The sequence below is a fragment of the Streptomyces sp. NPDC051822 genome, from assembly GCF_044452745.1.
Taxonomy (GTDB): Bacteria; Actinomycetota; Actinomycetes; order Streptomycetales; family Streptomycetaceae; genus Streptomyces.
On sequence record NZ_JBITBZ010000006.1, the window covers coordinates 1 to 113525 of the forward strand.

Sequence of the window (113525 nt, forward strand, 5' to 3'; positions counted from 1 at the left end):
TCAACTAATCTGGCGTTGATTTTTGGCACGCTGTTGAGTTCTCAAGGAACGGACGCTTCCTTCGTACTCACCCTCTCGGGCTTTCCTCCGGGCTTTCCTCCGGGCTTCCCTTCGGTCTTTCGTGTTTCCAGCTTAGCAGACCCGATTTCTCGTTTTTGCCACCCGCTGGAGCGGGCTGCTGGGGCTGGAATTCGCTTTCGCGTTTTCCGTTCCCGGCGGGGTTGAACATTACCAGGCTTTCTCGGTCCCCCCGACCACATCCACTGCGAGCACGCAGAGGTGTAGACCACTGGGGTTAGGATCTGGCTTGATGGTTGCTGCCGACCCACGACTCAAAGTCGCGTTGGGGTCAGGCAGGAGTACGACAGTACATCCCACCGTCAGTAGAGGCAAATCGTTTCCGGTAGTCCCTAGCTCCGCCCAACTGGTACGTCTCGTGCGGAACCGGGACTTCTTATGACTTACGCTTCAGAACAGTACGCCGTCCAGGACAGGTAGTGACGGCGCCACACAATCTCCGCCCCTGGGAGGCTTCCCATGACAACCGTGACGTCGCCGCTTGCTGGACGCGCCATCGGTCTCGCCGCAGTTCCCGATCCGGTCTTCTCCGGTGCGATGGTCGGTCCCGGTACCGCCATCGATCCCGCACGTGAGCCTTCGGAGGTCGTCGCCCCCATCGACGGGGTCGTCGTCTCCATGCACCCGCACGCCTTCGTCGTCGTCGACGGTGAGGGGCACGGCGTCCTGACCCACCTCGGCATCGACACCGTCCAGCTCAACGGTGAGGGCTTCGAGCTGCTCGTCAACAAGGGCGACACCGTGACGCGCGGACAGGCCGTCGTGCGCTGGAACCCCGCCGCCGTCGAGGCCGCGGGCAAGTCCCCCATCTGTCCCATCGTGGCCCTGGAGGCCACCGCGGACTCGCTCTCCGACGTCGTCGACGACGGTGACGTGAAGGCCGGCGACGAGCTCTTCGGCTGGCGCTGAGCCGGATCGTCCTCGTGACGACCGCGAGTTCGACATTCAACGCGGCGGCGGATGCCGTCGCTCTATCGGAGACGGGTGAGATGGAGACAACGCTGCGAGGCGTCGGTGTCAGCCACGGTGTGGCGATCGGCGAGGTCCGGCACATGGGCACGGCGGTTCTCGAGCCGCCGGCCAAGCAGATTCCGGCGGACGAGGCGGAGCGCGAACAGGGGCGCGCCCGGCAGGCCGTCGAAGCTGTCGCTGCCGACCTGATTGCGCGCGGCAATCTGGCCGGCGGGGAGGCGCAGCACGTGCTGGAGGCCCAGGCGATGATCGCCCAGGACCCCGAGCTCATCGCCGATGTCGACCGCCGAATCGCCGTGGGCAGCACGGCCGAGCGCGGTATCTACGACGCCTTCTCGCACTACCGCGAGCTGCTCGCCGGTGCCGGTGAGTACATGGCCGGGCGCGTCGCCGACCTCGACGACGTGCGGAACCGGATCGTCGCGCGGCTGCTCGGTGTGCCGATGCCCGGCGTGCCGGACAGCGACGAGCCGTACGTGCTGATCGCTCGGGACCTCGCGCCCGCCGACACTGCGCTGCTCGACCCGACGCTGGTGCTCGGCTTCGTGACGGAGGAGGGCGGGCCGACCAGCCACAGCGCGATCCTGGCGCGGGCGCTGGGTGTGCCGGCGATCGTGGCGCTGCCGGGCGCGGGTGAGATCGCCGAGGGCACGCTCATCGCCGTCGACGGTTCGACCGGTGAGCTCTTCGTGGATCCGAGCGAGGAGAAGAAGGCGGAGCTGACGAAGGCCGCCGCCGCGCGCAAGGCCGCGCTGGCCACGTCCAGGGGTCCTGGTGCGACCTCGGACGGGCACAAGGTGCCGCTGCTCGCGAACGTCGGCGGTCCGGCGGACGTGCCGGCCGCGGTGGAGGCCGGTGCGGAAGGTGTCGGTCTCTTCCGTACGGAGTTCCTCTTCCTGGACGACAGCGAGAAGGCTCCGTCCGAGGAGAAGCAGATCGAGGCCTACCGCAAGGTGCTCGAGGCCTTCCCCGAGGGTCGGGTGGTCGTGCGGGTCCTCGACGCGGGCGCCGACAAGCCGCTGGACTTCCTGACGCCGGTGGACGAGCCGAACCCGGCGCTGGGTGTACGGGGTCTGCGGTCGCTGCTCGAGCACCCGGAGGTGCTGCGGACGCAGCTGACCGCGCTGGCGAAGGCGGCCGAGGGGCTGCCGGTGTACCTCGAGGTCATGGCTCCGATGGTGGCCGACCGTACGGACGCCAAGGCGTTCGCCGACGCGTGCCGTGAGGCCGGGCTGCGGGCGAAGTTCGGTGCGATGGTCGAGATCCCGTCGGCCGCGCTGCGGGCGCGCTCGATCCTCCAGGAGGTCGAGTTCCTGTCGCTGGGCACCAACGACCTGGCGCAGTACACCTTCGCGGCCGACCGGCAGGTCGGTGCGGTGTCGCGGCTCCAGGACCCGTGGCAGCCGGCGCTGCTCGACCTGGTGGCGATGTCCGCCGAGGCGGCCAAGGCCGAGGGCAAGAGCTGTGGCGTGTGCGGCGAGGCCGCTGCGGATCCGCTGCTCGCGTGTGTGCTGACGGGTCTGGGGGTCACCTCCCTGTCCATGGGTGCCGCGTCGATTCCGTACGTGCGGGCGACGCTGGCCAAGTACACGCTGGCGCAGTGCGAGCGGGCCGCGGCCGCGGCCCGTGCGGCGGACTCCGCGCACGAGGCGCGGGTGGCCGCTCAGGCGGTGCTGTCCGGGGAGTGATTTCCCGGGTGTGCTCGACGAAGGGGCTTTCCGTCACCGAGGTGACGGGGAGCCCCTTCGTCGTGGGCGGGGTCAGTGGTGGCTGGTCCAGTCGTCGTCGGGGGTAAGGGGGAATCCGGCGAGGTGGTCGACGCCCGGTTCCGGGGAGAGCGGCTCTCCGGTGCGGGCGTCGGTGCAGTAGGCGGCGAAGACCTCCGCCTCGGTGAGGGGGGTGAGGTCCCCGCCGGTGAGGCGCCAGCCGTGGAGTCGGTCGCGTTTGCCCGGGTCGCTGGTGCGCAGGACGACTCCGCCGGGTGCCCCGAGGGCGATGCCGGCGGCGAGTACGGCGGTGAACTCCGCGGCGGCGCCGTCGTCGACGGCCGGCGGGTGTGGCGTGCCGTGGGCGAGGAGGACCGCGACGAGCTGGTCGTCGGCGGCCTGGACGCTGCAGACGAGGTGGTGGGTGCCGGGGCCGGCGGCGTCGAGGAGACGCGCGAGGAGTCGGGCGGCCCGCTCGAAGGCGGCCTTGCCGGTGTCCTTGCCGCAGGTGGCGCAGTCGCCCGCGGTGGCGAGGACGGTGGTGGCGTACTCCCAGGTGGCGTGGCGGACGGCGGTGTCGACCAGCTCGGGCAGGAGGGTGCTGAGGGGTTGGCCGGTGTAGGTGACGTGGGCGCCGGTCGCGGCGAGGTGGGCGGTGAAGCGGCTGCGGCTGGTGGGGTGGTCGGGGTCGAGGGCGGTCTCGGCGCACCAGGCCGCGTACTCCTCGGGGTCGAAGAGGGTGACGGTGGTGTGGCCGCCCTGGGTGGCGAGGGTCCTGAGGAGGGCCTCGACCTGTCGGAGGTAGGTGGTGTGGTCGTCGAAGGCGAAGGTCCGGTACCGGCGCATGGCCGCGAAGTCGTGCTCGTCGGCGAGGAGGCCGACGGTGCTGGGGACTTCGCGGCGCAGGGCGCGCCGGAGGTGTGCCTGGGTGGTGCCGGTCCGTGTCATGTCTCCCCCTGGTGACGGTCCGATCAGTGCTCACTCACCGTAACCGTCGGCACTGACAGTGACGGATCGGGGAGGCGTCGGCGGACGAGGCGGCTCTGTGCGCCGCAGGTGGCGACGAGTGCGGCGCCGAGGAAGGGCCAGCCGAGGGGGCCCGCGGAGACGAGGCCGGTCATGAGGAGGGGGCCGACGAAGCGCTGGGTGGACTGGGCGAGTCCGTGGGCTCCGAGGTAGGCGCCCTGGGCGTCGTCGGGGGCCAGGGCGACGGAGATCTCCCAGGACGCGAGGGTGTGGATCATCTCGGCGAAGGTGAGGGCGACGGCGGCGGTGATCAGGGCGGCGATGGCGAGGGTGCGGCCGCCGAGGGCGGAGACGGTGAGGGCGAGCGTGCCGACGGCGAAGAGGCCCGCGAGGGGGGCGAGGAGGCGCCGGGCGGCTTCGGTGGAGGAGCCGAAGCGGGCGAGGGGGACCTGGAAGAGCACGACGAGGACGCTGTTGGCGACCATCAGGAGCGGGGCGAGGCCGACGGGGGCGTCGGTGGCGTGGACGATCCAGAGGGGCATGGCGACCTGGAGGATCGAGTCGTGGAGGAAGAAGACGGCGTCGCCCGTGGTGAAGGCGAGGAAGCCGCGGTCGCGCCAGGGGCTGGAGGGCTTGGTGGCGGGGACCCGGTCGGTGGAGGTGGCGGCGATCCGGGAGGTGGTGGGGGCGGGCGGTTCGGCACAGCGGAGGGTGAGGGCCGCCATCACGAGGTAGGAGAGGGCGTCTCCTATGAGGAGGAGGTGGAAGGCGGTGGTGGTGCCGACGGCGAGTGCGGCGGCGGCGCCGAGTCCGCCGAGGGTCCAGCCGAGGTTGGAGGTGGTGCGGTTGATGGCCTGGTAGCGGATGCGGTCGGGGCCGGCGATCCGTGCGGCGTAGAGCTTGGTGAGGACGTTGGTGGCGCGGTCGGGGAGGGCGCCTGCCGCCGAGAAGAGGACGAGCAGCAGGTAGTCGTCGGTGGTGAGGAGGGCCAGGAGGGCCGCTGCGCGCAGCAGTTGGGTGCAGATGATGACGCGGACGAGGGGGAAGCGGTCGGCGAGGCGTCCGCCGAGGGGGGCGCCGGCGATGCCGACGGCACCCGAGACGGCGATCAGAAGGCCGACCTGGCCGAGGCCGAGGCCGGTGACGTAGGTGAAGTAGAGGGCCATGGCCGTGGACCAGAGTCCGGTGCCGCACTTGTCGATGAAGCCGATGACGAGCATGCGGCGGCCGTCGGGGCCTCCGGGGATGCGGGTCTTGAAGGGTGTTCGGGCGGATCGGGTGGAGCGGCTCATGGGTCCCCCTTGCCAACTACTTTGTATTGATACATAATTGATTACGTGGCAGCACAATATGCGATCGAGGGCATGACGGCCAAGGCGATTGCCGCGTCCGTGGAGCGGGGCGTGACCGAGGGCGGGCTCTCCCCCGGCGACGCCCTGCCTCCCGTGCGGCGGCTCGCCGACGCGCTGGGGGTGAGTCCCGGAACGGTGGCGACGGCGTACAAGGAACTGCGGCAGCGGGGGCTGATCGTCACGATGGGCCGGGGCGGAACCGTGGTGGCGGAGGTTCCGTCGGTGGCCTCGCGGCGCCCGCCGCGCGTGCCCGAAGGCCTGGTGGATCTGGCCGGCGGCCATCCGGACCCGGCCTTCCTTCCCGTACTGCGGCCGCCGTCGGCGCTCGCCCCGGTGTACGGGTCCCACCGGGCCGCGCCTCGCCTCGCCGCGCTCGAAGCGCTCACGCGCGCGTGGTTCGAGCGGGACGGCGTGCCCGCGCGGCACGTGACGTTCGCGCACGGGGCCTTGGACTGCATCGCACGGCTCCTGTCGACGGAGCTGCGGCCCGGCGACGCGGTGGCCGTGGAGGACCCCGGGTTCCACCATCTGCTGGATCTCGTACCGGCGTTGGGTCTGCGGATCGTTCCCGTGGCCGTGGACGGCGAGGGGCTCGTACCGGAGGCGCTGCGGACGGCGCTGCGGGGCGGGGTGCGCGCGGTGGTGTGCAGCCCGCGGGGGCAGTGTCCGACCGGGGCGTTCTTCACGCGGTCGCGGCGGGACGACCTCGTGGCGGTGCTCAGGGAGTTCCCTGAGGTGCTGGTCGTCGAGGACGACCACAACGCCGAGGTCGGCGGGGCCGCGGCGCACACGCTCGCGGCGGCGGGGCTCGACCGGTGGGCGCAGGTGCGGACCGCGTCGAAGCATCTCGGGATCGACCTGCGGTGGGCCGGGGTCGCGTGCGACGCGGTGACGCTGGCGCGGCATGACAGGCGGATGCTGATGACATCCGGCTGGGTCAGCCACGTCCTCCAGGAGACGGTGGCGGACCTGTTCGCCGACAGGTCGGTGAGCGGGCTCGTGGCCGCGGGCGAGGCGGCGTACGCGGAGCGGCGCGCTGCTCTGGTCGGCGCGCTCGGGGCGTACGGGATCCGGGCGGTCGGTGCGAGCGGGCTGAACGTGTGGGTGCCGGTGCGGGACGAGTCGGCGGTGGTCAACGGCCTGCGGACGCAGGGCTGGTGGGTCGCCGCGGGTGCGCGGTTCCGGATCGCGGCCCCGCCCGCGGTGCGGATCACGACGGCGACGCTCGCGCCCGGTGACGCGGTGCGTCTCGCGGCGGACTTCGCGGCGGTGCTCGGGGACGGGCAGGCGACGTACGGGGGGTGAGACCGGGACGCTCGGGGGGGGGGGGGCGGGGGGGGGGGGGGGGGGGGGGGCGGGGGGGGGGGGGGCCCCGGCCCCCCCCCCCCCGGGGGGCCCCCCCCCCCCGGGGGGGGGGGGGGGGGCGTCACGTCCTGGGGCCCCGATCCTGTCGGATCGGGGCCCCAGGACGTGACCGTGTCTCAGCCGCGGCGGTTGGCGGCCAGGGTCTCGTAGAAGTGGAGGAGACCGAGGTCGTCGACCGAGCCGGCGTTGACCGCCTTGGCCAGGGGGGTTCCCTGGAGGAGGCGCTTGACCGGGACCTCGATGCGCTTTCCGGTGAGGGTGTGGGGGACGCCGGGGACCTCGATGATCTCGTCGGGGACGTGGCGCGGGGACAGTTCGCTGCGGATCGTCCGCTTGATGCGGGCGATCAGCTCGTCGTCGAGGGCGGCGCCTTCCACGAGGTGGACGAAGAGCGGCATCCAGTAGCCGCCGTCCGGCTCTTCCAGACCGATCACGAGGGATTCACGGATCTCGGGGAGGCGCTCCACGGCCTCATAGATATCGGCGCTTCCCATGCGCACGCCCTGGCGGTTCAGGGTGGAGTCGGAACGGCCGTGGATGACGACCGAGCCGTGGTCGGTGATCGTGATCCAGTCGCCGTGGCGCCAGACACCCGGGAACATCTCGAAGTAGCTGTCGCGGTAGCGGCTGCCGTCGGGGTCGTTCCAGAAGTGGATCGGCATGGACGGCATGGGGTTGGTGACGACGAGTTCGCCGACCTCGCCGACGACGGGCTTGCCCGAGGGGTCCCAGGCCTGGAGGTCGGTGCCGAGGCCCGCCGCCTGGAGCTCGCCGATGTGGACAGGGAGGGTGGGGACGGCTCCCGCGAAGCAGGAGCAGACGTCGGTCCCGCCGCTGACGGAGGCGATCCAGAGGTTCTCGCGGACCTCGTCGTGGAGCCAGCGGAAGCCGTCGGGAGGCAGCGGCGAGCCGGTGGTGGCGACGCACTTCACTGCCGAGAGGTCGAAGTCGCGGCCGGGGTGCACGTCCGCCTTGGCGCAGGCCATGACGTACGCGGCGGAGGTGCCGTACAGGGTGGCGCGGGTGCGTTCGGCGACGCGCCACTGGGCCGCGGTGTCCGGGTAGCCGGGGCTGCCGTCGTACAGGACGACGGTCGTGCCGGTGAGCAGGCCGGAGACGAGGAAGTTCCACATCATCCAGCCGGTGGACGTGTACCAGAAGAACACGTCCTCGGGCCCGAGGTCGCAGTGCAGGCCCAGCTGCTTGACGTGCTCGACGAGGATGCCGCCCTGGGACTGGACGATCGCCTTCGGGAGGCCGGTCGTGCCGGAGGAGTACAGGACCCACAGCGGGTGCGAGAACGGGACCTGCTCGTAGACCGGCTCCACGTCCGCGGCCACCAGGTCGTCCCAGGCGAGGGTCCCCTCGGGGGCCGGGGTGCCGAGCAGCGGGATGTGGACGACCGCGCGGAGGGTGGGCAGCTCGGCGCGGAGTTCGGCGACGGTGTCGCGGCGGTCGTGCTCCTTGCCTCCGTAGCGGTAGCCGTCGACGGTGAAGAGGACGACCGGCTCGACCTGCTGGAAGCGGTCGAGGACGCTGCGGGCGCCGAAGTCCGGGGCGCACGAGGTCCACACGCCGCCGACGGCCGCGGTGGCGAGAAGGGCCACGACGGACTGCGGGACGTTGGGCAGGTAGCCGCTGACCCGGTCGCCGGGGCGCACGCCGAGGGCTCGGAGTTCGGCGGCGAGGGAGCCGACCTGCCGGCGGAGCTCGGCCCAGGTGGTGGGCGCGGGCTCATGTGTCTCGTCCACATGGAGCAGGGCCGTGTCATGGGGGCGCTCGGCCGCGGCGCGCAGGGCGTGCTCGGCGTAGTTGAGGGTGGCCCCGGGGAACCAGTCGGCGCCCGGCATCGACCGGTCGCCGAGGACCCGCTCGGGCGGGGTGGAGAAGCGGATGTCGAACCACTCGACGACCGCCTGCCAGAAGGCTTCGAGCTCGTCGACCGACCAGCGGTGGAGCGCCGGGTATCCGCCCGCGGCCGGGGCGCCGTGGTGTTCGGCCGCCCAGCTCTGGAAGCGGGTGACGGCGGCCGTGGCGATGCGTTCCTCGTCCGGCTGCCAGAGCGGATCGGTCTGCGCTGATGTCATTGGGGCGGCTCCCTGGCTGTACGCGGGGTCGGCGTGTGTCCCGCGCACGTGCTGGGGTGTGCGCGTGACGCGGCTGACAGGACGATGCCATGTGATCGCCGTTCGCACCAGGTCTGCCCACCCATGGTCGGGGAGTTGAATATGTGCTCCCACCACGGGTGAACGGAAGTTGAACGCAGCTCGTATCGCCCCAGGTGGGTGGCAGGGTGAGCCGTATGGACGGTCGTGAACTACTGCGTTCGGTGAAGGTCTTCGGTTCGGTGCGGGGATGGCGGACAGTGCGGGCGGCGTGGCGGCAGCGCCGTACGGACTCGTGGGGGCTGCCGCCGAGGGGGCCGGAGCGGGCCCGCGTGCCGGGGCTCGCGACGGGGGCCGAGGCCGCACCGGGTGGGGGGACCATCCGGTTCGCGCGGTCCTCGCTGAGGATCTGTGTGTCCTCGGGGGGCACCGTGTTCTGGGGGTGGGACGGGGCCGGGCCGCTTCCCTCGTACGCGTTGACCGGCGAGGCACCCGACCCGGACCCTCGGGCCTCCCTCGAACCGGACACCGACGGCGGCTGGCGGATCGTGTCCGAGCGGGTGACCGTGGCGGTCTCCCGGCACGGGGCGGTGGAGGTCAGGACACCGGGCGGCGTGATGCTGCGCCGTGACCTGCCGCCGCGCTGGTGGGAGCCGGTGGCGGGCGGGGCGCCGGCCGGAGGTCCCGGCGCCATGGCGGTCACGGCCGAGCCCGGCGTGCGGGCGGCGGGGAGGGGTGCCGGAGAGCAGGTGGCGGGAACGGGTGCGAGCGAGCACGTGGTGGGAACGGGTGCCGGTGGGGCGCGCTGGGTGCAGCGCAGCGAGGTGCCGGCGGACGCGCGGTTCTTCGGCCTCGGCGGGCGGTCGGCGGGCCCGCGGCTGCGGGGCGGTTCGTACCGGCTGTGGAACACCGACCCGAAGGGGAGATTCGGTCCGGGGGACGATCCCCTGTACCTGACGATGCCCGTCCAGTTCGTCGTGTCCGACGCGGGGACCCACCTGGCGTTCCACGACAACTCCTGGGACGGCCGGGTCACCCTGGCGGAGGGCGAGGAAGGGGCGGGATCGGGGCACGACCGGCCGGGCACCAGCGAGGTCCGCATGGAGGGCGGGCCGCTGCGCTGCTGGGTGGTGGTCGGCACCCCCGCGCGCGTGCTGCACGGCTGGGCGGCCCTGACGGGCGCTCCGGCGCTGCCGCCGGACTGGGCGCTCGGGCCGCAGCACGCGCGCTGGGGGTTCGGCAGCGCGCGGGAGGTGCGCCGCGTGGTGGCCGGGTACCGGGAGCGGGGTCTCCCGCTGTCCGCCGTGCATCTGGACATCGACCACTACGACGCGCACCGGGTGTTCACGGTCGACCGTGAGCGGTTCCCCGATCTGCCGGGCCTCGCGGCGGAACTGCGGGAGCAGGGCGTACGGCTCGTGTCGATCGTGGACCCGGCCGTGCACGCCGAACCGGGGAACGCCGTGTACGACGCCGGTCGGGCCGCGGACGTCTTCGTCAGGGACCCGCGCGGCGGGGAGGTTCGCGGGGTGGTGTGGCCGGGCGAGTGCGCCTACCCGGACTTCACCGATCCGGCGGTACGGGAGTGGTGGGGCGGCCTGTACGAGGAGCGGCTCCGGCAGGGCTTCGCCGGCGTGTGGCACGACATGAACGAGCCGGTCTCCTTCACCCCGTTCGGGGACATGACGCTGCCCCGGTCGGCACGGCACTCCCTGGAGGGCCGGGGAGGCGATCACCGGGAGGCGCACAACGTGTACGGGCTCGCGATGGCGCGCGCCGGGTACGAGGGGCTGCTCCGGCTGCGGCCCGACGAGCGGCCGTTCCTCTTCTCGCGTTCGGGATGGGCGGGCATGCAGCGCTACGGGGGCACCTGGTCGGGCGACGTGTCGACGGGGTGGCCGGGGCTTCGGGCCTCGCTCGCCCTCGTCCTGGGGCTCGGACTGTGCGGGGTGCCGTACTCGGGGCCCGACGTGGGCGGCTTCGACGGCAGCCCGACTCCGGAGCTCTTCCTGCGCTGGTACCAGCTGGGGGCGTGGCTTCCGCTGTTCCGTACGCACGCGGCGATCGACGCGGGGCGGCGCGAACCGTGGGAGTTCGGTCCGGAGGTCCTCGAGCACGCGCGCGTGGCGCTGGCCGAGCGGGAGCGGCTTCGTCCGTACTTCACGACCCTGGCCCGGCTGGCCCGGATGACGGGCGCGCCGTACGTGCGTCCGCTGTGGTGGGGGACGCCCGAGGACCGGGTGCTGCGCGACTGCGAGGACGCGTTCCTGCTCGGGGACGCGCTCCTCGTGGCGCCGGTCCTGTCGCGGGGTGCCGACCGGCGGGCCGTGCGGCTGCCCCGGGGGCGCTGGTACGACACGGCGACCGGGCGGGCCTACGAGGGGCCGGGGCAGGTGCTGCTCGACGCGCCCCTCTCCCGGATCCCGGTCCTCGCACGGGCGGGGGCGGTGCTGCCGGTGCGGGGCGAGGACGGTGAACTCGCCCTGGAGGTCTGGGCTCCCGCCGCGGGGCGGACGGGCGGCGGGCTCGTCGTACGGGACGCGGGGGACGGCTGGGAGACGGCCGAGATCGAGCGGTACCAGTCACGGCTCACGGACGGGCGGGTGGTCGTCGAGCGGGTGACGGACGGTGGGGTGGAGGCGGTGGGGCTGCCGGTGGTGGTGCGGGGGGTGTGAGAGGGACCCCGTACCCGAACCGTCACCCGTAGGCGCCGCCGAACCACTTTCGTACCGCCTCCGTGTGGAGCGGGAAGGCCAGTTCCACCGGGGCGTGGAGAACGTGGTGGCCGCTCGTCTCGTCCGTCGGGGCCGAGGGCGGTAGCGCGGTGGCCGGGCGCGGCGGGAGGAGGCCGAAGAGGAGGAGGTGGCCGCCCGGGGAGCTCATCGCGTCGGCGAGGCGGACCTCCTCGGCGGTGGCCTGGATGCCGGTCTCCTCGCGCAGTTCGCGGGCGACGGCGGCGCGCCAGTCCTCGCCGTGGTCGATGAAGCCGCCGGGCAGGGCGACCCCGCCTCGCGCGGGTTCGATGGTGCGGGTGATGACCACGAGACCCGTACCCGCCGCTTCGTCCGTGACGGGGAGCAGGGCGACGGCGACGGGCAGGGGGTTGCGGTAGGCGGTGTGGCCGCAGGACCGGCAGGTGCGCGGCCAGCCGGCGTCGACCGGGTGGGCGGCGCCGCAGCCGGAGCAGTGCGAGTCGGGTGAGTTCGGGGAGTCCTTCACGCGCTCGACCGTATGCGATCACCCTTTCCCGGCGCTGCCGGAACTGATAGACGGGGCGCATGACAGGACTCGCTACCGCCATCCGTACCCTCGCCGTCACGGCCGCGGCCGGGCTGCTCGCCGTCACGGGCGCCGTGGCCGCCCCCGCTCCCCCGGCGTCGGCCGCGCCGGAGCCGAAGGCCCCGCCGGAGTTCGTGGCCCTCGCCTCCGTGGACCGGACGATCGTCCAGGAGATGCGCTACACGACGGCTCACAACTTCGTGGGTGAGCCGATCGACGGCTACCGGCAGCCGTTGTGCATTCTGACCCGGCAGGCCGCCGAGGCGCTGCATCGCGCTCAGGTGCGCCTGCTGGCCCGGGGCTACACGCTGAAGGTGTACGACTGCTACCGGCCGCAGCGAGCCGTGGACCACTTCGTGCGCTGGGCGAAGGACCTGGCGGACGAGCGGACGAAGGAGGAGTTCTATCCGGACGTCGACAAGTCGAGGCTGTTCGCCGACGGTTACATCGCGGAGAAGTCGGGGCACAGCCGGGGCTCGACGGTGGACCTGACGATCGTGCGGCTGCCGGCCCTCCCCACGCGCGCGTACGTGCCGGGCGAGAAGCTGGTGGAGTGCTACGCGCCGCAGGAGGAACGGTTCCCCGACAACTCCGTGGACATGGGGACCGGGTACGACTGCTTCGACACGCTCTCGCACACCGACGACCCGAGGATCCAGGGGGCGCAGCGGGCCAACCGGCAGCTGCTCAAGGGGGTGCTCGCCGAGCAGGGGTTCGTGAACCTGCCGGAGGAGTGGTGGCACTTCACCTTCAAGCCGGAGCCGTTCCCGAGCACGTTCTTCGACTTCCCGGTGGCGCGGAGGTCGGTGACCGGGCGTTGAGCCCTTCTCAGTACCGGCCTCCCGTGGCACACTTCTGACGCTTCGTCAGGTGACGGGAGGGCGGCTCGATGACACGGACCCGCAGGCCGGTGGTGGCCCGATGGTTCACCGACGACACCGGGCCGGAGGCGGAGTTCCGGCTGCTCGGGACCCGTTGCACGGCCTGCGCGTCGGTCTTCTTCCCGCGCGAGGACGACTGGTGCCGGAATCCCGGCTGCCCGGGCGGCGGCACACTCGCCGAGGTGCCGCTCTCCCCGCGCGGCCGAATCTGGTCGTACACCGACGGGCGGTACCGTCCGCCCGCCCCGTACGTCTCCGATCCGGACGTGCCCTGGGAGCCGTACACGCTCGTCGCCGTCGAGCTGGCGGCCGAGGCGATGGTGGTCCTCGGGCAGGCCGCGCCCGGCGTGACGACGGACGATCTCGCCGTCGGGGCGGAGGTCGAGGTGGTGCCCGGGGTGCTGAACGAGGACGACCGGCACACCTGGACCACCTGGCACTGGCGGCCCGTCGCGCGGGAGGAGCGGTCGTGAACGACATCGCCGTCCTCGGGGCCGGGATGCACCCCTGGGGCAAGTGGGGGCGGAGTTTCGTCTCCTACGGGACGGCCGCCGCCCGGTCCGCGCTCGCCGACGCCGGACTGGAGTGGAGCGACATCGGCTCGATCGTCGGCGCCGACACCGTGCGGTGCGGATACCCGGGGTACGTGGCGGGGGCGACGTTCGCGCAGGCCCTCGGGTGGCAGGGCGCGCGGGTCACCAGCGTCTACGCCGCCTGCGCCTCGGGCGCGCAGGCCATCGGGACCGCACGGGCCCAGATCCTGGCCGGCCTGGCGGACGTGGTCCTGGTCGTCGGCGCGGACGCGACGCCGAAGGGGTTCTTCGCGCCGGCCGGCGGCGAACGCCCCGACGACCCGGACTGGCTGCGGTTCCGGGTGCTCGGGGCGACCAATCCCGCGTACTTCGCGCTCTACGCACGCCGCCGGATGGCCCTGTACGGCGACACCGCCGAGGACTTCGCCCTGGTGAAGGTCAAGAACGCGAAGGCCGGCGCGCTCAACCCGCTGGCCCGGTACCGCAAGCCGGTGACCGCCGAGGAGGTCGCGGCCTCCGCCGTCGTCGCCGATCCGCTGCGGCTCCTCGACATCTGCGCCACCTCGGACGGGGGCGCCGCGCTCGTCCTGTCCAGCATGGAGTTCGCGCGCCGCCACGGGCACGCCGACCCGGTGCGGGTCCGGGCCGTGTCGACGGTCTCCCCCACGTACCCGAAGGCGGTCCTCGATCTCCCCGACATCGCGACGGACTCGGCGGCGGCCGTGAGCCCGGCCGGCCGTACCTTCCGCGCGTCCATCGCCCGCGCCGCCTACGAGGAGGCGGGGATCGGTCCCGACGACCTGTCGCTCGCGGAGGTGTACGACCTGTCGACCGCCCTGGAACTGGAGTGGTACGAGGACATCGGCCTGTGCGCCGCGGGCGAGGGCGCCAAGCTGTTGCGGGACGGGGCGACAGCCCTGGGAGGGCGCGTTCCGGTCAACACCAGCGGCGGCCTCGCCTCGTTCGGGGAGGCGGTGCCCGCGCAGGCGATCGCTCAGGTCTGCGAGCTGACCTGGCAGCTGCGGGGTACGGCGGGCGGGCGGCAGGTGCCTGGCGCGCGGGTAGGCATCACCGCGAACCAGGGCCTGTTCGGGCACGGGTCGGCGGTGGTGGCGGTGCGCTGAGGGCCCGCCCGGGAAGGGGCGGGCCCCAGGGCCTCTCGTCCGGACGGGGCCGGATCGAACCGGATCAGGCCGGGTCGGCCGGATCAGGCCGGGTCGGCCGGATCAGGCCGGATCAGGGGGCGGCCGTCGGGTGGCCCTGGTCGGCGAGGACGAGGGCGTGCTGGACGACGGCCACGAGGACGTTCTTCACGGACTCGCGGTCCCGGGCGTCGCACATCACGAGCTCCACCTCGGGATCCAGGTCGAGTGCCCCGCGCACGCTCTCCGCGGGGAAGCGCTGGGCGCCCTCGAAGCAGTTGACGGCCACCGTGAACGGGATGCCGCGCCGCTCGAAGTAGTCGATGGCCGCGAAGCTGTCCTCCAGGCGGCGGGTGTCGGCGAGGACGACCGCGCCGAGCGCGCCCTGTGCCAGCTCGTCCCAGAGGAACCAGAAGCGGTCCTGGCCGGGGGTGCCGAACAGGTACAGGACGAGGTCCTCGCGGAGGGTGATCCGGCCGAAGTCCATGGCGACCGTGGTGGTCGTCTTGGCCTCGACGCCGTGCAGGTCGTCGACGGGCCGCCCCGCCTCGCTGAGGATCTCCTCCGTCCGCAGGGGCCGGATCTCGCTGACCGCGCCCACAAGCGTCGTCTTGCCGACCCCGAACCCGCCCGCGACGAGGATCTTCAGGGTCACCGGCTCGACGTACTGCTTCTTGCGGCTAGAGCGCCCGAAGGCCATTGATCACCTCGCGGAGAATGCTCACGTCCGGCAGCTCGGCCGGCGGAACGGGGCGGGTCACATGGACGAGTTCGTCCTCGACGAGGTCGCCGACGAGCACCCGGACCACCCCGACGGGGAGGTCGAGTCCTGCGGCGAGCTCGGCGATCGACTGGGGCTGCTCGAAGCAGCGCTCGACGATCTCCACGTGCTCGGGGGAGAGCGTCTGGTCCCGGCCGGGGTCGTCGGCGGCGGGTTCGGGAACGACGAGCGCGATGAGGTCGAGCCGGTGGCGGGTGGCGGCGCTCGTCCGGCCGCGGGTCATCGCGTACGGACGGACCACGGGACCGGCCTCGTCGTCGAACCAGTGGGGGTGGTCCGGGGTCGTCGGACCGTCCTCCTTCGCGCCGTACGGTGCGTAGGCCGCGTACGGCTCGCTCGAACCGTACGCCGTGTACGGCTCGCTCGATCCGTACGACCCGTTCGGCCCGTACGACTCGTCCGGCCGGCCCGGCCGGTCGGGTCCGTTCAGCTGGTTCCGCTCGGCTGCGTCACTCATGCCGTCCCGCTCACCCTCCCGAGGGACCGGTCCGGGGGGCCGTCGCGAGGTGGGCCCCGACCCGCTTCACCATCAGCGTCATCTCGTAGGCGACCTGACCGACGTCGGAGTCGGCGTCCGCGAGCACCGCCAGGCAGCTGCCGTCGCCGGCGGCCGTGACGAAGAGGAAGGCGTCCTCCAGCTCGACGACCGTCTGGCGGACCTTGCCCGCCTCGAAGTGGCGGCCGACGCCCTTGGCGAGGCTGTGGAAGCCGGAGGCCACGGCGGCCAGGTGCTCGCCGTCCTCCCGGGACAGATCCTGGGAGGCACCGGTGGGGAGGCCGTCGCTGGAGAGCACCAGGGCCTTGCGGATCGACCCGACGCGCTGGACGAGTTCGTCGAGGAGCCAGTTCAGCTCGCCGTTTCCGTGGCCGTGGCCGGAGGTGGTGCTGGGTGCTGCGGCGTTCGGTGCGGTCATCGACCGTCCCCCTCGGGTGTCGTTCCTTGTGCTGTCGGGTCGTCCGGGTCGGCGTTGTGCCGTCGTCCGCGCTGCCAGCCGCGCTGCATGGCGGCCATGCGGGCGCGTACCTCCTCGGCGTCGCGCTCGAAGGAGTCGGGGTCCGCGGGCGAGGTGCCGCCGCTCGTACGGGGTTCGGCGGTCCGTCCCGTACCGCGGTCGGCGGGGCCGTCGGTCGCGCGCAACTGCGGCGCGAGGCTCGCCTGCCGGACGCGACGGGGCAGCCCGGCGAACGGCTCCGGGCCCTCCGGCGGCACGGGACCGTCCGGTGGTACGGAACCCTCCGGGGGGACGGGGAAGAGCGCCGGGCCGGGTCCACGCTGGGTTCCCGCCGGGGCGTCCCGCCCGGAGTCCTGGGCGAACCGGCCCGTGGCCCCGGGGTGCTCGGTCGTACGGCCGGGAGTCGGGTGGTCACGGCCGGCGGGCGCCGCGTCCGGGGCGGGCAACTGGTGGTCCCTGGCGTCCTGGAGCGGGTGCGGCCGGTTCGGTGCGTCGACGCGGCGGCCGTGGTCGACGACGAGCGTCGGGGTGCGGCGGCGCGGCAGCGGTACGGGGCCGCGGGCTCCCCCGTCGGCCGCCGGCTCCTGCTCGCCGTGACGGTTCGTCCGGTCATCGGCCTGCTGGTGCTGTTCACCGGCGGGGGCGAGTCCGGCGCGGCGCCTGCCACGGGGCAGGAAGAGACCGCCTCGCTCGCTCTCGGTGTCGAGCAGGTCCGCGGACCGGTCGAGGAGCGCGTCGAAGCCCTCGCCACCGATCGGTCCTTCGAGTTCCACGGGGCCGTCGAGCGGGCCGGGGACCTCGGTCACGTCCGGGACCCTGGCCAGCGCCGGGCGACGGATGGGCAGCGTGCCGGCGCCGGCCGTCCCGTCGTCGTCCGGGCCGGTGCGTTCGAGGGGCTTCTGGTCAAGGGTCTTGCGGTCCAGGCGGAAGCCGGCGCCCTGGGTCTCGGGCGCGTCGGTGAGCAGCGCGGCCGGGATGAAGACGACGGCGGTGGTGCCTCCGTACGGGGAGGTCTGGAGCGAGACGCGGACGTTCTGGCGCTGTGCGAGGCGGCTGACGACGAAGAGGCCGAGGCGGTCGGTGTCGGAGAGCTCGAACTCGGGGGTCTCGGCGAGCCGGAGGTTGGCGTCGAGCAGGGCGTCGGCGTTCATGCCGAGGCCCCGGTCGTGGATCTCCAGGGTGAAGCCGTTCGCGACCCGCTCGCCCAGCACCTGGACGGCGGTGTGCGGGGGCGAGTACACCGTGGCGTTCTCGAGGAGTTCGGCGATGAGGTGGGTGAGGTCGGCGACGGCGGGGCCGCCCACACCGAGGCGGGGCAGCCGGCGTACCTCGATCCGCTCGTAGTCCTCGACCTCGGCGACGGCGGCGCGGACGACGTCCATGAGCTGGACGGGCTTGCGCCACTGGCGGGAGGGGGCGGCGCCGGAGAGGATGACGAGGCCCTCGGCGTGGCGGCGCATACGGGTCGTGAGGTGGTCGAGCCGGAAGAGGTCGGCCAGTTCGTCGGTGTCCTCGGTGCGCCGCTCCATGGTGTCGAGGAGGGTGAGCTGGCGGTGGAGGAGGACCTGGTTGCGGCGGGCGAGGTTGACGAACACCTCGGAGACGCCGCGCCGGAGTTCCGCCTGTTTGACGGCGGCCTCGACGGCGGCGCGCTGGAGGGTGTTGAGGGCCTGGCCGACCTGACCGACCTCGTCCTCCCCGTAGGCCAGGTGGGGCACTTCGGTGCCGACGTCGACCTGCTCGCCGGCGGCGAGCCTCCGCATCACGCTGGGCAGCCGTACGCCGGAGACCTCCTGGGCCTCCTTCTGGAGGCGGCGCAGGTCGCGGACGAGTTCACGGCCGACGCGGACGGAGATGACGATCGAGGCGAGCAGGGCCAGGAAGCCGAGGACGCCGGCGACACCGGCCTTCAGCAGCACGCTGTACGCGGCGGGCTGGACCCTGTCCTGGTAGCGGTCGCCGGCGGCGGTGTTCTCGCGGGCCAGGTCGTCGAGGACGGGGCTCGCGTGGTCCTGCCAGTAGGCGGGGGTGACGGCGCGCGGGCTGTCGGTGGGGCCCGCGGCGATGATCGCGTTCTCGGCGGTGCGCAGCGGCCGGGTGTCGGGGCTGCGCCAGTACTGCTCGAAGCGCACGCGTTCGGCGGCGGGCAGGACTTCGAGGTTGACCTCGTAGAACTGCTCGCGGTTGGCGACGAGGTCGGATATCTCGCGTATCTCCTGCGCGGTGACGCGGTCGGCGACGAGCGCGGAGAGGACGAGGGCGTCCTCGCGGGAGAGCAGCTCGCGCGCGCGGGTGATGCCGACGAGGGCGCGGCCCTGCTTGTCCATCTCCACGTTCTCGAGGGCGTGGAGGGTGATGAGGAAGCTGTAGCAGGGGTCGACGAGCCGGTTGTAGAAGTCGAGGGCCTGCATCCGGCCGATGTCACGTTTCTCCACGGACCGGCGCAGGGAGGCGAGGCCGTCGAGCGCTTCGAGGAGGGAGGTGAGCCGCTGGGCGGTGACGGGCCGCATCTCCTCGCGTACACCGGGGTCTGCGGCGTTGGCCCGGATGCGGGCGATCTGCCGGTCGGTGGCGAGCCGGGTCTCGCGCAGCGAGCCGAGGGTCTCGGAGCCGCGGGGGTCGGCGAGGTAGATGAGGGACTGGCGGCGTTCGAGCTGGATGACCCGGGCCGTGTCCTCCAGGGGGTAGCCGACCTTGTCGACGATGTAGCCGACGTCGAGGAGTTGGTCGGCCTCGCGGCCGGTGAGGGCCGTGGCGAAACCCCACAGGCCGGTGAGGGAGACGAGCGGTACAAGCAGCAACGCCACGATCTTCCGGCGGATGGACTTCCCGCGAAAGCGCATGGCCTCCCCCAGCTCGGCCCCCGTGGCCACGGGGGTCCTTCACGTTCGTGACGTCCGGCGTCAACACGCGGCGTCAACTTCGAATTCCAACAAACGGCGGCGTGAGCCTACTACTGCATCACGGCCATTCCGAAGGCATGTCCGGGCTATTTTCAGCCGGTCGAGTGAGTGTTGATCATGAGATGTCCTGGTATTCGGGGAGTTGGGATCGGCCACTGTGGTGCAGGACACCTGATGGTGCGCCATTTCGCCCGCCTGCGGAGATGGCTGGAACTCTTCGTTCCGGTCCCGCCGGGCTCTGTTTCGCCCCGGGCGGGCGAAACCTTTTCCCTCTCTCGTGCGTCAATAGGTACGGGGCGGGTTCTGTCCGCGTAAAGGGGCTCAACACGGGCAGCCACTCCTGTAGTCGTTCAGTGGTGGGGAGTGACAGGACAATGGATTACGAGGCGCGGCGATCCGCGCGGCAGTTGTGGGTGGAGGACGAGCGAGGCCGGAGCCGGATGCCCGATCCGGTGCGTAACGCCGCGGTGAGAGCCGTGATGATCACATCGGTGACCCTCATCCTGGGATTGGTCGCCTTCTTCTGTTCGCTGGCGGGCTCCTGGCTGGCGTTTCCGATGACCATCAGCGCGGTGGTCTTCACCGTCGTGGCCACCTGGAGTGTCCTCGACGTCTGGATCACCCGTCAGGTCTGGCGACAGCGCAACGGCGTGGTGTCGGAGCCGAGCAGCACGGCCCGTCGGCCGCTGCGGGAGAAGCACGGGAAGAGCAGGGCGGAAGCGACGGCGTCGCTGTCCGAGGCCGCCTGAGCCGAGGACGATGCGAGAAGTGAGCGGCCCGGCCCCCGTCGAGGGGGTCGGGCCGCTCACTAGTCGTACGCGCCGGGCCGCTCTCCCGCGCCCCGGGGAGCGTTGCCCCGGGGAGCGTTACGGCGTCGGGTCGTCGCTCGGGTGGCGGCGGAACATCCGGGTCGCCGTGATCTCGCCGTGGATCGTCTCGCCCTCACCGGCGGCCGCGGCCTGCGGCAGCCCCGGACGCAGGTGCTCCTCCACGCTGATGTACTTCAGCCCGGCCCGCAGGTCGGCGTCGTTGCGCAGCCGGATCACCAGCGGGAACTCGGCCAGGGCGGTCGTGTCGAACAGGCCCGTCGTGTACAGCAGCTGGACGCCCAGCGCGTCGGACACGGCCCGCTGGAGTTCCAGGAGGTACGTGGCGTTGGCGCGGCCGATCGGGTTGTCCAGGAACAGCGTGCCCGCGTGCCGGTGCTTGTCACGGCCCCGGTCGTTGGAACGGAGCGCCGCCATCGTGCAGTACAGAGCGATGGCCGCGGTGAGCAGCTGACCGCCGGAGAAGACGTCGCCCATCTGCCCGACGGGGACCCGCTCGGCGCGCAGCACCGCGTCCGGCTTGAGGATCTCGACGGAGACGCCCTTCGGTTCGAGGGCCGCCTGCACCCCGCGCAGCAGCAGGGACATGCCGTCGCGGCGCAGGTCGGAGTTCTTCCTGACGGCGGCCTGGGTGGCCTCGTCGACGACCTCGCCGAGCCGCTCCGCGAGAGTCGCCTGGTCGGGCTCCTCGAAGCGGATCCGGAGGAACTCCTGTCCCGACCACTCCCCGAGGCCCTCGGGGAGCCGGGAGAGGCGCTGGGCGGAGCGCAGCGTCGCGAGCGAGGACTCCACGAGGCCGCGCAGCCGGTCCACGATCGAGTCGCGGTTGCGCTCCAGCTGCTCCAGTTCGTCGGTGAGGACCCGCAGCCGGGGGGCGAAGGCCTCGGCCCACTTGGCGGCGTGCTCGGGCAGCGCGGACGCAGGCAGTTCGCGGATCTGCTGGCGGGCCGGGGTGCGGACCTGCTCGTAGCGGGTGGAGTTGGCGTGCCGTACGAGGATGTCGCTCGCCTCGCGCACGGCGGCGTCCGCGGCGGACAGCTCGGCGGTGCAGCCGCGCAGCGAGCGGCGTGTCTCGGCGGCCGTCGTACGGGCCTCCTCCAGGCTGCCCGGGTACGCCTCTGCGTCGTCCTCCTCCGTGTCCGTGTGGTCGCGGAGCAGGTCCCGCAGCAGGGCCGCGGTCTCCTCGAAGCCGCCCGCCGCGTCCTCGGCGGCCCGGTGGTCGCGGAGCAGGCCGGCGTGGGCGGCGCGAGCCGCCTCAAGGGCGTCGGTGCGGGTGGCGAGTTCGGTGGTGGCGGTACGGAGCAGGGCCTGGGCCCGCTCGGCGTCGGCGGGGACGAGCTCCTCGGGCAGTTCGGTGTGCGCCTCGCCGTCCTCGGGGGCGAGCCGCTCGGCCTCGCCGCGGAGCCGGCCGAGCTTCTCGCTCGCCTCCGACGCGCGGGTCTCCAGCATCTGCACGAGGGCTTCGGCGCGGGCCGCGGCCGCCTGCCGGGACGGGCCGTCGGCGCCGTCGGTGGACTCCAGGAGCTGTTCGGCGCGGGTGCGGACCTTGTTGGTGAGACGGTCGAGCTCGGCCAGGGCGGCGGACTCGTCGCTCTCGGCGCGGGCCTGCTCGGCGCGCAGGTCGGCGCCGACGCCGACCTTCTCGTACAGCTGCGAAGCGGCCCGGTAGGCCTCGCGGAGGGTGGGGAGCGCGGCGCGGGAGGCCGGCGCGTCCCCTTCGGGGAGGGTGTCGGGGGCGCCGGCGATCTCGGCGCGCTCGGCCCGCAGGGCGCGGGCGGTGCGGTGGGCGTCGTCGGCGGAGCGCTGGGTCGCGCGGCGGTCCTCGTCGGCGGCACGGGCGCGTTCCAGACAGGTCTGGGCTCGGGCCTCCGCCTCTGCGGCGTCGTCGGCGAGTTCACGGAGCTTGGCCTGCCACGCCGACCGCTCGCGCAGCCGGAACGCCAGGCCCGCGAGGGCGTCGGCGACCCGGCGGGCCCGCTGCGCGGCCTCCTGGCGCTCGTCCCTGACCGCGGCCGCCTCGGCGGCGGTCTCGTCGGCCTCCGCGCGGGCGGCGCGGGCCTCGTCGAGGGCCGCGGCGGCGGCCTCCGCGGTCTCACGGGCGGTCGTGGCGACGGACGCGAGCTCGGCGAGCATCCCGGGCGGGCAGTCTGCGCGCCAGGCGCCGATGCGGGAGGCGAGGGAGCGGTCTCCGGCGAGGCGGGCCGCCAGGGAGCGGATCTCCTCGTCGCGGGCGGCCGCGCGGGCGCGCAGGGCGTGGCGCTCCTCGTCGGCCGCGTGCTCGTCGTGCATGGCCGGGTTCGGCGGTACGAGGAAGACGCTGAACACGCCGCTGTCGTCCGTCGGGTCCTGTGCCGGCACGGGGGCGAGCAGGGCGGCGGCGGTGCCGACGGCCACGGCGGAACGGGGCAGCAGGGCGGCGGTGCCGAGGACCTCGCGGGCGCGTCCGTACGAGACGGGGTCGGTGATCACAACACCGTCGACGAGCTCGGGGCGCGCGGCGAGGACCCGGGCGTGGTCGGCGGGGTCCACGGACTGGGCGAGGTAGCGCCAGCCGGGGAGGGCGGGGATGCCGTGCTCGCCGAGGTACTCGACGGTGGCGAGGACGTCGGGTCCCGGCGGAAGCAGGCCGCCGTCGCCGAGGGCTCCGAGGATGCGGGAGTCGTCGGCGGCGGCGGTGCGCAGTTCGAAGAGTTGGCGCTCCGCGGAGGTGACGGCCTGGTCGAGCATGCCGCGCAGGTCGTCGGCGTACCGGTCGAACTCCGTGACGGTGAGCGGCCCTTGGGGCGCGGTGCCGGTGTCCGCCCCGGGGGTCTCCTCGGTGTCGGTGCCGGCGGCCGCGGTGGCGGCCCGCTGCCCCGGGAGCGGGGAGCCGGCGGCCGGCAGGCTCAGGAGTTCGGCGAGGCGTTCCTCGCCGGCGAGGAACTCGGCGGCGCGGCGCTCCGCGTCGTAGGCGTTCCCCGCGGCCTCGGCGGCGTCCGCGGCGCGGGCGGCGGCGAGTTCGGCGCGGGACTCGGCCCCCGCGGCCTCACGCGCGCGGTCCGCGGCGGCGCGGGCGGCTTCGCGGGCCGTGTCCCAGGCGGCGACCGTCGTCTTCTCCGCGTCGCTGGCGGCCAGGGCGGCGCGGGCCGGGTCGGCGTCGGGCGCCGAGTCGTCGAGCCAGCCCGCCCGTACCGCCTCCGCGGTCTCCTGCTCGACCTCGGCGAGCCGCTGGCGCAGGTGGCCCGCCTCGCTGCGGGCGCGCTGGGCCTCGGTCGCGGCGGACGTGGCGTCGCGGTGGGCGGTCTCGCCGGCCTCCTGGAGGGCGGTGGAGCGTTCCTCCTCCTCCGCGGCGTGCCGCTCGCCCTCCTCCGCCGCGGCGGCCAGGGCGCGTACGAGGTCGGCGGCCGCCTCGGCACGGGCGGCGAGGGCCGGGGCGGCGTCCCGCTCGGCCTCGCGGATGGCGGCGGCCACGCGCGCGGAGCGGTCGCTCGCGGCGCGGTGGCGGAGCACGACCTCGGCCGCCTGCCAGGCGGAGTGCATGGTGCGGGCGTCGGTGAGCTCGCGGCGCTGGGAGGCCGCGCCCTTCTCGGCGGCGGTCAGGGCCAGGGAGGCGTGCCGGTAGGCGAGTTCGGCGGCGATGAGGGAGCTGCGCCCGCGTGCGGTCTCGGCCTCGGCGACGACGTGGGCGGCGGAGGTGACCTGCTGGGCGAGTTCGGCGCCGCGGCCGCGCTCCTCGGCGGCGCGGGCGGAGAGCCGGCGGGCCAGGGTGCGGGTGCGGCGCTCTGCCGCCGTGTGGATCTCGCGCGTGCGTGACCGGGTACCGGCGGCCTCGACGATCCTGCCGAGGAGGTCCACGGAACCGGCCGTGAACTCGCGCTCCGCGGTGAGTTCGGCGCGGCGTCCGAGCTTGTTGCCGAAGCCGCCGACGAGGTCGGCGAGGCCGTCGGTGTCCCGGGTGTCGGTGACGGCGCGCAGCAGCAGGTCGGTGAAGTCGGAGTCCTTCTTGACCGCGAAGAGGCCGGCGGCCTCGCCCTCGTCGGCGTTCATCTCGCGCTGGTAGCGGAAGAGTTCGGGGTCGAGGCCGAGTTCGCCGAGGTGCTCGTTCCAGCGGTCGTGGATCTCCTCCCAGTAGACCTCCAGGTGCGGGTACGCCTTGCCGGCCTCCGTGATCGCGTCGCGGAAGCCCTTCATGGTGCGGCGGCGGCCGGTCGCGCCCGAGGCGCCCTCGACGGGCGGCCGGACGGAGGTGGCCTCGGCGACGGGGAGGTTGTCCAGGCTGAGTCCCGGGCCGGGACGGAAGGAGTACCAGGCCTCGGCGAACTTCCGCGGATCGTGGGAGACCTGGCGGCCCCGCCACTCGCTGGCCTTGCCGACCACGACCAGTTCGCCGGTGAGGGTGTGCTGCCACTCGAGGGCCACGTGCCCGCAGTCGTCGGCGAGGAGGAACTTGCGCAGGACGCCGGAGCTGGCGCCGCCCAGGGTGTTGCGGTGACCGGGGAGCATGACCGAGAAGATCAGCTTGAGGAGGACGGACTTGCCGCCGCCGTTCTCCAGGAAGAGCACGCCCGCGGGGGCGGGGCGGCGCGGCGGTCCGACCGGTTCCTCCTCGAAGAACTCCGCCTGCGTGGGGGCGGGGTGGGGCACGGGCGCGCCGACCCCCCGCAGGTCCAGGACGGTGTCGGCGTAGCGCGCACCGGCGGGACCGATGGAGTACAGGCGGACCCGGGACAGCTCGTACATGGCGAGGGACTCTCGTGCTCTCGTGCTCTGGAAGGTCGGTGGCGCGGTGGGTCGTACGGGTTGGCTGCGCGAACCCGGTTACGGGTGGAAGGGCAGGCCTGGTTACGCGTGGAAGGGCAGGCCCGCGTCGGCCGCGAGCTCCAGGTCGTCCCCCTCGGGCGGGGGAAGGAGGGTCGCGAAGCCGTCGCTGACGGGGACGACGCCGAGTTCCAGGAGTTCGGCCATGGCGGCGGAGCCGGCCATGTCGCGGACCTGGAGCTGGTAGCGGGCCGTGGTGCGGTAGGAGCCGCCGCCCTCGTCGCCGGTGCGCTGGAGGAAGCCGGACTCGGTGAGGAAGGCGGCCGCCTTGCCGACGATGCCGGTGGTGGATCCGGCGAGCCGGCGGGCGTCCTTGGTGGCGCCGGTGGCGCTGCGGCGGGCGTAGATCCGCCAGGCGGCCTCCAGGCCGGGGGCGTCCGAGGCCGGGTCGGTGTTCTCGCCCTGCTCCTCCGCCCGCTGTTCGAGCCGCAGACACGCCTGGCGTACGAACGCGTCGACGCCGTTGACGGTGAGACGCCCGATGTACGCGTCGTCCGCGAGGTCCTCGGGCCGGGGGAAGGCCATGGCGGCGACCGCCAGATGGGCCAGGCCGTGCAGGAACCGGTCGGCGGAGTCCGTGGAGGCGCGGCGCGCGTAGTCGCCCATGCGGACGGCGAAGACCGAGTCCTCACCGGCGGTGACCGCCATCCCCGCGCGCGGGGAGACCTCCAGGACGATGAGGCCGAGACCGGTGGCCACGGCGTCGGCGAGGCGCGCGAACGCGGGGTCCTCCCGGTAGCGCCGGAGGAGTTCCCCGTACTCGGCGTCGCGTGCGGGGAGCAGCTTGGGCTGGAGCCCGAAGGAGACGAGCCGGGCCGCGTCGGAGGCGTCGGCGGGGGTGACGGCGGACGCGGCGGCGCCGGACGGTGAGGCGCCGGTCGTGGAGGCGGCCGGGGGCTGCGGGGGCTCCTGCTCGCCCCACGCGTCGGCGTACTCGGCGTGGGTTTCGCTCACGGCTGGGGCTCCTCGGTGCGGCTCTCGGTCGGTGTCGGTTCGGCGGGGGTGACGGTGCGGGGAAGGGGCAGCGGGACCGGCGTGACGGCCGCGGGGGCCGTCGTGGGGCGGTCCGGGAGGACGGGGGGTTCGTCGGTGAGCCGCACGGCGCGCACGGACGGCACTCCGCGCCGACGGGCCTGCGCGGCGCGGGACGGCGCCGGTACCGCCACGGTCCCGACGCGGGGCGGGACGCCGGACGGACGCGGGGGGCGGTCTTCGGCGTCGCCGCGTGCACCGGCGGGCGGGGCGACGGGGACGGGACGGACGCGCGGGCCGCTCTGCGGCTCAGGACCTTGGTCCGGTTCCTGTGCCGGTTCCTGGTCCGGTTCCTGTGCCGGTTCCTGGTCCGGTTCCTGGTCCGGTTCCTGTGCCGGTTCCTGATCCGGTTCGGGTCCCGGTTCCTGTGCCGGTTCCGGAACGGGGTCCAGGGTGAGGTCCGGGATGCCGACGGGATCGGGAACGGGGGCGGCGTCGGTGGTCTCGTCGGTGGGGTCGGTGAGGGGGTGGGTGAGGGGGTGGGTGACCGGAGCGGGCGGGACGAGGGTCACGACGCCTCCGACCGGTCCGCGGCCATGCCCGCCGCGTCGAGCAGGGCCGTACCGACGATGAGGTCCGCGCCCCCGAACTCGGGGTCGTCCAGCGGGGTGCCGTCGTCGACGGCGAAGAGCAGACGCTCCTCGCCCTGCCGGTAGGCCGTGCCGACCGGGGGGCTCGCCGCGTGGACGGCGAGGAGGGCGACGAGGTACGGCAGGTCGGCGTCGAGCCGGCGGGCGTCGGCGAGCAGACCGGAGAGGCGGCGCGGGGCGTCGTGCTCCAGGTCGAGCAGGCGCAGGGCGCTCGCGAGCTGCTCCTCGCTGAACCGGGAGTCGTCGGGGGTGGCGATGAGGTCGGGCTCGGGCATCTCGGCGCCGAGGTGCTCGCGCTCGACGGGCGGGGTGAGCAGCAGGTCGACGAGGTCGCCGAGGCGCACGGAGGTGGGGGTGCGCAGCCCGGTGCCGCGGGCGAAGAAGGCGTCGGTGACCCTGGCGGCCTGTTCGACGGGGAGCGGCAGGGTGGGGGCGACGAGCTGTCCGTACAGGTCGAGCCCGGTGTACGCGGTGGGGGCGGCGAAGGCCTGCCGGTCCTGCTCGGCGCGGAAGAGGGGGCCGGCGTCGAGCAGGCGGGACTGGAGCTGGGTGTGACGCCGGATGCAGTCCTTCACTATGTCGACGAGCTCGGCGGCGCGCCGCTTGTGCTCGGCCGTCTTGGCGTCGGACGCGGCCTCGGCCTCGTCGCGGGCCTTGCGGATGTTGGTGAGGATCGCGTTCTCGTGGCGATAGCGGTCGGCGACGTGGTCGAGGGCCTCGGCGATCATGTCCGGCACCGCGTTGAGCCAGTCCACCGCGCGTACGTTGCGCCGGGTGGCCTCCAGGGTCCTGCGGAGGCTCTCGGCGTACTGCACGGTCCGGTAGCGCGCCTGCTCGGCGGCGAGCTGGGCGTCGGCGAGGCGGCCCCGGTTGATGAGGACCTCCAGCTTCACCTCGGCGGCGATCTGGGCGCTGGTGACGTCGGTGTCGAGCGCTCCGACGAGGACGTTGACCGCTTCGTCGGTGGTGCGGAGGTAGACGCCGCCGCCGTATCCCGGGACCTCTTCGATGAGCTTGAAGTCGTAGTCCCTGCGGACGTAGACGCCGTCGGACCCGAAGGTGCCGTAGACGGCGCGGAAGCCGCGGTCGACGCTGCCGACGTTGATCAGGTTCTCCAGGACCCAGCGGGCCACGCGCTCGTGTTCGGCGGCGGGGCGGGTGGGTGCCTGGGCGGCGACGCGGGGCAGCAGGCGGGCGACGATCTGCTCGTGGTCGGCGCCGGTGTCGAAGTCCATGTTCAGTGTGATGAGGTCGATCGCGGCGAGGGCGACCTCGGCCATCGCGTAGACCGTGTACTCGCCCGCCAGGTTCGCCTTGCGCGCGTCGAGGTCGTGCAGTGGGGCGGTGCACGCGAGCGCGCGGAGGCGCCGCGCGAGCCCTTCGTCGGCGGCCGGACCCTGCGCGGGCCGCGGCCCCGCGCTGAGCTGGGGCGGAGCGAGGTCCGTCGAGGCAGGCGAAGTCACGGTGCACAGATTAGGTCCTCGAACTGACAACGGTCGAAACGGCGCAGATGCGACCGGGCTCCGGGAGGGCGCACGGCCGCTCCGCGGGAGGTCCGTCAGCCGCTTCCCGAGTGGGCCGTCTGTCGCTCCGCTCGTGGGCTGTCGGTCACTCCCCCCGGCGCCCTGGAGGTCAGTCCGCGGGGGTGTCCACGGCCCTCGCGTAGGCGGCGGAGAGCCGGGTGAGGGAGTCGTCGAGGTAGCGGGCGAGGAGCCTTTCGGCCATGGCCCGCTCGCCGGCCCGCAGGGCGTCGAGGATCTCCCGGTTCCGGGCCAGGTACGGCTCGTGCAGGGTGCGGGGGTCGTCGACGACGTGGAACGCGAGGCGGAGTTCGGCGAGGACGCCCCGCATCAGTTCGTCGGTGCGGGCACTGCCCGCGAGGGCGACGAGCTCCCGGTGGAAGTGGATGTTGGCCGTGGAGACGCCCTTCCAGTCGCCCGCACGCGCCGCGGTGTCGCCCTCCGCCACAGCGGCAGTGAGCTCGTCGAGGGCGTAGGGGGGCTGTCCGAGGCCGCGCACGACGGCGCACTCGACGAGGCGCCGGATGCGGTGGATGTCGGCCACGTCCTCGACGTCGAGCACGCGGACGAAGACCCCGCGGTTGAGTTCGTGCACGAGGAGCCGCTCGTGGGTGAGGAGCCGGAAGGCCTCGCGCAGCGTGTTGCGGGACACGCCGAGCGCGCCGCCGATGCCTTCCTCGGAGAGCCGGGTACCGGGCGGGAAATAGCCCTCCGCGATCCGGTCACGGAGGATGTCGGCGACGCGTTCCGCCGTGCTGGTGCGCCCGAGGAGCAGCCGGTCGGCGGTCAGGTCCCCGTTCTCGCTCGCTGCCACGACGCTCCCTCTCCCGTTCGCGCCCCCTGCGGGCTCACGATCATCTTGTCGGATCGTTCAACGATCCTCTACCTTGACGGCACCGTACGGTACCCCTCCCTCCTGCCTACGAGGTGCAGATGCGCACGTCCCCCGACCAGGTCCCGATCGACCTCAACGCCGATCTCGGCGAGGGCTTCGGCCGCTGGACGCTCACCGACGACGAACAGCTCCTGTCCGTCGTGACCAGCGCCAACGTCGCCTGCGGCTTCCACGCGGGAGACGCGGCCACCATGCGGCGGGTGTGCGAGCTCGCCGCCGAGCGCGGGGTACGGATCGGCGCCCAGGTCTCGTACCGCGACCTGGCCGGCTTCGGGCGGCGCTCGATGGACGTCCCGGCAGCGGAGCTGGCCGCCGAGGTGGCGTACCAGATCGGCGCCCTCGAGGTCTTCGCACGCGCGGCGGGCGCGCGCGTGGCGTACGTGAAGCCGCACGGGGCGCTCTACAACCGGGTGGTCCGGGACGAGGAGCAGGCGGCGGCGGTGGTCGAGGGAGTGCTGCTCGCCGACCGCACACTGCCGGTCCTCGGCCTGCCCGGTTCGCGGCTGCACGAGGCGGCGACGAAGGAGGGGCTGCCGGTGGTGCCGGAGGCCTTCGGCGACCGGGCCTACCGGGCTGACGGCTCCCTGGTGCCGCGCGGGGAGGCGGGAGCGGTCGTCAGCGACCCGGCGGCGGTGGTGGAACGTTCCGTGGCCATGGCCCGGTTCGGGGTGGTCACGGCGCACTGCGGCAGTTCCGTGGCGGTGCGGCCGCGGTCGCTCTGCCTGCACGGCGACACTCCGGGCGCGGTGGACCTCGCCCGGCGGGTCAGGGAGCGCCTCGAGGCCTCCGGGGTGAAGGTCGAGGCCTTCGCGTGAGACACGCCCGACGTACGGACGGAACCGCGGGGCCTGTCGTGAAAGCCGTCGGCACGCGCGCGATGCGGGTGGGCGAGCGGGCGGTCCTGGTGGAGCTGGCCGGGGGCGAGGAGACGGAGGCGTTCCACGCCGAACTGCTGCGGCGGCGGGCGGCAGGCACCCTCCCCGCCGTACGCGAGATCGTGCCGGCGGCACGCACGGTGCTCCTCGACGGGGTGGCGGACCCGGACCGGCTGGCGGCCGAGCTGCCCGGCTGGGAGGTGGGGCCACTTCCCGCGCGCGTGGGTGCGGCGGTCGGGATACCGGTCCGGTACGACGGGCCCGACCTCGCGGAGGTCGCCGCGCTGTGGGGGGTCTCCGTCGAGGCCGCGGTACGGATCCACACGGCCGCCGAGTTCCGGGTCGCCTTCTGCGGGTTCGCGCCCGGCTTCGGCTATCTGACGGGACTCGACGAGCGGTACGGGGTGCCGCGTCGGGCCACTCCGCGTACCGCCGTGCCGGCCGGATCGGTCGCCCTGGCGGGCCCGTACACGGGCGTGTACCCGCGCTCCTCGCCCGGTGGCTGGCAGTTGATCGGCACGACGGACACGGTGCTCTGGGACACCGGCGGGGAACCGGCCGCGCTGCTCGCTCCGGGCACCCGGGTCCGGTTCACCGAGGCGGGCGCCACGAGGGAGGGCGGGCGATGAGCGACCGGGCCGTCGCCGTGGTCAGGGCCGGGGCGCTGACCACCGTGCAGGACCTGGGACGAACCGGCCACGCGCATCTCGGGGTGCCCCGCTCGGGCGCCCTCGACCCGGCGGCCGTACGGCTCGTGAACCGGCTCGTGGGCAACCCCGGGACGGCGGCCGTCCTGGAGACCACCGTCAACGGCTGCGCCGTGCGGACCCGTTGCGCGGTGACCGTCGCCGTGGGCGGCGCGCCCTGCCCGGTCCGGGTGGACGGACGCCCGGCCGCCTGGGGAACCGCGGTCCGCGTGGCCGCCGGGTCGGTCCTGGAGATCGGCGCCGCCGTGCGCGGGGTACGCGCCTACGTGGCCTTCGGCGGCGGGATCGACGTCGATCCGGTGCTCGGCAGCCGCTCCACCGATCTGCTGTCCGGGCTTGGTCCGGCGCCGCTGGCGGACGAGATGGTCCTGCCGCTAGGACAGCCCGCGGACACGGCCGCGAAGGGATGCGTCGACGCGCCGCCTTGGCCGGGCCCGCCGGACGAACTGGTGCTGCGCCTCCGGCTCGGTCCCCGTGAGGACTGGTTCACCGCCGCGGCGCTCCGCACCCTGGCCACGCGCGCGTACCGCGTGTCCCCGGCGAGCAACCGCATCGGGCTGCGCCTCGAAGGTCCGGCCCTCGAACGGGCCCTGCCGGGCGAGCTGGCGAGCGAGGGCATGGTCCTCGGCGCGGTCCAGGTGCCGCCGGACGGACGGCCCGTGGTGTTCCTGGCGGACCACCCGACGACGGGGGGCTATCCGGTGGTCGGGGTGGTAAGGGAGGCCGATCTGGGCGCCGTGGCGCAGGTGGTGCCGGGGACGCCGGTGCGGTTCACGCCGGTGCGCTGAGGCCGTCCGCCGGCGCACCGTAGCCTCCGCCGCCGGGGGTGCGCAGAACCAGGACGTCGCCGGGTCCCACCTCAGTGGTGTCGGCGCCCGCGAGGCGCTCGACGGTGCCGTCGGCGCGTTCCACGAGGTTCTCGCCGAGGGCTCCCGGCCCGCCGCCCGCCATGCCGTACGGGGGCACGCGCCGATGACCGGTGAGGAGGGCCACCGTCATCGGCTCCAGGAAGCGGATGCGGCGCTCCACGCCCTGGCCGCCGTGCCATCGGCCGCGCCCGCCGCTGTCCTCCCGTACCGCGAAGGCGTCGATCCTGACCGGATGCCGCCACTCCAGGATCTCGGGGTCGGTGAGCCGGGAGTTGGTCATGTGGGTCTGGACGGCGTCGGCGCCATCGAAGCCGTTTCCCGCGCCCGAGCCGCTGGCGACGGTCTCGTAGTACTGCACGCGCGCGTTGCCGAAGGTGACGTTGTTCATGGTGCCGGAGCCCTCGGCCTGGACTCCCAGGGCCGCGTAGAGGGCGCCGGTGACGGCCTGTGAGGTCTCGACGTTCCCCGCGACGGTGGCGGCCGGGTGTTCGGGCGCGAGCATGGAGCCGGGCGGGACGCGGATCTCCAGGGGTTCGAGACAGCCGCTGTTGAGCGGGATGTCCTCGTCGACAAGGGTCCTGAAGACGTAGAGGACGGCGGCCATGACGACGGCCGTGGGCGCGTTCGCGTTGCCGGGCAGCTGCGGGGAGGTACCGGCGAAGTCGAGGACGGCGGAGCGCCGTTCGCGGTCGACGCGGACCGCGACCTGGATCACCGCGCCGCCGTCGGTCTCGTAGCGGTACGCGCCGTCGTGCAGCCGCGCGACGATGCGGCGCACGGACTCCTCTGCGTTGGCCCGGACGTGCCGCATGTAGGCCTGGACGACGTCGAGTCCGAACTCGTCTACGGTTCTGCGCAGTTCCTCGATGCCCTTCTCGTTGGCGGCGATCTGGGCGCGCAGGTCGGCGAGGTTGGTGTCCGGGTCGCGGGAGGGGTGACGGGCGCCGGTGAGCAGGGCCCTCGTCTCGGCCTCGCGCAGCCGCCCGTCCCGTACGAGCAGCCAGTTGTCGAAGAGGACGCCCTCCTCGTCGACGGTCCGGCTGAAGGCGGGCATGGAGCCGGGGGTGATGCCGCCGATCTCGGCGTGGTGGCCGCGCGAGGCGACGAGGAAACGGAGCTCGTCGCCCGTGTCGCTGAAAACCGGGGTCACCACCGTGACGTCGGGCAGATGGGTACCGCCGTGGTAAGGGTCGTTGATCGCGTACACGTCCCCGGGGCGCAGGTCGCGCCCGCGCCGCCGCAGGACCTCCTTGATGGACTCGCCCATGGAGCCGAGGTGGACGGGGATGTGGGGCGCGTTGGCGATGAGGTTGCCCTCGGAGTCGAAGAGCGCGCAGGAGAAGTCGAGGCGTTCCTTGATGTTGACGGACTGGGCGGTGTTCTCCAGGCGTACGCCCATCTGCTCGGCGATGGCCATGAAGAGGTTGTTGAAGACCTCCAGGAGGACGGGGTCGACGTCCGTGCCGGCGGCCACGCGCGCGGGGCGTGGCGCGACGCGGTGCAGGACAAGGTGTCCTCCCTCGGAGGCGGTGGCCCGCCAGCCGCTGTCGACGACGGTCGTGGCGTCGGCCTCCGCGAGGATCGCGGGCCCTTCGACGGTGTCTCCGGGCCGCAGGTCCTCACGCCGGTGGAGCGGGGCGTCGTGAGGTGTGCCGGCGCTGTGCAGGCGGACGGTGGCCCGGGGGGTGAGGGGTCCGGTCCGCTCCCCCGCGCCGACGAGGACGGGGCCGTGGGGTCCGGCGCGGCCGACGGCCTCCACGGACACGGCCTCGACCACGAGCGGCTTGTCCAGGGTGAAGGCGTACCGCGCCCGGTGGACGGCCGTGAACGCCGCGCGCATCGACGCGGCGGGGGCGAGATCGACCTGGAGGCTCGCGTCCGTGCCCGCATACCGCAGGAGTACGCGCGCGTACGTGGTGATCACCTCGTCCGGCAGGCCGTCCGCGCGCAGCTCCGCGCGGGTGTGCCGGGCGAGTTCGGCGCAGAGGGCCGTCACGCGCGCGTGGGTGCCGGGGGCGTCGAGCTCCGCCTCCACGGACCGCTCCCGCATGGCGGTGGCGTCGGCGAGCCCGATGCCGTAGGCGGAGAGGACCCCGGCCAGCGGGGGTACGAGCACGGTGTCGACGCCCAGGGCGTCGGCGACGGCGCAGGCGTGCTGGCCGCCCGCGCCGCCGAAGCTGGTGAGGGCGTACCGGGTGATGTCGTGGCCGCGCTGGACGGAGATCTTCTTGACGGCGTTGGCCATGTCGAGGACGGCGATCTCCAGGAAGCCCGCGGCGACCTCCTCGGGGGTGCGGCCGCCGCCGACCTCCTCGGCGAGGGCGGCGAACCGTGCCCGTACGACGTCGGCGTCCAGGGGCCGGTCGCCGGTCTCGCCGAACACGGCGGGGAAGTGGGCGGGCTGGACCCGGCCGAGCAGGACGTTGGCGTCGGTGATCGTGAGCGGTCCGCCCCTGCGGTAGCAGGCGGGTCCGGGGACGGCGCCCGCCGAGTCGGGGCCCACGCGGTAGCGGCGGCCGTCGTAGTGGAGGACGGATCCGCCGCCCGCGGCGACGGTGTGGATGCTCATCATCGGTGCCCGCATCCGTACCCCGGCGACCTGTGTACCGAGTTCACGCTCGAATGCGCCGGCGTAGTGCGACACATCGGTGGAGGTGCCGCCCATGTCGAAGCCGATGACCCGGTCGTGTCCCGCCTGCGCGGAGGTGCGCGCCATGCCGACGACGCCGCCGGCCGGACCTGAGAGGACGGCGTCCTTGCCCCGGAAGTGGGCCGCCTCGCGCAGTCCGCCGTTGGACTGCATGAACATGAGGCGGATGCCCGCGAGTTCGCTGGCGACCTCGTCGACGTACCGGCGCAGGATCGGCGAGAGATAGGCGTCGACGACGGTGGTGTCGCCGCGCGGGACGAGCTTGATGAGCGGGCTGACCTCGTGCGAGCAGCTGACCTGGGTGAAGCCGGCGTCACGGGCGAGCGCCCCGGTCCTGGCCTCGTGGGCCGGGTGACGGTAGCCGTGCATGAGGACGACGGCGGCGGAGCGGAATCCGTCGCGGTGGGCGGCGGCGAGCTCCTCGGCGACGGCGGTCTCGTCCAGGGACCGGACGATGTGACCGTGGGCGTCGACCCGCTCGGGGACCTCGATCACGCGCGCGTACACCGCTTCGGGGAGGACCACGCGGCGGTCGAAGAGCCGGGGCCGGTTCTGGTAGGCGATGCGGAGCGCGTCGCGGAACCCCTCGGTGACGAGGAGGACAGTCGGTTCGCCGCGCCGCTCCAGGAGGGCGTTGGTGGCGACGGTGGTGCCCATCTTGACGACGGCGATCCGGTCGGCGGGGACGGGCTCTCCGGGGCCGAGGCCGAGGAGGAGACGGATCCCGGCGACGGCGGCGTCCTGATTGCGCGCGGGGTCGTGGGAGAGCAGCTTGCGGGTGACGAGCCGGCCGTCGGGCCGTCTGCCGACGATGTCGGTGAAGGTGCCGCCCCGGTCGATCCAGAACTCCCAGCGCCCGTTCATCTCCCCATTGTGGCCGCGAGCGCCGCGGCGAGGGCGTCGTCCGCGCGCGCGTCGAGGGGTGCCGGGCCGCTGCCGTCGGCCCAGTGGCGCAGCTCGGCACCGGCGAGCAGGAGGAGCTGCGGGAGCAGGTCGCGGCTGCGGCGGAGGAGCCATCCGGTGCCGGCGGTGGCGAGCCGGAGCGCGGCCTCGGCGCGGCCTGGAGGCGGCTGGGCGGGTTCCCGGGCGGGCGGCGCGCCGCGGGCGAGTCCCCGCTCCGTGAGGAGGCGGTGGAAACCCTCGGCGACGGCCCGGTGGCCGCGCTCACCCGGGTGGAGCCGGTCGGCGCTCCACAGGGTGCGGTCCTCGGTCCAGGCGGCGTCCGCGAGGTGCAGATGGACGGCCCGGTACCGGGCGGAGAGGGCGTGCACGACGGCGTTGACGGACCGCTGGCGGCGGCCGAGCGGACGCGCCAGCGGCGGTGGCAGGCCGAGCATGCGGCCGGGGTCGGGCAGGCAGGCGGTGAGGAGTACGGCTCCGGCCGCGTCGAGGTCGGCGCAGACGCGGTCCAGGTGGCGGGCGAGACGGGCGATGTCGAAGGTGCGGCGCAGGGTGTCGTTGACCCCGACGACGACGGAGGCGAGGTGCGGCTCGAAGGCGAGGGCGCGGGGGGCCTGCCGCTCGGCGACGTCCCCGCTGACGGCCCCGCTGACGGCCAGGTTCAGGAACGTGGTCTCCTGACCGTCGGCCGGGAGCCCGGCGGCGAGCAGCCGGGCCCATCCCCGCCAAACGCCGTCCACCCGGTCCCCGACGCCCTCGCTGAGCGAGTCCCCGAGCACGACGAAGCGGACGGCGCCGACGGCGGCGTCCGGATTCGAGTCGGCGGCACCTGGACCCGGACGCTGGCGGGGCGCCGGGCCGGGGCGTGGCACGAAAGAAGGCGCGGGGCCGGGCCGTTGCGCGGGTACGGGCCGTTGCGCGGGTACGGGCCGTTGCGCGGGTACGGGTCTCGCCGCCGCGGCGGCGACCGTGACCGGGTCCTGTGTCACCGGCGGGCCTCCTCGCTCCGGCGCGGCTCCGGTACAGGGAGGGCGTCATGGGCGGCGAGGAAGGCGGTGACGGAACGCTCCCAGGTGAAGTGCTCCGCACGCGCGCGTGCCGCATGCCTGCGGGCGGCCTCCGGCGCCGCGAGCAGACCCCGGACGGCGGACGCGAAGGCTCCAGGGGTGTCCACGGCCGAGGCCCCTGCCGTGCCGACGACCTCGGGGAGGGCGGAGGAGGCGCTGACGACGACCGGGGTCCCGCAGGCGAGGGCCTCAAGGGCGGAGAGGCCGAACGTTTCCGCGGGCCCGGGCGCCAGGCACACGTCGGCCGCCGCCTGGAGATCGGCCAGGGCCTCCGGGTCGGCGAGGTGCCCGACGAACCGCACCGGCAGCCGCCGCTCCCGCGCCCGCCGCTCCAGGGCGCCGCGCAGCGGCCCGTCACCCGCGACCACGAGGGCGGCGGCGATCCCCGCCTCCCGCAGTTCCGCGAGGGCTTCCAGGGCCCTACCGGGCCGCTTCTCCACGGAGAGGCGCGAGCAGAGCAGGAGCAGCACCCGCTCCCCGTCGGCGTACCGGGCCCGCAGCACGGTGCTGCGGCGGCCGGGCCTGCGGTGGTCGAGGTCGACGCCGAGCGGAGCCCGTACGACGTTGCGCGCCCCGATGCGTACGAACTCCCGCTCCGCCCACTCCGTCGTGCAGACGATCCGCCCGAACGCCCACGCCGTACGGCGGTTGAGCCGGTCCGCCGCGCGGGCCGCCACGGCGGGCGGCACGCCCCAGGTGCGCAGGACGCCGTCGGCGGTCTCGTGGGAGACCATCACCGAGGGCACCCGGGCGCGGCGCGCCCACTCCCCCGTCCACCGCAGGGTCGTACGGTCCGAGACCTCGATCCGGTCGGGGGCCAGTTCGTCGAGGAGGCGGCGCACCCGGCGCCGGTCGGCGAGGACCCGGTAGCCGCCGGTGCCGGGCAGCACGGGACCGGGGAGGGTGACGACCCGGCCCTGGGCGGTGTGGTGGTCGCTCTCGACTTCACCGGGGACGACGAGGACCGGTTCGTGTCCGGTCGCGAGGTAGCCGCGGCCGAGCTGGTCGAGGGCGGTCCGCAGGCCGCCGGAGGTGGGGGTCACGAAGTTCGCGAGCCGCACGATCCGCAGCCCGCCGCCCCGCACGCGGCCGACACCGGCGCCACTGATGCCGCCGACGCCGTCGCCGCTGTTACCGACGCCACCGACGCCGACACCGACGCCGCTGATGCCGTCCCCGCTCATGACGTCCCCTCTCATGCCTTCCCCGCTCATGCCGCCACCGCCGTCCGCTCGCGAAGAACCTCCAGGTAGTGGCCGATCAGCTCGTCCCCGAGGACCTCCCAGGTACGGCCCTCGACGGCCGTCCGCCCCGCACCGCCGTACGCCGCGCGCAGCTCCGGTGCGGCGGCGAGCATGCCGACCGCCTCGCGCAGCGCCTCGGGGTCTCCCGGGGGTACGAGCAACCCGGTGCGCCCGTGATCGACGAGGTCCAGGGGTCCGCCCGCGGCCGGGGCGATCACCGGGACTCCGCTCGCCATGGCCTCCTGGACGGTCTGGCAGAAGGTCTCGAACGGGCCTGTGTGGGCGAACACGTCGAGCGAGGCGAAGACGCGGGCGAGGTCGGTGCCGGTGCGGCGGCCCAGGAAGCGGGCGCCGGGCAGCGCGGTGCGCAGCGCGGGCCCGCTCGGCCCGTCGCCGACGACCACCACCCGTACGCCCGGGAGTTCTCCCGCTCCGGAGAGCAGGTCCACGCGCTTCTCGGGGGCGAGGCGGCCCACGTAGCCGACGAGGAGTTCGCCGTCGGGGGCGAGTTCCCGGCGCAGTCCGGCGTCCCGGAGTTCCGGGCGGAAGCGGGTGGTGTCCACTCCTCGCCCCCAGAGCCGGATGCGGCCTATGCCGTGGGCCTCCAGGTCGCGGACGGCGGCGGAGGAGGGGGCGAGGGTGCGGTCGGCCGCTCCGTGGACGGCGCGCAGGCGCCGCCAGGCGGCGCCCTCGCCGGTTCCCACGTAGGTCCGGGCGTAGCCGGCGAGGTCGGTCTGATAGACGGCGACGGCGGGGATGCCGAGCCGGGCGGCGGCCGTCATGCCGCGGACCCCGAGGACGAAAGGTCCCGCGAGGTGGACGAGGTCGGCGTGGTGGGCGGCGATGGCCGCCGCGACGCGGCGGCTGGGCAGGGCCACCCGTACCTGCGGATAGCCGGGCAGGGGGAGGGAGGGCACCCGGACGACGGCGCAGGGGGCGTCGGCGTCCGCGGCCTGGTCGGCGACGGCGGGGGCGATGACGAGCGGGGTGTGCCCCCGCCGGACGAGGTGGCGCGCGGTCTGCAGGGCGCAGTGCGCCACACCGTTGACGTCGGGAGGGAAGGATTCGGTGACGATGACGACACGCATACGGGTGTTGTCGCCGCGCTCGGCGTGTCCCTGCCAACGTCGATCTGGACGGGGAGGGAACGTCCCATGAGCGTTTCGGGCGGAGTCCTCCCGGTAGCCCGGCAGCGGGGTGTACGCGGCCGCTTGGGCCGGCCCCGGTGTACGCGGGCGCGTAAGCCGAGCCGGGATCCACGCGTGCGCGTGCGTCCCGCGAGCGCCCGGTTCGCCGGCGACCGGACGCCCCGGCGCCCGACCGTGAGGCTCCGGGGCGGGGCCTCGCCCGGCGGGGTCTCCGCCGTGGGCCGCGCCGCCCCGGAGCCGGGTGACGGGGGTGACCGGTGTCGGTGACCGGCTTACCGGTGACCGGCCTACAGGTGACCGGGGTCAGACCTGGAGGTCCGGTCCTATCCGGTTGCGTACCGCGGTCTGGACCTCGACCTCCTCGGCCGGGTCGGCCGCGAGGCGGCGGAGCCGGTCGGCGACCCGTACGTCCCCGGTCTCGGCGTGCTGGGCCGCGACCTCGCGGGTGGTCTCCTCGCAGTCCCAGAGGCACTCGACGGCGAAGCCGACCGCGAAGGTGGGGTCGGTGGCGGCGAGGGCGCGGGCCACGCGCCCGCGGAGCTGGGAGGAGGCCGTCTCGCGGTAGACGTGGCGCAGCACGGGGGCCGCGCAGGCGATGCCGAGGCGTCCGGCGCCGTCGACGAGCCCGGCCAGGACGGGGGCGTCGGGGCCTTCGGAGCGGACGGTGTCACGGAGAGCGCCGAGGACGGAGGGGGAGTCCTGGGCGGTTCCGCGACAGGCGAGCACCTCGGCGGCGGCGGCGCCGAGCGCGTCGGTCCTGCGGACCCACGCACGGGCGCGTGCGACGGCGTCCTCGCCGCACATGCGCCGGTAGGCGGCGATGGCGGCTTCGGCGACCTCGCCGGAGTCGCCGTCGGCGGCGGCCTCGACGAGGTCGAGGACGGCGGGGTCCCGTGACTCGGCGAGGTGGTGCAGGGCGGCGCCCCGGGCGCCCACGGCGCCGTGCCGGGCGGCGGCGAGGAGTTCGGGCCGGTCCTCGGGTCCCGCGACGGCGGTCAGGCAGCGGGCGGCGGGCCCGTAGAGGACGGCTCCGCGCTCGTAGCCCTCCTGCGCCCAGTCGAGGACGGCCCGCACGCTCCAGCCGGGCCGGGGCCCGGCGGGGCGCATCTGGCGCTGCCAGCGGTCGAAGGAGCCCTGTTCCTGGGCGGCCCTGACCCGGGGGCCGACGGTGTCGCGCCGGTCCTCGGCCCACAGGCGCCACGGGCGGGGCTCGAAGGCGTCCCGCACGACGCGGGCGAGTTCGGCCTCGCCCTCCGCGTCGGCCGGGAAGCGGGCCAGCACGGGGACGGCGAGCGCGCGCAGGCCGGCGTCGTCGTCGCGGAGGGCCAGCTCGTCCAGGGCCCAGGCCCAGTTCGTGCCGGTCGCCGCGTAGCGGCGGAGCAGGAGCAGGGCGTCCGCGCGTCCGTAGGAGGCCAGGTGCCCGAGGACGGCGAGGGCGAGCCCGGTGCGGGACTCCTCGGTGTCGAGGTGGTCCTCGGCGCCGAACAGGTGCGCCTCGATCTCGTCGAGACCGCCGTGGAGGTCCAGGTAGAGACGGGCGTAGTAGAGGGAGCGGTTCTCGACCTGCCAGTCGTGGCGTGGGTCGTCGAGGACGCAGTGGTTGAGGGCCGCGAGGGCCTCGGCGCGTGGCGCGGCGAGCGCGTGCAGGGTGCCGTCGCCGCGGCCCCGCTGCAGCAGGCCGAGCAGGGTGCCGCTCGGCGCTATGACTGGATCGAACATGGGAAGACGCCTCACATCAAGCTGTCGACACGACCGGGGGATTCCGGGGTGACCCGGGTCAGGCTGTACATCGCTGTACGCCTAGGCCGTGCGGCAACATGTCGGGCCGCCCGTCGTCCTGCGCTTGCCAGTGACCATCTTCCTCTGCCTCTCGTCGGTGGCCCGTTTTGCCGGGCCCGACGTCATGATGACCCACCCATTTCGCCACCGCGACCACATTTACGGCGCCGCTCTCACCTGGGGTTCAGCGCCCGTTCACCGGGTTCCGAAGAGTTCGAGGAGTTCGGCCTTGCCGAACATCCGGGCGGTGTCGACAGCGGACGGAGTCCCGGCTTCCGGATTTGCCCCGCCGTCGAGGAGCGCGCGGATCACGGCGTCCTCGCCCTTGAAGACCGCCCCGGCGAGCGGGGTCTGCCCGCGGTCGTTGGCGCGGTCGGCGTCGGCACCGCGCGCGAGGAGGGCGGAAACCGCGGCGGCGTGACCGTGGTAGGCGGCGAGCATGACGAGCGAGTCGCCCTTCTCGTTGGTGAGGTTCGCCGGGACGCCCGCGTCGAGGTAGGCGGCCAGGGTGTCGGCGTCCCCGGTGCGCGCGAGGTCGAAGACCTTGGACGCCAGCTCGATGACCTCGGGGTCCGGAGTCTCGCTCATCGGGTGGGACCGCCCTTCTCCTGCGTTGTCGTCCTGTGCACGGCAAGCGGGGCCGTACGAGTGAATCGACAGGGTACTGCCCGTTCGGTGACATGACCTCGCCCGACCGAGGCAAAGATCACGGCAGCCCGCACTCGGCCGCCCCTCTAGCGCACGCCGGGCATTTCGCCACCCGACAGTCCGTTCGACGTCCGCCGGTCAAGTGAAATAGCCCGTTTTTCACTCGAATGAACCTTTAGTCACATAGATACTTGCGGTGAACTTGGAAGGACTCATGGTGACTGTCCCCTCAACCAGGAGAACACCAAATGATCCTGTCCATCTCAGGCGTGGTCCTGCTCGGCATCATCTGCTTCCTGTTCTTCAAGAAGGACGGGATGAAGGCCTCGCACGCCCTCGTCAGCGCGCTGTTCGGCTTCTACCTCGCGGGCACGGCCATCGCCCCGAGCATCACGGCGGGCGGGCAGAGCCTCGCCGGCCTCCTGGGCGGGATCAAGTTCTGACGCCCCTCCGTCCCTTCCACCACCTCAGGAGTACTTCGTGGCCCGGCGACCACTCCCCCGCATTCTGAGCAGCGGCAGCGCACAGATCGCTCGTAGTCGAGAGATCGCGCGCACGGCCGCCGACAGCGCCACCGACGTGCTCCATCCGCTGATCACGGTCTCCCGTGGTCTGCGGAAGCTGGCCGCGACCGCGCGCGCCAAGTGGGCCGCGACCCCCAAGGAGCGGCGTGGCCCCACGCTGTTCCTGGTCGCGGCCTGCGTCCTGGTCGTCGTCCTCATGCCGTACGGGCCGCTCCTCGCGCTCGTCACGCTGATGGGCGCCGCCGCGTGGAAGGGACGCGAGCGTCCGGTCGTCAGGACCGGTCCCGACGACGCGGAGATCGCCCGGCTCAAGGGGCTGTACGAGGCCCTCGTGCCGTACTTCTCCGTGCCCGACGACCCCTCTCCGCTCTTCGCCCACGGCGGCGACTGGGGCGGCGCCTTCGCGGAGTACGCCTTCGACGACGACGGGCGGCTCACCCGGCTGAAGATCGCCTATCCCCCCTACTTCACCGACGGCGAACCCGACGCACGCGCGCGTATCGAGCACCTGCTGCACGCCAAGTCGGGGCGCGGCCGCGAGTACCGCTTCGACTGGGACGAGGAGGGCAACCGGCTCGTCATGAGCGTGCTGCCCGCCCTGCCCACCACCATCGCCGCCCAGCGCTTCGTCACCGTGCCGGGCGAGACCGTGCTCGGCTTCACCGACGCGGACGCCGTGCAGCGGACCGTGCCCGTGGTCGCGGCGGACGGTACGGAGGACGCCCCTGCCGTGGTCTGGCGCACCGGCCCCCGCTCCACCGAGCCGCATCTGCTGGTCGTCGGCCAGCCGGGCAGCGGCGCCACCTCCCTGCTGCGCTCGATCGCACTCCAGGCCCTCCCCCACGGCGACGTGCTGATCGTCGAGGGCGGCGGCACCGGCGAGTACGCCTGCCTGACCGGCCGGGACGGCGTCCTGGCCGTCGAGTGCGGGCTCTCCGGCTCCCTGGCCAGCCTCGAATGGGCGGCGCACGAGACGGAGCGGCGCCTGATCGCCGCCAACCGGGCCCGGCAGGCCGGCCACCCGGCGCCCGAGGACACCCGGCGGCCGCTGTGGATCCTGGTCGACCGCCCGAGCATCCTCGGCCACCTCGCCGCCGCCGACGGCCGCGGTGACCCGCAGGAGCTGCTCCAGGTGCCGCTGCGGCACGGGCGCGCCGCCCAGGTCACGGTGGTGGTCGCCGAGCAGTTCGACAGCGCGGACACGCTGAGCGAGGCAGTACGGAGCCACACCAGGGCGCGGATCGTGCTGGGCCCGGCCACTCCGGAGCAGATCGCGGCCGTCCTCGGCACCGAGCCGCACACCACGCCGACGCCCCAGGTCCCGGCGGGCCGCGGCTACGCGCGCCTGGGGAGCGGACCGGTCCTGCGCCTGCAGGTACCGGCGACGCCCGACCCGTACGACGACGCGACGAGCGAGACGCACCGGCAGGCGGTCCTGGACCTCCTGCCGGAGCGCCGTACGGCGACGCCCGCCACAGCCGCGACGCTCACCACAGCGGCGACGCTCACGACGGCGACGGTCGCCCCCGCCGCCGCCGTCGAGAAGGCCGTCGCATCGGCCCCCGATCCGGCCCCGGCGCCACGCGCCCAGCCGGACCCGGGCCCGGCGCCCCTGCACGCCCCGGTGCCCGCCGAGGGCTGAGCGCCACGCGCGCGTGAAGAGGCCGGTACGGACCCGCGGTCCGTACCGGCCTCTTCACATGGAGCAGATGGAGCAGACGTCTACTGGAGCAGACGTCTACGCCACGAACGACCGCGGCGGCTCCGTCCCCCCGCCCGCGCCGGACTCGACGAGCCGGGCCGCGGCGGCGAGCCGGGCGGCGGCCTCGGCGGCGACCGCCCCGCCGACCGTGAAGGGCAGCCGGACGAAGCCCTCGAAGGCCCCGTCGACGCCGAACCGCGGCCCGGACGGGACACGGACGCCGACCCGCTCCCCCGCCTCGGCGAGCCGGGAGCCGGACAGGCCACCGGTACGGACCCAGAGGGTCAGGCCGCCGCGCGGGACGGAGAACTCCCACTCCGGCAGCTCCCTGCGCACCGCGGCGACGAGCGCGTCCCGGTTCTCCCGGGCCTGCTCGCGGCGCAGCGCCACGGCCTCCTCCCAGCCGCCCGTGCCCATGAGCCAGTTCACGCCGAGCTGTTCCAGGACGGGGGTGCCGAGGTCGGCGTACGCGCGCGCCGCCACCAGGGAGCGGATGACGTCGGGAGCCGCCCGGACCCAGCCGATGCGCATGCCCGCCCAGAAGGCCTTGCTGGCCGAGCCGACCGTCAGCACGGTGGATCCCGCCGGGTCGAAGGCGCAGACCGGCCTGGGCATCTCCAGGTCGTCGTCCAGGTGCAGCTCGGCCATGGTCTCGTCGACGACGAGGACGGTGCCGGCCGAGCGGGCCGCGTCCACGAGCTGCCGGCGCTGGTCCTCGTCGGCCAGCGCGCCGGTGGGGTTGTGGAAGTCGGCCACCACGTAGGCGAGGCGGGGTGCCGCGTCGCGCAGCACCTGCCGCCAGCGGCCCATGTCCCAGCTGCCGAGGCCCTCCGACATGGCGACGGGCACGAGCCGGGCCCCGGCCTCCCGCATGAGCTGGAGGATGTTGGCGTACGAGGGCGATTCGACGGCGATGCGCTCGCCGCGCCCCGCGAAGAGGTGGCAGATGGCGTCGATGGCTCCCATGGCGCCGGTCGTGACCATGATCTGCTCGGGCATCGTGGGGATCCCGCGCGCGGTGTAGCGGTCGGCGAGCGTCTGCCGCAGGGCGGGCAGTCCCGCCGGGTAGTCCCCGTGCGTGTGGGCGTACGGAGGCAGTTCCTCCAGGGCGCCCTGGATGCCCCGGGTGAGCCACGGCTCGGGCGCGGGCAGCGCCGCGCAGCCGAGGTCGATCAGCGAGCCGAGGGACTCGGGGGGCAGCGGTTCGAGGCCCCGGGCGGGCAGGGGGTTCCCCGCCGGTACGGCGGTCCAGCTGCCGGCCCCGCGACGCGATTCGAGGAAGCCCTCGGCGCGGAGCGCCTCGTAGGCCGCGGCCACCGTCGTACGGCTGACGGTGAGGGCGAGGGCGAGTTCCCGCTCGGCGGGGAGCCGGGCGGCGACCGGCACCCTTCCTTCGAGGACCAGCAGGCGGATGCCGTCGGCCAGCGCACGGTAGGCGGGCGGCTTGCGCGCGCCGGGTCCGGCCGGCCGCGGCTGCTGCGCCTGGAGCTGCCGGGCAAGCTGAGCCGGTCCTACCGCCGAAGTCCACTGGGCCATCGGAATCAGTCCACCTTCCTCGAATTGGCCATGGTTGGCACCCGTTCCCTGGCCACAGAGTGTCACGAACCAGTCCACTGACACCACCCTGGGGGAAGTCCCTTGTCCATCGCCTCCGGTCTCCACGGCCGGCACCTCACCCGTCGACTGATCCAGCTCTACGTGGGCCTGGCGCTCTACGGGGCCAGCGCGGCGCTGCTCGTGCGCAGCGGTCTCGGCCTCTCGCCCTGGAGCGTCCTCGACCAGGGCCTCTCGGAGAAGACGGGGCTGACGATCGGCGTGGTGTCGATCATCGTCGGCGCGGCGGTCCTGCTCCTGTGGATACCGATCCGGCAGCGGCCCGGTCTCGGCACCGTCTCCAACGTGTTCGTGATCGGCCTGGCCATCGACGGCACCCTGGCCCTGGTTCCGGACGTCCACGGTCTCGCCGGGCAGGTGCCGCTGCTCGTGTCCGGCGTCGTCCTCAACGGGCTCGCGACGGGCCTGTACATCGCGGCGCGCTTCGGCCCGGGTCCCCGCGACGGACTGATGACCGGTCTGCACCGGCTCACCGGCCGGTCCATCCGGCTGGTGCGGACGGCGATCGAGGTGGTGGTCGTCGCCACCGGGTTCCTCCTCGGCGGGTCCGTCGGCGTCGGCACGGTGCTCTACGCGCTGGCGATCGGGCCGCTCGCGCAGTTCTTCCTGCGCTGGTTCGCCGTTCCCGAGCCGGACTCCGGCAGCACCGCGGTCGCCCCTGCGACACCCGAACAGGCCATACTGCGGCGGTGACTCGCGTACGCCACCCTTATCTCGACCACCCGTCGCCCCTGCCGTTCGCGCACCGCGGCGGCACGGCGAACGGCCTGGAGAACACCGCGGCCGCCTTCCGCCGGGCCGCCGCCGCGGGCTACCGCTACTTCGAGACCGATGTCCACACGACGGCGGACGGGGCGCTCGTCGCCTTCCACGACGCGACCCTCGACCGGGTCACGGACGCCACGGGCCGGATCGGTGACCTGCCCTGGGAGGCCGTGCGGGAGGCCCGTGTGGCGGGGAAGGAACCTCTGCCGCTCTTCGAGGACCTCCTGGCGGAGTTCCCCGAGGTCCGCTGGAACGTGGACCTCAAGGCCGAGTCCGCCCTGGTCCCGCTGGTGGACCTGATCCGCAGGACCGACGCCTGGGACCGGGTCTGCGTGGGTTCCTTCACCGAGGCGCGGGTGGCACGGGCGCAACGCCTGGCCGGTTCCCGGCTCGCCACCTCGTACGGGGTGAGCGGGGTCCTCGGGCTGCGGCTGCGCTCGTTCGGCATCCCCGCGGCGGTACGGGCCGGCGCGGTGGCCGCGCAGGTCCCCGAGCGCCAGGGCGGCATCACGGTCGTGGACCGGCGTTTCCTGCGGGAGGCGCACGCGCGCGGGCTCCAGGTCCATGTGTGGACGGTGAACGATCCGGCCCGTATGCACTCTCTCCTGGACCTGGGGGTGGATGGCATCATGACCGATCAGCTGGAGACGCTCCGCTCGGTGCTGACCGAGCGGGGCGTGTGGGTCTGAGCGCGCGCCCCGGCGACACGGGACCGGACCACCAGCCCGGTCCGCCGGGCAGGCTCACGGGGACGAACGAGGGGGCGCGGCCATGACCACGGGTACCACGGAGCCGGAGGAGTACGCGACCGGCGGCGCCGAGCGCCGACGGGAGCAGCGGGGCTGGTACTTCTACGACTTCGCCTGCTCGGTGTACTCGACGAGCGTCCTCACCGTCTTCCTCGGCCCGTACCTGACCTCGGTTGCGCGGGCGGCGTCCGACGCCGAGGGCTTCGTCCACCCGCTCGGGATCCCGGTGCGGGCCGGCTCGCTCTTCGCGTACGCGGTGTCGGCGTCGATCGTGGTCGCCATCCTGGTGATGCCGCTCGTGGGCGCCGTGGCGGACCGGACGGGCCGGAAGAAGCCGCTCCTGGCCACCTCGGCCTATCTCGGGGCGACGGCCACGGCGGGGATGTTCTTCCTGGCGGGTGACCGGTATCTGCTGGGCGCGTTCCTGCTGATCGTGGCGAACGCCTCGCTCTCGGTCTCCATGGTGCTCTACAACGCCTATCTGCCGCAGATCGCGGAACCGCACGAGCGGGACGCGGTCTCCTCCCGCGGCTGGGCCTTCGGGTACACGTCCGGGGCGCTGGTCCTCGTCCTGAACCTGGTCCTCTTCTCGGGCCATGACTCGTTCGGCCTCACGGAGGGCGAGGCGATCCGGATCTGTCTGGCCTCGGCCGGCGTGTGGTGGGGCGCCTTCACCCTCGTGCCGCTAAGCCGGCTGCGCGACCGTCGGATCGCCCTGGACGAGCCGGACAAGGCGGGCGGGGGCCCGGTCGGCAGCGGCTGGCGCCAGCTGCGGGCGACCCTCAAGGACATGCGCGGGCACCCGCTGACGCTCTCCTTCCTCCTCGCCTACCTGGTCTACAACGACGGCGTCCAGACGGTGATCTCGCAGGCGTCCGTGTACGGCTCGGAGGAGCTGGGCCTCGACCAGACCACCCTCATCACCGCGGTCCTGCTGGTCCAGGTGCTCGCGGTGGCGGGCGCGCTCGGGATGGGGCGACTCGCCCGGTCGTACGGCGCCAAGCGGACGATTCTCGCCTCGCTCGCGGTGTGGACGCTGATCCTGGTGGCGGGCTACTTCCTGCCCGCCGACGCGCCCGTGTTCTTCTACTGTCTGGCCGCCGCGATCGGTCTGGTGCTCGGCGGGAGCCAGGCCCTGTCGCGCTCGCTGTTCTCGCATCTGATCCCGCGCGGCAAGGAGGCGGAGTACTTCTCGGCGTACGAGATGAGCGATCGCGGGCTGAGCTGGCTGGGGCCACTCGTGTTCGGTCTCGCGTATCAGCTGACCGGGAGCTACCGGGATGCCATCATCTCCCTGGTGATCTTCTTCGTGGTCGGCTTCGCGCTGCTCGCCCGGGTGCCGGTGCGGCGTGCGGTGGAGGCCGCGGGGAACCCGATACCCGACCGAATTTAGACGTGGCAGTGAAAGGGCGGTAGTGTACGCGTTTGGCCTGCCAGGCGGACCGTTACTGCGTGCTGCTTTCGCAAAGACATCGGGTCACGTCTGCCGTCAGATGTGACAAAACGGGCACTGGTGGGTACAACAAGGGGCGGCACGACGGGCGACGCATGACCCGGCACGGGAATCTTTACCGCCGACCGGACGTTGACCGGATAACGACGACAGCGACACCTGTCCTGTGGGCGACAAGCCCGGGAGGCACGATTCATGAGTGAGCGAGCTCTTCGCGGCACGCGCCTCGTGGTGACGAGCTACGAGACCGACCGCGGCATCGATCTGGCCCCGCGCCAGGCGGTGGAGTACGCATGCGAGAAGGGACATCGTTTTGAGATGCCCTTCTCGGTCGAGGCGGAGATTCCGCCGGAGTGGGAATGCAAGGTCTGCGGAATCCAGGCACTTCTGGTTGACGGGGACGGACCTGAGGAGAAGAAGGGCAAGCCTGCGCGTACGCACTGGGACATGCTCATGGAGCGACGCACCCGCGAGGAGCTGGAGGAGGTCCTCGCCGAAAGGCTGGCCGTCCTTCGTTCCGGCGCCATGAACATCGCCGTGCATCCGCGCGACAGCCGGAAGTCCGCCTAGCGGACCTCACCCGGACGAACAACGCCGCGGGGCCCGGTACACGATCTGTGTACCGGGCCCCGCGGCGTTCTCCGTAGGACGGTGCTCAGGGCGTCAGGGGCGGCCGGTCCTCGTCGGCCCCCCGCGGGCCTCTGGCGGCGTCCTCGCGGATGACCTCGCCCTGGACGACCTTGCCGTCGGGGCGGTGGATGCGCGCCTGCTGGAAGGCGTCCTGGAGGCTGCCGGGAGGTGCGGCGTTGATCCGGCGCTCGGCCGCCCTGTCCGCGTACCGGCCGAGGAAGGAGCGGACCGGAGGGATCAGCAGCAGCAGGCCGGCCGCGTCGGAGACCAGGCCGGGGATCATCAGGAGGAGCCCGCCGAGCATCAGGAAGCCGTTGCGGTCCTCCGCGCCGGTCCGCTCGGGCGCCGTGGGCATCGTGCCGCTCTGCGCGGCGGCCTGGGCCTGCTGGAAGGTGGAGGTGAGGTTGCGGAAGGCACGTCGGCCCGCCCGCTTGACGACGGCGGCGCCGAGGACGGCACCGCCGACGAGCAGGGCGAAGACGGTCAGTCCGCCCGCCGCGTCCGCCACCACCGTGAGCAGCCAGATCTCCAGGACCAGCCAGGCGGCGACGCCGAGCGGAAGGTACGTACGCGCGCGTGAGCGCTTGGGGGCGAGGGGAGGCGGTGCGCCGGTCGTCATGGTCCCCAGTGTGCCTGGGACCCCGCCGGAACGTCGTAAAGGGGGGATGAGGGCGTCCGGAAGCGCCCCGGGACCGGAAGACCGGGCCCGGGGCGGGTGTCAGGAGGGCTTGCGGCCCAGCATCTTGCCGACCTTGTCGGCCCGGGCCGAAAGACCCCAGCCGGTGACCCTCCACAGGGCCTCGACGACGATGTTCCGGCTCATCTTCGAGTCGCCGACCTCGCGCTCCACGAAGGTGATCGGCACCTCGACGACATGGAAGCCCGCGGCGACCGCGCGGCGGGCCAGGTCGACCTGGAAGCAGTAGCCGGCCGAGGCCACGTCCTCCAGGCCCAGGCCCTCCAGGGTCTCCTTGCGGAAGGCCCGGTAGCCGCCGGTGACGTCGCGGATCGGCACGTCGAGCATCACGCGCGAGTAGAGGCTGCCGCCCCGGGAGATGAACTCGCGGGACTTCGGCCAGTTCACGATGCGGCCGCCCGGCACCCAGCGGGAGCCGAGGACCAGATCCGCGCCCTTGAGGGCGGTGAGCAGCCGCGGCAGCTCCTCGGGCTGGTGGGAGCCGTCGGCGTCCATCTCGACGAGCACGCCGTAGCCGTGCTCGATGCCCCATCGGAAGCCGGCGAGGTAGGCGGCGCCGAGCCCCTCCTTGCCCTTGCGGTGCAGGACGTGCACATGGTCGTCGTCGGACGCGAGCTCGTCCGCGAACTTGCCCGTGCCGTCAGGGCTGTTGTCGTCGGCGACGAGAACGTGCGCCTCGGGTACGGCTTCCCGCACCCGCGCGACGATCGGCTTGATGTTCTCCGCCTCGTTGTAGGTCGGAATGATCACCAAGGCCTTGCCGAGCGGGCCGTAACGCCTCTGGCCACCGTCGTTCACTACTGCCCCTTCGGATACATACGCAGGCCCCCACCATAGCGAGGTCCTCGGAGTGCTCCGGCGCGGCGGTCGCCCGGGGCGGCCGAGGGTGCGGTACAGGGGGGCGTGCGGGCGGGGCGGTCGGCGCCGCTCACGTGCGGTGCGGGGCCCGACGTCCTTCGGTCCGACCTGGGATCCGCCGGCTGCGGATCGACCGAGAGCCGTTGTCTACTGAACATCCGGGCCCCACCCGGGTCGCACCTTCCGCCGGAGAAACCTTCCCTCGCGGCCGAGGCGCGGGCGGCGTTCGGCGAGTGCGGGGAGGCGCTCCGGTCGGACGTCCTGTGGTGGACGCGGAGAACCTACCCGCCCCTGCCGGTCGACTGTCAACACCTGCTTGACCTGCGATTACGCACCAAAAGGCCAGGCCGGAGGGGAAGATCCGCAGGTCGGGGACAAGGGTGCGGAACGAGGTCCCGAGGGGGACATATCCCTACATCACTCGTTCGGCCGTACGAACACCGTCTGCCCGTGCACGACCGTACGGAGGCAGACGGGGAGGTCACGGCCGGGCGACAGGTCGGGCAGACCGGGCGTCCCGGACCGCGGGTCGGTCGACCAGCGGGCCACCCTGTCGTCGGGTGCCTGGACCACGAGTTCCTCGGTGCGCCAGACCGCGTAGTCGGCGGGGGCGCCGGGAACGAGCGTCCCGGCGTCGTCCCGCCTCACGGCCCGCCAGCCGCCCCGCGTGTGGGCGGTGAAGGCGGCCCGGGCGGAGATCCGATGCTCGGGGGTGCGGTGGAAGGCGGCGGCCCGGACGGTGCCCCAGGGGTCGAGCGGGGTCACCGGGCTGTCGGAACCGAAGGCCAGCGGCACACCGGCACGGAGCAGCGCCGCGTACGGGTTGAGGGTCCTGGCCCGCTCGGCGCCGAGCCGGTCGGCGTACATCCCCTCCTCGCCGCCCCAGAGCGCGTCGAAGGCGGGCTGGACAGAGGCCGTGAGACCGAGCTCGGCGAAGGCGGCGATCGTCTCGGGGGTGAGCATCTCGACGTGCTCGACGCGGTGCCGGGCGGCCCGGATCCTGGCCAGGCCGAGCTTCTCTGCGGCGGCCCTGACGCCCTCGACGACGGCGGTGACGGCGGCGTCGCCGATGGCGTGGAAGCCGGCCTGGAGGCCCGCCTCGGTGCAGGCCACGACGTGGAGGGCGACGGTCGCCGCGTCGAGGTGGGCGGCTCCGGTGTGGGTGGCGTCGGTGTGGTCGGCGTAGGGCTCGTGGAGGCAGGCCGTGTGGGAGCCGAGGGAGCCGTCGGCGAACAGGTCACCGGCCGCGCCCAGGGCGCCGAGGGCGCGGGCCCGCTCGACGTCGAGGTCGGCCCAGTAGCCGACGACGCGGGGGCCCGGCTCGTCGCGGGCCAGGTCCAGGAGGCCGGTGAAGTCCTCCTCGGAGGAGATCTGCGGGCCGCCGCACTCGTGGACGGTGCCGATGCCGAGGGAGGCGGCACGCGCGCGTGCGGCGCGCTGGGCCTCGGTGCGCTGGCGCGCGGAGACGGCACCGAAGGCGGCGGCGCGCACGGCGTGGTGGGCGTCGCCGGTGAGCGGCCGCTGTCCGTCGTGGAAGCCGTCCAGGTCCCGGACGCCGGGGACGAGGTCCAGGAGCGCGGTGGTGACGACGGCCGAGTGGACGTCGATCCGGGTGAGGTAGAGCGGCCGGCCGCCGGTCAGCCCGTCGAGCTCGGCACGGGTGAGCGGCCGGCGCTCGGGCCAGCGGGAGGCGTCCCAGCCGTGGCCGATGAGAATGCGGTCCTCGGGGCGGGCGGCGGCGTGGGAGCGGATCAGCTCCGCCGCCTCCGCGAGCGAGGCGGCGGAGGACAGGTCGAGCCCGGTGAGGGCGAAGCCGGTGGCCGTGGTGTGCACATGGGCGTCGACGAAGGCCGGGGTGACGAGCGCGCCCTCCAGGTCGACCACCTCGTCCACACCGGAGGCGAAGGCGTCCGCCGCGCCCTCCGAGCCGACCCAGGCGACGTGCCCGCGCTCCACGACCATGGCGGTGGCGAAGGGGTCGGCGGGGCTGTGGACTTCTCCACCGCGCAGCAGCACGGTGCGGTGTTCGCCGGGAGACGCGGCAGGCGTGGACTCACTCATGCGACCAGGCTAGGACCTGGAGGGACCCGGTTTGTCCGGCAGGTCCCCCCTGGGCAGGTCAAACGCGCGGAGGCCTTGCCTCGTACGGCGTGGAGAGGACCACCGTGGTGCGGCTGGAGACTCCGGCCTGGGTGCGGATGCGGCTGAGCAGGTGCTCCAGCTCCAGCGGGGTGGCGACGCGGACCTTGAGGATGTAGTTCTCGTCGCCCGCGACGCTGTGGCAGGCCTCGATCTCCGGGATGTCGGCGAGCCGGTCGGGGGTGTCGTCGGGGGCGCTGGGGTCGAAGGGTTTGACCGAGATGAAGGCGGTCAGCGGCAGGCCGACGGCCTCCGGGTCGACGACGGCGGCATAGCCGCGGATGACTCCGCGCTGCTCCAGGCGGCGGACGCGCTGATGCACCGCCGACGTGGACAGGCCGGTGGCCTTGCCCAGGTCGGTGTAGCTCATGCGCCCGTCCTTGACGAGCAACTCCACGATCTGACGATCCAGCTCCTCCATGCGGTGACCCTATTGCTCCGGGAGGGGCGGGGCACCGCCGAGGTCGACCACTATCGGGCGGTATGGGCAGCCACGGGGCACCTGCGACAGGCATGTGACGAACGCCACAGGTTTGCGCCCGGCCCGGAAAGCCGTCACACGGTTATGCGGACGGCCGCATGGGAAGTGCTTGCTGTGGTCGGGGCCGTACAGAGTCGGCCGACCCACCCGAGGGGGAGATTCTCCATGCAGGAGCCTGTTGATTCGGTCGAGACGTCCGACGAGCTCGACGCGTACGACACCTTTGAGATGTTCCGGGTCATCTGCCCGGAGTGCGTGCAGCCCATCGCGCTGCTCGCGGACGAGGACGTGCTTCCGGACCACGCGCTCTGCCCGACGCCGTGGAACCCCTTCGTCCTGACGGTGTGCCAGGGCACGGGCCTGTCGGCGACCGAGGCCCGCGCGGCCGACGACACCCTGGAGCTCCAGGAGCAGGACACCGCGCTGCTCCTGACGCTGCCCCAGGGCCTCGACTGGCGCACGCAGCCCTTCTCGCACGTGGGCGGTCCGGGCTCGCGTCCGCTGCGGGTGCCGCAGATGCGGCGCGCGGCCTAGGGCCTCTCGAACTCCCGCCGGGCAGGCCGGGGGCGGGCTCACCAGTAGCTTCCCCGCACCATCGCCGCCAGGGTGGCGTGGTGCAGGATCAGGCCGTCGGGGTCCGCGGGCACCTCGGCCTCGCCGAAGTGGACCTGGCGGTACGCGATCCTGAGCATGACGATCGCGTGCCGCAGCGCCGCGTAGAGGGTGTGGAACTCCATGTCGCGCGGGGTGTGCCCGGTCAGTTCCGCGTACCTCCGCTCGACGGCCTCGCGGCGCAGGAGCCCGGGCAGTCCCGGCTGGCCGAAGCCCACGGTCAGGTCCTGGAAGAAGCGGTGGAGGTAGACCGTCCAGCCGAGGTCGACCTCGCGCGGGACGCAGGCCGCCATCTCCCAGTCGAGCACGGCGGCGGGGGTGAAGCCGTCGTAGACGATGTTCCCGATGCGCGCGTCGCCCCAGCCGAGCACGGCCGGCCCCTCGTCGGCCGGCCAGTGCGCCTCCAGCCAGTCGAAGGCCGACTCGATGAGCGGTGAGGGGGCGAGCCCGTCCACCACCCAGGCGTAGTAGGCGCGTTGGGCCTCGACGTGGCGGCGCAGCGGGGTTCCGGTGCCGTCCGTCAGGAGGAACTCGGCCTCCTTCGCCGGGAACTGGTCGTGCAGCCGCGCGAGCACGGAGACCGACTCCGCTTCGAGCAGGGCGCGTTCGGCGTCCGTGGCGGCGTGCAGCCAGTTCCCCTCGTACGTGTAGGGCATGACGTCCGGCGGGACGCGGCCCTCGGCGCGGGCCATCACGAAGAAGGGGGCACCGAGCGGTCCGGAGTCCTCCTCCAGCCAGAGCACGCGCGGGACGGGCACGTCGGTGTGCTCGCCGACCAGCCGCATGACCCGGTGCTGGCGCGCCATGTCGTACACGGGGAAGACGGTGTACGCGGCGGGGTCGGCGGCCAGGCGCAGGGCGCAGCCGCGGACGGGGGCGTCGGGGTGGTCGAGGTCGAAGAGCAGGGTCTCGCTGGACATGCCGTTGGAGCCGGGGACGGCCAGTCCCGTGACGCGGGCGCCGGGCAGGTGACGGTCCAGCCAGACGGTGAGCCGGCGGCCGAGCTCCTCGGGTTCCCGGGTGGTGGTGCGGGGGCGCGGCGTGGTCAAGAAGGGCTCCTCAGAGGGCCGTTGACGTGTGGTCGGCGAATCCGCTGGGGTCGTGGCGGCCGAAGGAGCCGTGCTCGAAGATGCCGTAGCCGGTGTGGCCGTCGAGGGTGAAGCGGGCGGCGTGGTCGGTGACGCCGTACGCGGCCGTGGGGTGGGCGGTGGGGTCGGAGAGGTCGTAGACCCGCCGGTCGGTCCAGCCGCGGCCCTGCCAGGTGCCGTGCTGCCAGTCGGTGGCGGGCGGATAGCCGGCGCCGACCGCGAGCGGGGAGGAGGCGAGGATCTCGACGCCGACCTCCAGGGGTTTCCCGGTCGGGTCGGTGAGGTGGACGGTGGCCCGTTCGGGGTGGCGGGTGCCGGTGCGGTACGTGATCTCGGTCCGGGGCCAGCCGAGTTGGGTGTCGCGGTGGCCGTCGCGTACGAGCAGGGCTTCGCTGAGGGTGCGGTAGCCGTCGGCGTCCTCCTGCGTGACGACCATGAGGAAGCGGTCCTCGAAGCGCACCGGGATCCAGAGCCAGTGGAAGCCCTCGGGCCGGAACTCGGCGGCCCTGCCAGGCTCTTCGCCGGGGATCGGGCGGACTCCCCAGCTGCGGTCGCGGGTGCCGGTCCACTCCCCCGGGGTGACCGTGAACTCCTCGCCGCCCGCCCTGATCGTGCCCGTGCAGTGGCCGGCCTGGACGAAGCGGCGGCCTTCGAGGGTGAGCCGGCCGCCGTGGCGCTGGGTGTGGTGGGGCTCCCAGACGGTGGGGAAGTCCCCGGTCCAGTGCAGGTCGTAGGCGAGCCCGTCGGGGTCGTCGGGGGCGGCCGCGCAGCGCAGGGAGAGACGCTTGAGGGGTTCGTCGACGGTGAGGGAGAACGGACCGACGGAGAGGTTCATCCGGTCGTCGCCGAGGGCGTCGGAGGCCCGGACGGCGTGCAGCCGGTCGCCGGTCCTGAGGGTGGCGTAGGCGTCGATGACGCCGGTGTTGGGGTAGACGCCCAGGCCGGCGATGAGGAGGGCGCGGCCCGTGTGGTCGAAGACGTGGAAGATGCACCGGTCGTAGGCGTTGCGGTCGCCGCTGATGTGGTGCCTCATCGAGAGCGGGGCCTGGTGCACGGGGTATTCGTCGAGGGGGACGGGCCGGTCGTCGACGTGCCGGTGCGCGGACATGGCTGGCCTCCTGGGGCTCGCGCGAGAGCAACTGACGGTACGTCAGCTCTGCCGGGCGCGACCAGAGTCGTGCAGCGGGTACCGGACGAACTGCCGCTCGAATCCGTCCGGGGGTGACCCCCGGCCGCCGGGGCGCGTTGGTCCGGGCATGACCACGCTGTACACGACTCCCAGCGGTTTCGGTCGGCATCGGCAGGCCGAGCCGCGCGCTGAAGAATCGGTTCATCACTCGTCGCCGACACCCGGCGCGACGACACCGACCGCGCCTGCCGCCGTACCCGTACCGGCGCAGGCATCCCCTCCGCACCCCCTCCCCGCCGACCCGCCCATCTTCAAGGCCGTGCTCTCGCTCTGGGCGAGCCAGGGCCGCACCCTCCCGGGCCATCGCGACCATGAGTGGGCCCGGCTCGCCGCCGGCCCGGTTTGGGCGGACCGCACGGTACGCGTCAGCGGGATTCTGGTCCGACCAGGTGACGGGCGATGACCATGCGCTGGATCTGATTGGTGCCCTCGACGATCTGGAGCATCTTCGCCTCCCGCAGATACCGCTCCACCGGGAAGTCCGCCGTGTAGCCGTACCCGCCCAGCACCTGCACCGCGTCCGTCGTGACCTGCATGGCGGCGTCCGTACAGAACAGCTTCGCCATGGCCGCGCACCGGCCGAAGGGCCGCCCCTCGTCCCGGAGCCGCGCCGCCTCCAGGCAGAGCGCCCTGCCCGCCTCGACCCGGGTCGCCATGTCGGCGAGAAGGAAGCGGAGCCCCTGGAAGTCGGCGATCGGCCGGCCGAACTGGCGTCGCTCCCCGGCGTACGCCACCGCCTCGTCCAGCGCCGCCTGGCCGAGCCCGACCGCGCAGGCGGCGATGCCGAGCCGCCCCGAGTCCAGCGCGTCGAGCGCGATCGTGAACCCCTGCCCCTCCGCGCCGAGGCGCCGCTCGTCGGGCACCCGTACCCCGTCGAAGTGGAGCTGCGCGGTCGGGGAGCCCTTCATGCCCATCTTCCGTTCGGGCGGGGCCGCGCTCAGCCCCGGCGCGTCACCGGGCACCAGGAACGCGGTGATGCCGCGCGCACCCGGGCCACCGGTACGGGCCATGACCGTGCAGAAGTCGGCGATCCCGCCGTGGGTGATCCACGCCTTGGTTCCGTCGATCACCCAGTCGCCGTCGCCCGCGCCCTCCCGTACGGCCCTGGTGCGCAGCGCCGCCGCGTCCGATCCCGCGGACGGCTCGGAGAGGCAGTACGCCCCGAGGAGACCGCCGCCCAGCATCGCGGGCAGGTGCGCGGCGCGCTGCTCCTCGGTGCCGTAGCGGGCGAGCGCGTGGCAGGAGAGGGTGTGGACGCTCACACCGAGACCCACGGTGAGCCGGGCCGCGGCGAGTTCTTCGAGGACCTGGAGATACACCTCGTACGGCTGGCCGCCCCCGCCGTACTCGGGGTCGTACGGCAGCCCGAGCAGTCCGGACCGGGACAGCAGTGTGAACAGCTCGCGGGGGAACCGCCCGGCGGCCTCCTCCTCCGCGGCGCCCGGCGCGATCTCCCGCCGGGCGATGTCCCGCGTCAGGGCGAGCAGCTCGCGGGCCTCGTCGGTGGGCAGCCGGCGCTCCACGCCGTCCGCGTTCCATTCGGCCATGGCCGGGCGCTCCTCCCTGCCGGGCGCGGCCGTGCCGCGCGCGGGATCGCGGGGAGTATGCCCGCCCGGGGCCCGGGGCTCACGCGTGCGACCCGCGGATCACACGGACGGAAGGCGCCCCGGGGCGCCGGCTCACATGAGGCCGGCGCGCGTGACGAGCACGGCGAGGAGGACGACCAGCGTCCAGCCGAGGACGTGTTCGAGCACCTTGGGCCCCCGGTCGTCGTCCTCGGGGCCGCCCGTCCGGGCGCGGAACAGCAGGCGGGTATGGGTGGTGGAGGTCATGGCAACCACCTTGCGATAGGGGGGCGGCCCGTGGGTAGAGACGTCGGTCACGCCCCCTGGACCCACGCCGCCGCGCCGGACGCCCCCGAGGCCCGCGGAAACCTTGCGCCGCAAGGCCGAGGAGCGTCCGGGAGGGGGCGACGGCGCCCCCCTCCTGTGCCGGAGACCACTACGCCGCTCCCCTCCACCTCACCACCGGACGCGTGAGCTCTCCGCCAGGCACCGGCGTGCCGGACCCCGCTCACACCAGACCGAGCGCCCGCAGCGCCCGGTGCTGGCCCGGGGTCGGCTCTACGGGCCAGTAGATGTAGCAGACCCCGCCCGTACCGCCTCTGACCTTGCCGTTTGCGTCGTACCTCTTCGTACGCAGCCAGATATTCTCCCACTCCCGGCGTCGGTAGATCCGGCGGACGGCCGCGTTGTCCGGTGAGGCCGGGTCGTTGGCGATGACGTCGCCGTCCGCCGTGAAGCCGATGACGGTCATCAGGTGGCCCGCCGTGCCGTACCCCGCACCCGTCAGCTCCTCCTTGCGGAAGGACTGGGACGTTATGGCCGGGATTCCGGCCTTGATCAGCGTCTCCAGTTCGGTGAGCGAGCGGAGCCGGGTGACCACCGCGTTCATGTCGGGGTACGAGGCCGCGTAGGCGGCGTTGAAAGGCCAGTTGCCGCAGCCCTCGTACTGGTGGTCGTAGGTGTGGCGGGCCGCGTGGCAGACCTGCGGGTCGGCGAAGGCCGGGTTCACCCAGGCCAGCTCCTCGGCCGAGGGCCGCCGTCCCCAGTACTCGACGATCATCTGCGAGGAGGTCGGGCTGCACCACGCCTCTCCGCCGTTGTCGTACTCGGGGTACTGCCCGACGTGGGTGTTCTGCGAGTAGCGCGGCACGGTCAGTTCGCGGGCCGCGCCGGTCGCGGAGGCCGGGACCGTGAAGCGGTCCGGGATGTCCGACGCCATCGCGCCGAGCCGCCACACCGTGGGGGTGAGGCCGCTCCCCGGGGTGCGGTACAGGGTCAGGCGCAGCCGGTACGAGGCCAGCCGCAGCCCGCTCGCCGCGTCGTCGATCGCGAGGGTGTCGGTCCAGACGGTGCTCTTGCCGTCGGTCTGGTCGTCGACCGAGGTGCGCCGGATGTCACCGTCGCCGGAGGCCCAGCGTCCCAGGACGTACCAGGGGGTGGCGGTGGCGTCCGTGTAGGTGCCGGAGAGTTCGACCTGGAGCCAGGTGCCGGCAGGGGTGTCGGCGTTCCAGGAGGCGATGACCTCGGTGGCGGGCACGGTCGGGGTGTGGACGGGCGAGGTCCAGCTCGCGTACTCCCAGGGGGAGGTCCGTCCGGTGTGCGGGTCGGTGTAGTCGGTGATCCCGGCGGGGGAGGCGAGGAGCAGGCCGGGGCGGCGGCCGGCGACGGCCCTGGTGCCGGCGGCACTGCCGCATCTCCAGTCCGTGTACGAGGACCAGAAGCGGTTGTCGACCAGGCCGGGCGCGGGGGCGCGGCCCGGCGTGGCGCCGTCGGCCCCGGCACGGTCAGGGGCGGTGGTCGGGTCGCGGTCGGAGCCGCTCTCGGCGGCGGACGCGGCGGCGACGGCAGGAGCGGCGGCGGCCGTTCCCGCTGCCGCGAGGGCGGCGGCGAGGACGGTTCTGCGCGGGGTGGAGCTGGTCATGGGCGGTGACCCCCAGTCGAGAACGGTGGGTGTACGGATCTGCTGGGCGGGCCCACTATCCCGGCTCCCGGCCTGCGCCCGCCAGCACTTCGCCACGCGTCGCCGCACCAATATTGGTCTCGACCGCTGGCGGCGGTACCGCCCTGACCTGCGGCGGTCCCCTCCCCTACGCTGGGGCGCATGAACGACCTCGACCGCGCGGCGCACGCGCTGCTGCGGCTGCCGCCCTCCTGCGGCCCGGTCCGGCTGATCGCGGTCGACGGGCACGCGGGCTCCGGCAAGTCCACGCTCGCGGCCCGCCTCTCCACCGCCCTCGGTGACGCGCCCGTCCTCCACCTCGACGACCTCGCCACGCACGAGGAGCTCTTCGCGTGGACCGACCGGCTGCGCGAGCAGGTCCTCGCACCCCTGGCGCGGGGCGAGGCCGCGTCGTACCGGCCGTACGACTGGGGGCTGCGGCGCTTCGGAGCGGCGCGGGAGCTGCCCCCGGCCCCGGTCGTGCTCGTCGAGGGCGTCGGCGCGGGCCGGCGGGCGGTGCGGCCGTTCCTGGCGTGGCTGCTGTGGATGGAGCGCGGGGCGTCGGAGTCGTGGGCGCGGGGCCGGCGCCGGGACGGTCCGGACCAGGCCGCTTTCTGGGACGGCTGGACCGTGGCGGAGACTCGCCATTTCGCCGGGGACGCCTCCCGGCCCTTCGCCGGCACCTTGGTACGTGAGTGCGCGGAGGGGTACGACTGGCTTCCGGGGCCGGGTGTGACAGCGGGCGCGGACCAGATCATCACACACCGTGACGGCTCCATGTCCGTGAACTGAGCGTCCGAAAGTCCGCTTTCGCAAGTGCCTCAACTCCGCTTGACCCAAGGGGCGTACAGGTCTTACGTTCTGAATGTGCGGCTTTTCGGAGCCGCCGCAGACACGAAGCCCCCGGTTGTTCCCCCGTGATCGGGGGCTTCGTTCTGCCCCTGTCGGCCCCTCCCGGGCCCTTCACGGCCCCTGACGCTCACCCAGGGTCACCGCTTCCGGATCATGTGCTTCTCCTTAAGCACACACCCCCTGCGCAGGTACGATGCCCCCAGGTGCGGTCAAATCCCGTCCATGCGTAGACGGTTGTGGGGGACCCGATGGACATCGGCACACAGGGCGCGCAGGCCCCCGCCGAACTCGCCTGGCTGCGCGGAGTCGACGCCTACACGATGGGCGCCTATCCGCAGGCGGAGGACGAGTTCCGCACGGCCGTACGGATCGACCCGGGGATGGCGGACGCCTGGCTCGGGCTGCACGCGCTCCGGGTCGACACCACGACCGCGCTGCTGCGCATGTACCGCAACCGCGACCGCTTCGGCGAGCAGCGGGCCCGGTACCGGCGCGCCCTGAACTCCTGGTACTGGCTTGGCTGGTGGGTGCAGCCGGTGCTCGAGACCTCGCGCGACCTGCTGCTCGCGCACGCCTCCCACTGGCTCGACGGACGGCACGTGCCGGAGCTCGACCGTGCGCTCGCGGGGCTCCCGCCGGTCGACACCGACCCCCAGGTTCGCTTCCTGCACGCCTGCCGCTCCTATCTCGTCAAGGACTGGGACCAGCTCGTACGGCACACCGAGACCCTCGTCGACGACCCGCTGCTCGGCATCGAGGCCGGGCTCTTCGGCGGCATGGCACGGGTCAGGCTCGAGATGTACGGCCAGGCCGAGCCGCTGCTCTCGGCATCACTGATGCGGTGCCGCAGCGAGCAGCCCCAGCGCAAGGAGCTGCGCTACTGGCTCGCCCGCGCCCACGAGGGCACCGGGCGCAGCGCCGCCGCCCTCCCCCTCTACCGGGCCGTGCACCGGATCGACCCGACGTTCATGGACACGGCCGCCCGCCTCGCGGCGATCGCCGAGTACGACGGCTTCGACGGGTACGACGGCGTGGAGGACCCGGCGGGGCTGGCGACGGTCGCCCTGGGCACCCTCGGCGGGGGCCTCGGCCAGGACGCCGTGGACACCGCGCCGGGCGCCGAGCCCGACACCGCGCCGCTGGGCGACGGACTGCGGCTCGCCCCCGAACCCGTACCGCCGGCGGCGCCGGTCACACCGCCGGAGACCGTACGGCAGAAGGCGCCGCTGCCCTCGCAGCCGGTGCCACCGCGCTTCCCGGCGGGCCCCACCGATCCCGTACGGCTCGCGGAGGCGCTCGCCGAGCTGGAGGGCATGGTCGGGCTGGAACCGGTGAAGCGGCAGGTCAAAGCGCTGTCCGCGCAGCTGGAGATGGCCCGGCTGCGCGCCGGTCAGGGCCTCCCGGTCCAGCCGCCGAAGCGTCACTTCGTCTTCTCCGGCCCCTCCGGCACAGGGAAGACCACGGTCGCCCGCATCCTCGGCCGGGTTTTCTACGCCCTCGGGCTGCTCGGCGGCGACCATCTCGTGGAGGCCCAGCGGGCCGATCTGGTCGGCGAGTTCCTCGGGCAGACCGCGATCAAGGCCAACGAGCTGATCGACTCGGCGGTCGGCGGGGTGCTCTTCGTGGACGAGGCGTACGCGCTCTCCAACACCGGGTACAGCAAGGGCGACGCCTACGGGGACGAGGCCCTGCAGGTCCTCCTCAAGCGGGCGGAGGACAACCGCGACCACCTCGTGGTGATCCTGGCCGGCTACCCCGAGGGCATGGACCGGCTGCTCAGCACCAACCCGGGGCTGTCCTCCCGGTTCACCACCCGCGTCGACTTCCCCTCGTACCGGCCGCTGGAACTGACCGCCATCGGCGAGGTGCTCGCGGCCGCCGACGGGGACGGCTGGGACGAGGAGGCCCTGGAGGAGCTGCGCTCGATCAGCGCGCACGTCGTCGAGCAGGGCTGGATCGACGAGCTGGGCAACGGGCGCTTCCTCCGCACCCTGTACGAGAAGTCCTGCGCCTACCGCGACCTGCGGCTCTCCGGATACCCGAACACCCCGACCCGGGAGGACCTCGCCACCCTCCGGCTCGCGGACCTCATGCAGGCGTACGGCGAGGTCCTGTCGGGCCGCGGTCCGATCGACCGCGGCCCTCGGGAGGAGCCTCCGGGGTACTAGGGGGTCGTCCTGATCCGGTGCGCGGGGTCGCGGACCTCGCCCACCAGGGTCTCCAGGACGTCCTCCAGGGCGACCAGGCCAAGGACCCGGCCCGAGCCGTCCGCGACCTGTGCCAGATGGGTGGCGGCGCGGCGCATCACGGTGAGGGCGTCGTCGAGCGGCAGTTCCGCGCGGAGCGTCGCCATCGGCCGCCACAGCCGCTGCGGCACGGCCCGCTCCCGGTCGTCCAGGTCGAGGACGTCCTTCACGTGGACGAAGCCCATCAAGGTCGTACTCCCCTCGGCGTGGACCGGGAAGCGGGAGTACCCGGTGCGTACGGTCAGCTCCTCGACCTCCCGCGGGGTGACCGTCGGCGGGACCGTGACCAGGGAGGCCCGTGCGATGAGCACGTCCGTCACCGGGCGCGTGCCCAGTTCGAGGGCGTCCTCGAGGCGCTCCTGCTCGGCCGGTTCGAGCAGCCCGGCCTGCCCCGCGTCCTCGACGAGCCGGCCAAGCTGGACCCTGGTGAAGACCGCCTCCACCTCGTCCTTCGGCTCGACCTTGAACGCCCGCAGGACGAGCCGGGCGCAGGCTCCGAGCGCTGCCGTCACCGGACGGCAGAGCCGGGCGAAGCCGACGAGGCCCGGGGCGAGCCAGAGCGCGGTCCGCTCGGGCGCGGCCATCGCCAGGTTCTTCGGGACCATCTCGCCGATGACGAGGTGGAGGAAGACCACCGCGGCGAGGGCGATGACGTAGCCGAGCGGATGGATGAGACCCTCGGGGACCCCGACCGCGTGGAAGACGGGTTCGAGGAGATGGGCGACGGTCGGCTCGGCGACGGCGCCGAGCGTCAGGGAGCAGACGGTGATGCCGAACTGGGCGGCGGCCATCATCTGCGGCAGGTTCTCCAGACCGTGCAGGACCTTCTCCGCACGGGCGCCGCCGAGCGGTTCGATCTGGCTGCGCCGGACGGAGACGAGGGCGAACTCGGCTCCGACGAAGAAGCCGTTGGCCAGGACCAGGAAGACGGCGAAGAGGAGCTGCAGGCTGCTCATCGGACGCCCTCCGCGACCAGTGAGGCGGAGGCGGGCGCCGCGACCGGGGCCGCGGCCGTGAGCGGATCCCGGTGCGCCGCCGGGCCCGTGGCCGGGTCCAGGTGCGTGGGCCGGTCCAGGCCTGTGCTCGGCTCGGTCCGTACGATCCGTACGCGCTCGGCGCGATAGCGGTCGACCTGGCGCACCGAGAGCCGCCAGCCGGGGAGTTCGGCCCGGTCGCCGGGGGCGGGGATGCGGCCGAGGAGGTCGGCGACGAGCCCGGCGACGGTCTCGTACGGCCCGTCGGGCACGTCGAGGCCTATCCGGCGCAGGGCGTGGACCCGGCAGGAGCCGTCGGCGTCCCACGCGGGCCGGCCCTCCTCCGCTGGCGCGGCGGCCAGCTCCGGCCGCCCGTCGGCCACGGTGTCGTGCTCGTCCCGGACCTCGCCGACGAGTTCCTCGACGATGTCCTCCAGGGTGACGACACCGGCGGTGCCGCCGTACTCGTCGACGACCACCGCGATCGGCTGCTCCCTGCGCAGCCGCTCCAGGAGGGTCTGGGCGGGCAGCGTCTCGGGCACGAGGAGCGGGGGGACCGCGATCCGGCCGACGGGGGTACGCAGCCGGGCGTGCGGCGCGACGGCGAGCGCGTCCTTGAGGTGGACCATGCCGACGATCTCGTCGATGCGCTCGCGGTAGACCGGGAAGCGCGAGAGGCCGGTGGCGCGGGTGAGGTTGAGGACGTCGGCCGCGGTGGCGTCCCACTGGAGGGCGCTGACCTTCACGCGCGGGGTCATGACCTGCTCGGCGGTGAGGCCGCCGAGGCTCAGGGTCCGTACGAAGAGGTCCGCGGTGTCCTGTTCGAGGGCGCCGGCCAGGGCCGAGTGGCGGGCCAGGGAGACCAGCTCGCCGGGGGTGCGGACCGAGTCGAGCTCCTCGGTGGGCTCGACGCCCAGGAGCCGCACCAGGCGGTTGGCGACCCGGTTGAGCAGGGAGATCACCGGCCGGAAGAGCCTGGAGAAGCGGCGCTGCGGGGTGGCCACGAAACGGGCCACCTGGAGCGGACGGGAGACCGCCCAGTTCTTCGGTACCAGCTCGCCGACCACCATCTGGACGGCGGAGGCGAGCAGCATCCCGATCACCACCGAGATCCCCGAGACGGCCCCTTCGGGCAGTCCGGTCGCGGTGAGCGGCCCGTGAAGCAGGCCGGCGAGCGCGGGCTCGGCGAGCATGCCGACGACGAGGGAGGTGAGCGTGATGCCGAGCTGGGTGCCGGAGAGCTGGAAGGACAGCTCGCGCAGGGCGGTGACGACGGTGCGGGCGCGCCGGTCGCCGGCGGCCGCGGCTCGCTCGGCCTCGGCGCGCTCGACGGTCACGAGACCGAACTCGGCGGCCACGAAGAAGCCGTTGGCGAGGATCAGGAGGAAGGCCGCGACGAGCAGCAGCAGGGAGACGATCATGCCGCCGCCTCCGGAGAGGGGGCGGCGCAGGTATTACCGGACGATCCGTCCATTGCTGGAGGGAGTCACTCCTCGGGTCGAAGGGTGGCCTCGCGGGCCGTGACGACGGCCCTGCACGTGCGAGGCGGTGGTGCCGCTCGGCACCACCGCCTCCAGATTAGCCATGTGCTCGCCCCGAGGGGCAGGGGGCCGGCCCCGGATGGGGGACGGACCGGGGTTCTCCCGGCGGGGTCCCGCCCGCCGGACGCCCCTTGGCCCCCGGGGGGGTCAGGCAGACCGCTCCGCGCCCGTCCCGTGGGCGTCGGCGAGGGCCCGCAGGGCGCGGGCGTCCCGGATGGCCGCCTCCTTGGCGACGCCGGGCTGGATGCCGAGCGCCGGCAGGCTGGTGCCGTCGCTCAGGTCGAGGAACACCCAGGGGTCGCCGGGGCGGAGGTTGACCTTGAGGATCTCCGCCCAGGCGAGGCGTCGGGTCCGGGTGATGTTGACGACCGTGACGCCCTCGTCGTCGGCGACGACCTTGGGACGGCTCAGCAGCACGAGGACCCCGGAGAGCAGCGCGGCGGTGAAGACGAAGCTGACGCGCTCCCCCGGTCCGAGCCGCTCCAGCATCAGCGCGACCGCGGTGATGACGACGAACATCACGCACGCCATGGTCAGCAGGATGGCCCTGGTGCGCCCGGGACGGAAGGTGACCGGCAGGGCGGGCGTCGTGGACTCGGACATCGGGGTTCCTCAGTGCCTGGTGGTACGTGCGGGCCGGGCAGCCGTCAGAGGCGGCAGGCGTGGATGGCGGTGGTGAGGATGGCGCGGGCGCCGATCTCGTACAGGTCGTCCATGATCCGCTGCGCCTCCTTGGCGGGGACCATCGCGCGGACGGCGACCCAGCCCTCGTTGTGCAGCGGGGAGACGGTCGGCGACTCCAGGCCCGGGGTGAGGGCGACGGCCTGCTCCAGGTGCTCGGCGCGGCAGTCGTAGTCCATCATCACGTACGAGCGGGCGACGAGGACGCCCTGGAGGCGGCGGAGGAACTGCTGGACCTGCGGGTGGTCGTCCGGGGCGCCGTGTCGGCGGACGACGACGGCCTCGGAGGTCAGGATCGGCTCGCCGATGACCTCCAGGCCCGCGTTGCGCAGGCTGGTGCCGGTCTCCACGACGTCCGCGATGACCTGGGCGACGCCCAGCTGGATCGCGGTCTCGACGGCGCCGTCCAGGTGCACGACGGAGGCGTCGATGCCCTGGTCGGCGAGGTGCTTGGCGACGATGCCCTCGTAGGAGGTGGCGATCGTCATGCCGCCGAAGTCCTCGGGGCCGTTCGCGGTGCCCGGGCGGGTGGCGTACCGGAAGGTGGAGCGGCCGAAGTTCAGCGCGAGGATCTCCTCGGCGCTGGCGCCGGAGTCCAGGAGCAGGTCACGGCCGGTGATGCCGATGTCCAGCTTCCCGGAGGCGACGTAGATCGCGATGTCCTTCGGGCGCAGGTAGAAGAACTCGACCTCGTTGTCGGGGTCGATGACCACCAGTTCCTTGGACTCCTTGCGCTGGCGGTAGCCGGCCTCATGGAGCATTGCCGACGCAGGTCCGGAGAGGGAACCCTTGTTGGGAACGGCGATGCGCAGCATGGGGTGAGCTTCCTTTGCCTGGGAGTGGTGGGGAGAGCGGTGGGCCGTGCTCAGAGGTGGGCGTAGACGTCGTCGAGCGAGATCCCGCGGGCGACCATCATCACCTGGACGTGGTACAGCAGCTGCGAGATCTCCTCGGCGGCGGCTTCCTTGCCCTCGTGCTCGGCGGCCATCCAGACCTCGGCGGCCTCTTCGACGACCTTCTTGCCGATGGCATGGACGCCCTTGTCCACCAGCTCCGCGGTGCGGGAGGTGGCCGGGTCGCCGGTCTCTGCCTTGAGCTTGAGCTCGGCGAAGAGCTCTTCGAAGGTTTTACGGGTTCCGTTCGCCATGATGGTCCTAAGAGTACGGGGTAAGGGTCGCGTCACTAGCGCCAGGGTTCGCTGACCGTGCGCAGCGTCGTCGCGGTCGCGACGGCGGCGGTGACGGCTTCGTGGCCCTTGTCCTCGCTGGAGCCTTCGAGGCCGGCCCGGTCGAGGGCCTGCTCCTCGTTGTCGACGGTGAGGACACCGAATCCGACGGGTACGCCGGTGTCGATCGAGACCTGGGTGAGGCCGTGGGTGACGCCCTGGCACACGTACTCGAAGTGCGGCGTTCCGCCGCGGATGACGACGCCGAGCGCCACGATGGCATCGTAGCCGCGGCCGGCGAGGACCTTCGCCACGACCGGGAGCTCGAAGCTGCCGGGAACGCGGAGCAGGGTGGGCTCGTCGATGCCGAGCTCGCTGAGGGCGCGCAGGGCGCCGTCGACGAGACCGTCCATGATCTTCTCGTGCCACTGCGCCGCGATGACCGCGACCCGCAGGTCGCCGCAGTTCTTCACGCTGAGGACGGGTGCGCCCTTGCCGCTCATGTCTCTCCTTGAACCTTGAACCGTACGAAGTGAAGGTTTTACTGGTTGCCGCAGGTGGAGGCCGGGGAGCCGTCCAGCCAGGGCAGGTCGTGGCCCATCCGGTCCCGCTTGGTGCGCAGGTAGCGGAGGTTGTGCTCGCCGGCCGTGACCGGCATGGGCTCGCGGCCCTCGACCCGCAGGCCGTACCGGGTGAGGGCGTCGATCTTGTCGGGGTTGTTGGTCATCAGGCGCAGACCGCGGACGCCGAGGTCGACGAGGATCTGCGCGCCGGCCGCGTAGTCGCGGGCGTCGGCGGGCAGTCCGAGTTCCAGGTTGGCGTCGAGGGTGTCGCGGCCCTGTTCCTGGAGCTCGTACGCGCGCAGCTTGGACAGCAGGCCGATGCCGCGGCCCTCGTGGCCCCTGAGGTAGACGACGACTCCGCGGCCTGCCTCCTGGATGCGGTCCATGGAGGCCTGGAGCTGGGGGCCGCAGTCGCAGCGCAGCGAGTGGAAGATGTCGCCGGTCAGGCACTCGGAGTGGACGCGGACGAGGACGTCCTCGCCGTCGCCGATCTCGCCGTGCACGAGGGCGACGTGCTCGACGCCGTCGACGGTGGAGCGGTAGCCGTACGCGGTGAAGTCGCCGTGGGCGGTGGGGAGCCGGACCTCGGCCTCGCGGCGCACGGTCGGTTCGGCGGAGCGCCGGTAGGCGATCAGGTCCTCGATGGAGATGATCGTCAGGCCGTGCTTGCGGGCGAAGGGGACCAGCTCGGGCAGGCGCAGCATGACGCCGTCCTCGCCGGCGATCTCGACGATCGCTCCGGCCGGGCGGAGGCCCGCGAGGCGGGCCAGGTCGACGGCGGCCTCGGTGTGGCCGTTGCGGGTGAGGACGCCGCCGGCCTTGGCCCGCAGCGGGAAGACGTGGCCGGGGCGGACGAAGTCGGAGGGCTCGTGGGAGCCGCTCGCCAGCATGCGCAGGGTGGTGGCGCGGTCGGCGGCGGAGATGCCGGTGGTGACGCCGTGGGCGGGGGACGCGTCGACGGAGACGGTGAAGGCCGTCCGCATCGACTCGGTGTTGTTCTCGACCATCTGCGGGAGCTGGAGGCGCTCCAGCTCGTCGTCCTCCATGGGCGCGCAGATCAGGCCGCGGCACTCGCTCATCATGAAGGCGACGATCTCGGGGGTGGCCTTCTCCGCGGCGATGACGAGGTCGCCCTCGTTCTCGCGGTCCTCGTCGTCGACGACGACGACGGGCCGGCCGGCGGCGATGTCACGGATGGCCTGCTCGACGGGGTCGAGGGCGAGGTCGGTGGCGTCCCAGATCGGCAGCGCGCTCATGCCGTGGCTCCTTCCAGAGCGGAGGTCGTACGCGTCCTGAGCCACCAGTCGCGCATGCCCCAGATGACGAGGGCGAAGTAGATGACGTAGACGAGGCCGGAGAAGGCGAGGCCGCTGTTGAAGGCGAGCGGGACGCCGACGAGGTCGACGAGGAGCCAGGCGAACCAGAACTCGACGAGGCCGCGGGCCTGGGCGACCATCGCGACGAGGGTGCCGACGAAGATGTACGCGTCGGCCCACGGGCTCCAGGAGAGCGACGGGTAGAGGGTGAACAGCCCGCCGACGGCGAGGGTGCCGAGGACCGCGCCGGCGAGGAGCAGGCCGCGCTCCTTCCAGGTGGCGAAGCGGACGGCGATGGAGCCGTCCTGCGCCTGCTGCTTCCCGCGGTTCCACTGCCACCAGCCCCAGGCGGCGACGCCGATGACGAGGAGCTGCTTGCCGACGCCGCCCGCGAGGTCGGCGGAGGCGTAGGCGCCGACGAGGATGAGGCCGGAGAGCAGCTGGGCGGGCCAGGTGAGGATGGAGCGGCGCCAGCCGAGCGCGAGGGCTATGAGCCCGATCGTGTTGCCGATCATGTCGGACCACATGATGTGCTGGTCGAAGACGGTGAACGCCTCGGAGTTGAGCCAGTTCACTTGCCGTTCTCCTTGGCGTCGGTGCCGAGCAGCCGCTCGACGTACTTGGCGATGACGTCCACTTCGAGGTTGACCGGGTCGCCGCTCTTCTTGGTACCGAGCGTGGTCAGGTCGAGGGTGGTGGGGATGAGGCTGATGGTGAACCAGTCGTCGGCGACCTCGACGACGGTGAGGCTGACGCCGTCGACCGTGATCGAGCCCTTCTCGACGACGTACCGGGAGAGGTGGGCGGGCAGGCCGACCTTGACGAGCTCCCAGTGCTCGGACGGGGTCCGCTCCAGGATGGTGCCGGTGCCGTCCACGTGGCCCTGGACGATGTGACCGCCGAGGCGGCCGCCGACGGCCATGGGGCGCTCCAGGTTGACGCGGGAGCCGACGGCGAGGGCGCCGAGGCTGGACCGCTTGAGGGTCTCGGCCATGACGTCGGCGGTGAACTCGCCGTCGCCGAACTCGACGACCGTGAGACAGACACCGTTGACGGCGATGGAGTCGCCGTGCTGGGCGCCTTCCGTGACCAGGTGGCCGCGCAGTCGGAAGCGGGAGGCGTCCTCCAGCTGCTCGACGGCTACGACCTCGCCCAGTTCTTCGACGATTCCGGTGAACACGGTCAGGCTCCCTTGAGGGTGGCGGTGATGCGGATATCGGATCCGATATTCGAGATATCGGTGATGTCGAGCCGCAACGCTTCGGTGATGGTGCTGATTCCGGCGTCGGCGAGGGCCGCGGGGCCCGCGCCGAGGAGGACCGGGGCGAGGTAGCCGACGACCTGGTCGACGGCGCCCGCGGCGACGAAGGCGCCCGCGAGGGTGGGGCCGCCTTCGAGGAGGACGGAGCGGACACCGCGCGCCTGGAGGGCGTCCAGGAGGGCGGGTACGGACAGGCCGCGCTCGGCCCTGGGAAGGCGTAGGACGTCGGGGAGGGCCGTCTCGGCGTCCTCGGCGATCGCGATCAGGGTGGGGGCCGCGTCGTCGAGGATCCGGGCGCCGGGCTTCACGGCCGTGGCCTCGGTGTCGACGACGACCCGGAGCGGCTGCACCGCCTCGTCCCTGCCGCGTACGGCCAGGTGGGGGTCGTCGGCGCGGGCGGTGCCGGAGCCGACGACGACGGCGTCGGCCTCGGCGCGCAGCCGGTGGACGTCGGCGCGGGACTCGGCGGAGGTGATCCAGCGGGAGGTGCCGTCGGCGGCGGCGATCCGGCCGTCGAGGGTGGCGGCGTACTTCCAGCGGACGAAGGGGCGGCCCTGGCGTACGGAGGTGAGCCAGGCGATGTTGACCGCCTCGGCCTCGTCGGCCAGGACTCCGGAGGCGACGTGGACGCCGGCGGCGCGCAGTGTGTCGGCACCGCCGGTGGCCTGCGGGTTCGGGTCGCCGACGGCGTACACGACCCGGCTGATCCCGGCCTCGGTCAGGGCCTGCGCGCAGGGGCCGGTGCGGCCGGTGTGGTTGCAGGGTTCGAGGGTGACGTACGCGGTGCCGCCGCGGGCGAGGGCGCCGGCCTCGCGCAGGGCGTGGACCTCGGCGTGCGGGCCTCCGGCGCGCTGGTGCCAGCCCTCGCCGACGGGGAGCCCCGAGGCGTCGGTGATGACGCAGCCGACGACGGGGTTGGGGCTCGTGGAGCCGAGGCCGCGCGCGGCGAGCTCGACGGCGCGTCGCATGGCGGTGATGTCGGCCTGCTGGGCCACCGGGTCCTCCTGCCTCTTCGGGCACGGACTCCGGGGCCTGTCGATGACGACAGAGAGCGGGAAGGACGCCTCGCACAGGGTGCGCCGAGGCCGCGGTCCCACGGGTACGCCGGAACGGATGCTCCACGGCGACCAGCGGACGTACGGCCGGCACACCCCCGAGAGGGGTCACCCGCCGCGCACTGCCTCCCATCCGGACTTTCACCGTCGGTCCAGGAATCTCACCTGGTCAACCGGCCGCTGGCTGCGGACGGGTCGCGGACTATACCGCCGGTTCGGAATTACACCGACCCCGGAGTGCGCTGCTGCTGATACAGGGCCAGTCTGCCACGGACGCCGCGAGGCCATGCGGCCGAGGCCCTGTGGGCTGGCTCACACGATCCCCTGGGCGACGACTTTGGTCCAGACCTATTGACGCACTGGTCTAGTCCTCTTAATCTCCGTGTCACCTCCGAGGTAACGGTCCTGCGGCGTGCGCACTCCACGGGCCCAACACGACCCACCCCCTTGTTCGTTGTGTTTCCCAGCTCCCCCTACGCCCTGACGGCGTGGGGGACCTCACCCCAGGAGGACCGATCGTGTTGTCCCCCACCACGAAGAGAGCCTCGCTGCTCGCGTCCGGCGCGGCCGTCGCCGGTCTGCTGCTCAGCTCGCTCGCCGGCGGCGTCTCGTACGCGGCCGACAACGAGACCTGTCGCCCCGACGGGCTCTACAAGACCCCGGGCGTCGACGTCCCGTACTGCTCGGTCTACGACACCGAGGGCCGCGAGAAGATGGGCGCGGACCACCAGCGCCGTGTCATCGGCTACTTCACCGGTTGGCGCACCGGCAAGAACGGCGAGCCCGCGTACCTCGCCAAGGACATCCCGTGGGAGAAGATCACCCACATCAACTACGCCTTCGGGCACATCGGTGGGGACAACAAGCTCTCCGTCGGCGCGGACGGTCCGAACAACGCGGCCACCGGGATGACCTGGCCCGGTGTCGCCGGAGCCGAGATGGACCCGTCGTACGCGTACAAGGGCCACTTCAACCTGCTCAACAAGTTCAAGAAGCAGCACCCGGACGTGAAGACGCTGATCTCGGTCGGCGGCTGGGCCGAGACCGGCGGATACTTCGCGGACAACGGCGACCGGGTGAACTCCGGCGGCTTCTACTCGATGGCCACCAACGCCGACGGTTCGGTCAACCAGGCCGGGATCGACACCTTCGCCACCTCGGCCGTCGACTTCATCCGCAAGTACGGGTTCAACGGCGTCGACATCGACTACGAGTACCCGACGACGATGAAGGACGCCGGAAACCCGCTCGACTGGCAGTTCGCCAACGCGCGCCGCGCCGGACTCGTGCAGGGCTACGCGGCCCTCATGAAGTCCCTGCGCGAGAAGCTCGACACGGCCGGCGCCGCCGACGGCAAGCACTACCTGCTGACCGTCGCCGCCCCGTCCTCCGGCTACCTGCTGCGGGGCATGGAGACCTTCCAGATGCAGAAGTATCTGGACTACGTCAACATCATGTCCTACGACCTGCACGGCGCCTGGAACGAGTACGTCGGGCCCAACGCCTCCCTCTTCGACGACGGCAAGGACGGCGAGCTCGCCGCGGCCAACGTCTACGGCTCGGCGCAGTACGGCAACATCGGCTACCTCAACACCGACTGGGCGTACCACTACTTCCGCGGCTCGATGCCGGCCGGCCGCATCAACATCGGCCTTCCCTACTACACCCGCGGCCACAAGAACGTCCAGGGCGGCACGGACGGCCTGTGGGGCAAGGCCTCCGCGACCACCTGCCCGGCCGGAGCCGGTCTGACCAAGTGCGGCGACGGCGCCACCGGCATCGACAACCTGTGGCACGACAAGGACACCAACGGCGTCGAGTCGCCTGCGGGCTCCAACCCGATGTGGCACGCCAAGAACCTGGAGAAGGGGATCGTCGGCGACTACGTCACGCGGTACGGCTTCCCCGCGAACACCACGCTGACCGGCACCTACGCCCGCAAGTACGACTCGACCCTGGTCGCGCCGTGGCTGTGGAACGCGCAGAAGAAGGTCTTCCTCTCCACCGAGGACGAGCAGTCCGTGGCCGCCAAGGCCGACTACGTGGTCGACCGCGGCATCGGCGGCACCATGGTCTGGGAGATGGCCGGCGACTACGCCTGGAACGCCGCCAAGGGCCAGTACGAGATGGGCTCCACGCTCACCTCGCTGATGTACGACAAGTTCAAGGCGGCCACCCCGTACGGCGCCAAGAAGTCGAACAAGGCGCTGCCGACCCGGGCCGTGAAGATCGACGCCCAGTTCACCGAGTTCAAGCTGGGTGACTCGAACTACCCGATCACGCCGAAGATCAAGATCACCAACAACACGGCGGCGGCCCTGCCGGGCGGCACGGAGTTCCAGTTCGACTACGGCACCTCGGCCCCGGCCAACGCCTCCGACCAGTCCGGCTTCGGCACGAAGGTCATCAGCAGCGACCACACGGGCTCCAACGTGGGCGGCCTGAAGGGCGACTTCCACCGCGTCTCCCTGAAGCTCCCGGCCTGGCAGTCGCTGGCCCCCGGCGCCACGGTCGACCTGGCGTTCAACTACTACCTGCCGGTGTCCACCCCCTCCAACTGGACGGTGAACATCAACGGCACGACGTACGCCCTCGCCGGTGACCTGGCGCGCGGTACGACGGTGGTGGAGCCCGGCTCCACGACGCCGCCCACCACGCCGCCCACGACCCCGCCGACGACTCCCCCGACCACGCCTCCGACGACCCCGCCGACCACGCCGCCCACGGGCAGCTGCACCGCCCCGGCGTACGTGGCCGGCACGGTCTACAACGCGGGCAACGAGGTCTCCCACAAGGGCAAGAAGTGGAAGGCCCAGTGGTGGACGCAGAACGAGGAGCCGGGTACGACCGGCGAGTGGGGCGTCTGGAGGGACCTCGGCACCTGCTGACGCGCCCCCACTGACCCCTTCCCCCGGAAGACTCCCGGCGGCGGATATTCACGGCCCTTGCCGCCGCCGGGCTCCCTCAGCGCCGCGCCCCCCTGTCCGGGGCGCGGCGTTTTCCGTGTCCCGCACCGCCCTACGGCGAACAGCGCGTCCTACGGGAACAGCGCGTCCTGGGCGGCGTCGCGGGCCCTGAGCAGGGCGCCGCGAAGGACCGCCGCGTCCCCGAGCGCGGTCGCGCGGACCTCCGTGCGCAGCGGCGACAGCGCCGAGAGCGCCGACTGGACGCGGGCGGCGAGTTCGGTGCCGCCCTGGTGGCCGGTCTCGCCGGCGAGGACCACGCAGCCGGGGTCCAGGACGGCGGCGACGGCGGCCGCGCCGACGGCGAGGCGGCGGGCGAGCGCGTCGAGGAACGGGCCGTGGTCCGAGGTGAGAGCGTCGGCCGGGTCGAGTCCGTGGGCGACGGCGAGGGCCGAGACGGCCGCCGCGCAGACCAGTTCGTGGAAACCGCCGTCGCAGCCGGTGCCCGAGGGCAGCCCGGTGGTCCCGGGCACGGGCAGGAAGCCGATCTCGCCGGCGCCGCCCGAGGCCCCGCGGCGGAGCCGCCCGTCCAGGACGACGGCGGCGCCGACGCCCTGGCCGAGCCAGAGCAGGACGAAGTCCTCGCGGTCGCTGGCCGCCCCCTCGCGCAGTTCGGCCACGGCGGCCAGGTTCGTCTCGTTCTCGACGAGGACGTGGGCCGGAAGCCGTTCCTGGAGGACGCCGACGAGCCGCCGGTGCCAGGCGGGGAGGCCCGTGGAATCCCGCAGCTCGCCGGTGTCCGGGTCGATGAGCCCGGGCGCGCCGACGGCCACGGTGTGCAGCCGGTCGGCGCCGGCCTCCGTCACGGTGCGCTCCAGGAGGGCGACCGCCTTCTCCACGGCAGGGCCCGTGCCGCCGTCGTCGCCGATGGGCGCGGAGGCCTCGGCGAGGGTCGTGCCGAGCAGGTCGGAGACGGCGACGGAGACGGAGCGGGTGCGTACGTCGAGTGCGGCGAGGTGCGCGCGGTCGGCGACGATCCCGTACAGCTTGGCGTTGGGGCCGCGGCGTTCGGCGCCGGACTCCCCGACGACATGGACGAGCCCGGACTCGCTGAGCCGGTCGACGAGGTCGGCGACGGTCGGGCGGGAGAGCCCGGTGAGCGTCTTGAGCTGGGTGGCCGTCAACGGGCCGGTGTCCTGGAGCAGGCGCAGGGCGAGCCGGTCGTTGATGGCCCGTGCGGTGCTCGGGGATGCGGCCATGCGGGGATCCTCTCAGACGTGATTCCCGTGCGGATCCCCTGCGGACTATTTATCAGGCAGGGTCCCTGATAGTTTACCGCTCATCACGACACCGGGAGGGACACATGGCGGCGGACACCGTCCACAGCATCGAGCGTCTGCGGCGGGCGCGCTTCGCCGTCGCCGCGGTCTTCTGCGTCCACGGCGCGGTGACCGGCAGTTTCGCGACCCGCATCCCCTGGATCCAGGAGCACGCGGGCGTGAGCGCGGGACAGCTCGGACTCGCCCTCGCCTTCCCGGCCCTGGGCGCCTCCCTCGCCATGCCGCTCGCCGGGGCCGTCAGCCACCGCTTCGGCGGCCGTACGGCGCTGCGCGGCCTGCTCGCCCTGTGGACGCTCTCCCTGACGCTGCCCTCGCTCGCCCCGAACGTCTGGGGCCTCTGCGCCGTGCTCTTCGTGTACGGCGCGACGGCCGGCATGTCCGACGTGGCGATGAACGCGCTCGGCGTCGAGACCGAGAACCGGCTCGGCAAGTCCATCATGTCGAGCCTGCACGGCATGTGGAGCGCGGGCGCGCTCATCGGCTCCGCGGCCGGGACGGTCGCCGCACACCTCGGCGGCGACGCCCGTCTCCACCACCTGATCGCGGCCCTGGTCCTGACCGCCCTCGGGCTGCTCTTCTGCCAGGGCGTGCTCGACGTGCACAGCACCCCGGACGAGGAGGCGCCGCCGCGCTTCTCCCTGCCTCCTAAGTCGGCGCTGATCATCGGCGCGGTCGGCTTCTGCGCGGTGTTCGCCGAGGGCGCCAGCCTCGACTGGTCGGCCGTCTACCTCCGGGACGAGCTGGGCAGCTCCGCCGGGCTCGCGGCCGCCTCCACCACCGCCTTCGCGCTGACGATGACCATCGCGCGGCTCGCGGGCGACCGGGTCGTGGACCGCTTCGGCGCGGTCCGTACCGTACGGGTCGGTGGCGCCGTCGCCACCCTCGGCGGGGTCCTCGTCGTCCTCGCCCCGCACGCCGCCGTCGCGATGGCCGGATTCGGTCTGATCGGGCTCGGCGTCGCGGTCGTGGTCCCGCTCGCCTTCGCGGCGGCCGGGCGCAGCGGCCCGAACCCCAGCCAGGCCATCGCGGGCGTCGCCACCATCACGTACACCTCGGGGCTCATCGCCCCTTCGGCGATCGGCGGCATCGCCGACGTGACCTCCCTGGTCTTCTCGTTCGGCCTGGTCACGCTGCTCGCCCTGGGCCTTGTCGTCGGCGCGGGCGTGCTCAGGAGCGGCGACCGGAAGGCGGCGCCGGCGCCGGCGCCCGACGGGGCTCCGGCGAAGACCTCCGGCCCGGTCGGCGGCTGACCTCCGACGCGCGTCCCGACCGGCGCCGGCGCATAGCATGTGGCTGATCTTTTGCGGTCACGACACGGCCGCCGGAACCGGAGAACGGGAGCGACCTCATGAACCTCGGCGTGCGCTGGACCTTGCACGGCGACGGGCGAACACCCGCTCCCGGAGCCGTCGTCCGCCCGGACGAGCGGCTCTCCTGGCCCCGTACGGCCGGCCTCGGCGCCCAGCACGTCGTCGCCATGTTCGGAGCGTCCTTCGTCGCCCCGGTCCTGATGGGCCTCGACCCGAACCTCGCGATCATGATGTCCGGTGTCGCGACCGCGATCTTCCTGCTCGCGACCCGCGGCACCGTCCCCTCCTATCTGGGCTGCTCGCTCTCCTTCGTCGGTGTCGCCGCCGCCATCCGGGCCTCCGGCGGCAGCAGCGCCACCGTCACCGGCGCGGTCCTCGTCGTGGGCGCGGTGCTCTTCCTCGCCGGTCTCGCGGTCCGCAGGTTCGGCGCGCGGATCATCCACGTGGCGATGCCCCCGATCGTGACCGGCGCCGTCGTCATGCTGATCGGCTTCAACCTGGCTCCGGTCACCGCGTCGACGTACTGGCCGCAGGACCAGTGGACGGCCCTCCTGGTGATGCTGTTCACCGGTCTCGCCGTCGTCTGTCTGCGAGGCTTCTGGTCCCGGATCGCGATCTTCCTCGGCCTGATCTTCGGCTACGGCATCTCCTGGGTCTTCGACCTCGTCTTCGGGAAGATCCACTCCATGTCCCCGAGCGGCCAGGTCACCGACCACTGGCGGCTCGACCTCTCCGGGGTGTCCAAGGCCGACTGGATCGGCCTGCCCTCGTTCCACGGGCCGAGCTTCGAGTGGTCCGCGATCCTGGTCGCGCTGCCCGTCGTCATCGCCCTGATCGCCGAGAACGCGGGCCATGTGAAGGCCGTCGGCGAGATGACCGGCGACGACCTCGACGACCGGCTCGGCACCGCGATCGCCGCCGACGGCGCGGCCTCGATGCTGTCGACGGCCGTGGGCGGCCCGCCGAACACCACGTACTCCGAGAACATCGGCGTCATGGCCGCCACCCGGGTCTACTCGACCGCCGCCTACTGGGCCGCGGCCGGCTTCGCCCTGCTCTTCGGCCTCTGCCCGAAGTTCGGCGCGGTCGTCGCCGCCATCCCCGGCGGTGTCCTCGGCGGCATCACCGTGATCCTGTACGGCATGATCGGCCTGCTCGGCGCCCAGATCTGGATCAACGCCAAGGTCGACCTGCGCAACCCGCTCAACCTGGTCCCCGCCGCCGCCGGCATCATCATCGGGGTCGGCGGGGTGAAGCTGACCTTCTCCGACACCTTCGAGCTGGGCGGCATCGCGCTCGGCACGATCGTCGTCATCACCGGCTACCACGTGCTGCGCGCCTTCGCCCCGACCCACCTCAAGGAGCAGGAGCCGCTGCTCGACTCCGGGACCAGTTCGTACGAGAGCACGTCGGGCGAGGAACCGCTGTCGAAGAACTGAGTGATTCGCCCGTTCTGGGTAAGCCGGGCCGCGGGTGTTCCCTCCGGGGCCCGGCTGCTGGGACGCTGCCCCCATGGCGCAGACCACGCAGATCGGGCAGTTCACCGCGGTCGACCCGGTGGTCGAGCGGATGCGTGTCATCCGCTCGGCCTGGCATCCCACCGACGGCGTCGCCGTCTTCAACCGGGTCTACCTGACGGTCACGGAGGAGATCGGCCACGCCATCGAGTCCGGGACCTTCGCCGACCGCCGGGCGGCCGCGACCCTCGACGTGCGCTTCGCCGAGCGCTACCTCTCGGTCGTGGACTCCGTCGCCGCGGGCGCCCCCGCCCCGGCGTGCTGGCGACCGCTGTTCCACTACCGACGCCACCCCGGCGTACGGCCGCTGCAGTTCGCGCTGGCCGGGATCAACGCGCACATCGGGCACGACCTGGCGCTCGCCGTGGTCGACACCTGCCGGACGCTGGAATGCGCCCCGGAGGACCTGGAGGACGACTTCGACCGCGTGGGCGACATCCTCGTCCTCCTGGAGGAGCGGATCCGCGAGGAGGTCATGCCGGGTCCCGACCTGCTGGAGATCACGGACCCGCTGACGCATCTGCTGGGCTGCTGGAGCCTGGAACGGGCCCGCGACGGGGCCTGGCTCGCCGCCCGATCGCTCTGGCAGCTGCGCGAACTGCCAGACCTGGCCGAGGAGTTCAGGGAACGCCTCGACCGGTCGGTGGGCCTCGTGGGGCGGATGCTGCTCACCCCGCTGGGCCCGCGCGACTAGGGGGTGTCTTGCCGATCAGGCCGGCTTCGGCCGAAGGGGCAGGCCCTCAGGCCGCTCAGTCCTCCGGCAGCTCGACCGGGGCGATCTCGTCGTACACGTCGCCCGGACCCGGGTTGGTGGCGTCGGTGCCGCCGCCGAAGTGGTGCATCACGCCCCAGACCGCGTTGAGCGCCGTCTGCACCGCGCCCTCGGCCCAGCCGGCCGTCCAGGAGATGTCGTCGCCCGCGAGGAAGATGCCCCGCTTGTCCTCGGGGAGGCGGTCCTGCATGAAGTGCGTGAACAGGCGCCGCTGGTAGCGGTAGTGGCCCGGCAGGTTGGCCTTGAACGCGCCCATGAAGTAGGGCTCGTTCTCCCAGGAGACCGTCACCGGGTTGCCGATGATGTGCTTCCGGATGTCGACCTTCGGGTAGATCTCGCCGAGCGACTTCAGCATGACCTCCATCCGCTCGTTCGCGGAGAGCGGCAGCCACTTCAGGCTGTCGTCGCACCAGGTGTACGAGAGGCAGATGGTGGCCGGCTTGTCCGGTCCGTCGTCCAGGAGGTACGTGCCGCGGGTCATCCGGTCGGTCAGCGTCATCGACATGACGTCCCGGCCGGTCTCCTCGTCCTTGTCCAGCCAGAACGGCCGGTCGACCGGCACGAAGAGCTTCGAGGACTCCATGTAGTGGGTGCGCTCGATCGCCGTCCAGTGGTCGATCGGGAAGAGCGAGTCGTCACAGGCGATCTTGGAGAGCAGCATCCAGGACTGGGCGGTGAAGATCGCCGCCTGGTACGTCCGGATGTCGCCGGAGGCGTCGGTGACGGTGATGCGGTTGCCCGCGGTCCGGTTCAGCCGGGTCACGGCCGGCTTCGGGGCGCCGTCGTGGAGCGAGCTGAGCGAGGTGCCCTGCGCCCAGTGGACGATCTTCTCCGGCTCGCGCTCCCACAGGCGCAGCGGAAGCTGCTGCGAGCCGCCGACGATGCCGCGGTGGTGGTCGTCGGCCTCGGTGTAGACGACCCGGAGGATCTCCAGGATGGAGTTCGGGAAGTCGGTGTCCCAGCCGCCGGTGCCGAAGCCGACCTGGCCGAAGATCTCACGGTGCCGGAAGGACTTGAAGGACTCCGACTCGCAGAGGAAGCCGTAGAAGGTCTGGTTGTCGAGCTTCTCGACGAGCTTCGACCAGATCTCGCGGATGCGCGGGACGTCGCGCTCGCGCATGGCCTGGTTCATGTCGGAGAAGTCCGCGCCCTCGTCCAGACAGGCGTTCCACGCGTTCATCACGTCGCGGTAGACCTGCGGGAGGTCGTCGACGGTGGTGGCGTAGTGCGACTCGCCCTTGAGGTCGACGACGGTCGACGGGGTCGACTCGGCGAGCGGGTTCGGGAAGGGCGTGGTCTCCAGGCCGACCAGGTCGATGTAGTGCTGGAGCGCGGTCGACGAGGGCGGGAAGCGCATGGCGCCCATCTCGGCGGTGAGGCCCTCGGTGGCGGTGCCCTCGAAGCCGACGGTCCGCAGCCGGCCGCCGATCTGGTCGGCCTCGTAGACGACGGGCTTGAGGCCCATCTTCATCAGCTCGTACGCGGCGATGATGCCGGAGAGCCCGCCGCCGATGACGGCGACCTCGGTGCCGTGCTCGGTCGCCGGTATCTGGCCGAGCCCGGCCGGGTGGGCCAGGAAGTCGTCGTACGCGTACGGGAAGTCCGGACCGAACATGGTGATCGGCGGCTGGCCGTCGCTGTGGGGAACGGCGGTCGTGGGCACCGTGGACGTCATGGGGTACGGACTCCTTGCGCGGAAAAGGAAAAGCAGGTCGGGAAGGCGGGGAGGGCTGCTCAGACGAGGGAGCCGTAGAGCCCGGGGCGACGGTCGGCGAGGTAGGGGTTGTTCTTCCGGGAGGCCGCCAGGAAGTCGGGGTCGACCTCGCCGAAGACCAGGTCCTCGCCGCGTCCGGCGCGGGCGCGGGCGGTGCCGTCGGGGCCCGCGAGGGTGGAGAGGCCGACGAACTCGAACTCGCCCTCGGGCCCGGTCCGGTTCACGTACGCCACGTACATCTGGCTCTCGAAGGCGCGGACCGGGATCACCGACTCGGCGACGAACTGGAAGGGGTGCATCTGCGCGGTCGGGACGACGAGGAAGTCGGTGCCGGCGAGCGCGTGGGACCGGACGTTCTCCGGGAACTCGACGTCGTAGCAGATCAGCATGCCGACACGGACGCCGTCGACCTCGGCCTGGACGACCGTCAGGTCACCGGGGGTGAACCACTTCTGCTCGAAGCAGCCGAAGAGGTGGGTCTTGCGATAGTTCGCGAGGAAGGTGCCGTCGGCGCCGACGAGCCGGGCGGAGTTGTAGAGCACGCCGTGCCGCTCGGTGTCCCGCTCCGGGTAGCCGTAGACGATCGCGAGGCCGCGGCGGACGGCGAGTGCGGCGACGGCGCGCGCGGAGGGGCCGTCGGCGGGCTCGGCGAGCTTCGGGACGTCGTCGCCGATCGCGTACCCGGTGAGGAAGAGCTCCGGGGCGATGAGGAGGCCGGCGCCGGTGGCCGCGGCGCGGCCGGCGGCCTCGTCGAGGACGGCGAGATTGGCGGCCACGTCACCGGGCTGTCCGGAGCTCTGGAGCAGGGCGGTGCGCAGCGCGGGCATCGGCGGTCCTCGGAGTGTCTGAAGGGGGGAGGGAGACGTCAAAAACGGTACGGTTCCGGACTCCGTCGGGACAAGGCGGCAGCGTTGCGGACCGACCGTCGAACCGTTGCGCGATCGACGGGTGGGGCGGCGATTCGTTGCGTACGCCTCCCCCGGGGGTCGCAGGGCTCCCCCGCCGCACGGCGGAGACGGGACCGTCCTCGGGCCCGACGCCGTGTCGCGGCGGTCGCGGAAGAGTGGTGGTCGTCCGGTTGACCTGCCGAAAGGGCCGAAACGACCATGAAGCACCGTACGAAGATCATCGCCGTCGCCGCCGCCTTCCTGATCATCGCGGGTGCCACCGGCTCCGCCGTCGCCTCGGGGGAGGGCATGGACGGGGTGTCCGCCGCGCAGACCGTGCAGCGGGAGGCCGCCGCGCTGACGGGCACGGCGAAGCTGTACCGGCCGGCCGGGGACGACATCACGTTCTCCTTCGACGCACACCTGGCCGAGCAGGACAGGCAGGACCCGATGAAGGCCACCGGCACGTTCCGCTTCAGCCACTACAAGGGCGACTGGGGCGGGTACGCGAAGGTGAAGGTCGACTGCCTCGCCACGGGCGGCAAGGTGGCCGTCGTGTCCGGGGTCGTCGTCGAGACCGATGTGAAGGAGTTCCGGAAGGCGCGCGTCGGGGTCTCGGTGCACGACGACGCCGCCGGCGACCGGCTCGGCTACACGTGGATGACGGCCGACCCGCGGAAGGACAAGGTGCCGCCGTGCGTCAGCGGCGCGCCGTTCGAGAAGGTCCAGGAGGGGACGGGCGACTTCCGGGTCACGCCCTGGGAGTTCGTCCACCCGACCGAGTAGAGCGGCCACCCATGGACCGCCCCACGGGGGTGGGCGGGCGAAGGGCGGTGCGGGAACCACGGCCCGCACCGCCCCGATCGCCCCATCCCCCGGAGGGGCTACGCGGGCGAGCCCGAGGAGAAGCGTCGCAGCAGCGGCGACAGCACCAGGACGGACTTGGTGCGCTCCACGAAGGGTTCGCCCGCGATCCGCTCCAGGACCCGCTCGAAGTGCCGCATGTCCGAGGCGAAGACCTGGACGACGGCGTCCGCGTCGCCGGTGACGGTCGACGCGGACACCACTTCGGGATACCGCTCCAGGCCTCGCCGGATGTCGTTCGGCGAGGTGTTGTGGCGGCAGTAGATCTCGACGAAGCCCTCGGTCTCCCAGCCGAGCGCCGCCGGGTCCACCCGTACGGTGAAGCCGGTGATGGCCCCCTCGGCCCGGAGCCGGTCCACGCGCCGCTTCACGGCGGGCGCGGAGAGTCCGACGAGCGAGCCGATGTCGGCGTAGCTGCGGCGGGCGTCTTCCGCGAGGGCGTGGACGATGCGTTCGTCGAGGTCGTTGAGTCGCACTACGGGTGGATCACTTCTGCTCGGAAGCCAGTCGGGAGCGGCGCATGCCGTACAGGAAGTAGAACACGAGGCCCACCACCATCCAGCCACCGAAGACGATCCAGGTGGCGGTGTCCAGACTGAACATCATGTAGCCGCAGGCGATCAGGCCGAGGATCGGCGTGACCGGGAAGAGGGCGACCTTGAAGGTGCGCGGCAGGTCCGGGCGGGCCCAGCGCAGGATGACGACGGCGACGTTGACGAGGCCGAAGGCGAAGAGCGTGCCGATGCTGGTGGCGTCGGCGAGCTTGCCGAGCGGGATGAAGGCCGCGAGGGTGCCGCAGAAGAGCGAGACGATCACCACGTTGACGCGCGGGGCGCCGGACTTGCTGTGGACCTTGGCGAAGGCCTTGGGCACGAGCCCGTCGCGCGACATGGCGAAGAGGATGCGGGTCTGGCCGTAGAGGACGGCGAAGACGACGGAGGCGATGGCGACGACGGCGCCGGCGGCGAGGACGACACCCCAGAAGGTGTGTCCCGAGACGTCGGTCATGATCTGGGCGAGCGCGGCCTCGGTGGAACCGAAGTCCTGCCACGGCATGGCGCCGACGGCGACGAAGGCGACGAGGACGTAGAGCACGGTGACGATCAGCAGCGAGAGCATGATCGCGCGGGGCAGGTCGCGCTTGGGGTTCTTGGCCTCTTCACCGGCGGTGGAGGCGGCGTCGAAGCCGATGTACGAGAAGAAGAGGGTGGCGGCGCCGGCGCTGATGCCCGTGATGCCGAGCGGGGCGAGGGGCGCGTAGTTGCCACCCTTGATGCCCAGGAACCCGATGCCTATGAAGAGCAGCAGGGTGACGATCTTCACCGCGACCATGATCGAGTTGATCCGGGCGCTCTCCTTGGCGCCACGCATCAGGAACACCATGGCGAGCAGGACGACGACCAGCGCGGGCAGGTTGATGAAGCCGCCCTCGCCCATCGGGGACGAGACCTGTTCGGGGATGGTGATCCCCAGGGTGCCGTCGAGGAGTTCGTTGAGGTACTCGCCCCAGCCGACGGCGACCGCCGCGACCGAGACGCCGTACTCCAGGACCAGGCACCAGCCGCAGATCCAGGCGACGAGTTCACCCATCGTTGCGTACGCATACGAGTACGAGGAGCCGGAGACGGGAACCGATCCGGCCAGCTCCGCGTAGGACAGGGCCGAGAAGAGCGCGGTCAGGCCCGCGATCACGAAGGAGATCGTGACGGCGGGGCCGGCCTTGGGGGCGGCGTCGCCGAGGACGACGAAGATGCCGGTGCCGAGCGTGGCACCGATGCTGATCATGGTCAGCTGCCACATGGTGAGCGAGCGGCGGAGGCTACCGCCCTCACCCTGCCCACCCTCCATGACCAGGCGTTCCACTGGCTTGCGCCGGGTGAGTGCGCCGAGCCCGGAGGTCTTGCGGGTGGTCGTGTCGTCGACCGGCGGGGCTGTGCCTTGATCCAGCACTGCGGAGGCTCCTTATCGCTGCCTGTGGGTACGGAGACGACCGCAGCGGTACGTGGGCATGACAGATCAGGCCCACGGGGGAAGGGGAACCGCCGAGCAGGCGGTCGCCGCCACTCCTGGTACGAGGCATGAGCCTAAGCGCCAGAGGTTCGCACTCGTAATGCAGGGTTGTTGCGCAGTGTCGGATGATCATTGCGCGCTTCGGGCGCAGACGGGGAAACATTGCGCTCCCCCGCATGAATCGACACATCCGGGTGTGAACCGGTGCCCGCGCGCGTATGGACTCCTCATGGCCGATGACCGACGCTGCGAACTCCCGACGACCCCCCGATCGGAGGCCCCGGTGGACTGGCTCGACCCGGCACCGTTCCTGCGCGGTACCGCCTGGCTGGACGGAGGGCGGGCGGTCCGGGCCGATCCGGCGGACCTGGAGCGGCTGCCCAAGGACATCGCCGAGCGGGCCGCGCTGCCCATCGGCGTACGGCTCGCGTTCACGGCGGCGCCGGGCACGCGCGCGGTGGAGCTGCGCTATCGCGCGGCCGTCCCGGAGCCGGACGACCCCTGGTCCGGGCTGCGCCACTGCTTCGCGCTCTGGAGCGGTACCCGGCTCGTCGGCGAGACGTGCGTCGCCCCTGCGGCGGAAGGCGCGGTGAGCCTGCCGCTGCCCCCGGGCGGCGGTGTCTTCGCCGTACACCTCCCGGAGGGCCAGTCCCCCGTGCCGCTCGCCCTGCGGGCCGTCGGCGGCGCCCTCTCCCCCGCCCCGCCGCTGCCGCGCTGGCTGGTCCACGGCGACTCGATCACGGAGGGCTGGTGGTCGACCCGCCCCGCGCACTCCTGGCCCGCGACGGCGGGACGTCTCCTCGGCCTCGACCCGGTGAACCTGGGGTACGCGGGCGGGGCGCGGGGCGAACTGCCGCTCGCCGAGCAGCTGGCACGGCTGCCGGGTGAGGTGATCACGCTCGCGTTCGGCACCAACTGCTGGTCCCGCGTCCCCGCGACGGCCGACTGGCTGTACGCGACCGTGCGGGCCTTCGTGGGGCTCGTGCGCCTCGGCCATCCGCGGACCCCGCTGCTGGTCGTCTCGCCCGTCCTGCGCCCGGAGGCCGAGCACACCCGCAACGCCCTCGGAGCGAGCCTCACGGAGCTGCGCAGGGCCATGGAGCGGGCCGCGCGGGACCTGGCGGCCGAGGGCGACGACCGGCTCCTGGTCCTGCCGGGGCGGCCCCTGCTCGCCCCGGAGCACCTGGCGGACGGCCTGCACCCGAACGACGCGGGACACGCCCGGATCGCGGCGGCCGTGGCGGAGGTCCTGCGGCCGTACCTGCCCGCCGGGCCTCCGCGGCCGGGGAACGCCGTGGGCCCCGGAGAGGATCTCTCCGGGGCCCACGGTCTACGGCGGTGAGGAACTAGCTCCAGCTGGCGTGCAGCGGCTTGCCCTCGGCGTAGCCGGCGGCGGACTGGATGCCGACGACGGACTTCTCCTCGAACTCGGCGAGCGAGCCGGCACCGGCGTAGGTGCAGGAGGAGCGGACGCCCGCGATGATCGAGTCGATCAGGTCCTCGACGCCCGGACGCTGCGGGTCGAGGAACATGCGCGAGGTGGAGATGCCCTCCTCGAACAGCGCCTTGCGGGCGCGGTCGTAGGCGGACTCGTCGCTCGTGCGGTTCCTGACGGCGCGGGCCGAGGCCATGCCGAAGGACTCCTTGTACGCACGCCCCTGGGCGTCGTGCTGGAGGTCGCCCGGGGACTCGTACGTACCGGCGAACCAGGAGCCGATCATCACGTTGGACGCACCGGCGGCGAGCGCCATGGCGACGTCACGCGGGTGCCGGACGCCACCGTCGGCCCAGACGTGCTTGCCGTACTTCTTCGCCTCGGCGGCGCACTCCAGGACGGCCGAGAACTGCGGGCGGCCGACGCCGGTCATCATGCGGGTGGTGCACATGGCACCGGGGCCGACGCCGACCTTGATGATGTCGGCGCCCGCCTCGATGAGGTCCTTGACGCCCTCGGCGGCGACGATGTTGCCCGCGACGATCGGGACCTGCGGGTCGAGCGCCCGCACGGTCCGGATGGCGGAGATCATCGACTCCTGGTGGCCGTGCGCGGTGTCGATGACGAGCGTGTCGACGCCCGCGTCGAGCAGCTGCTTGGCCTTGCCCGCCACGTCGCCGTTGATGCCGACGGCGGCGGCGATCCGCAGCTGCCCGTCCTTGTCGACGGCCGGGCTGTAGAGCGTCGCGCGGAGCGCGCCCTTGCGGGTGAGGATGCCGACGAGCCTGCCGTCCGCGTCGACCGCGGGGGCGTAGCGGCGGTTGGCGGCGTCGAGGGTGTTGAACGCCTCGCGCGGGTCGATGTCGGCGTCCAGGAGCAGCAGGTCCCTGGACATGACCTCGGAGAGCTGGGTGAAGCGGTCCACGCCCGACAGGTCGGCGTCGGTGACGACGCCCACCGGGCGGCGGTTCTCGTCGACGACGACACCCGCGTCGTGGGCGCGCTTGGGCAGCAGCGAGAGCGCGTCGGCGACGGTCTGGTGGGGCTCCAGGACGATCGGGGTGTCGAGCACGTGGTGGCGGCTCTTGACCCACGAGATGACGTCGGTGACGACCTCGATGGGAATGTCCTGCGGGATGACGACGAGGCCACCGCGGCGGGCGACGGTCTCGGCCATCCGGCGGCCGGCGATGGCGGTCATGTTGGCGACGACCAGCGGGATCGTGGTCCCGCTTCCGTCCGGCGAGGAGAGGTCCACGGCCTGGCGGGAACCGACGGCCGAGCGGCTCGGCACCATGAACACATCGTCGTACGTCAGGTCGTAGGGCGGCTTGACGTCATTGAGGAAACGCACGTGCTGACATCCCAGTCGTTCGGATCGGCCCCTAGGCATTTCAGCCAGGGGAAAAAGCACGTAGTTCATTGTCCCACGGCGGTCCGTGTACGGGACCCGGGCTAATCATCCGAGCCTTGCGCAGGCCTGCTCGTCGGATCCTCCAAACCGCCGAGCGAGAGGAGGACGGCGAGGCCTTCGACACTGGCGCGGGCCGCCGCGGAGAACACCTCCTCGGCGGTCGCCCAGTCGTCCGGGCTGGCCTCCGCGTAAGCCTGCCAGCCGGTCACCACGATCGCCATGGGTTCGCGCATATCGGCGAGGGAGTCGGCGAGGGCGTCCCAGTTGCGCCCGAACCAGACCGGCAGCGGGAGGGCCCGCACGCAGCGGTTCATGAAGGCGGTCTTGTCGGTGACCCCGTGCAGGTCGAGCACGACGGGGCGGGACAGGTCGGGGGCCCCGTGGCCCGTGCGGTGGGTCGCGTTCATGAGCCGACCACCTCCCGGAAGCTCTCGTAGTGGTCGTCTGTGTAGTACGTCTCCCCGCTGTCGCCGGTGACGATGCGCCGGGCGCCGCGATCGCGTTCGCCGGGCGTGGGGACGGTGTACTCGCGGTAGTGGCCGCGCGGTCGCCGGGGCAGGATCCGCTCGAAGTTGCCGAACACGGCGCCGTCCTTGGCGTACGGGAAAGGGCCGCCCCGCGCGATGAGCGTCAGCGTCTCCCGTGCCTCGGGAGGCAGGTTTGCGACCCGGATCACCGGCAGCGTGGAGGCCCTGCTCGCCGGTGCGGACACGCCAGCGGTCCCGCCGGGCGGTGTCCGGGCGGGCTCGCCGCCCGAGCACCCGGTGAGGAGGAGCGAGACACCGGCGAGCAGCGCGAGCACGGTCCGCGCGCACCTGAGGATCATGGCCCCGATGCTGCCACCGAGGCGCTCGGGGCAGCACTGGACGCGCCGCCCCCGCGAGCGCCTAGGGCTGCGGGATCCGCCTCAGCTGAAGTCCGGGTCCTTCCGGTCGAGCGCCGGGTGGGTGCCCGGGCTGGACTCGGTGAGCAGGTAGTCGGCCGCGGCGCGGTCGGTCACCAGGCTGGTGACGAGCCCGGAGCGCAGCACCGCGCCGATCGCCGCCGCCTTGCGCTGGCCGCCGGCGATGGCCACGACCTCGGGGATCCGGCGCAGCCGGTCCGCCTCGACGGTGATGCACCGCTCGCCCAGGTCACGGCCGACCCGGCGCCCCTCGGCGTCGAAGAGGTGCGCGGACATCTCGGCGGCGACGCCGAGGGAGGCGTAGTGGGCGCGCTCCTCGTCCGAGAGCATGTCGTGGACGGTCGAGATGCCGGGCTCCCAGGAGCCGATGGAGACGCAGGCGACGGTCACCTTGTCGAAGTACTCGAAGGCCCGCGCGATACCGGTCTGGCTGCGCAGCGCCGCCGCCGTCGCCGGGTCGGGGAGCAGCATCGGTGCGTAGATCGGGTGGGCCTCGCCGCCGGAGACCTGGGCGGCGCGGCGTACCGCCTCCACCGAGCCGCGCTCGGCGGTCCCCGCGTCGTACACCCCGGTGAGCTGGACGACCGTGCACGGCGGCAGCCGGTCGAGGGCCGCCGCCATGTGGATGGTGGAGCGGCCCCAGGCCAGGCCGAGGACGTCGCCCTCGTTGACCAGCTCGCCGAGCAGGTCGGCGGCGACCTCGCCGAGGTTCTCCGGGTCGGGCGACTCGTCCTCGCCCTCCGCCGGCGACTCGACGACGACGGCGTGGCGGAGCCCGTAGCGTGCGCGGAGCGCGTCGGAACGCTCGGCGTCCAGCTCGGCCGGTACGCGGATCTCGATACGCACGAGGTCGCGCTCCAGGGCGGTCTCCAGGACCCGGGCCACCTTGAAGCGGCTCACGCCGAACTCCTCGGCGATCTGGATCTTGGACTTGCCCTCGAGGTAGAAGCGGCGGGCCATGGCCGCCGCCTGCACCAGCTCCGCGGGGCCCATCCGCAGGGCCGACCGTCCCGCCGACATTCCCGCCACCGCGATCTCCTCACTGCTGTTCATGTACCGCTGTTCGTGCACGGCCGGCTGTTCACATACCGATGTTCAGGTACCACTGTGGTTCACACTCTGGACTCGCCGTCCATCCTGTCAGATCCGGCGGGCCTTGATCAGTCCTGTCGGCGGCCCGACGGGCCGCGTTCATCCGCCGGAGGCTCAGTGGCCACACGCCCACGGGGCGGAGGCCGTGACGGCGTCCGCGCGGGCCCGGAGGGAGGCGACCGCGGCGGCCGGATCGGCCGCGCCGTAGACCGCGGAGCCCGCCACGAAGACGTCGGCGCCGGCCTCGGCGCACCGCTCGATGGTGGACTCGGCGACCCCGCCGTCGACCTGGAGCCACAGCTCCAGGCCGTGCTTGGAGATCAGTTCACGGGTGCGGCGGATCTTCGGCAGCATGATGTCGAGGAAGGCCTGGCCGCCGAAGCCGGGCTCGACCGTCATGATCAGCAGCATGTCGAGCTCGGGGAGCAGGTCCTCGTACGGCTCGATGGGCGTGGCCGGCTTGAGCGCCATGGAGGCCCGCGCCCCCTTGGCCCTGATCTCCCGCGCGAGCCGGACGGGCGCCGCCGCGGCCTCCACGTGGAAGGTCACCGAACCCGCGCCCGCCTCGACGTACTGGGGCGCCCAGCGGTCCGGGTCCTCGATCATCAGGTGGCAGTCGAGGGGGGTGTCGGTCGCGCGCGCGAGCGACTCCACGATCGGCACGCCCAGGGTCAGGTTGGGCACGAAGTGGTTGTCCATCACGTCGACGTGCAGCCAGTCGGCGCCGTCGACGGCCTTCGCCTCATCGGCGAGCCGGGCGAAGTCCGCGGACAGGATGCTGGGGTTGATCTGCGCCATGTGCCAAGCCTCCCACGTTCTTGGGTACTTCTTTGCCGCCGAGCGGTTTCGGATCCGGTCCAGACCATTTTCGGTACGAAGCGACGAGCCCGGGCCCGTACAGACCGGGAGATTACGGTCGGCGGCCGGTCGGCGTCCGGTGGACCGAACAGCCGGAAGGGCAGGCGGTCCGGCGGTCAGGCGGTACGGCGGAGCAGCGCCAGGTACATGGCGTCCGTACCGTGCAGATGCGGCCACAGCTGGATGTCCGGTCCCTCGCCGAGGGCGGGGACGCCCGGCAGCATCGGGCGGGCGTCGATCAGCTCGGCGCCGCCGACCTTCTTCAGGACGTCGTCGACCACGACCCGGGTCTCGGCCAGATGCGGCGAGCAGGTCGCGTACCCCACGACACCGCCGACGCGCACGGCGCTCAACGCCTCGGTGAGCAGGGCGCGCTGGAGCGGCGCGAAGGAGTCCAGGTCGTCGGGGCGGCGGCGCCAGCGGGCCTCCGGGCGGCGGCGCAGGGCGCCGAGGCCCGAGCAGGGCACGTCCATGAGGACCCGGTCGAACGAGCCGGGGCGCCACGGCGGGCGGGTCCCGTCGGCGGCGATCACCTGGTACGGGCCGGGGTTGCCGGCGAGCGCGCGCTCGACGAGACGGGCGCGGTGCGGCTGCTTCTCGGAGGCGAGCAGAGCGGCGCCGCGCTCGGCGGCGAGGGCCGCGAGCAGCGCGGCCTTGCCGCCGGGTCCCGCGCAGCCGTCGAGCCAGCGGGCGTCGGAGCCGTCGACCGGTGCGTTCGCCAGGGCGATCGCGACGAGCTGGCTGCCCTCGTCCTGGACGCCGGCCCGCCCGTCCTTCACGGCGTCGATGGCGCCGGGCTCGCCGCCCTCGGCCATCCGCACGGCGTACGGGGACCAGCGGCCCGGCACGGTCTCGGTGGCCGCGGCGAGCTCCTCGGTGGTGGAGCGGCCGGGGCGGGCGACGAGGGTGACCTCGGGGCGCTCGTTGTCCGCCGCCAGGAGCTCCTCGATGCCGGCCCGGCCGCCGCCGAGCGAGTCCCAGAGCGCCGAGACGACCCAGCGGGGGTGGGAGTGGACGACGGCGAGGTGGTCCTCGGGGTCCTTGTCGTACGGCGGGGCGACCTGCGCCACCCAGGCGTCGAGGTCCTGCGCCGAGATCTTCCGAAGGACCGCGTTCACGAACTTGGCCCGTCCGTCGCCGAGCACGACCCGGGCCAGTTCGACGCTGGCGGAGACGGCGGCGTGGGTGGGGATCCGGGTCCCGAGCAGCTGGTGCGCGCCGAGCGCGAGCACGTCGAGCACGGGCGGGTCGACCTCGCGCAGGGGCCGGTCGATGCAGGCGGAGATGATCGCGTCGTACGTGCCCTGGCGGCGCAGCGTCCCGTACACGAGCTCGGTCGCGAGCGCCGCGTCCCGCCCGTCGAAGTTGCCGCCCTCGCGGGCCTTGCGCAGGAGCGGCGGCAGCACCAGGTTGGCGTAGGCGTCCCGCTCGTCCACCGCCCTCAGCGCCTCGAAGGCGAGCATCCGGACGGGGTCCTTCTGGGGCCGCCGGTAGGGCTTGGGGGGACGGCGACGTGCCTGCTCGCTCAAAGGTGCTCCGCGTGACGAAATGAAGGGTCGAACCCTCTCAGCGTACGTCCGCGCCCCTCCCCCACGGAAAACGCCCCTGCCGGGCGGCGAGTGCGGGCGGCTCGTCACCAGGGGGACCGGTCCCCCCGGGAACCTCGGCGGTCAGGCCCCGAGGCGCTCGCCGGGGGCGATCCGGACGCCGCGGGCCCAGTCGGCGGCCTTCATCGGCTTCTTGCCCTGGGGCTGGACCCAGAGGAGTTCGACGGCGTACGAGCCGGTGCCCGCGTACACGTTGTTCTTGCCCACCGCGAGCTCGCCCGGGGCGAGGTCCGTGCGGTCCGGCAGCGGGGTGACCTGGATCAGCTTGAGGCGCTCGCCGCGGAAGACGGTCCAGGCGCCGGGGGCCGGGGTGCAACCGCGGACCACCCGGTCGACCCGCAGCGCGGGTGCGGCGAAGTCGACGTGCGCGTCCTCCACCTGGATCTTGGGTGCGAGGGTGATGCCCTCGACGGGCTGCGGCACGGCCTGCAGCGTGCCGTCCTCGATGCCGTCCATCGTCGCGGCGAGCAGTCCGGCGCCTGCGAAGGCGAGGCGGGTGAGCAGGTCGCCGCTGGTGTCGGTCGGCCGGACGTCCTCGGTGACGACGCCGTAGACCGGCCCCGAGTCGAGGCCCTCCTCGATCAGGAAGGTGGACGCGCCCGTCACCTGGTCGCCCGCCATCAGGGAGTGCTGCACGGGCGCCGCGCCCCGCCAGGCCGGCAGCAGCGAGAAGTGCAGGTTGACCCAGCCGCGCGCGGGGATGTCGAGGGCGACCTTGGGCAGCAGCGCGCCGTAGGCGACGACCGGGCAGCAGTCCGGCGCGATCTCGCGCAGCCGGGCGAGGAAGTCCTCGTCGCGCGGCCTGACCGGCTTCAGGACCTCGATCCCCGCCTCCTCCGCCCGCTGGGCCACCGGGCTGGCGACCAGCCGCCGGCCGCGACCCGCCGGAGCGTCCGGACGGGTGACCACGGCGGCCACCTCGTGCCGGCCGGAGGCGAGCAGGGCGTCCAGGGCGGGTACGGCGACCTCGGGGGTGCCTGCGAAGACGAGCTTCATGGGTGGCGACTGCCTGTCTGTCCGGGGGCTTTGCGGGCAGCGCACCAGTCTAGGGGGTGCCTCTCCGATCAGGGCCGTCGCTCCGGCCGCCTGCGGCGGAGGGGGCGTACGCAGGGACGAGCGCCCCGCGCATATGCGTGTACGCCCCCGCAGCGTGACCCAACTCCCGGTGACGCGTTGGTCAAGAGAGATTGACCGATTCGGGTCGCCGTTCCCCTTGCGGCCCTTCCCCTTACATGCCGGTTCGAGAGGCTTTCACATGGCCGACCACGCAACCCACGACGCCCAGGCTCGGGCGAGTCTGCACCTGCTGGTGCGGGACATCGAGCGGGTCCGGCGGCAGGTGGACGCACTGCGCACGCTCACGGCCCAGCTGGGCAATGTCTACCGCCCTCGCCGCTCCGGCCCGTCCACGGGCTTCGTCGTCTACGGACGGGCACCCGCCCCGACCGTCCGTCTCGCGCAGGAGCTGCGGGACAGTGTCGAGACCCTGGTGACCGCCGCGGTCGACTTCGACCGCTCGCTCGGTTTCTCCTGGGACGCGGTGGGCTCCGCGCTCGGAGTCACCAAGCAGGCCGTCCACCGCCGTTACGGTGCCAGGCGCGCACCCCAGCCGGGCATCGGCGCCGGCGTCGACCAGGAGCCGATCGTGGAGGCGGGCGTGACCCGCACGCTTCCCGCGGTCCCCGCGGCCCGCTCGATGCCCCCGCAGCCCACCTCGGGCAGCGCCTCCCTCCGCGAGGAGCCGCGCCCCTCGGCCTTCCCGAGCCCGCGCAACGGCTGACCGGGGCGCATCCGAACGGCCGCCGGCCCCCAGGGGGCAGGCGGCCGTCGCGCGTGTCCGGGCGGCGGATCTCGGGCCCGTCAGCTCATCAGCCCGTCAACCCGTCAGCCGATGTCCGGCGGGTCCACCCGGATCCGTACCGGCTCGCCCCCGCCGCGGGCGAGCCGGCCCGCCCGCGCCTGCTTCAGCGCCGCCGCGAGGGCCGCGCCGCTGCCCGGCGGGACCCGGACCAGGGCCCGGTCCCACTGCTCGCCCGGCGGCGGGTCGCCCGGTCTGCGCGGCCCGCCGGGCCGGACCACCGGCAGCGGCACCGGACCGAGCACCTCGGCGTCGGCGGGCAGCCCGGCCCCCGCGAGGAATCCCTCGACGGCCTCCGGGGGGCCCGTCACCGCGGCCATCCGGGAGACCGGCGGGAAGCCCAGCTCGGCCCGCTCGGCCAGCTCCCGCTGGGCATGGCCGACCGGGTCCCAGCGGACCAGAGCCTGGACCGGCCGGAGCGTCGGCTCGGCCACCACGACCACGACACCGCCCCCTGTGCCGCCCTCGCCCTGGCCCCGTACCAGCGAGGCCGCGTCGATCCAGCGGCGCAGCGCCTCCTCGCCCGCGCGCAGATCGGGCCGGCCGAGCATGGCCCAGCCGTCGAGCAGGAGGGCGGCCGCGTAGCCGCCCTCGGCGACCGGTTCGGCGCCCGGCGTGGAGACGACGAGCGCGGGGCGGCCCGGCACGCTGTCCAGGATGTGGTCACGCCCCGAGGTCCTCACCGGCACCGCGGGGAACGCCCGGCCGAGTTCCTCCGCCGTCCGCCGCGCGCCCACCACCTGGGCCCGCAGCCTGGTCGAGCCACAGGCCACGCAGTGCCAGTCGAGTGCGCCGCGCCCGCACCAGCCGCAGTGCAGCTCCCGCTGCTCGGGGGCCTCCAGGGGCCCGGCGCAGTGCCGGCAGCGGGCGGGCGTCCGGCACCGCTCGCAGGCCAGCCTCGGTACGTACCCGCGGCGGGGCACCTGGACGAGCACCGGACCGGTCTTGAGCCCTTCCCGTACGGTCTGCCAGGCCAGGGAGGGCAGCCGTGCGGCGCGGGCGGCCTCGTCGCGGGCGAGTTCGCCGTCGCCGACGGTCCGGATCAGCGGAGCGGCCCTCCGGACCTGGTCGCGTCCCGCGCTCAGTGCCTTGGCCCAGCCGGACTCGACGAGCTGGGCGGCCTCGACGGTGCAGCTGGTGCTGCCGAGGAGGAAGGCGCACCGGTCATGGGCGGCGCGGAGCAGCAGCACGTCCCGGGCGTGGGGCTGCGGGGCGTGGAGCTCGCTGTGGCTGCCGTCGCCGTCGTCCCAGATGACGACGAGCCCGAGGTCGCGTACGGGGGCGAACATCGCCGCCCGGGTGCCGACGACGGCCCGCACCGCGCCGCGCCGCACCGCGAGCCACTGCGCGTACCGCTTCTCGGGGCCCGCCTCCGCGGTGAGCAGCGCGTGCCGTCCCTCCCCCAGGACCGCGGTGAGCGCCGCGTCGACGCGTGCCGCAGCCCGTCCGTCCGGTACGACGACGAGCGCGCCCCGGCCGGAGGCGAGGGTGGCGGCCACGGTACGGGCGATCTCCTCGGCCCAGTACGGGCCCGGGAGCGCGTTCCACACGGCGCGGGGCGTCCCGCCGCGCGCGAGGGACTCCAGGAACGCGGGCCCCCGCTCGTACCGCGTCCAGGTCCCGGGTTCCGGCGCGGCCGGTGGCGGCAGCGGCTCCGGCGACGGGCGGCCCTCGGCCCTGGCGCTGCGCGGCGGCACGGCGAGCTGGAGCACGTCCGCGAGGCTTCCCGCGTACCGGTCGGCGACGGCCCGGGCGAGCGCGAGCAGTTCGGGGCCGAGCACGGGCTCCGGTGAGACGACGTCGGCGAGCGCTGCGAGGGGCCCGGAGTAGTCGGAGGTGGCGCGCCGCTCGACGAGGAAGCCGTCGATGAGCCGGCCGCCCTCCCGCCGGCCGCTCTTGACCTGGTGCGCCCCCGCGCCGAACCGCACCCGCACCCGCACGCCGGGCTGGGCGGCCTCGTCCAGTTCCTCGGGCACCGCGTAGTCGAAGAACTGGTCGAGGTGGAGCGAGCCCTTGTTCACCACGACCCGCGCCACGGGCAGCTCCTTGGCGAGGGCGGCCCCCCGCCAGGTCCGCGGCTTGGCCCGCGGCACCTTCGCCTTCCGCACCGTCTCCCGGATGAGCGCGAGCTGCTCGTGCTCTTCGGAGGACTTCTCGTTCTCGCTGCTCACAGCCCCATACCTACCAGACGCCACCGACAGCCGGACATGACCGGAGCCCGGCACCCCGCGAGGGGGTGCCGGGCTCCGGTCTGCTGCGGCCGGATTACAGGCCCGCGGCCTGCTTCAGGGCGTCCACGCGGTCCGTGCGCTCCCAGGTGAAGTCCGGCAGCTCCCGGCCGAAGTGGCCGTAGGCGGCGGTCTGGGAGTAGATCGGGCGGAGCAGGTCGAGGTCGCGGATGATCGCGGCCGGGCGGAGGTCGAAGACCTCGGCGATGGCGTTCTCGATCTTCTCGTTCTCGACGGTGTTGGTGCCGAAGGTCTCCACGAAGAGACCGACGGGCTCGGCCTTGCCGATCGCGTAGGCGACCTGGACCTCGCAGCGCGCGGCGAGACCCGCGGCGACGACGTTCTTGGCGACCCAGCGCATGGCGTAGGCGGCCGAGCGGTCGACCTTGGACGGGTCCTTGCCGGAGAACGCGCCGCCACCGTGGCGGGCCATGCCGCCGTAGGTGTCGATGATGATCTTGCGGCCGGTGAGGCCGGCGTCGCCCATCGGGCCGCCGATCTCGAAGCGGCCGGTCGGGTTCACCAGGAGGCGGTAGCCGTCGGTGTCGAGCTTGATGCCGTCCTCGACGAGCTGCTTCAGGACGTGCTCGACGACGAACTCGCGGATGTCGGGCGCGAGCAGCGACTCAAGGTCGATGTCCGAGGCGTGCTGCGAGGAGACCACGACCGTGTCGAGACGGACGGCCTTGTCGCCGTCGTACTCGATGGTGACCTGGGTCTTGCCGTCGGGGCGCAGGTACGGGATGGTGCCGTTCTTGCGGACCTCGGTCAGCCGGCGGGAGAGCCGGTGCGCGATGTGGATCGGCAGCGGCATCAGCTCGGGGGTCTCGTCCGACGCGTAGCCGAACATCAGGCCCTGGTCGCCGGCGCCCTGCTTGTCCAGCTCGTCCTCGTCGCCCTCGACGCGCTTCTCGTACGCCGTGTCGACACCCTGGGCGATGTCCGGGGACTGCGACCCGATGGACACCGACACGCCGCAGGAGGCGCCGTCGAAGCCCTTCTTCGAGGAGTCGTAACCGATCTCGAGGATCTTGTTCCGGACGAGGGTCGGGATGTCCGCCCACGCCTTGGTGGTGACCTCACCGGCGACGTGCACGAGGCCGGTGGTGATCAGCGTCTCGACGGCGACACGCGAGGTGGGGTCCTCGCGCAGCAGCGCGTCGAGGATGGTGTCGCTGATCTGGTCAGCGATCTTGTCGGGGTGCCCCTCGGTGACGGACTCCGAGGTGAACAGACGACGGGACACAACGCTCCCTGGGGTTGCAGCGGCTGCTGGCTATTCGTTAGCGGACCGGCAGGGGGCTGCGCCCCAAGACGTTCCGCGGACAGTCTATCGGTCGTGGTCGGGGGATGGACCAGGTGTCTCGCCTGGCGAATGCCCTGAGAGGGTGAATCCGGCCCGCTCAGGGCGGGTCAGGGCCCTGGTGGGGCGCACATCACACGCGCCAGGGGCCCCGCGGCCTTCGCGGGCCATGGTGTGTCAGGTTCACGTCCACCGTCAGGTCGCGGAGCGCAGCCTCGGCAGGACCAGGTCCCACACGGTCTCGGCGAGGGCTTCCTTCGGGCCGTACGGTACGGGGGTCTCGGCGCCGTCCGAGGCGAGGACCACGGCCTCGTTCTCCTCGGAGCCGAAGGTCTTCCGCTCCCCCACCTCGTTGACGACGAGGAGGTCGCAGCCCTTGCGGCGGAGCTTCTCGCGGCCGTTGGCGAGGACGTCGTCGGTCTCGGCGGCGAAGCCGACGACGACCTGGCCCGGCAGGGCGCGCTCGGCGGCGAGCTCGGCGAGGATGTCGGGGTTGCGGACCAGCTCGACGGTGGGCGCTCCTCCGTCGTCCTTCTTCTTGATCTTCCCGGCGGCGTAGACGGCGGGGCGGAAGTCGGCGACGGCCGCCGCCATCACCACCGCGTCGGCGTCGGCGACGGCCTTGAGTACTGCTTCCCGCAGCTGGAGCGCGGTGCCGACGTGGACGACGTCGACGCCGGCCGGGTCGGCGATGCCGGTGTTGGCCTCGACGAGGGTGACCCGGGCGCCGCGGGCGGCGGCGGCCTTGGCGAGGGCGTAGCCCTGCTTCCCGGAGGAACGGTTGCCCAGGTAGCGGACCGGGTCGAGGGGCTCGCGGGTCCCGCCGGCGCTCACCACGACATGACGTCCGGCGAGGTCCGGGGCGGCCGCGCCTCGGGCGGGACTGCGCCGATTCAGGATGTTGCGGCAGACCTCGAAGATCTCGGCCGGGTCGGGGAGCCGGCCCTTGCCGGTGTCGACGCCGGTGAGACGGCCGACCGCGGGTTCGATGACGACGGCGCCGCGGCGGCGCAGGGTGGCCACGTTCTCCCGGGTCGCCGGGTGCTCCCACATCTCGGTGTGCATGGCGGGGGCGAAGACGACGGGACAGCGCGCGGTGAGCAGCGTGTTGGTGAGCAGGTCGTCCGCGAGGCCGTGGGCGGCCTTGGCGAGCATGTCGGCGGTGGCGGGGGCGACGACGACGAGGTCGGCGGCCTGGCCGATCCGGACGTGGGGGACCTCGTGGACGGACTCCCACACCTCGGTGGAGACGGGGTTGCCGGAGAGCGCGGACCAGGTGGCCTCGCCGACGAAGTGGAGGGCGGAGTCGGTGGGGACGACGCGGACGTCGTGGCCCGACTCGGTGAGCCGGCGCAGCAGCTCGCACGCCTTGTAGGCGGCGATACCGCCGCTGACCCCCAGAACGACCTTCGGCTTGGCCACGGCTGTCACTCCCCGCGCTCGGATGCGTACGACTCCATGAGACACCACAGGCCCGGCGGATGTTCCGCCGGGCCTGTGGTGACAAGCGTTACGTGCTTACTGTGCCGGACCCTCGATGGCCTCGGACGTCAGCAGACCCGCGTTGATCTCCCGCAGGGCGATCGAGAGCGGCTTCTCGTGGACGTGGGTGTCGACGAGCGGACCCACGTACTCCAGCAGGCCCTCGCCGAGCTGGGAGTAGTACGCGTTGATCTGACGCGCGCGCTTGGCCGCGTAGATCACGAGGCTGTACTTCGAGTCCGTGGCCTCGAGCAGCTCGTCGATCGGCGGGTTGATGATGCCCTCGGGCGCAGTCATGGAAGAGGACACGCTCTACCTTCCGAAGATGGAAAAAGATGAGAAATGCTGTCGGGTCAGGAGGCCCTCGGCGTCAGCCGTTGTTGTCCCGGCCCTCAGTGGACAGCAGCATCAACGTTAGCAGCTCGCGCGCCACGTCCTCGACGGAGGTGTTGACGAGGGTGGTGTCGAACTCCGACTCGGCGGCCAGCTCGACCTTCGCGGCGGCCAGACGGCGCTCGATGACCTCGGGCGACTCGGTACCGCGGCCGGTGAGGCGGCGGACCAGCTCCTCCCAGCTCGGCGGGGCCAGGAAGACCAGCTGCGACTCGGGCATCGAGTCCTTGACCTGACGGGCGCCCTGGAGGTCGATCTCCAGGAGCACCGGCTCACCGGAGCCGAGACGCTCGAGGACGGCGCCGCGCGGGGTGCCGTAGCGGTTGCCCGCGAACTCGGCCCATTCGAGGAGCTCACCGTTGGCGATCAGCTTGTCGAACTCGTCGTCCGCCACGAAGAAGTAGTGGACGCCGTTCTTCTCGCCGGGGCGGGGCTTCCGTGTCGTCGCCGACACCGAGAGCCAGACCTCGGGGTGGACCTTGCGCATATGAGCGACGACCGTGCTCTTGCCGACCCCTGAGGGGCCGGAGAGCACGGTCAGCCGCGGACGTGCCTCTGCTGCCATGCAGCGATTATTCCAGCTTTACGAGGGTGCCCGGGACGCGCGTCCCGGATCGGAAGCCGGACGGGGCACCGGATCAGGCGCCGGTGCTGCCGAACTCGCGCTCCAGGGAGGCGATCTGGTTGGAACCGAGACCGCGCACCCGGCGGCTCTCGGAGATGCCGAGCCGCTCCATGATCTGCTTGGCGCGGACCTTGCCGACGCCGGGGAGCGATTCGAGCAGCGCGGAGACCTTCATCTTGCCGATGACGTCGTTCTCCTGGCCGGTCTTGATGACCTCGTGAAGCGAGGCGCCGGAGTGCTTGAGTCGATTCTTGACCTCGGCCCGCTCCCGGCGAGCCGCGGCGGCCTTTTCGAGCGCGGCTGCGCGCTGTTCAGGGGTAAGGGGCGGAAGAGCCACGCCTACGTCACCTCGGATGTCGATCTGTCGGATACGGACCGGTGAGGAACCTAGTCGCCCCACACCAGTGGAGCAACGATCAACGCAGTGGTCGTTGAACGCCTGCTCTGCTCCGGAGACTAGCGGCCGAGGCCGCTCCAGTCAGCGAGAACAGCGGAAAAGTCCTGGTCAGCATCGACCGACCGGGACTTTTCCGGCATAACGACCCGGTTTTGAGCCAAGTTTTCGTCAAGGAGTGAGACGGCCCGGTGAGACGGTTCGTCTCACCGGGCCGAAACAGCTCCGAAACGGGGTCGATCCGCTCCGACCTGCGGATTGACCGTGGCGTCCGTTATCCGCCGACGGCGGCGCGGATCTCGTCCGCGTACCGGTGCGCCGAGTCCCGCAGGGCGGCCGCGTCCGGGCCGTGCCGCAGGACCCCGCGGCTGACGTTCGGGACGACGTTGCCGACCGCCGGGCCGAAGACGGCGGGGAGGTCGGCCGGGGTCGCGCCCTGGGCGCCGATCCCGGGGGCGAGGAGGGGGCCGTTGATGTCCAGGTCGAACGAGGACAGGTCGCCGAGGGTGGCGCCGACGACCGCGCCGAAGGAGCCCATCGGGGTCTCCCCCGCGTTCTCCTCGGCCAGGTGCGCCAGCATCGTCGCGCCGATGGTCCGGCCGTCCTCGCGCACGGCGCGCTGGACCTCCGCACCCTCCGGGTTGGACGTCAGCGCCAGGACGAAGAGACCGGCGCCGGACTCACGGGCCAGGTCGACGGCCGGCTTCAGCGAGCCGTAGCCGAGGTACGGGGAGACCGTGAGCGCGTCGGAGAAGAGCGGGGAGTCCTTGCGCAGGAAGGTCTCCGCGTACGCGGCCATGGTCGAGCCGATGTCGCCGCGCTTGGCGTCCATGACGACCAGGCCGCCCGCCGCGCGCAGGTCGGCGACGGCCCGCTCCAGGACGGCGATGCCGCGCGAGCCGAAGCGCTCGAAGAAGGCGGACTGGGGCTTGAAGACGGCCACGGTGTCGGCGAGCGCCTCGACGACGGTGAAGGTGAAGCGCTCCAGACCGGCGATGTCGTCGGTCAGGCCCCAGGAGTCGAGCAGCGCCGCGTGCGGGTCGATGCCGACGCAGAGCGGGCCGCGCTCGTCCATGGCGGAGCGCAGGCGGGTGCCGAAGGAGAGGGTCACGGGGTGGCCTTTCGGTTGTCGGCGCCGACGGCCTCGGCGAGGCCGGCGTACGGGGAGGCCGCGAGGCGCGCGGCGAGGCCCTTGTGGATCGCGCGGGCGTAGAACGGGCCCTCGTAGATGAAGGCGCTGTAGCCCTGGATCAGGGTGGCGCCGGCCAGGATGCGCTGCCAGGCGTCCTCGGCGTTCTCGATGCCGCCGACGCCCACCAGGACCAGCCGGTCCCCGACGCGCGCGTGCAGGCGCCTGAGGACCGCGAGGGAGCGCTCCTTGACGGGGGCGCCGGAGAGGCCGCCGGTCTCCTTGACCAGCGCGGGGTCGGACTTCAGGCCCAGGCCTTCGCGCGCGATGGTGGTGTTGGTGGCGATGATGCCGTCGAGGCCGAGCTCCAGGGCGAGGTCGGCGACCGCGTCGACGTCCTCGTCGGCCAGGTCGGGGGCGATCTTGACGAGCAGCGGGACGCGGCGGTCGGTGACCGTGCGGTCGGCCGCCTCCCGTACCGCCGTGAGGAGCGGCCGCAGGGACTCGGTGGCCTGGAGGTCGCGCAGGCCCGGGGTGTTCGGCGAGGAGACGTTCACGACCAGGTAGTCGGCGTGCGCGGCGAGGCGCTCGGTGGACTTCACGTAGTCGGCGGCGGCCTCGGCCTCCGGGACGACCTTGGTCTTGCCGATGTTGACGCCCACGACGGTTCTGAAGACCGGCACGCGCGCGTGGAGGCGTGCGGCGACGGCGGCGGAGCCCTCGTTGTTGAAGCCCATGCGGTTGATCAGGGCGCGGTCCGGGACGAGCCGGAAGAGCCGCTTCTTGGGGTTGCCGGGCTGGGGCTCACCGGTGACCGTGCCGATCTCGACGTGGTCGAAGCCGAGCATCGACATGCCGTCGATGGCGACGGCGTTCTTGTCGAAGCCGGCGGCGAGCCCGAAGGGGCCGTGCATGCGCAGGCCCAGGGCCTCGGTGCGCAGCTCCTTGTGGCGGGGGGCGAGGACGGCGGCGACGACGGTGCGCAGCACCGGGATGCGGGCCGCGAGCCGGATCCAGCGGAAGGCCAGGTAGTGGGCCTCCTCGGGGTCCATGCGCTTGAAGACGAGGTCGAAGAAGAACTTGTACATGTTTCCGGTCCAGGTCTGCTCATGACGAGGGGGACACCGCGGGTCTGCCGGTGTCCCCCTCGTCGTACGGGCTGCAAGGGGCGTGTCCGGCGGATCATGGCCGGGGTCGCGCCCCTGATCCGCCGGGCGCGCCCTAGTCGCGGGCCGCGGTCAGGCGCTCCGCGTGCTCCTGGAGCGAGCGGACGCCCACGTCGCCCCGGTTGAGCGCGTCGATGCCCTGGACGGCCGCGGCGAGCGCCTGGACCGTGGTGAGGCAGGGGACGCTGCGGGCGACCGCCGCCGTACGGATCTCGTAGCCGTCGAGGCGGCCGCCGGTGCCGTAGGGGGTGTTGACGATCAGGTCGACCTGGCCGTCGTGGATGAGCTGGACGATCGTCTTCTCGCCGTTGGGGCCCTCGCCCTCGCTGAGCTTGCGCACGACGGTGGCGTTGATGCCGTTGCGGCGCAGGACCTCGGCGGTGCCGGAGGTGGCCATCAGCTCGAAGCCGTGGGCGACGAGCTCGCGCGCCGGGAAGATCATCGTGCGCTTGTCGCGGTTGGCGACCGAGATGAACGCGCGGCCCTTGGTGGGCAGCGGGCCGTAGGCGCCGGCCTGGGACTTGGCGTACGCCGTGCCGAAGACCGCGTCGATGCCCATGACCTCGCCGGTGGAGCGCATCTCCGGGCCGAGGACGGTGTCGACGCCGCGGCCGTGCACGTCGCGGAAGCGCGACCACGGCATGACGGCCTCCTTGACGGAGATCGGCGCGTCGAGCGGCAGGGTGCCGCCGTCGCCGGTCCTCGGCAGCAGGCCCTCGGCGCGCAGCTCGGCGATGGTGGCGCCGAGCGAGATGCGGGCGGCGGCCTTCGCGAGCGGGACGGCGGTCGCCTTCGAGGTGAAGGGGACGGTCCGGGAGGCGCGCGGGTTGGCCTCCAGGACGTAGAGGATGTCGCCGGCCATCGCGAACTGGATGTTGATCAGACCGCGCACGCCGACGCCCTTGGCGATGGCCTCGGTGGAGGCGCGCAGCCGCTTGATGTCGAAGCCGCCGAGGGTGATCGGGGGCAGGGCGCAGGCCGAGTCGCCGGAGTGGATGCCGGCTTCCTCGATGTGCTCCATGACGCCGCCGAGGTAGAGCTCCTCGCCGTCGTAGAGGGCGTCGACGTCGATCTCGATGGCGTCGTCGAGGAAGCGGTCGACCAGGACCGGCCGGGTGGGGCTGATCTCGGTGGACTCGGCGATGTACGACTCCAGGCGGGACTCGTCGTAGACGATCTCCATGCCGCGGCCGCCGAGCACGTACGAGGGGCGTACGAGGACGGGGTAGCCGATCTCGTCGGCGATGGCCTTGGCGCCGGCGAAGGTGGTCGCGGTGCCGTGCTTGGGGGCGGGGAGACCGGCCTCGGCGAGGACCTGGCCGAAGGCGCCGCGGTCCTCGGCGGCGTGGATGGCCTCCGGGGAGGTGCCGACGACGGTCACGCCGTTGTCCTTGAGCGCCTGGGACAGGCCCAGCGGGGTCTGGCCGCCGAGCTGGACGACGACACCGGCGACGGGGCCGGCCAGCGTCTCGGCGTGGACGATCTCCAGGACGTCCTCGAGCGTGAGCGGCTCGAAGTACAGACGGTCGGAGGTGTCGTAGTCCGTGGAGACGGTCTCCGGGTTGCAGTTGACCATCACGGTCTCGTAGCCCGCGTCGCTGAGCGCGAAGGAGGCGTGGACGCAGGAGTAGTCGAACTCGATGCCCTGGCCGATGCGGTTCGGGCCGGAGCCCAGGATGATCACGGCGGGCTTGGTGCGCGGCGCGACCTCGCTCTCCTCGTCGTACGAGGAGTAGAAGTACGGGGTCTTGGCGGCGAACTCGGCGGCGCAGGTGTCGACCGTCTTGTAGACCGGGCGGACGCCCAGGGCGTGCCGGACCTCGCGGACGACGTCCTCGCGCAGACCGCGGATCTCTGCGATCTGGGCGTCGGAGAAGCCGTGGCGCTTGGCCTCGGCGAGGATCTCCGGGTCGAGCTTGTCGGCGGCGGCCAGCTCGTCGGCGATCTCCTTGATCAGGAAGAGCTGGTCGACGAACCACGGGTCGATCTTCGTGGCGTCGAAGACCTCCTGCGGGGTGGCGCCGGCCCGGATGGCCTGCATGACGGTGTTGATGCGGCCGTCGGTCGGGCGGACCGACTCGCGGAGCAGCTCGGCCTTGTCGCCGGGCTCGCCGACGAAGGTGAACTGCGAGCCCTTCTTCTCCAGGGAGCGCAGGGCCTTCTGGAGCGCCTCGGTGAAGTTGCGGCCGATCGCCATGGCCTCGCCGACCGACTTCATGGTCGTGGTCAGCGTGGAGTCGGCGGAGGGGAACTTCTCGAAGGCGAAGCGCGGGGCCTTGACGACGACGTAGTCGAGCGTGGGCTCGAAGGACGCCGGGGTCTTCTCCGTGATGTCGTTGGGGATCTCGTCCAGCGTGTAGCCGACGGCGAGGCGGGCCGCGATCTTGGCGATCGGGAAGCCGGTCGCCTTGGAGGCGAGCGCCGAGGAGCGGGAGACACGCGGGTTCATCTCGATGACGATGATCCGGCCGTCGACCGGGTCGATCGCGAACTGGATGTTGCAGCCGCCGGTGTCGACGCCGACCTCGCGGATGATCGCGATGCCGATGTCGCGCAGCCGCTGGTACTCGCGGTCGGTGAGCGTCATCGCCGGGGCGACGGTGATCGAGTCACCGGTGTGGACGCCCATCGGGTCGAAGTTCTCGATGGAGCAGACGACCACGACGTTGTCGTTCTTGTCGCGCATCAGCTCCAGCTCGTACTCCTTCCAGCCGAGGATGGACTCCTCCAGGAGCACCTCGGTGGTCGGGGAGAGAGTGAGGCCCTGGCCCGCGATGCGGCGCAGCTCGTCCTCGTCGTGGGCGAAGCCGGAGCCGGCGCCGCCCATGGTGAAGGAGGGGCGGACGACGACGGGGTAGCCGCCGAGGGTGTCGACGCCCTTGATGACGTCGTCCATGGTGTGGCAGATGACCGAGCGGGCGGACTCGCCGTAGCCGATCTTGGCCTTGACGGCCTCGACGACGCCCTTGAAGAGGTCGCGGTCCTCGCCCTTGTTGATGGCCTCGACGTTGGCGCCGATGAGCTCGACGCCGTACTTCTCCAGGACGCCCTGCTCGTGCATGGAGATCGCGGTGTTGAGCGCGGTCTGGCCGCCGAGGGTGGGCAGGAGGGCGTCGGGGCGCTCCTTGGCGATGATCTTCTCGACGAACTCGGGGGTGATCGGCTCGACGTACGTGGCGTCGGCGATCTCCGGGTCGGTCATGATCGTGGCCGGGTTGGAGTTGACCAGGATGACCCGCAGGCCCTCGGCCTTGAGGACGCGGCAGGCCTGGGTGCCGGAGTAGTCGAACTCGGCGGCCTGGCCGATGACGATCGGGCCGGAGCCGATGACCAGGACGGACTGGATATCGGTGCGCTTAGGCACGCTCGGCCTCCATGAGGGATACGAAGCGGTCGAAGAGGTACGCGGCGTCGTGCGGGCCCGCGGCCGCCTCGGGGTGGTACTGGACGGAGAAGGCCGGCTGGTCGAGCAGCCGCAGGCCTTCCACGACGTTGTCGTTCAGGCACACGTGGGAGACCTCGGCGCGCCCGTAGGGGGTGTCGGAGACCTTGTCGAGGGGCGCGTCGACGGCGAAGCCGTGGTTGTGCGCGGTGACCTCGACCTTGCCGGTGGTGCGGTCCTGGACGGGCTGGTTGATGCCGCGGTGGCCGTACTTCAGCTTGTAGGTGCCGAAGCCGAGGGCGCGGCCGAGGATCTGGTTGCCGAAGCAGATGCCGAAGAGCGGCGTCCCGCGCTCCAGGACTGCCTGCATGACGGCGACGGGACCGTCGGCGGTGGCCGGGTCGCCGGGGCCGTTGGAGAAGAAGACGCCGTCCGGGTCCACCGCGTAGACGTCCTCGGCGGTGGCGGTGGCGGGCAGCACGTGCACCTCGATGCCGCGCTCGGCCATCCGGTGCGGGGTCATGCCCTTGATGCCGAGGTCGACGGCGGCGACGGTGAACTTCTTCTCGCCGATCGCGGGGACGACGTACGGCTCCTTGGTGGCGACCTCGGCGTAGAGGTTCGCGCCCTTCATCTGGGGCTGCGCCTGCACGCGGGAGAGCAGCTCGGCCTCGGGGGCGACACCCGCGCCGGAGCCGCTGTTCAACGCGGTGCCGGAGAAGATGCCGACGCGCATGGCGCCCCGCTCTCGCAGGTGGCGGGTGAGGGCGCGGGTGTCGATGCCGGAGATGCCGACGACGCCCTGGCGCTCCAGTTCCTCGTCGAGGGTGCGGGTGGCGCGCCAGTTGGAGGAGACGCGGGCGGGGTCGCGGACGACGTAGCCGGAGACCCAGATGCGGCCGGACTCGGGGTCCTCGTCGTTGACGCCGGTGTTGCCGACGTGCGGGGCGGTCATGACCACGACCTGGCGGTGGTACGACGGGTCGGTGAGGGTCTCCTGGTACCCGGACATGCCGGTGGAGAACACGGCCTCGCCGAAGGTCTCCCCCACGGCCCCGTAGGCGCGGCCGCTGAAGGTGCGGCCGTCCTCCAGGACGAGTACGGCGGGAACCTTCACGGCTCCCCTGGTGGAGGTCGTCATCGTGCGATGCCTTCCGTCGTGCTTACGGGGTTCATGGAGTTGATGGCCTCGACCCAGGCGGTGTGCTCGGCCGCCCGGTCGGACCGGAAGCCGGAGTCGAGCAGCTTGTCGCCGTGCGCCCAGGTGATGATCAGCAGGCCGCCCTCGGCGAGGACCTTGCCGGCGATGCCCTTGTCGAGGCGGGCCTCACGCAGGGCCTCGGCCGGGACGAAGAAGTCGTTCGCCCCGGGGCGTACGACGGCGAGTCCGGCGTCGGTGAGCGTGAGCTCGACGCGGCTGCGGGTGCCGAGGCCGTGGGCGACGATCCGGTCGAGCCACTGCCCGGCGGTCGTGGACCCGTGGTAGCGCCCGCTGAGAGTCAGTTTCGCCGCACCGGCCGTCTGCGGCGCGGTGGGCAGCTCGGGCAGGTCCGACTGGAGGCTGCCGCGCCACTTCCAGCCCTGGCGCATCAGCCAGTAGACGAAGGCGATGAAGAGCAGGAGCCCGACGACCCAGCCGATCCTTCCGGCCCAGTCGGTCACCTCCGCCGACTTCTGATCGGCTGCCTCTGCGGCGATTGCGATGAGTGGTGTCACGCCAGCTTCCCGTCCACGACCGTTGCCCGGCCCCGCAGGAAGGTGTGGGTGACGCGTCCCGGCAGCTCACGGCCCTCGTAGGGGGTGTTTCGGCTGCGGGAGGCGAAGTCCGCGGGGTCCACCACACCACGGTAAGCCGGATCGACCAGGGTCAGGTTCGCGGGCTCACCTGCCGAGACGGGTCGTCCGTGGCCCTTGGCCCGTCCGATGCGGGCGGGCGCGAAGGACATGCGGTCGGCGACGCCGGCCCAGTCGAGGAGGCCGGTCTCGACCATCGTCTGCTGGACGACGGAGAGGGCGGTCTCCAGGCCGACCATGCCCATGGCGGCCGCGGCCCACTCGCAGTCCTTGTCCTCGTGGGGGTGCGGGGCGTGGTCGGTGGCGACGATGTCGATCGTGCCGTCGGCCAGGGCCTCGCGCAGCGCGAGGACGTCCTTCTCGGTGCGCAGCGGCGGGTTGACCTTGTAGACGGGGTCGTACGAGCGGACCAGCTCGTCCGTGAGGAGGAGGTGGTGGGGGGTGACCTCGGCGGTGACGTCGATGCCGCGGGACTTGGCCCAGCGGACGATCTCGACGGAGCCGGCGGTGGAGAGGTGGCAGATGTGGACGCGGGAGCCGACGTGCTCGGCGAGGAGGACGTCGCGGGCGATGATCGACTCCTCGGCGACGGCGGGCCAGCCGCCGAGGCCCAGCTCGGCGGAGACGATGCCCTCGTTCATCTGGGCGCCCTCGGTGAGGCGGGGCTCCTGGGCGTGCTGGGCGACGACGCCGCCGAAGGCCTTCACGTACTCCAGGGCGCGGCGCATGATGACGGCGTCGTCGACGCACTTGCCGTCGTCGGAGAAGACCGTGACGCCGGCGGCGGAGTCGTGCATGGCGCCGAGCTCGGCGAGCTTCTTGCCCTCCAGGCCGACGGTGACGGCGCCGATGGGCTGCACGTCGCAGTAGCCGGACTCCTTGCCGAGGCGGTAGACCTGCTCGACGACACCGGCGGTGTCGGCGACCGGGTGGGTGTTGGCCATGGCGAAGACGGCGGTGAAGCCGCCTGAGGCGGCGGCGCGGGTGCCGGTGAGAACGGTCTCGGAGTCCTCGCGGCCGGGCTCGCGCAGGTGGGTGTGGAGGTCGACCAGGCCGGGCAGCAGGATCCGGCCCTGTGCCTCGATGACGGTGGCGCCCTCGGCGGACAGGTCCGTACCGACCTGCTCGATGGTCTCGCCGTCGACCAGGACGTCCTGGACCTCGCCGCCCAGCACCTGCGCACCGCGGATAAGGATCTTGCTCATGGTTACTTGTTCTCCTCGGTACGGGTGTGGGTGACGGCCGAGTCGTTGCCGCCCAGAAGCAGGTAGAGGACCGCCATCCGGATGGACACGCCGTTGGCGACCTGCTCGACGACCGTGCAGCGGTCGGAGTCGGCGACCTCGGCGGTGATCTCCATGCCGCGGACCATGGGGCCGGGGTGCATGACGATGGCGTGCTCGGGCATCTTCGCCATCCGGTCGCCGTCGAGCCCGTACCGGCGCGAGTACTCGCGCTCGGTGGGGAAGAAGGCGGCGTTCATCCGCTCGCGCTGCACACGCAGCATCATGACCGCGTCCGACTTCGGCAGCACCCGGTCGAGGTCGTACGAGACCTCGCAGGGCCAGGTCTCGACGCCGACGGGGACCAGGGTGGGCGGGGCCACCAGGGTGACCTCGGCGCCGAGGGTGTGCAGCAGGTCGACGTTGGAGCGGGCGACCCGGCTGTGCAGGACGTCACCGACGAGCGTGATCCGCTTGCCCGCGAGGTCCCGACCGAGCCCGGCGTCCCTGCCGACCAGGCGGCGGCGCATGGTGAAGGCGTCGAGGAGGGCCTGGGTGGGGTGCTGGTGGGTGCCGTCGCCCGCGTTGACGACGGGGGCGTCGATCCAGCCGGAGGTGGCGAGGCGGTACGGGGCTCCGGAGGCGCTGTGCCGGATGACGACCGCGTCGACGCCCATGGCCTCCAGGGTCTGCGCGGTGTCCTTGAGGGACTCGCCCTTGGAGACGCTGGAGCCCTTGGCCGTGAAGTTGATCACGTCGGCGGAGAGGCGCTTCTCGGCGGCCTCGAAGGAGATCCGGGTCCGCGTGGAGTCCTCGAAGAAGAGGTTGCAGATGGTCCGGCCGCGCAGCGTCGGCAGCTTTCTGATGGGCCGGTCGGCCACCCGGGCCATCTCCTCGGCGGTGTCGAGGATCAGGACGGCGTCGTCGCGGGTGAGGTCGGCGGCCGAGATGAGGTGACGCATCATCGGGGTGTCTCTCCGTGGTGGGGAGGTGTGAGGGCATGCGGGGGCGCAGGGGTGTGCCCCGGCCCCGCGGGGGAAGCCGGTCCGGCTAGGCGGAGGGCCTGGAGCCGAGCAGGACGGTGTCGCGACCGTCCTCCTCGGCGAGCTGGACCTTGACCGTCTCCCGCAGCGACGTGGGGAGGTTCTTGCCGACGTAGTCGGCCCGGATCGGAAGCTCGCGGTGGCCGCGGTCGACGAGGACGGCGAGCTGGACGGCGCGGGGCCGGCCGATGTCGCCGAGGGCGTCGAGGGCGGCGCGGATGGTGCGGCCGGAGAAGAGCACGTCGTCGACGAGGACGACCAGACGGCCGTCGATGCCGTCACCGGGGATCTCGGTGCGGCCGATGGCACGGGCGGGCTTCAGCCGCAGGTCGTCCCGGTACATGGTGATGTCGAGGGATCCGACCGGGATCCTGGTGCCGGTGATCGATTCGAGCTTCTCGGCGAGCCGGCGGGCGAGGAAGACACCGCGGGTGGGAATGCCGAGGAGAACCACGTCGTCCGCGCCCTTGGCGCGCTCGACGATCTCGTGTGCGATGCGGGTGAGGACCCGCGCGATGTCCGGGGCCTCGAGAACGGGCCGCGCGTCGTCGCCGTACTGCTGCTGGGTGTCCATGAAGAAACGGACCTCCTTCTCCGCCTCACGGGACGGCTCTTAAAGGACGTCGGATTTGCGCCGTCAACGTTACCAGTACCGGTCGGCCGTCCTGCTCGCCCCCCGGTCGCCACTCCGCGCACCGCCCCTCGGGAGGGGGTGGTGCGGACCTTTCGGCTTGACGGGAAAGAGTAACGCTGCGTAACCTCACAGTGAGTTACCAGCCGCGCGGCGCAGCCGCATGTCGTCACAGCGTCCGGGAGCGTTATGTCCAGCGAATACGCAAAGCAGCTCGGGGCCAAACTCCGCGCCATCCGCACCCAGCAGGGTCTCTCCCTCCACGGGGTGGAGGAGAAGTCCCAGGGGCGCTGGAAGGCCGTCGTGGTGGGCTCGTACGAGCGTGGCGACCGCGCGGTGACCGTGCAGCGCCTTGCCGAGCTGGCTGATTTCTACGGGGTGCCGGTGCAGGAGCTCCTGCCGGGCACGACTCCGGGCGGAGCCGCCGAGCCGCCGCCGAAGCTGGTCCTGGACCTGGAGCGCCTGGCCCACGTCCCGCAGGAGAAGGCGGGCCCGCTCCAGCGCTACGCGGCGACGATCCAGTCGCAGCGCGGCGACTACAACGGCAAGGTGCTGTCGATCCGCCAGGACGACCTGCGCACCCTCGCCGTCATCTACGACCAGTCCCCCTCGGTCCTCACCGAGCAGCTGATCAGCTGGGGCGTCCTCGACGCGGACGCGCGCCGCGCGGTCGCCCACGAGGACAACTGACCTGCCGCTTCCTGCCGGAGGCTCAGCAGAAACGTACCGCCGGGCCCGTGGACGTCATCCGACGTCCACGGGCCCGGCGTCTTTCGTCTCACCCGCCACAGGGAACCCAGCAAGCCCAGGGAACCCACCGGGGAGCCCGGAGAGCCCACGGGGAGCCCGGGGAACGCCGAAGGGGCCCGCAGCACGAATGCTGCGGGCCCCTTCGACCGCCGGTGACGTCCGAGGACTCAGGCCGGCTCAGGCCTCGGTGTCCCGGCGCAGCCGCGGCTTCAAGTCCTTGAAGCGCGCGAGCAGGCCGTTGACGAAGGTCGGGGACTCGTCCGTGGAGAACTCCTTGGCGAGTTGCACCGCCTCGTCGATCGCGACCGCGTCCGGCGTACCGTCCTCCCAGATCAGCTCGTACGCACCGAGGCGCACGATGTTCCGGTCGGCGACCGGCATCCGGTCGAGGTCCCAGTCCACCGCGTAGGTCGCGATGAGCTCGTCGATCCGCGCCACGTGGGCCGCGTACCCCTCGACCAGCTGCATGGTGAAGTCGTTGACCGGCGGCTGACGGTCGTCCGACCGCGCGTGCCGGATCTGGTCCGCGAGGACCTCCTGGACGGAGGCTCCGCGCTGGTCCGCCTCGAAGAGGATCTGGAAGGCGCGCTTGCGGGCCTTGCTCCGAGCGGCCACGGTTACTTGTTCACCCGGCCGAGGTAGCTGCCGTCGCGGGTGTCGACCTTGACCTTCTCACCGGTGGTGATGAAGAGCGGGACCTGCATCTCGTAACCCGTCTCCAGCTTGGCCGGCTTGGTGCCGCCGGTGGAGCGGTCGCCCTGGACGCCCGGGTCGGTGTGCTCGATCGTCAGCTCGACGGCGGCCGGGAGCTCGACGTAGAGCACCTCGCCCTCGTGCTGGGCGACGGAGGCGGTGAAGCCCTCGATGAGGAAGTTGGCGGTGTCGCCGACGGCCTTGCGCTCGACCATCAGCTGGTCGTACGTCTCCATGTCCATGAAGACGAAGTAGTCGCCGTCCATGTAGGAGAACTGCATGTCGCGGCGGTCGATGGTGGCCGTGTCGACCTTCACGCCGGCGTTGAAGGTCTTGTCGACGACCTTGCCGGACAGCACGTTCTTGAGCTTGGTGCGCACGAAGGCCGGGCCCTTGCCGGGCTTGACGTGCTGGAACTCGATGACGGACCAGAGCTGGCCGCCTTCGAGCTTGAGCACCATGCCGTTCTTGAGGTCGTTCGTGGAAGCCACGGTTGCGGAATCTCCTGGACTGACGTGGGACCACGGAGGCGTACGCGCCTCACAGCGCGAGCAGCTCCTTGGTCGTGATGGTGAGTAGCTCGGGTCCGCCGTCCGCCTCCTGGCGCACGACGAGCGTGTCGTCGATCCGGACCCCGCCCCGGCCCGGGAGGTGGACCCCCGGTTCGACGGTGACCGGCACACAAGCGTCCAGTTTACCCATGGCGGAGGGTGAGAGCTGCGGGTCCTCGTCGATTTCGAGTCCGACCCCGTGCCCGGTGAGGGGTACGGCCGCCTCCGCGTGCCCCGCCGCGTCCAGGATCTGGCGGGCCGCACGGTCCACGTCACGGTACTCGGCGCCGGGTACGAGGGACTCCCGGCCGGCCCGCTGAGCGGCGAAGACGAGCTCGTAGAGCTCGATCTGCCAGTCGGCCGGCGTCGTTCCGATGACGAACGTGCGACCGATCTCGCACCGGTAGCCGCGGTAGTCGGCGCCGAGGCACACCGAGAGGAAATCACCCTCCTCGACCCGGCGGTCGGTGGGCCGGTGCCCGCGCCGCCCGGAATGCGGACCGGTCGCCACCGAGGTGGGGAAGGCGGCCCCGTCGGCCCCGTGGTCGACGAGCCGCCGCTCCAGCTCCAGGGCGAGGTGCCGCTCCGTCCGGCCCACCAGGATCGACTCCAGAAGCTCCCCGAGCGCCTGGTCGGCGATCTCGGCGGCGATCCGGAGGCAGGCGATCTCGTCCTCGTCCTTGACGATCCTCAGCTGTTCCACGGCGCACGCGAGGTCGGCGAGCCGCAGTCCCGGCGCGATGGAACCCATCTCCCGGTGCCGGGCCACGGTCAGGTGGTGTTCCTCCACGGCGAGCGCGTCGGCGCCCGCCCGGCGGGCGAGGTCGACGGCGGCGACGGCCGGATCGCCGCCCCCGGTCGGCAGGACCTGCCGGCGGAGCAGCTCGTCGAGCCGTCCGTCGGCCGGTTCGCCGCCGGGCGCGACGGGGCAGAGCAGGACGTCGGCGTCCGGCTCCGGCCCGACGAGGAGGACGGCGCCGGGGGGCGAACCGCCCGCGAGATAGCGGACGTTGGCGGGGCGGGAGACCAGGGCCGCCGGGCTGCCCGCGGCCGCGCACCGATCGCGCAGCCGTACACGGCGGTCCGCATACACCTCTGACATGCTCCGAGCGTACGAGGAGCGCGCCGCGGTGGCCTGTTCAGCACGGCCGTCCGGGCGGGGCGCCCGGGGGCGTCCCGCCCGGACGGGCCAGGAGGTCACCAGGTGGGCGGGCTGGCTATCGCGCGGGCCAGGACGTCGTCGAGGACCCGGGCGGTGGTCTCGACGTCGTACGTGGAGTTGTCGATGATCGGCAGCCCCGAGCCGTACCAGCCGGCCATCCGGCCGTGGATGGCGGCGACCTCCTCATCGGAGAGACGCCGGTTGCCGCTGCGCTCGGCGTTGCGCTCCAGGACGATCTCCAGCCCCGGGAGCAGCACGACGGGCAGCAGGCCGGGGCCGACGTGGCGCTTCCAGCCGCCGAGGCCGACGACGGGCCGGTCGGGGAAGACCGCGTCGTCGACGATGCACGAGATGCCGTTGGCGAGGAAGTTGCGCGCGGCGAAGCCGCAGGTGCGGCGGGCGAGCCGGTACTGCGCCTCGGAGTGCTCGTTCCAGCCGGACTGCGGGTCGGCGAAGCCGGAGCAGACCCACTCGCGCACGTCGTCGAGGCTGATGTGCGCGGTGGGCACGCGGCGGCGCTGCGCCCAGTGCCGGGCGACGGTCGTCTTGCCGGCGCCCGCCGGGCCGATCAGCAGCACGGCGAGCGTCGCGGTGCCCGTACCGGCGCCGTGCTCCACGGGGGGCGCGAGCGGCACGCCCACGGGCGGCAGCGGCACATGGCCGGTGAGGTCCGCGCGAGCGGGCGGAGCCACCGGGTGCCGCGCCGTTGCCTGGTGCGAGGGCACGGCCCAGCCCGCGGCGCCGGAGCCCGAGGGCGGCGGGGCGGCGTGCGGAGGCGGGGCGGCCTGCGGAGGCGGTGCGGCCTGCGGAGGCGCCCCGTGAGCGGGACGGGACGTCGCGGCCTGGACGGCCGGGTGCACACCGAGCC

General features: G+C 72.8%; 98 protein-coding genes and 1 riboswitch (1 of these 99 running past the window's edge). Of the genes, 29 read left to right on the forward strand and 69 right to left on the reverse strand.

Annotated elements, in window-relative coordinates:
• The 3 genes from ACIA8N_RS19595 to ptsP all read left to right on the forward strand — a co-directional run.
• A partial coding sequence (locus ACIA8N_RS19595; protein ID WP_365787882.1) for a hypothetical protein occupies positions 1–225 on the forward strand: 225 nt, incomplete at its 5' end.
• A 312-nt stretch (positions 226–537) separates the two neighbouring features.
• Positions 538–987: a PTS glucose transporter subunit IIA gene (locus ACIA8N_RS19600; protein ID WP_365787884.1), complete on the forward strand. Its 450-nt coding sequence runs from the start codon at positions 538–540 to the stop codon at positions 985–987.
• Positions 988–1067: 80 nt separating this feature from the next.
• Positions 1068–2738 carry a phosphoenolpyruvate--protein phosphotransferase gene (ptsP, locus tag ACIA8N_RS19605; protein ID WP_365787892.1) on the forward strand — a complete coding sequence of 557 codons (1671 nt, stop codon included), beginning with the start codon at positions 1068–1070 and terminating at the stop codon, positions 2736–2738.
• A 72-nt stretch (positions 2739–2810) separates the two neighbouring features.
• Here the strand turns inward: ptsP and ACIA8N_RS19610 are convergent, their stop codons facing one another.
• Positions 2811–3704, reverse strand: a complete 894-nt coding sequence (locus ACIA8N_RS19610) for a hypothetical protein (RefSeq protein WP_365787886.1) — start codon at positions 3702–3704, stop codon at positions 2811–2813.
• A 23-nt stretch (positions 3705–3727) separates the two neighbouring features.
• Entirely contained in the window at positions 3728–5014 is a 1287-nt protein-coding gene (locus ACIA8N_RS19615; RefSeq protein ID WP_365787888.1) for an MFS transporter, read from the reverse strand.
• A gap of 45 nt (positions 5015–5059) precedes the next feature.
• Here ACIA8N_RS19615 and ACIA8N_RS19620 point away from each other — a divergent pair, with 45 nt between their 5' ends.
• A complete protein-coding gene (locus ACIA8N_RS19620; RefSeq protein ID WP_365787890.1) occupies positions 5060–6379 on the forward strand; it encodes an aminotransferase class I/II-fold pyridoxal phosphate-dependent enzyme in 1320 nt (439 codons plus the stop codon).
• 176 nt (positions 6380–6555) lie between these two features.
• Here ACIA8N_RS19620 and ACIA8N_RS19625 read toward each other — a convergent pair whose 3' ends face one another.
• Positions 6556–8526: an acetoacetate--CoA ligase gene (locus ACIA8N_RS19625; RefSeq protein ID WP_365783375.1), complete on the reverse strand. Its 1971-nt coding sequence runs from the start codon at positions 8524–8526 to the stop codon at positions 6556–6558.
• A gap of 215 nt (positions 8527–8741) precedes the next feature.
• On the opposite strand from ACIA8N_RS19625, the gene ACIA8N_RS19630 reads away from it, so the two are divergent.
• Positions 8742–11219: a glycoside hydrolase family 31 protein gene (locus ACIA8N_RS19630; RefSeq protein ID WP_365783377.1), complete on the forward strand. Its 2478-nt coding sequence runs from the start codon at positions 8742–8744 to the stop codon at positions 11217–11219.
• 22 nt (positions 11220–11241) lie between these two features.
• Here the strand turns inward: ACIA8N_RS19630 and ACIA8N_RS19635 are convergent, their stop codons facing one another.
• On the reverse strand, positions 11242–11763 hold the full coding sequence (locus tag ACIA8N_RS19635; protein ID WP_365783379.1) for an NUDIX domain-containing protein: 522 nt from the start codon (positions 11761–11763) through the stop codon (positions 11242–11244).
• 59 nt (positions 11764–11822) lie between these two features.
• Between ACIA8N_RS19635 and ACIA8N_RS19640 the strand changes: the two genes are divergently transcribed.
• From ACIA8N_RS19640 to ACIA8N_RS19650, 3 genes are all read left to right on the forward strand, one after another.
• Entirely contained in the window at positions 11823–12644 is an 822-nt protein-coding gene (locus ACIA8N_RS19640) for a M15 family metallopeptidase (protein ID WP_365783381.1), read from the forward strand.
• 68 nt (positions 12645–12712) lie between these two features.
• Positions 12713–13177, forward strand: a complete 465-nt coding sequence (locus ACIA8N_RS19645) for a zinc ribbon domain-containing protein (RefSeq protein ID WP_365783383.1) — start codon at positions 12713–12715, stop codon at positions 13175–13177.
• A gap of 26 nt (positions 13178–13203) precedes the next feature.
• Entirely contained in the window at positions 13204–14361 is a 1158-nt protein-coding gene (locus ACIA8N_RS19650) for a lipid-transfer protein (RefSeq protein ID WP_365783510.1), read from the forward strand.
• Between the two features lie 112 nt (positions 14362–14473).
• Here the strand turns inward: ACIA8N_RS19650 and ACIA8N_RS19655 are convergent, their stop codons facing one another.
• Genes ACIA8N_RS19655 through ACIA8N_RS19670 form a run of 4 tightly spaced genes read right to left on the reverse strand, consistent with a single transcriptional unit; the run spans position 14474 to position 18956 of the window.
• A complete protein-coding gene (locus ACIA8N_RS19655) occupies positions 14474–15079 on the reverse strand; it encodes an ATP/GTP-binding protein (protein ID WP_365783385.1) in 606 nt (201 codons plus the stop codon).
• A complete protein-coding gene (locus ACIA8N_RS19660) occupies positions 15060–15617 on the reverse strand; it encodes a DUF742 domain-containing protein (protein WP_365783387.1) in 558 nt (185 codons plus the stop codon). The genes ACIA8N_RS19655 and ACIA8N_RS19660 overlap by 20 nt, the downstream gene beginning before the upstream one ends.
• 10 nt (positions 15618–15627) lie before the next feature.
• Positions 15628–16074, reverse strand: coding sequence for a roadblock/LC7 domain-containing protein (locus tag ACIA8N_RS19665; protein ID WP_030204283.1), 447 nt, complete (start codon positions 16072–16074; stop codon positions 15628–15630).
• Positions 16071–18956, reverse strand: coding sequence for a nitrate- and nitrite sensing domain-containing protein (locus ACIA8N_RS19670; RefSeq protein ID WP_365783512.1), 2886 nt, complete (start codon positions 18954–18956; stop codon positions 16071–16073). Before ACIA8N_RS19670 ends, ACIA8N_RS19665 begins: the two co-directional genes overlap by 4 nt.
• Before the next feature lie 434 nt (positions 18957–19390).
• Between ACIA8N_RS19670 and ACIA8N_RS19675 the strand changes: the two genes are divergently transcribed.
• Positions 19391–19765 (forward strand): hypothetical protein, encoded by a 375-nt coding sequence (locus ACIA8N_RS19675; protein WP_365783389.1) that lies wholly within the window; start codon positions 19391–19393, stop codon positions 19763–19765.
• A 117-nt stretch (positions 19766–19882) separates the two neighbouring features.
• Here ACIA8N_RS19675 and ACIA8N_RS19680 read toward each other — a convergent pair whose 3' ends face one another.
• The 5 genes from ACIA8N_RS19680 to ACIA8N_RS19700 form a co-directional block, all read right to left on the reverse strand.
• A complete protein-coding gene (locus ACIA8N_RS19680) occupies positions 19883–24562 on the reverse strand; it encodes a hypothetical protein (protein ID WP_365783391.1) in 4680 nt (1559 codons plus the stop codon).
• A 102-nt stretch (positions 24563–24664) separates the two neighbouring features.
• Positions 24665–25594, reverse strand: a complete 930-nt coding sequence (locus tag ACIA8N_RS19685) for a hypothetical protein (protein WP_365783393.1) — start codon at positions 25592–25594, stop codon at positions 24665–24667.
• Positions 25591–26184, reverse strand: coding sequence for a hypothetical protein (locus tag ACIA8N_RS19690; RefSeq protein ID WP_365783395.1), 594 nt, complete (start codon positions 26182–26184; stop codon positions 25591–25593). Before ACIA8N_RS19690 ends, ACIA8N_RS19685 begins: the two co-directional genes overlap by 4 nt.
• Positions 26181–27725, reverse strand: a complete 1545-nt coding sequence (locus tag ACIA8N_RS19695) for a hypothetical protein (RefSeq protein WP_365783397.1) — start codon at positions 27723–27725, stop codon at positions 26181–26183. The genes ACIA8N_RS19690 and ACIA8N_RS19695 overlap by 4 nt, the downstream gene beginning before the upstream one ends.
• Positions 27726–27894: 169 nt before the next feature.
• Positions 27895–28596, reverse strand: a complete 702-nt coding sequence (locus ACIA8N_RS19700) for a GntR family transcriptional regulator (RefSeq protein WP_365783399.1) — start codon at positions 28594–28596, stop codon at positions 27895–27897.
• Between the two features lie 119 nt (positions 28597–28715).
• On the opposite strand from ACIA8N_RS19700, the gene ACIA8N_RS19705 reads away from it, so the two are divergent.
• From ACIA8N_RS19705 to ACIA8N_RS19715, 3 genes are all read left to right on the forward strand, one after another.
• A complete protein-coding gene (locus ACIA8N_RS19705) occupies positions 28716–29492 on the forward strand; it encodes a 5-oxoprolinase subunit PxpA (RefSeq protein ID WP_365783401.1) in 777 nt (258 codons plus the stop codon).
• 62 nt (positions 29493–29554) lie between these two features.
• Positions 29555–30181 carry an allophanate hydrolase subunit 1 gene (locus ACIA8N_RS19710; protein WP_365783515.1) on the forward strand — a complete coding sequence of 209 codons (627 nt, stop codon included), beginning with the start codon at positions 29555–29557 and terminating at the stop codon, positions 30179–30181.
• A complete protein-coding gene (locus ACIA8N_RS19715) occupies positions 30178–31047 on the forward strand; it encodes a biotin-dependent carboxyltransferase family protein (protein WP_365783403.1) in 870 nt (289 codons plus the stop codon). Before ACIA8N_RS19710 ends, ACIA8N_RS19715 begins: the two co-directional genes overlap by 4 nt.
• Here the strand turns inward: ACIA8N_RS19715 and ACIA8N_RS19720 are convergent.
• The 6 genes from ACIA8N_RS19720 to ACIA8N_RS19745 form a co-directional block, all read right to left on the reverse strand.
• Positions 31031–34642 (reverse strand): hydantoinase B/oxoprolinase family protein, encoded by a 3612-nt coding sequence (locus tag ACIA8N_RS19720; protein ID WP_365783405.1) that lies wholly within the window; start codon positions 34640–34642, stop codon positions 31031–31033. The two genes, ACIA8N_RS19715 and ACIA8N_RS19720, sit on opposite strands and share 17 nt — an antisense overlap.
• On the reverse strand, positions 34639–35457 hold the full coding sequence (locus tag ACIA8N_RS19725; RefSeq protein WP_399416752.1) for an SGNH/GDSL hydrolase family protein: 819 nt from the start codon (positions 35455–35457) through the stop codon (positions 34639–34641). The genes ACIA8N_RS19720 and ACIA8N_RS19725 overlap by 4 nt, the downstream gene beginning before the upstream one ends.
• Positions 35458–35663: 206 nt before the next feature.
• On the reverse strand, positions 35664–36929 hold the full coding sequence (locus ACIA8N_RS19730; protein WP_365783409.1) for a glycosyltransferase: 1266 nt from the start codon (positions 36927–36929) through the stop codon (positions 35664–35666).
• Positions 36930–36955: 26 nt separating this feature from the next.
• The gene (locus ACIA8N_RS19735; RefSeq protein WP_365783411.1) at positions 36956–38077 is read right to left on the reverse strand and encodes a glycosyltransferase family 1 protein; all 1122 of its coding nucleotides are present in this window, start codon (positions 38075–38077) and stop codon (positions 36956–36958) included.
• A gap of 363 nt (positions 38078–38440) precedes the next feature.
• Entirely contained in the window at positions 38441–39856 is a 1416-nt protein-coding gene (locus ACIA8N_RS19740) for a HEAT repeat domain-containing protein (protein WP_365783413.1), read from the reverse strand.
• A gap of 255 nt (positions 39857–40111) precedes the next feature.
• Positions 40112–40504 (reverse strand): ankyrin repeat domain-containing protein, encoded by a 393-nt coding sequence (locus tag ACIA8N_RS19745; RefSeq protein ID WP_365783415.1) that lies wholly within the window; start codon positions 40502–40504, stop codon positions 40112–40114.
• 308 nt (positions 40505–40812) lie between these two features.
• Between ACIA8N_RS19745 and ACIA8N_RS19750 the strand changes: the two genes are divergently transcribed.
• Both ACIA8N_RS19750 and ACIA8N_RS19755 read left to right on the forward strand, forming a co-directional pair.
• Positions 40813–41007, forward strand: coding sequence for a hypothetical protein (locus tag ACIA8N_RS19750; RefSeq protein WP_015032212.1), 195 nt, complete (start codon positions 40813–40815; stop codon positions 41005–41007).
• Positions 41008–41044: 37 nt separating this feature from the next.
• Entirely contained in the window at positions 41045–42730 is a 1686-nt protein-coding gene (locus ACIA8N_RS19755; RefSeq protein WP_365783417.1) for a hypothetical protein, read from the forward strand.
• A gap of 96 nt (positions 42731–42826) precedes the next feature.
• Here ACIA8N_RS19755 and ACIA8N_RS19760 read toward each other — a convergent pair whose 3' ends face one another.
• Entirely contained in the window at positions 42827–44326 is a 1500-nt protein-coding gene (locus tag ACIA8N_RS19760; RefSeq protein WP_365783419.1) for a PLP-dependent aminotransferase family protein, read from the reverse strand.
• A gap of 102 nt (positions 44327–44428) precedes the next feature.
• On the opposite strand from ACIA8N_RS19760, the gene ACIA8N_RS19765 reads away from it, so the two are divergent.
• From ACIA8N_RS19765 to ACIA8N_RS19780, 4 genes are all read left to right on the forward strand, one after another.
• On the forward strand, positions 44429–45097 hold the full coding sequence (locus tag ACIA8N_RS19765; protein WP_030551993.1) for a YitT family protein: 669 nt from the start codon (positions 44429–44431) through the stop codon (positions 45095–45097).
• A complete protein-coding gene (locus tag ACIA8N_RS19770; RefSeq protein WP_365783421.1) occupies positions 45094–45858 on the forward strand; it encodes a glycerophosphodiester phosphodiesterase in 765 nt (254 codons plus the stop codon). The genes ACIA8N_RS19765 and ACIA8N_RS19770 overlap by 4 nt, the downstream gene beginning before the upstream one ends.
• Positions 45859–45940: 82 nt before the next feature.
• Positions 45941–47311 (forward strand): MFS transporter, encoded by a 1371-nt coding sequence (locus ACIA8N_RS19775; protein WP_365783423.1) that lies wholly within the window; start codon positions 45941–45943, stop codon positions 47309–47311.
• A 255-nt stretch (positions 47312–47566) separates the two neighbouring features.
• Positions 47567–47941, forward strand: coding sequence for an RNA polymerase-binding protein RbpA (locus tag ACIA8N_RS19780; RefSeq protein WP_015032218.1), 375 nt, complete (start codon positions 47567–47569; stop codon positions 47939–47941).
• 85 nt (positions 47942–48026) lie between these two features.
• Here ACIA8N_RS19780 and fxsA read toward each other — a convergent pair whose 3' ends face one another.
• The 4 genes from fxsA to ACIA8N_RS19800 form a co-directional block, all read right to left on the reverse strand.
• A complete protein-coding gene (gene fxsA, locus ACIA8N_RS19785; RefSeq protein WP_030551987.1) occupies positions 48027–48620 on the reverse strand; it encodes an FxsA family membrane protein in 594 nt (197 codons plus the stop codon).
• Positions 48621–48719: 99 nt separating this feature from the next.
• Positions 48720–49496 carry a polyprenol monophosphomannose synthase gene (locus ACIA8N_RS19790; protein ID WP_030551985.1) on the reverse strand — a complete coding sequence of 259 codons (777 nt, stop codon included), beginning with the start codon at positions 49494–49496 and terminating at the stop codon, positions 48720–48722.
• Positions 49497–49973: 477 nt separating this feature from the next.
• Positions 49974–51617, reverse strand: coding sequence for an amidohydrolase (locus ACIA8N_RS19795; protein WP_365783426.1), 1644 nt, complete (start codon positions 51615–51617; stop codon positions 49974–49976).
• A 58-nt stretch (positions 51618–51675) separates the two neighbouring features.
• Entirely contained in the window at positions 51676–52116 is a 441-nt protein-coding gene (locus ACIA8N_RS19800; RefSeq protein ID WP_030204348.1) for an Lrp/AsnC family transcriptional regulator, read from the reverse strand.
• 225 nt (positions 52117–52341) lie between these two features.
• On the opposite strand from ACIA8N_RS19800, the gene ACIA8N_RS19805 reads away from it, so the two are divergent.
• The gene (locus ACIA8N_RS19805; protein WP_365783428.1) at positions 52342–52710 is read left to right on the forward strand and encodes a hypothetical protein; all 369 of its coding nucleotides are present in this window, start codon (positions 52342–52344) and stop codon (positions 52708–52710) included.
• Between the two features lie 38 nt (positions 52711–52748).
• Here the strand turns inward: ACIA8N_RS19805 and ACIA8N_RS19810 are convergent, their stop codons facing one another.
• The 5 genes from ACIA8N_RS19810 to ACIA8N_RS19830 form a co-directional block, all read right to left on the reverse strand.
• Positions 52749–53837 carry a phosphotransferase family protein gene (locus ACIA8N_RS19810; protein WP_365783430.1) on the reverse strand — a complete coding sequence of 363 codons (1089 nt, stop codon included), beginning with the start codon at positions 53835–53837 and terminating at the stop codon, positions 52749–52751.
• A 10-nt stretch (positions 53838–53847) separates the two neighbouring features.
• On the reverse strand, positions 53848–54984 hold the full coding sequence (locus ACIA8N_RS19815) for a hypothetical protein (protein WP_365783432.1): 1137 nt from the start codon (positions 54982–54984) through the stop codon (positions 53848–53850).
• Between the two features lie 446 nt (positions 54985–55430).
• On the reverse strand, positions 55431–56612 hold the full coding sequence (locus ACIA8N_RS19820) for an acyl-CoA dehydrogenase family protein (RefSeq protein WP_365783434.1): 1182 nt from the start codon (positions 56610–56612) through the stop codon (positions 55431–55433).
• Positions 56613–56744: 132 nt separating this feature from the next.
• Complete coding sequence (locus ACIA8N_RS19825) at positions 56745–56897, reverse strand: SCO1431 family membrane protein (RefSeq protein ID WP_106975969.1); 153 nt, start codon at positions 56895–56897, stop codon at positions 56745–56747.
• A gap of 241 nt (positions 56898–57138) precedes the next feature.
• Entirely contained in the window at positions 57139–58551 is a 1413-nt protein-coding gene (locus tag ACIA8N_RS19830; protein ID WP_365783436.1) for a peptidase C39 family protein, read from the reverse strand.
• A 180-nt stretch (positions 58552–58731) separates the two neighbouring features.
• Between ACIA8N_RS19830 and ACIA8N_RS19835 the strand changes: the two genes are divergently transcribed.
• Entirely contained in the window at positions 58732–59361 is a 630-nt protein-coding gene (locus ACIA8N_RS19835; protein ID WP_365783439.1) for a hypothetical protein, read from the forward strand.
• A gap of 308 nt (positions 59362–59669) precedes the next feature.
• Positions 59670–61589 carry an AAA family ATPase gene (locus ACIA8N_RS19840; protein ID WP_365783441.1) on the forward strand — a complete coding sequence of 640 codons (1920 nt, stop codon included), beginning with the start codon at positions 59670–59672 and terminating at the stop codon, positions 61587–61589.
• On the opposite strand, the gene ACIA8N_RS19845 is transcribed toward ACIA8N_RS19840, so the two are convergent.
• The 10 genes from ACIA8N_RS19845 to ribD form a co-directional block, all read right to left on the reverse strand.
• On the reverse strand, positions 61586–62623 hold the full coding sequence (locus tag ACIA8N_RS19845; RefSeq protein WP_365783443.1) for a hemolysin family protein: 1038 nt from the start codon (positions 62621–62623) through the stop codon (positions 61586–61588). The two genes, ACIA8N_RS19840 and ACIA8N_RS19845, sit on opposite strands and share 4 nt — an antisense overlap.
• The gene (locus ACIA8N_RS19850) at positions 62620–64062 is read right to left on the reverse strand and encodes a hemolysin family protein (protein WP_365783445.1); all 1443 of its coding nucleotides are present in this window, start codon (positions 64060–64062) and stop codon (positions 62620–62622) included. The genes ACIA8N_RS19845 and ACIA8N_RS19850 overlap by 4 nt, the downstream gene beginning before the upstream one ends.
• Positions 64063–64329: 267 nt before the next feature.
• Complete coding sequence (locus ACIA8N_RS19855) at positions 64330–64785, reverse strand: PH domain-containing protein (protein ID WP_365783447.1); 456 nt, start codon at positions 64783–64785, stop codon at positions 64330–64332.
• A gap of 44 nt (positions 64786–64829) precedes the next feature.
• On the reverse strand, positions 64830–65678 hold the full coding sequence (gene hisG / locus ACIA8N_RS19860) for an ATP phosphoribosyltransferase (protein ID WP_030551962.1): 849 nt from the start codon (positions 65676–65678) through the stop codon (positions 64830–64832).
• 50 nt (positions 65679–65728) lie between these two features.
• Positions 65729–66010, reverse strand: coding sequence for a phosphoribosyl-ATP diphosphatase (locus ACIA8N_RS19865; protein WP_055598714.1), 282 nt, complete (start codon positions 66008–66010; stop codon positions 65729–65731).
• 35 nt (positions 66011–66045) lie between these two features.
• A complete protein-coding gene (gene ribH / locus ACIA8N_RS19870; RefSeq protein WP_024760819.1) occupies positions 66046–66531 on the reverse strand; it encodes a 6,7-dimethyl-8-ribityllumazine synthase in 486 nt (161 codons plus the stop codon).
• A gap of 38 nt (positions 66532–66569) precedes the next feature.
• A complete protein-coding gene (locus tag ACIA8N_RS19875; protein ID WP_365783450.1) occupies positions 66570–67847 on the reverse strand; it encodes a bifunctional 3,4-dihydroxy-2-butanone-4-phosphate synthase/GTP cyclohydrolase II in 1278 nt (425 codons plus the stop codon).
• Positions 67844–68434 carry a nicotinamide mononucleotide transporter family protein gene (locus ACIA8N_RS19880; protein ID WP_051750802.1) on the reverse strand — a complete coding sequence of 197 codons (591 nt, stop codon included), beginning with the start codon at positions 68432–68434 and terminating at the stop codon, positions 67844–67846. The genes ACIA8N_RS19875 and ACIA8N_RS19880 overlap by 4 nt, the downstream gene beginning before the upstream one ends.
• 44 nt (positions 68435–68478) lie before the next feature.
• Positions 68479–69087, reverse strand: a complete 609-nt coding sequence (locus ACIA8N_RS19885; protein ID WP_365783452.1) for a riboflavin synthase — start codon at positions 69085–69087, stop codon at positions 68479–68481.
• Positions 69088–69089: 2 nt separating this feature from the next.
• Complete coding sequence (gene ribD / locus ACIA8N_RS19890) at positions 69090–70163, reverse strand: bifunctional diaminohydroxyphosphoribosylaminopyrimidine deaminase/5-amino-6-(5-phosphoribosylamino)uracil reductase RibD (protein ID WP_365783454.1); 1074 nt, start codon at positions 70161–70163, stop codon at positions 69090–69092.
• A gap of 175 nt (positions 70164–70338) precedes the next feature.
• A riboswitch (FMN riboswitch) is annotated at positions 70339–70468 on the reverse strand.
• A 273-nt stretch (positions 70469–70741) separates the two neighbouring features.
• On the opposite strand from ribD, the gene ACIA8N_RS19895 reads away from it, so the two are divergent.
• Positions 70742–73111, forward strand: a complete 2370-nt coding sequence (locus tag ACIA8N_RS19895) for a chitinase C-terminal domain-containing protein (protein WP_365783456.1) — start codon at positions 70742–70744, stop codon at positions 73109–73111.
• A gap of 149 nt (positions 73112–73260) precedes the next feature.
• Here ACIA8N_RS19895 and ACIA8N_RS19900 read toward each other — a convergent pair whose 3' ends face one another.
• A complete protein-coding gene (locus tag ACIA8N_RS19900) occupies positions 73261–74385 on the reverse strand; it encodes an ROK family transcriptional regulator (protein WP_365783458.1) in 1125 nt (374 codons plus the stop codon).
• Between the two features lie 104 nt (positions 74386–74489).
• Here ACIA8N_RS19900 and ACIA8N_RS19905 point away from each other — a divergent pair, with 104 nt between their 5' ends.
• The 3 genes from ACIA8N_RS19905 (at position 74490) to ACIA8N_RS19915 (ending at position 77987) form a co-directional block, all read left to right on the forward strand.
• Positions 74490–75716, forward strand: a complete 1227-nt coding sequence (locus ACIA8N_RS19905; protein WP_365783460.1) for an MFS transporter — start codon at positions 74490–74492, stop codon at positions 75714–75716.
• 98 nt (positions 75717–75814) lie between these two features.
• Positions 75815–77215 carry a solute carrier family 23 protein gene (locus ACIA8N_RS19910; RefSeq protein WP_365783462.1) on the forward strand — a complete coding sequence of 467 codons (1401 nt, stop codon included), beginning with the start codon at positions 75815–75817 and terminating at the stop codon, positions 77213–77215.
• 73 nt (positions 77216–77288) lie between these two features.
• Positions 77289–77987, forward strand: a complete 699-nt coding sequence (locus ACIA8N_RS19915; RefSeq protein WP_030551944.1) for a DUF5995 family protein — start codon at positions 77289–77291, stop codon at positions 77985–77987.
• Positions 77988–78042: 55 nt separating this feature from the next.
• Here ACIA8N_RS19915 and ACIA8N_RS19920 read toward each other — a convergent pair whose 3' ends face one another.
• Positions 78043–79740, reverse strand: a complete 1698-nt coding sequence (locus ACIA8N_RS19920) for an NAD(P)/FAD-dependent oxidoreductase (RefSeq protein ID WP_365783465.1) — start codon at positions 79738–79740, stop codon at positions 78043–78045.
• Between the two features lie 59 nt (positions 79741–79799).
• Positions 79800–80606: a carbon-nitrogen hydrolase family protein gene (locus tag ACIA8N_RS19925; protein WP_365783467.1), complete on the reverse strand. Its 807-nt coding sequence runs from the start codon at positions 80604–80606 to the stop codon at positions 79800–79802.
• A 279-nt stretch (positions 80607–80885) separates the two neighbouring features.
• On the opposite strand from ACIA8N_RS19925, the gene ACIA8N_RS19930 reads away from it, so the two are divergent.
• The gene (locus tag ACIA8N_RS19930; protein WP_365783469.1) at positions 80886–81452 is read left to right on the forward strand and encodes a Repetin; all 567 of its coding nucleotides are present in this window, start codon (positions 80886–80888) and stop codon (positions 81450–81452) included.
• A 98-nt stretch (positions 81453–81550) separates the two neighbouring features.
• Here the strand turns inward: ACIA8N_RS19930 and ACIA8N_RS19935 are convergent, their stop codons facing one another.
• Positions 81551–82006, reverse strand: a complete 456-nt coding sequence (locus ACIA8N_RS19935; RefSeq protein ID WP_030204433.1) for an Lrp/AsnC family transcriptional regulator — start codon at positions 82004–82006, stop codon at positions 81551–81553.
• Positions 82007–82016: 10 nt separating this feature from the next.
• Positions 82017–83480 (reverse strand): amino acid permease, encoded by a 1464-nt coding sequence (locus tag ACIA8N_RS19940; protein WP_365783471.1) that lies wholly within the window; start codon positions 83478–83480, stop codon positions 82017–82019.
• A 289-nt stretch (positions 83481–83769) separates the two neighbouring features.
• Between ACIA8N_RS19940 and ACIA8N_RS19945 the strand changes: the two genes are divergently transcribed.
• On the forward strand, positions 83770–84882 hold the full coding sequence (locus tag ACIA8N_RS19945; RefSeq protein ID WP_365783473.1) for a GDSL-type esterase/lipase family protein: 1113 nt from the start codon (positions 83770–83772) through the stop codon (positions 84880–84882).
• A 4-nt stretch (positions 84883–84886) separates the two neighbouring features.
• Here ACIA8N_RS19945 and ACIA8N_RS19950 read toward each other — a convergent pair whose 3' ends face one another.
• The 7 genes from ACIA8N_RS19950 to fmt all read right to left on the reverse strand — a co-directional run bounded on the left by ACIA8N_RS19950 (position 84887) and on the right by fmt (position 91846).
• Entirely contained in the window at positions 84887–86329 is a 1443-nt protein-coding gene (locus ACIA8N_RS19950) for a GuaB1 family IMP dehydrogenase-related protein (protein ID WP_365783475.1), read from the reverse strand.
• Positions 86330–86430: 101 nt separating this feature from the next.
• The gene (locus tag ACIA8N_RS19955) at positions 86431–86796 is read right to left on the reverse strand and encodes a barstar family protein (RefSeq protein ID WP_365783477.1); all 366 of its coding nucleotides are present in this window, start codon (positions 86794–86796) and stop codon (positions 86431–86433) included.
• Complete coding sequence (locus tag ACIA8N_RS19960) at positions 86793–87215, reverse strand: ribonuclease domain-containing protein (protein WP_365783479.1); 423 nt, start codon at positions 87213–87215, stop codon at positions 86793–86795. The genes ACIA8N_RS19955 and ACIA8N_RS19960 overlap by 4 nt, the downstream gene beginning before the upstream one ends.
• Positions 87216–87296: 81 nt before the next feature.
• Complete coding sequence (locus ACIA8N_RS19965) at positions 87297–88346, reverse strand: sugar-binding domain-containing protein (RefSeq protein WP_030204446.1); 1050 nt, start codon at positions 88344–88346, stop codon at positions 87297–87299.
• A 153-nt stretch (positions 88347–88499) separates the two neighbouring features.
• Positions 88500–89183, reverse strand: a complete 684-nt coding sequence (gene rpe / locus ACIA8N_RS19970; RefSeq protein ID WP_030204447.1) for a ribulose-phosphate 3-epimerase — start codon at positions 89181–89183, stop codon at positions 88500–88502.
• 176 nt (positions 89184–89359) lie between these two features.
• Positions 89360–90772, reverse strand: coding sequence for a transcription antitermination factor NusB (locus ACIA8N_RS19975; protein WP_365783482.1), 1413 nt, complete (start codon positions 90770–90772; stop codon positions 89360–89362).
• A 141-nt stretch (positions 90773–90913) separates the two neighbouring features.
• Complete coding sequence (gene fmt, locus ACIA8N_RS19980) at positions 90914–91846, reverse strand: methionyl-tRNA formyltransferase (protein WP_365783484.1); 933 nt, start codon at positions 91844–91846, stop codon at positions 90914–90916.
• Positions 91847–92105: 259 nt separating this feature from the next.
• Here fmt and ACIA8N_RS19985 point away from each other — a divergent pair, with 259 nt between their 5' ends.
• Positions 92106–92630 (forward strand): hypothetical protein, encoded by a 525-nt coding sequence (locus ACIA8N_RS19985; RefSeq protein WP_365783486.1) that lies wholly within the window; start codon positions 92106–92108, stop codon positions 92628–92630.
• Between the two features lie 104 nt (positions 92631–92734).
• Here the strand turns inward: ACIA8N_RS19985 and ACIA8N_RS19990 are convergent, their stop codons facing one another.
• The 14 genes from ACIA8N_RS19990 to pyrR all read right to left on the reverse strand — a co-directional run bounded on the left by ACIA8N_RS19990 (position 92735) and on the right by pyrR (position 109444).
• A complete protein-coding gene (locus tag ACIA8N_RS19990) occupies positions 92735–94879 on the reverse strand; it encodes a primosomal protein N' (protein ID WP_365783488.1) in 2145 nt (714 codons plus the stop codon).
• Positions 94880–94973: 94 nt separating this feature from the next.
• Positions 94974–96182: a methionine adenosyltransferase gene (gene metK / locus ACIA8N_RS19995; protein WP_030551919.1), complete on the reverse strand. Its 1209-nt coding sequence runs from the start codon at positions 96180–96182 to the stop codon at positions 94974–94976.
• Positions 96183–96434: 252 nt separating this feature from the next.
• Positions 96435–97661 (reverse strand): bifunctional phosphopantothenoylcysteine decarboxylase/phosphopantothenate--cysteine ligase CoaBC, encoded by a 1227-nt coding sequence (coaBC, locus tag ACIA8N_RS20000; RefSeq protein ID WP_365783490.1) that lies wholly within the window; start codon positions 97659–97661, stop codon positions 96435–96437.
• Positions 97662–97757: 96 nt separating this feature from the next.
• Positions 97758–98030, reverse strand: a complete 273-nt coding sequence (rpoZ, locus tag ACIA8N_RS20005; RefSeq protein WP_017242218.1) for a DNA-directed RNA polymerase subunit omega — start codon at positions 98028–98030, stop codon at positions 97758–97760.
• A gap of 61 nt (positions 98031–98091) precedes the next feature.
• Entirely contained in the window at positions 98092–98679 is a 588-nt protein-coding gene (gene gmk, locus ACIA8N_RS20010) for a guanylate kinase (protein ID WP_365783492.1), read from the reverse strand.
• A 73-nt stretch (positions 98680–98752) separates the two neighbouring features.
• Positions 98753–99076: an integration host factor gene (locus ACIA8N_RS20015; RefSeq protein WP_030204477.1), complete on the reverse strand. Its 324-nt coding sequence runs from the start codon at positions 99074–99076 to the stop codon at positions 98753–98755.
• Between the two features lie 331 nt (positions 99077–99407).
• Positions 99408–100244: an orotidine-5'-phosphate decarboxylase gene (pyrF, locus tag ACIA8N_RS20020; RefSeq protein WP_365783495.1), complete on the reverse strand. Its 837-nt coding sequence runs from the start codon at positions 100242–100244 to the stop codon at positions 99408–99410.
• Positions 100241–101350, reverse strand: a complete 1110-nt coding sequence (locus ACIA8N_RS20025) for a quinone-dependent dihydroorotate dehydrogenase (RefSeq protein WP_365783497.1) — start codon at positions 101348–101350, stop codon at positions 100241–100243. The genes pyrF and ACIA8N_RS20025 overlap by 4 nt, the downstream gene beginning before the upstream one ends.
• 133 nt (positions 101351–101483) lie before the next feature.
• Positions 101484–104792 carry a carbamoyl-phosphate synthase large subunit gene (carB, locus tag ACIA8N_RS20030; protein WP_365783499.1) on the reverse strand — a complete coding sequence of 1103 codons (3309 nt, stop codon included), beginning with the start codon at positions 104790–104792 and terminating at the stop codon, positions 101484–101486.
• Positions 104785–105951 (reverse strand): glutamine-hydrolyzing carbamoyl-phosphate synthase small subunit, encoded by a 1167-nt coding sequence (gene carA, locus ACIA8N_RS20035; RefSeq protein WP_365783501.1) that lies wholly within the window; start codon positions 105949–105951, stop codon positions 104785–104787. The genes carB and carA overlap by 8 nt, the downstream gene beginning before the upstream one ends.
• The gene (locus ACIA8N_RS20040; RefSeq protein WP_365783503.1) at positions 105948–106526 is read right to left on the reverse strand and encodes a hypothetical protein; all 579 of its coding nucleotides are present in this window, start codon (positions 106524–106526) and stop codon (positions 105948–105950) included. Before ACIA8N_RS20040 ends, carA begins: the two co-directional genes overlap by 4 nt.
• The gene (locus tag ACIA8N_RS20045) at positions 106523–107809 is read right to left on the reverse strand and encodes a dihydroorotase (RefSeq protein WP_365783505.1); all 1287 of its coding nucleotides are present in this window, start codon (positions 107807–107809) and stop codon (positions 106523–106525) included. Before ACIA8N_RS20045 ends, ACIA8N_RS20040 begins: the two co-directional genes overlap by 4 nt.
• A gap of 2 nt (positions 107810–107811) precedes the next feature.
• Positions 107812–108792 (reverse strand): aspartate carbamoyltransferase catalytic subunit, encoded by a 981-nt coding sequence (locus tag ACIA8N_RS20050; RefSeq protein WP_030551911.1) that lies wholly within the window; start codon positions 108790–108792, stop codon positions 107812–107814.
• Positions 108793–108877: 85 nt separating this feature from the next.
• Positions 108878–109444: a bifunctional pyr operon transcriptional regulator/uracil phosphoribosyltransferase PyrR gene (pyrR, locus tag ACIA8N_RS20055; RefSeq protein WP_365783507.1), complete on the reverse strand. Its 567-nt coding sequence runs from the start codon at positions 109442–109444 to the stop codon at positions 108878–108880.
• A gap of 246 nt (positions 109445–109690) precedes the next feature.
• On the opposite strand from pyrR, the gene bldD reads away from it, so the two are divergent.
• Entirely contained in the window at positions 109691–110191 is a 501-nt protein-coding gene (gene bldD, locus ACIA8N_RS20060) for a transcriptional regulator BldD (protein WP_017242229.1), read from the forward strand.
• Between the two features lie 237 nt (positions 110192–110428).
• Here bldD and nusB read toward each other — a convergent pair whose 3' ends face one another.
• From nusB to ACIA8N_RS20080, 4 genes are all read right to left on the reverse strand, one after another.
• Complete coding sequence (gene nusB, locus ACIA8N_RS20065) at positions 110429–110866, reverse strand: transcription antitermination factor NusB (protein WP_365787514.1); 438 nt, start codon at positions 110864–110866, stop codon at positions 110429–110431.
• Positions 110867–110868: 2 nt separating this feature from the next.
• The gene (gene efp, locus ACIA8N_RS20070) at positions 110869–111435 is read right to left on the reverse strand and encodes an elongation factor P (protein ID WP_365787516.1); all 567 of its coding nucleotides are present in this window, start codon (positions 111433–111435) and stop codon (positions 110869–110871) included.
• A 49-nt stretch (positions 111436–111484) separates the two neighbouring features.
• Positions 111485–112597, reverse strand: coding sequence for an aminopeptidase P family protein (locus tag ACIA8N_RS20075; protein ID WP_365787518.1), 1113 nt, complete (start codon positions 112595–112597; stop codon positions 111485–111487).
• A 95-nt stretch (positions 112598–112692) separates the two neighbouring features.
• Positions 112693–113525: the 3' portion of an AAA family ATPase gene (locus ACIA8N_RS20080; protein WP_399416753.1), read on the reverse strand. 61 nt of this gene lie beyond the right edge of the window; the window shows 833 of its 894 coding nt (coding positions 62–894); the start codon falls outside the window, past its right edge; it ends in the stop codon at positions 112693–112695.

Coding starts and splice junctions, on each gene's coding strand:
- ACIA8N_RS19600 (WP_365787884.1), top strand. CDS start 538: ATGACAACCGTGACGTCGCCGCTTGCTGGACGCGCCATCGGTCTCGCC.
- ptsP (WP_365787892.1), top strand. CDS start 1,068: ATGGAGACAACGCTGCGAGGCGTCGGTGTCAGCCACGGTGTGGCGATC.
- ACIA8N_RS19610 (WP_365787886.1), bottom strand. CDS start 3,704: ATGACACGGACCGGCACCACCCAGGCACACCTCCGGCGCGCCCTGCGC.
- ACIA8N_RS19615 (WP_365787888.1), bottom strand. CDS start 5,014: ATGAGCCGCTCCACCCGATCCGCCCGAACACCCTTCAAGACCCGCATC.
- ACIA8N_RS19625 (WP_365783375.1), bottom strand. CDS start 8,526: ATGACATCAGCGCAGACCGATCCGCTCTGGCAGCCGGACGAGGAACGC.
- ACIA8N_RS19630 (WP_365783377.1), top strand. CDS start 8,742: ATGGACGGTCGTGAACTACTGCGTTCGGTGAAGGTCTTCGGTTCGGTG.
- ACIA8N_RS19640 (WP_365783381.1), top strand. CDS start 11,823: ATGACAGGACTCGCTACCGCCATCCGTACCCTCGCCGTCACGGCCGCG.
- ACIA8N_RS19645 (WP_365783383.1), top strand. CDS start 12,713: ATGACACGGACCCGCAGGCCGGTGGTGGCCCGATGGTTCACCGACGAC.
- ACIA8N_RS19650 (WP_365783510.1), top strand. CDS start 13,204: ATGCACCCCTGGGGCAAGTGGGGGCGGAGTTTCGTCTCCTACGGGACG.
- ACIA8N_RS19655 (WP_365783385.1), bottom strand. CDS start 15,079: ATGGCCTTCGGGCGCTCTAGCCGCAAGAAGCAGTACGTCGAGCCGGTG.
- ACIA8N_RS19660 (WP_365783387.1), bottom strand. CDS start 15,617: ATGAGTGACGCAGCCGAGCGGAACCAGCTGAACGGACCCGACCGGCCG.
- ACIA8N_RS19665 (WP_030204283.1), bottom strand. CDS start 16,074: ATGACCGCACCGAACGCCGCAGCACCCAGCACCACCTCCGGCCACGGC.
- ACIA8N_RS19670 (WP_365783512.1), bottom strand. CDS start 18,956: ATGCGCTTTCGCGGGAAGTCCATCCGCCGGAAGATCGTGGCGTTGCTG.
- ACIA8N_RS19675 (WP_365783389.1), top strand. CDS start 19,391: ATGGATTACGAGGCGCGGCGATCCGCGCGGCAGTTGTGGGTGGAGGAC.
- ACIA8N_RS19680 (WP_365783391.1), bottom strand. CDS start 24,562: ATGTACGAGCTGTCCCGGGTCCGCCTGTACTCCATCGGTCCCGCCGGT.
- ACIA8N_RS19705 (WP_365783401.1), top strand. CDS start 28,716: ATGCGCACGTCCCCCGACCAGGTCCCGATCGACCTCAACGCCGATCTC.
- ACIA8N_RS19710 (WP_365783515.1), top strand. CDS start 29,555: ATGCGGGTGGGCGAGCGGGCGGTCCTGGTGGAGCTGGCCGGGGGCGAG.
- ACIA8N_RS19715 (WP_365783403.1), top strand. CDS start 30,178: ATGAGCGACCGGGCCGTCGCCGTGGTCAGGGCCGGGGCGCTGACCACC.
- ACIA8N_RS19720 (WP_365783405.1), bottom strand. CDS start 34,642: ATGAACGGGCGCTGGGAGTTCTGGATCGACCGGGGCGGCACCTTCACC.
- ACIA8N_RS19730 (WP_365783409.1), bottom strand. CDS start 36,929: ATGAGCGGGGACGGCATCAGCGGCGTCGGTGTCGGCGTCGGTGGCGTC.
- ACIA8N_RS19735 (WP_365783411.1), bottom strand. CDS start 38,077: ATGCGTGTCGTCATCGTCACCGAATCCTTCCCTCCCGACGTCAACGGT.
- ACIA8N_RS19740 (WP_365783413.1), bottom strand. CDS start 39,856: ATGTTCGATCCAGTCATAGCGCCGAGCGGCACCCTGCTCGGCCTGCTG.
- ACIA8N_RS19745 (WP_365783415.1), bottom strand. CDS start 40,504: ATGAGCGAGACTCCGGACCCCGAGGTCATCGAGCTGGCGTCCAAGGTC.
- ACIA8N_RS19750 (WP_015032212.1), top strand. CDS start 40,813: ATGATCCTGTCCATCTCAGGCGTGGTCCTGCTCGGCATCATCTGCTTC.
- ACIA8N_RS19760 (WP_365783419.1), bottom strand. CDS start 44,326: ATGGCCCAGTGGACTTCGGCGGTAGGACCGGCTCAGCTTGCCCGGCAG.
- ACIA8N_RS19775 (WP_365783423.1), top strand. CDS start 45,941: ATGACCACGGGTACCACGGAGCCGGAGGAGTACGCGACCGGCGGCGCC.
- ACIA8N_RS19780 (WP_015032218.1), top strand. CDS start 47,567: ATGAGTGAGCGAGCTCTTCGCGGCACGCGCCTCGTGGTGACGAGCTAC.
- fxsA (WP_030551987.1), bottom strand. CDS start 48,620: ATGACGACCGGCGCACCGCCTCCCCTCGCCCCCAAGCGCTCACGCGCG.
- ACIA8N_RS19795 (WP_365783426.1), bottom strand. CDS start 51,617: ATGAGTGAGTCCACGCCTGCCGCGTCTCCCGGCGAACACCGCACCGTG.
- ACIA8N_RS19800 (WP_030204348.1), bottom strand. CDS start 52,116: ATGGAGGAGCTGGATCGTCAGATCGTGGAGTTGCTCGTCAAGGACGGG.
- ACIA8N_RS19805 (WP_365783428.1), top strand. CDS start 52,342: ATGCAGGAGCCTGTTGATTCGGTCGAGACGTCCGACGAGCTCGACGCG.
- ACIA8N_RS19815 (WP_365783432.1), bottom strand. CDS start 54,984: ATGTCCGCGCACCGGCACGTCGACGACCGGCCCGTCCCCCTCGACGAA.
- ACIA8N_RS19820 (WP_365783434.1), bottom strand. CDS start 56,612: ATGGCCGAATGGAACGCGGACGGCGTGGAGCGCCGGCTGCCCACCGAC.
- ACIA8N_RS19825 (WP_106975969.1), bottom strand. CDS start 56,897: ATGACCTCCACCACCCATACCCGCCTGCTGTTCCGCGCCCGGACGGGC.
- ACIA8N_RS19830 (WP_365783436.1), bottom strand. CDS start 58,551: ATGACCAGCTCCACCCCGCGCAGAACCGTCCTCGCCGCCGCCCTCGCG.
- ACIA8N_RS19835 (WP_365783439.1), top strand. CDS start 58,732: ATGAACGACCTCGACCGCGCGGCGCACGCGCTGCTGCGGCTGCCGCCC.
- ACIA8N_RS19840 (WP_365783441.1), top strand. CDS start 59,670: ATGGACATCGGCACACAGGGCGCGCAGGCCCCCGCCGAACTCGCCTGG.
- ACIA8N_RS19845 (WP_365783443.1), bottom strand. CDS start 62,623: ATGAGCAGCCTGCAGCTCCTCTTCGCCGTCTTCCTGGTCCTGGCCAAC.
- ACIA8N_RS19850 (WP_365783445.1), bottom strand. CDS start 64,062: ATGATCGTCTCCCTGCTGCTGCTCGTCGCGGCCTTCCTCCTGATCCTC.
- ACIA8N_RS19855 (WP_365783447.1), bottom strand. CDS start 64,785: ATGTCCGAGTCCACGACGCCCGCCCTGCCGGTCACCTTCCGTCCCGGG.
- hisG (WP_030551962.1), bottom strand. CDS start 65,678: ATGCTGCGCATCGCCGTTCCCAACAAGGGTTCCCTCTCCGGACCTGCG.
- ACIA8N_RS19865 (WP_055598714.1), bottom strand. CDS start 66,010: ATGGCGAACGGAACCCGTAAAACCTTCGAAGAGCTCTTCGCCGAGCTC.
- ribH (WP_024760819.1), bottom strand. CDS start 66,531: ATGAGCGGCAAGGGCGCACCCGTCCTCAGCGTGAAGAACTGCGGCGAC.
- ACIA8N_RS19875 (WP_365783450.1), bottom strand. CDS start 67,847: ATGAGCGCGCTGCCGATCTGGGACGCCACCGACCTCGCCCTCGACCCC.
- ACIA8N_RS19880 (WP_051750802.1), bottom strand. CDS start 68,434: ATGTGGTCCGACATGATCGGCAACACGATCGGGCTCATAGCCCTCGCG.
- ACIA8N_RS19900 (WP_365783458.1), bottom strand. CDS start 74,385: ATGGCCGCATCCCCGAGCACCGCACGGGCCATCAACGACCGGCTCGCC.
- ACIA8N_RS19905 (WP_365783460.1), top strand. CDS start 74,490: ATGGCGGCGGACACCGTCCACAGCATCGAGCGTCTGCGGCGGGCGCGC.
- ACIA8N_RS19910 (WP_365783462.1), top strand. CDS start 75,815: ATGAACCTCGGCGTGCGCTGGACCTTGCACGGCGACGGGCGAACACCC.
- ACIA8N_RS19915 (WP_030551944.1), top strand. CDS start 77,289: ATGGCGCAGACCACGCAGATCGGGCAGTTCACCGCGGTCGACCCGGTG.
- ACIA8N_RS19920 (WP_365783465.1), bottom strand. CDS start 79,740: ATGACGTCCACGGTGCCCACGACCGCCGTTCCCCACAGCGACGGCCAG.
- ACIA8N_RS19925 (WP_365783467.1), bottom strand. CDS start 80,606: ATGCCCGCGCTGCGCACCGCCCTGCTCCAGAGCTCCGGACAGCCCGGT.
- ACIA8N_RS19930 (WP_365783469.1), top strand. CDS start 80,886: ATGAAGCACCGTACGAAGATCATCGCCGTCGCCGCCGCCTTCCTGATC.
- ACIA8N_RS19945 (WP_365783473.1), top strand. CDS start 83,770: ATGGCCGATGACCGACGCTGCGAACTCCCGACGACCCCCCGATCGGAG.
- ACIA8N_RS19955 (WP_365783477.1), bottom strand. CDS start 86,796: ATGAACGCGACCCACCGCACGGGCCACGGGGCCCCCGACCTGTCCCGC.
- ACIA8N_RS19960 (WP_365783479.1), bottom strand. CDS start 87,215: ATGATCCTCAGGTGCGCGCGGACCGTGCTCGCGCTGCTCGCCGGTGTC.
- ACIA8N_RS19965 (WP_030204446.1), bottom strand. CDS start 88,346: ATGAACAGCAGTGAGGAGATCGCGGTGGCGGGAATGTCGGCGGGACGG.
- rpe (WP_030204447.1), bottom strand. CDS start 89,183: ATGGCGCAGATCAACCCCAGCATCCTGTCCGCGGACTTCGCCCGGCTC.
- fmt (WP_365783484.1), bottom strand. CDS start 91,846: ATGAAGCTCGTCTTCGCAGGCACCCCCGAGGTCGCCGTACCCGCCCTG.
- ACIA8N_RS19985 (WP_365783486.1), top strand. CDS start 92,106: ATGGCCGACCACGCAACCCACGACGCCCAGGCTCGGGCGAGTCTGCAC.
- gmk (WP_365783492.1), bottom strand. CDS start 98,679: ATGGCAGCAGAGGCACGTCCGCGGCTGACCGTGCTCTCCGGCCCCTCA.
- ACIA8N_RS20025 (WP_365783497.1), bottom strand. CDS start 101,350: ATGTACAAGTTCTTCTTCGACCTCGTCTTCAAGCGCATGGACCCCGAG.
- carA (WP_365783501.1), bottom strand. CDS start 105,951: ATGACGACCTCCACCAGGGGAGCCGTGAAGGTTCCCGCCGTACTCGTC.
- ACIA8N_RS20045 (WP_365783505.1), bottom strand. CDS start 107,809: ATGAGCAAGATCCTTATCCGCGGTGCGCAGGTGCTGGGCGGCGAGGTC.
- ACIA8N_RS20050 (WP_030551911.1), bottom strand. CDS start 108,792: ATGATGCGTCACCTCATCTCGGCCGCCGACCTCACCCGCGACGACGCC.
- pyrR (WP_365783507.1), bottom strand. CDS start 109,444: ATGGACACCCAGCAGCAGTACGGCGACGACGCGCGGCCCGTTCTCGAG.
- bldD (WP_017242229.1), top strand. CDS start 109,691: ATGTCCAGCGAATACGCAAAGCAGCTCGGGGCCAAACTCCGCGCCATC.
- ACIA8N_RS20075 (WP_365787518.1), bottom strand. CDS start 112,597: ATGTCAGAGGTGTATGCGGACCGCCGTGTACGGCTGCGCGATCGGTGC.